Annotated in this window: 101 protein-coding genes and 2 tRNA genes (2 of these 103 cut by a window edge); 59 read left to right on the top strand and 44 right to left on the bottom strand. The window is 68.4% G+C overall.

Annotation, left to right across the window (positions count from 1 at the left end; all coding sequences use genetic code 11):
- Positions 1-123: the 5' portion of an autotransporter-associated beta strand repeat-containing protein gene (locus AC3ANK_RS08450; protein ID WP_484172719.1), read on the bottom strand. Its footprint begins 11,835 nt before the window's first position; only the first 123 of its 11,958 coding nucleotides appear in the window; the start codon lies at positions 121-123; its stop codon lies beyond the left edge, outside the window.
- Positions 124-710: 587 nt separating this feature from the next.
- Here AC3ANK_RS08450 and AC3ANK_RS08445 point away from each other — a divergent pair.
- Both AC3ANK_RS08445 and AC3ANK_RS08440 read left to right on the top strand, forming a co-directional pair.
- A complete protein-coding gene (locus AC3ANK_RS08445) occupies positions 711-2,360 on the top strand; it encodes a FecR family protein (protein ID WP_484172718.1) in 1,650 nt (549 codons plus the stop codon).
- The gene (locus tag AC3ANK_RS08440) at positions 2,357-4,021 is read left to right on the top strand and encodes a CHASE2 domain-containing protein (RefSeq protein ID WP_484172717.1); all 1,665 of its coding nucleotides are present in this window, start codon (positions 2,357-2,359) and stop codon (positions 4,019-4,021) included. The genes AC3ANK_RS08445 and AC3ANK_RS08440 overlap by 4 nt, the downstream gene beginning before the upstream one ends.
- Positions 4,022-4,061: 40 nt before the next feature.
- Here AC3ANK_RS08440 and AC3ANK_RS08435 read toward each other — a convergent pair whose 3' ends face one another.
- The 4 genes from AC3ANK_RS08435 to AC3ANK_RS08420 are packed head-to-tail and all read right to left on the bottom strand — an operon-like array spanning position 4,062 to position 10,805.
- Positions 4,062-4,403 carry a DUF2149 domain-containing protein gene (locus tag AC3ANK_RS08435; protein ID WP_206858438.1) on the bottom strand — a complete coding sequence of 114 codons (342 nt, stop codon included), beginning with the start codon at positions 4,401-4,403 and terminating at the stop codon, positions 4,062-4,064.
- Complete coding sequence (locus AC3ANK_RS08430; RefSeq protein ID WP_484172716.1) at positions 4,403-4,912, bottom strand: MotA/TolQ/ExbB proton channel family protein; 510 nt, start codon at positions 4,910-4,912, stop codon at positions 4,403-4,405. The genes AC3ANK_RS08435 and AC3ANK_RS08430 overlap by 1 nt, the downstream gene beginning before the upstream one ends.
- Positions 4,909-8,865: a cobaltochelatase subunit CobN gene (gene cobN, locus AC3ANK_RS08425; protein WP_484172715.1), complete on the bottom strand. Its 3,957-nt coding sequence runs from the start codon at positions 8,863-8,865 to the stop codon at positions 4,909-4,911. The genes AC3ANK_RS08430 and cobN overlap by 4 nt, the downstream gene beginning before the upstream one ends.
- Positions 8,865-10,805: a TonB-dependent receptor domain-containing protein gene (locus AC3ANK_RS08420; protein ID WP_484172714.1), complete on the bottom strand. Its 1,941-nt coding sequence runs from the start codon at positions 10,803-10,805 to the stop codon at positions 8,865-8,867. Before AC3ANK_RS08420 ends, cobN begins: the two co-directional genes overlap by 1 nt.
- A 57-nt stretch (positions 10,806-10,862) precedes the next feature.
- Here AC3ANK_RS08420 and AC3ANK_RS08415 point away from each other — a divergent pair, with 57 nt between their 5' ends.
- Entirely contained in the window at positions 10,863-11,252 is a 390-nt protein-coding gene (locus AC3ANK_RS08415; protein ID WP_206858463.1) for a MerC domain-containing protein, read from the top strand.
- Positions 11,253-11,274: 22 nt separating this feature from the next.
- On the opposite strand, the gene AC3ANK_RS08410 is transcribed toward AC3ANK_RS08415, so the two are convergent.
- Complete coding sequence (locus tag AC3ANK_RS08410) at positions 11,275-11,670, bottom strand: GFA family protein (RefSeq protein WP_484172713.1); 396 nt, start codon at positions 11,668-11,670, stop codon at positions 11,275-11,277.
- A 144-nt stretch (positions 11,671-11,814) separates the two neighbouring features.
- Between AC3ANK_RS08410 and AC3ANK_RS08405 the strand changes: the two genes are divergently transcribed.
- The 4 genes from AC3ANK_RS08405 to AC3ANK_RS08390 all read left to right on the top strand — a co-directional run bounded on the left by AC3ANK_RS08405 (position 11,815) and on the right by AC3ANK_RS08390 (position 17,849).
- Positions 11,815-12,330 (top strand): gluconokinase, encoded by a 516-nt coding sequence (locus tag AC3ANK_RS08405; RefSeq protein WP_484172712.1) that lies wholly within the window; start codon positions 11,815-11,817, stop codon positions 12,328-12,330.
- A gap of 123 nt (positions 12,331-12,453) precedes the next feature.
- Positions 12,454-14,238, top strand: a complete 1,785-nt coding sequence (locus tag AC3ANK_RS08400) for an SLC13 family permease (RefSeq protein ID WP_484172711.1) — start codon at positions 12,454-12,456, stop codon at positions 14,236-14,238.
- Positions 14,239-14,273: 35 nt separating this feature from the next.
- Positions 14,274-15,479, top strand: a complete 1,206-nt coding sequence (locus AC3ANK_RS08395; protein ID WP_484172710.1) for a hypothetical protein — start codon at positions 14,274-14,276, stop codon at positions 15,477-15,479.
- A gap of 150 nt (positions 15,480-15,629) precedes the next feature.
- Positions 15,630-17,849, top strand: coding sequence for a sensor histidine kinase (locus tag AC3ANK_RS08390; RefSeq protein WP_484172709.1), 2,220 nt, complete (start codon positions 15,630-15,632; stop codon positions 17,847-17,849).
- Between the two features lie 92 nt (positions 17,850-17,941).
- Here AC3ANK_RS08390 and AC3ANK_RS08385 read toward each other — a convergent pair whose 3' ends face one another.
- A complete protein-coding gene (locus AC3ANK_RS08385; protein WP_484172708.1) occupies positions 17,942-18,556 on the bottom strand; it encodes a response regulator transcription factor in 615 nt (204 codons plus the stop codon).
- A 207-nt stretch (positions 18,557-18,763) separates the two neighbouring features.
- Here AC3ANK_RS08385 and AC3ANK_RS08380 point away from each other — a divergent pair, with 207 nt between their 5' ends.
- From AC3ANK_RS08380 to AC3ANK_RS08330, 11 genes are all read left to right on the top strand, one after another.
- On the top strand, positions 18,764-19,150 hold the full coding sequence (locus AC3ANK_RS08380) for a response regulator transcription factor (RefSeq protein ID WP_206858488.1): 387 nt from the start codon (positions 18,764-18,766) through the stop codon (positions 19,148-19,150).
- A 25-nt stretch (positions 19,151-19,175) separates the two neighbouring features.
- A complete protein-coding gene (locus AC3ANK_RS08375) occupies positions 19,176-19,754 on the top strand; it encodes a DUF3302 domain-containing protein (protein WP_484172707.1) in 579 nt (192 codons plus the stop codon).
- A gap of 3 nt (positions 19,755-19,757) precedes the next feature.
- Positions 19,758-20,939 carry an HlyD family secretion protein gene (locus tag AC3ANK_RS08370; RefSeq protein ID WP_206858493.1) on the top strand — a complete coding sequence of 394 codons (1,182 nt, stop codon included), beginning with the start codon at positions 19,758-19,760 and terminating at the stop codon, positions 20,937-20,939.
- A gap of 7 nt (positions 20,940-20,946) precedes the next feature.
- On the top strand, positions 20,947-22,389 hold the full coding sequence (locus tag AC3ANK_RS08365) for an efflux transporter outer membrane subunit (protein WP_484172706.1): 1,443 nt from the start codon (positions 20,947-20,949) through the stop codon (positions 22,387-22,389).
- Between the two features lie 10 nt (positions 22,390-22,399).
- Positions 22,400-23,467: a calcium/proton exchanger gene (gene cax, locus AC3ANK_RS08360; protein WP_484172705.1), complete on the top strand. Its 1,068-nt coding sequence runs from the start codon at positions 22,400-22,402 to the stop codon at positions 23,465-23,467.
- The gene (locus tag AC3ANK_RS08355) at positions 23,464-24,141 is read left to right on the top strand and encodes a potassium channel family protein (protein WP_206858506.1); all 678 of its coding nucleotides are present in this window, start codon (positions 23,464-23,466) and stop codon (positions 24,139-24,141) included. The genes cax and AC3ANK_RS08355 overlap by 4 nt, the downstream gene beginning before the upstream one ends.
- 26 nt (positions 24,142-24,167) lie before the next feature.
- Positions 24,168-24,998 (top strand): hypothetical protein, encoded by an 831-nt coding sequence (locus AC3ANK_RS08350; RefSeq protein WP_484172704.1) that lies wholly within the window; start codon positions 24,168-24,170, stop codon positions 24,996-24,998.
- Between the two features lie 16 nt (positions 24,999-25,014).
- Positions 25,015-26,682 carry a mechanosensitive ion channel family protein gene (locus AC3ANK_RS08345; RefSeq protein WP_484172703.1) on the top strand — a complete coding sequence of 556 codons (1,668 nt, stop codon included), beginning with the start codon at positions 25,015-25,017 and terminating at the stop codon, positions 26,680-26,682.
- Between the two features lie 164 nt (positions 26,683-26,846).
- A complete protein-coding gene (locus AC3ANK_RS08340; RefSeq protein ID WP_484172702.1) occupies positions 26,847-29,600 on the top strand; it encodes an Orn/Lys/Arg family decarboxylase in 2,754 nt (917 codons plus the stop codon).
- A gap of 42 nt (positions 29,601-29,642) precedes the next feature.
- Entirely contained in the window at positions 29,643-31,343 is a 1,701-nt protein-coding gene (locus tag AC3ANK_RS08335) for an aspartate:alanine exchanger family transporter (protein ID WP_206858521.1), read from the top strand.
- A gap of 16 nt (positions 31,344-31,359) precedes the next feature.
- On the top strand, positions 31,360-32,760 hold the full coding sequence (locus AC3ANK_RS08330) for an OprD family outer membrane porin (protein WP_484172701.1): 1,401 nt from the start codon (positions 31,360-31,362) through the stop codon (positions 32,758-32,760).
- Positions 32,761-33,127: 367 nt separating this feature from the next.
- Here AC3ANK_RS08330 and AC3ANK_RS08325 read toward each other — a convergent pair whose 3' ends face one another.
- The 7 genes from AC3ANK_RS08325 to AC3ANK_RS08295 form a co-directional block, all read right to left on the bottom strand.
- A complete protein-coding gene (locus AC3ANK_RS08325; protein ID WP_484172700.1) occupies positions 33,128-34,171 on the bottom strand; it encodes a DUF2167 domain-containing protein in 1,044 nt (347 codons plus the stop codon).
- 207 nt (positions 34,172-34,378) lie between these two features.
- Complete coding sequence (locus AC3ANK_RS08320; protein WP_484172699.1) at positions 34,379-34,777, bottom strand: DUF6708 domain-containing protein; 399 nt, start codon at positions 34,775-34,777, stop codon at positions 34,379-34,381.
- A 364-nt stretch (positions 34,778-35,141) separates the two neighbouring features.
- Positions 35,142-37,115, bottom strand: coding sequence for a hypothetical protein (locus AC3ANK_RS08315; protein ID WP_484172698.1), 1,974 nt, complete (start codon positions 37,113-37,115; stop codon positions 35,142-35,144).
- Complete coding sequence (locus AC3ANK_RS08310) at positions 37,091-38,287, bottom strand: type VI immunity family protein (RefSeq protein ID WP_484172697.1); 1,197 nt, start codon at positions 38,285-38,287, stop codon at positions 37,091-37,093. Before AC3ANK_RS08310 ends, AC3ANK_RS08315 begins: the two co-directional genes overlap by 25 nt.
- A 17-nt stretch (positions 38,288-38,304) precedes the next feature.
- The gene (locus AC3ANK_RS08305; protein WP_484172696.1) at positions 38,305-39,150 is read right to left on the bottom strand and encodes a VRR-NUC domain-containing protein; all 846 of its coding nucleotides are present in this window, start codon (positions 39,148-39,150) and stop codon (positions 38,305-38,307) included.
- Positions 39,150-39,278, bottom strand: coding sequence for a hypothetical protein (locus AC3ANK_RS08300; protein WP_484172695.1), 129 nt, complete (start codon positions 39,276-39,278; stop codon positions 39,150-39,152). Before AC3ANK_RS08300 ends, AC3ANK_RS08305 begins: the two co-directional genes overlap by 1 nt.
- Positions 39,279-39,285: 7 nt before the next feature.
- Entirely contained in the window at positions 39,286-41,499 is a 2,214-nt protein-coding gene (locus tag AC3ANK_RS08295) for a type VI secretion system Vgr family protein (RefSeq protein WP_484172694.1), read from the bottom strand.
- 463 nt (positions 41,500-41,962) lie between these two features.
- Between AC3ANK_RS08295 and AC3ANK_RS08290 the strand changes: the two genes are divergently transcribed.
- From AC3ANK_RS08290 to AC3ANK_RS08275, 4 genes are all read left to right on the top strand, one after another.
- A complete protein-coding gene (locus tag AC3ANK_RS08290; protein ID WP_484172693.1) occupies positions 41,963-42,733 on the top strand; it encodes an OmpA family protein in 771 nt (256 codons plus the stop codon).
- Between the two features lie 61 nt (positions 42,734-42,794).
- Positions 42,795-44,174 (top strand): DUF3300 domain-containing protein, encoded by a 1,380-nt coding sequence (locus tag AC3ANK_RS08285; RefSeq protein WP_206858573.1) that lies wholly within the window; start codon positions 42,795-42,797, stop codon positions 44,172-44,174.
- 16 nt (positions 44,175-44,190) lie between these two features.
- Complete coding sequence (locus AC3ANK_RS08280; RefSeq protein ID WP_484172692.1) at positions 44,191-45,084, top strand: DUF2950 domain-containing protein; 894 nt, start codon at positions 44,191-44,193, stop codon at positions 45,082-45,084.
- 17 nt (positions 45,085-45,101) lie between these two features.
- On the top strand, positions 45,102-45,854 hold the full coding sequence (locus AC3ANK_RS08275) for a DUF2092 domain-containing protein (RefSeq protein ID WP_484172691.1): 753 nt from the start codon (positions 45,102-45,104) through the stop codon (positions 45,852-45,854).
- Positions 45,855-45,857: 3 nt separating this feature from the next.
- Here the strand turns inward: AC3ANK_RS08275 and AC3ANK_RS08270 are convergent, their stop codons facing one another.
- Together AC3ANK_RS08270 and AC3ANK_RS08265 are read right to left on the bottom strand one after the other, a co-directional pair.
- Complete coding sequence (locus AC3ANK_RS08270) at positions 45,858-46,076, bottom strand: helix-turn-helix domain-containing protein (RefSeq protein ID WP_206858603.1); 219 nt, start codon at positions 46,074-46,076, stop codon at positions 45,858-45,860.
- 9 nt (positions 46,077-46,085) lie between these two features.
- The gene (locus tag AC3ANK_RS08265; protein WP_206858606.1) at positions 46,086-46,592 is read right to left on the bottom strand and encodes a DUF2975 domain-containing protein; all 507 of its coding nucleotides are present in this window, start codon (positions 46,590-46,592) and stop codon (positions 46,086-46,088) included.
- A 171-nt stretch (positions 46,593-46,763) separates the two neighbouring features.
- On the opposite strand from AC3ANK_RS08265, the gene AC3ANK_RS08260 reads away from it, so the two are divergent.
- From AC3ANK_RS08260 to AC3ANK_RS08240, 5 genes are all read left to right on the top strand, one after another.
- Positions 46,764-48,002: an aspartyl protease family protein gene (locus AC3ANK_RS08260; protein WP_484172690.1), complete on the top strand. Its 1,239-nt coding sequence runs from the start codon at positions 46,764-46,766 to the stop codon at positions 48,000-48,002.
- 230 nt (positions 48,003-48,232) lie between these two features.
- Positions 48,233-49,204: a cation diffusion facilitator family transporter gene (locus AC3ANK_RS08255; RefSeq protein ID WP_484172689.1), complete on the top strand. Its 972-nt coding sequence runs from the start codon at positions 48,233-48,235 to the stop codon at positions 49,202-49,204.
- A 130-nt stretch (positions 49,205-49,334) separates the two neighbouring features.
- On the top strand, positions 49,335-50,216 hold the full coding sequence (locus AC3ANK_RS08250) for an SDR family oxidoreductase (RefSeq protein WP_484172688.1): 882 nt from the start codon (positions 49,335-49,337) through the stop codon (positions 50,214-50,216).
- Positions 50,217-50,370: 154 nt separating this feature from the next.
- On the top strand, positions 50,371-51,432 hold the full coding sequence (locus tag AC3ANK_RS08245; RefSeq protein ID WP_484172687.1) for an alpha/beta fold hydrolase: 1,062 nt from the start codon (positions 50,371-50,373) through the stop codon (positions 51,430-51,432).
- Between the two features lie 228 nt (positions 51,433-51,660).
- Positions 51,661-53,958 (top strand): amylo-alpha-1,6-glucosidase, encoded by a 2,298-nt coding sequence (locus tag AC3ANK_RS08240; RefSeq protein WP_484172686.1) that lies wholly within the window; start codon positions 51,661-51,663, stop codon positions 53,956-53,958.
- A gap of 118 nt (positions 53,959-54,076) precedes the next feature.
- On the opposite strand, the gene AC3ANK_RS08235 is transcribed toward AC3ANK_RS08240, so the two are convergent.
- Positions 54,077-55,036 carry a TIGR03885 family FMN-dependent LLM class oxidoreductase gene (locus tag AC3ANK_RS08235; RefSeq protein WP_484172685.1) on the bottom strand — a complete coding sequence of 320 codons (960 nt, stop codon included), beginning with the start codon at positions 55,034-55,036 and terminating at the stop codon, positions 54,077-54,079.
- A gap of 114 nt (positions 55,037-55,150) precedes the next feature.
- Between AC3ANK_RS08235 and AC3ANK_RS08230 the strand changes: the two genes are divergently transcribed.
- From AC3ANK_RS08230 to AC3ANK_RS08220, 3 genes are read left to right on the top strand one after another with little or no spacing between them, the layout of a single operon-like run.
- Positions 55,151-55,528 (top strand): sensory rhodopsin transducer, encoded by a 378-nt coding sequence (locus AC3ANK_RS08230; RefSeq protein WP_206858641.1) that lies wholly within the window; start codon positions 55,151-55,153, stop codon positions 55,526-55,528.
- A gap of 17 nt (positions 55,529-55,545) precedes the next feature.
- Entirely contained in the window at positions 55,546-56,751 is a 1,206-nt protein-coding gene (locus tag AC3ANK_RS08225) for a D-arabinono-1,4-lactone oxidase (protein ID WP_484172684.1), read from the top strand.
- The gene (locus AC3ANK_RS08220; protein WP_206858662.1) at positions 56,738-57,139 is read left to right on the top strand and encodes a sensory rhodopsin transducer; all 402 of its coding nucleotides are present in this window, start codon (positions 56,738-56,740) and stop codon (positions 57,137-57,139) included. The genes AC3ANK_RS08225 and AC3ANK_RS08220 overlap by 14 nt, the downstream gene beginning before the upstream one ends.
- A gap of 10 nt (positions 57,140-57,149) precedes the next feature.
- Here the strand turns inward: AC3ANK_RS08220 and AC3ANK_RS08215 are convergent, their stop codons facing one another.
- Positions 57,150-57,674 (bottom strand): RES family NAD+ phosphorylase, encoded by a 525-nt coding sequence (locus tag AC3ANK_RS08215; RefSeq protein ID WP_206858664.1) that lies wholly within the window; start codon positions 57,672-57,674, stop codon positions 57,150-57,152.
- A gap of 144 nt (positions 57,675-57,818) precedes the next feature.
- On the opposite strand from AC3ANK_RS08215, the gene AC3ANK_RS08210 reads away from it, so the two are divergent.
- A complete protein-coding gene (locus tag AC3ANK_RS08210) occupies positions 57,819-58,469 on the top strand; it encodes a DUF6766 family protein (protein ID WP_206858667.1) in 651 nt (216 codons plus the stop codon).
- A gap of 174 nt (positions 58,470-58,643) precedes the next feature.
- Here the strand turns inward: AC3ANK_RS08210 and AC3ANK_RS08205 are convergent, their stop codons facing one another.
- On the bottom strand, positions 58,644-61,070 hold the full coding sequence (locus AC3ANK_RS08205; RefSeq protein ID WP_484172683.1) for a catalase: 2,427 nt from the start codon (positions 61,068-61,070) through the stop codon (positions 58,644-58,646).
- A gap of 354 nt (positions 61,071-61,424) precedes the next feature.
- On the opposite strand from AC3ANK_RS08205, the gene AC3ANK_RS08200 reads away from it, so the two are divergent.
- Positions 61,425-61,679 carry a hypothetical protein gene (locus tag AC3ANK_RS08200; RefSeq protein ID WP_484172682.1) on the top strand — a complete coding sequence of 85 codons (255 nt, stop codon included), beginning with the start codon at positions 61,425-61,427 and terminating at the stop codon, positions 61,677-61,679.
- Positions 61,680-61,770: 91 nt separating this feature from the next.
- A complete protein-coding gene (locus AC3ANK_RS08195) occupies positions 61,771-62,787 on the top strand; it encodes a magnesium transporter CorA family protein (RefSeq protein ID WP_484172681.1) in 1,017 nt (338 codons plus the stop codon).
- A gap of 66 nt (positions 62,788-62,853) precedes the next feature.
- Here the strand turns inward: AC3ANK_RS08195 and AC3ANK_RS08190 are convergent, their stop codons facing one another.
- The 3 genes from AC3ANK_RS08190 to AC3ANK_RS08180 form a co-directional block, all read right to left on the bottom strand.
- Positions 62,854-64,023 (bottom strand): zinc-dependent alcohol dehydrogenase, encoded by a 1,170-nt coding sequence (locus tag AC3ANK_RS08190; protein WP_206858676.1) that lies wholly within the window; start codon positions 64,021-64,023, stop codon positions 62,854-62,856.
- A gap of 131 nt (positions 64,024-64,154) precedes the next feature.
- Positions 64,155-64,817, bottom strand: a complete 663-nt coding sequence (locus AC3ANK_RS08185; RefSeq protein WP_484172680.1) for a DUF4142 domain-containing protein — start codon at positions 64,815-64,817, stop codon at positions 64,155-64,157.
- Positions 64,818-64,876: 59 nt separating this feature from the next.
- Positions 64,877-65,107 carry a hypothetical protein gene (locus tag AC3ANK_RS08180; protein ID WP_206858682.1) on the bottom strand — a complete coding sequence of 77 codons (231 nt, stop codon included), beginning with the start codon at positions 65,105-65,107 and terminating at the stop codon, positions 64,877-64,879.
- Positions 65,108-65,351: 244 nt separating this feature from the next.
- On the opposite strand from AC3ANK_RS08180, the gene AC3ANK_RS08175 reads away from it, so the two are divergent.
- The 8 genes from AC3ANK_RS08175 (at position 65,352) to AC3ANK_RS08140 (ending at position 72,721) form a co-directional block, all read left to right on the top strand.
- On the top strand, positions 65,352-65,981 hold the full coding sequence (locus tag AC3ANK_RS08175) for a COG4315 family predicted lipoprotein (RefSeq protein ID WP_484172679.1): 630 nt from the start codon (positions 65,352-65,354) through the stop codon (positions 65,979-65,981).
- A 23-nt stretch (positions 65,982-66,004) separates the two neighbouring features.
- The gene (locus tag AC3ANK_RS08170) at positions 66,005-66,592 is read left to right on the top strand and encodes a hypothetical protein (protein ID WP_484172678.1); all 588 of its coding nucleotides are present in this window, start codon (positions 66,005-66,007) and stop codon (positions 66,590-66,592) included.
- A gap of 451 nt (positions 66,593-67,043) precedes the next feature.
- Complete coding sequence (locus AC3ANK_RS08165; RefSeq protein WP_484172677.1) at positions 67,044-68,339, top strand: SDR family oxidoreductase; 1,296 nt, start codon at positions 67,044-67,046, stop codon at positions 68,337-68,339.
- Positions 68,320-68,784 carry a DUF2269 family protein gene (locus AC3ANK_RS08160; RefSeq protein ID WP_206858686.1) on the top strand — a complete coding sequence of 155 codons (465 nt, stop codon included), beginning with the start codon at positions 68,320-68,322 and terminating at the stop codon, positions 68,782-68,784. Before AC3ANK_RS08165 ends, AC3ANK_RS08160 begins: the two co-directional genes overlap by 20 nt.
- Before the next feature lie 224 nt (positions 68,785-69,008).
- A complete protein-coding gene (locus AC3ANK_RS08155) occupies positions 69,009-69,416 on the top strand; it encodes a hypothetical protein (protein ID WP_484172676.1) in 408 nt (135 codons plus the stop codon).
- Positions 69,417-69,517: 101 nt separating this feature from the next.
- Positions 69,518-71,032, top strand: a complete 1,515-nt coding sequence (locus AC3ANK_RS08150; RefSeq protein WP_484172675.1) for an FAD-dependent oxidoreductase — start codon at positions 69,518-69,520, stop codon at positions 71,030-71,032.
- Positions 71,033-71,233: 201 nt separating this feature from the next.
- Positions 71,234-71,917, top strand: a complete 684-nt coding sequence (locus tag AC3ANK_RS08145; RefSeq protein WP_206858702.1) for a MarC family protein — start codon at positions 71,234-71,236, stop codon at positions 71,915-71,917.
- Between the two features lie 183 nt (positions 71,918-72,100).
- On the top strand, positions 72,101-72,721 hold the full coding sequence (locus tag AC3ANK_RS08140; RefSeq protein ID WP_206858705.1) for a DUF892 family protein: 621 nt from the start codon (positions 72,101-72,103) through the stop codon (positions 72,719-72,721).
- Between the two features lie 85 nt (positions 72,722-72,806).
- On the opposite strand, the gene AC3ANK_RS08135 is transcribed toward AC3ANK_RS08140, so the two are convergent.
- The gene (locus AC3ANK_RS08135; protein WP_206858707.1) at positions 72,807-73,448 is read right to left on the bottom strand and encodes a response regulator; all 642 of its coding nucleotides are present in this window, start codon (positions 73,446-73,448) and stop codon (positions 72,807-72,809) included.
- 166 nt (positions 73,449-73,614) lie between these two features.
- Here AC3ANK_RS08135 and AC3ANK_RS08130 point away from each other — a divergent pair, with 166 nt between their 5' ends.
- The 5 genes from AC3ANK_RS08130 (at position 73,615) to cueR (ending at position 79,924) form a co-directional block, all read left to right on the top strand.
- Positions 73,615-74,019 carry a CopL family metal-binding regulatory protein gene (locus AC3ANK_RS08130; protein WP_206858709.1) on the top strand — a complete coding sequence of 135 codons (405 nt, stop codon included), beginning with the start codon at positions 73,615-73,617 and terminating at the stop codon, positions 74,017-74,019.
- 96 nt (positions 74,020-74,115) lie between these two features.
- Positions 74,116-75,939, top strand: a complete 1,824-nt coding sequence (locus AC3ANK_RS08125) for a copper resistance system multicopper oxidase (RefSeq protein ID WP_484172674.1) — start codon at positions 74,116-74,118, stop codon at positions 75,937-75,939.
- Between the two features lie 11 nt (positions 75,940-75,950).
- Complete coding sequence (locus tag AC3ANK_RS08120; RefSeq protein ID WP_484172673.1) at positions 75,951-76,859, top strand: copper resistance protein B; 909 nt, start codon at positions 75,951-75,953, stop codon at positions 76,857-76,859.
- A 144-nt stretch (positions 76,860-77,003) separates the two neighbouring features.
- Positions 77,004-79,430, top strand: coding sequence for a heavy metal translocating P-type ATPase (locus tag AC3ANK_RS08115; RefSeq protein WP_484172672.1), 2,427 nt, complete (start codon positions 77,004-77,006; stop codon positions 79,428-79,430).
- Between the two features lie 32 nt (positions 79,431-79,462).
- Positions 79,463-79,924 carry a Cu(I)-responsive transcriptional regulator gene (gene cueR / locus AC3ANK_RS08110; protein ID WP_484172671.1) on the top strand — a complete coding sequence of 154 codons (462 nt, stop codon included), beginning with the start codon at positions 79,463-79,465 and terminating at the stop codon, positions 79,922-79,924.
- Between the two features lie 165 nt (positions 79,925-80,089).
- Here cueR and AC3ANK_RS08105 read toward each other — a convergent pair.
- From AC3ANK_RS08105 to ppsR, 4 genes are all read right to left on the bottom strand, one after another.
- Positions 80,090-80,165: transfer RNA gene (locus AC3ANK_RS08105), tRNA-Glu, on the bottom strand.
- 33 nt (positions 80,166-80,198) lie between these two features.
- A tRNA-Ala gene (locus tag AC3ANK_RS08100) sits at positions 80,199-80,274 on the bottom strand.
- A gap of 48 nt (positions 80,275-80,322) precedes the next feature.
- Complete coding sequence (locus tag AC3ANK_RS08095; protein WP_425492442.1) at positions 80,323-80,835, bottom strand: DUF1249 domain-containing protein; 513 nt, start codon at positions 80,833-80,835, stop codon at positions 80,323-80,325.
- 134 nt (positions 80,836-80,969) lie between these two features.
- On the bottom strand, positions 80,970-81,791 hold the full coding sequence (ppsR, locus tag AC3ANK_RS08090; protein ID WP_206858749.1) for a posphoenolpyruvate synthetase regulatory kinase/phosphorylase PpsR: 822 nt from the start codon (positions 81,789-81,791) through the stop codon (positions 80,970-80,972).
- 165 nt (positions 81,792-81,956) lie between these two features.
- On the opposite strand from ppsR, the gene ppsA reads away from it, so the two are divergent.
- Positions 81,957-84,338: a phosphoenolpyruvate synthase gene (ppsA, locus tag AC3ANK_RS08085; RefSeq protein ID WP_484172670.1), complete on the top strand. Its 2,382-nt coding sequence runs from the start codon at positions 81,957-81,959 to the stop codon at positions 84,336-84,338.
- 114 nt (positions 84,339-84,452) lie between these two features.
- Entirely contained in the window at positions 84,453-85,466 is a 1,014-nt protein-coding gene (locus AC3ANK_RS08080; protein WP_484172669.1) for a mechanosensitive ion channel family protein, read from the top strand.
- 5 nt (positions 85,467-85,471) lie between these two features.
- Here AC3ANK_RS08080 and orn read toward each other — a convergent pair whose 3' ends face one another.
- The gene (gene orn, locus AC3ANK_RS08075; RefSeq protein ID WP_484172668.1) at positions 85,472-86,047 is read right to left on the bottom strand and encodes an oligoribonuclease; all 576 of its coding nucleotides are present in this window, start codon (positions 86,045-86,047) and stop codon (positions 85,472-85,474) included.
- Positions 86,048-86,061: 14 nt separating this feature from the next.
- On the opposite strand from orn, the gene AC3ANK_RS08070 reads away from it, so the two are divergent.
- On the top strand, positions 86,062-86,613 hold the full coding sequence (locus AC3ANK_RS08070; protein ID WP_484172667.1) for a DUF2721 domain-containing protein: 552 nt from the start codon (positions 86,062-86,064) through the stop codon (positions 86,611-86,613).
- A gap of 179 nt (positions 86,614-86,792) precedes the next feature.
- Here the strand turns inward: AC3ANK_RS08070 and tadA are convergent, their stop codons facing one another.
- Positions 86,793-87,308, bottom strand: a complete 516-nt coding sequence (gene tadA, locus AC3ANK_RS08065) for a tRNA adenosine(34) deaminase TadA (protein ID WP_484172859.1) — start codon at positions 87,306-87,308, stop codon at positions 86,793-86,795.
- A 205-nt stretch (positions 87,309-87,513) separates the two neighbouring features.
- Between tadA and acnD the strand changes: the two genes are divergently transcribed.
- The 4 genes from acnD to AC3ANK_RS08045 all read left to right on the top strand — a co-directional run bounded on the left by acnD (position 87,514) and on the right by AC3ANK_RS08045 (position 92,224).
- Entirely contained in the window at positions 87,514-90,126 is a 2,613-nt protein-coding gene (gene acnD, locus AC3ANK_RS08060) for a Fe/S-dependent 2-methylisocitrate dehydratase AcnD (RefSeq protein ID WP_484172666.1), read from the top strand.
- 54 nt (positions 90,127-90,180) lie between these two features.
- Positions 90,181-90,630 (top strand): SRPBCC family protein, encoded by a 450-nt coding sequence (locus AC3ANK_RS08055; RefSeq protein ID WP_206858779.1) that lies wholly within the window; start codon positions 90,181-90,183, stop codon positions 90,628-90,630.
- 135 nt (positions 90,631-90,765) lie between these two features.
- On the top strand, positions 90,766-91,953 hold the full coding sequence (prpF, locus tag AC3ANK_RS08050) for a 2-methylaconitate cis-trans isomerase PrpF (RefSeq protein ID WP_484172665.1): 1,188 nt from the start codon (positions 90,766-90,768) through the stop codon (positions 91,951-91,953).
- A gap of 64 nt (positions 91,954-92,017) precedes the next feature.
- Positions 92,018-92,224, top strand: a complete 207-nt coding sequence (locus tag AC3ANK_RS08045) for a hypothetical protein (protein ID WP_484172664.1) — start codon at positions 92,018-92,020, stop codon at positions 92,222-92,224.
- A 12-nt stretch (positions 92,225-92,236) separates the two neighbouring features.
- Here AC3ANK_RS08045 and guaA read toward each other — a convergent pair whose 3' ends face one another.
- The 3 genes from guaA to folD form a co-directional block, all read right to left on the bottom strand.
- The gene (gene guaA / locus AC3ANK_RS08040; protein ID WP_484172663.1) at positions 92,237-93,802 is read right to left on the bottom strand and encodes a glutamine-hydrolyzing GMP synthase; all 1,566 of its coding nucleotides are present in this window, start codon (positions 93,800-93,802) and stop codon (positions 92,237-92,239) included.
- A 113-nt stretch (positions 93,803-93,915) separates the two neighbouring features.
- Complete coding sequence (gene guaB / locus AC3ANK_RS08035; RefSeq protein WP_484172662.1) at positions 93,916-95,373, bottom strand: IMP dehydrogenase; 1,458 nt, start codon at positions 95,371-95,373, stop codon at positions 93,916-93,918.
- A gap of 330 nt (positions 95,374-95,703) precedes the next feature.
- Positions 95,704-96,609, bottom strand: coding sequence for a bifunctional methylenetetrahydrofolate dehydrogenase/methenyltetrahydrofolate cyclohydrolase FolD (folD, locus tag AC3ANK_RS08030; RefSeq protein ID WP_484172661.1), 906 nt, complete (start codon positions 96,607-96,609; stop codon positions 95,704-95,706).
- Between the two features lie 112 nt (positions 96,610-96,721).
- On the opposite strand from folD, the gene AC3ANK_RS08025 reads away from it, so the two are divergent.
- Complete coding sequence (locus AC3ANK_RS08025) at positions 96,722-97,033, top strand: DUF1244 domain-containing protein (protein WP_484172660.1); 312 nt, start codon at positions 96,722-96,724, stop codon at positions 97,031-97,033.
- A 5-nt stretch (positions 97,034-97,038) separates the two neighbouring features.
- Positions 97,039-97,809, top strand: a complete 771-nt coding sequence (locus AC3ANK_RS08020) for an alpha/beta hydrolase (RefSeq protein WP_484172659.1) — start codon at positions 97,039-97,041, stop codon at positions 97,807-97,809.
- 3 nt (positions 97,810-97,812) lie between these two features.
- Here AC3ANK_RS08020 and moeB read toward each other — a convergent pair whose 3' ends face one another.
- The 10 genes from moeB to ndk form a co-directional block, all read right to left on the bottom strand.
- Positions 97,813-98,949 (bottom strand): molybdopterin-synthase adenylyltransferase MoeB, encoded by a 1,137-nt coding sequence (moeB, locus tag AC3ANK_RS08015; RefSeq protein WP_484172658.1) that lies wholly within the window; start codon positions 98,947-98,949, stop codon positions 97,813-97,815.
- A gap of 17 nt (positions 98,950-98,966) precedes the next feature.
- Positions 98,967-100,184, bottom strand: coding sequence for a molybdopterin molybdotransferase MoeA (locus AC3ANK_RS08010; protein ID WP_484172657.1), 1,218 nt, complete (start codon positions 100,182-100,184; stop codon positions 98,967-98,969).
- Positions 100,181-100,792, bottom strand: a complete 612-nt coding sequence (mobA, locus tag AC3ANK_RS08005; RefSeq protein WP_484172656.1) for a molybdenum cofactor guanylyltransferase — start codon at positions 100,790-100,792, stop codon at positions 100,181-100,183. Before mobA ends, AC3ANK_RS08010 begins: the two co-directional genes overlap by 4 nt.
- 480 nt (positions 100,793-101,272) lie before the next feature.
- The gene (gene der, locus AC3ANK_RS08000; RefSeq protein ID WP_206858812.1) at positions 101,273-102,673 is read right to left on the bottom strand and encodes a ribosome biogenesis GTPase Der; all 1,401 of its coding nucleotides are present in this window, start codon (positions 102,671-102,673) and stop codon (positions 101,273-101,275) included.
- Between the two features lie 160 nt (positions 102,674-102,833).
- Positions 102,834-104,033: an outer membrane protein assembly factor BamB gene (gene bamB / locus AC3ANK_RS07995; protein ID WP_206858814.1), complete on the bottom strand. Its 1,200-nt coding sequence runs from the start codon at positions 104,031-104,033 to the stop codon at positions 102,834-102,836.
- On the bottom strand, positions 104,033-104,665 hold the full coding sequence (locus AC3ANK_RS07990) for a YfgM family protein (protein WP_206858815.1): 633 nt from the start codon (positions 104,663-104,665) through the stop codon (positions 104,033-104,035). The genes bamB and AC3ANK_RS07990 overlap by 1 nt, the downstream gene beginning before the upstream one ends.
- 103 nt (positions 104,666-104,768) lie before the next feature.
- Positions 104,769-105,578, bottom strand: coding sequence for a helix-turn-helix domain-containing protein (locus AC3ANK_RS07985; RefSeq protein WP_206858816.1), 810 nt, complete (start codon positions 105,576-105,578; stop codon positions 104,769-104,771).
- The gene (gene pilW / locus AC3ANK_RS07980; RefSeq protein ID WP_206858820.1) at positions 105,575-106,411 is read right to left on the bottom strand and encodes a type IV pilus biogenesis/stability protein PilW; all 837 of its coding nucleotides are present in this window, start codon (positions 106,409-106,411) and stop codon (positions 105,575-105,577) included. Before pilW ends, AC3ANK_RS07985 begins: the two co-directional genes overlap by 4 nt.
- Before the next feature lie 19 nt (positions 106,412-106,430).
- Entirely contained in the window at positions 106,431-107,561 is a 1,131-nt protein-coding gene (gene rlmN, locus AC3ANK_RS07975) for a dual-specificity RNA methyltransferase RlmN (protein ID WP_242524949.1), read from the bottom strand.
- A gap of 132 nt (positions 107,562-107,693) precedes the next feature.
- A complete protein-coding gene (gene ndk / locus AC3ANK_RS07970; RefSeq protein ID WP_115840500.1) occupies positions 107,694-108,119 on the bottom strand; it encodes a nucleoside-diphosphate kinase in 426 nt (141 codons plus the stop codon).
- 255 nt (positions 108,120-108,374) lie between these two features.
- Here ndk and AC3ANK_RS07965 point away from each other — a divergent pair, with 255 nt between their 5' ends.
- The 4 genes from AC3ANK_RS07965 to AC3ANK_RS07950 all read left to right on the top strand — a co-directional run bounded on the left by AC3ANK_RS07965 (position 108,375) and on the right by AC3ANK_RS07950 (position 113,416).
- The gene (locus tag AC3ANK_RS07965; protein ID WP_115840501.1) at positions 108,375-108,995 is read left to right on the top strand and encodes a TetR/AcrR family transcriptional regulator; all 621 of its coding nucleotides are present in this window, start codon (positions 108,375-108,377) and stop codon (positions 108,993-108,995) included.
- Positions 108,996-109,046: 51 nt separating this feature from the next.
- Positions 109,047-111,422, top strand: a complete 2,376-nt coding sequence (locus AC3ANK_RS07960) for a 3-hydroxyacyl-CoA dehydrogenase/enoyl-CoA hydratase family protein (RefSeq protein WP_484172655.1) — start codon at positions 109,047-109,049, stop codon at positions 111,420-111,422.
- A 117-nt stretch (positions 111,423-111,539) separates the two neighbouring features.
- On the top strand, positions 111,540-112,748 hold the full coding sequence (locus AC3ANK_RS07955) for an acetyl-CoA C-acyltransferase (protein WP_157029989.1): 1,209 nt from the start codon (positions 111,540-111,542) through the stop codon (positions 112,746-112,748).
- 215 nt (positions 112,749-112,963) lie between these two features.
- Complete coding sequence (locus AC3ANK_RS07950) at positions 112,964-113,416, top strand: outer membrane lipoprotein (protein WP_484172654.1); 453 nt, start codon at positions 112,964-112,966, stop codon at positions 113,414-113,416.
- A 58-nt stretch (positions 113,417-113,474) separates the two neighbouring features.
- On the opposite strand, the gene AC3ANK_RS07945 is transcribed toward AC3ANK_RS07950, so the two are convergent.
- Both AC3ANK_RS07945 and AC3ANK_RS07940 read right to left on the bottom strand, forming a co-directional pair.
- A complete protein-coding gene (locus tag AC3ANK_RS07945) occupies positions 113,475-113,810 on the bottom strand; it encodes a tRNA-binding protein (protein WP_206858842.1) in 336 nt (111 codons plus the stop codon).
- On the bottom strand, positions 113,807-114,025 hold the final stretch of the coding sequence (locus AC3ANK_RS07940; RefSeq protein WP_484172653.1) for an NAD(P)/FAD-dependent oxidoreductase. Its footprint extends 1,083 nt past the window's final position; 219 of the gene's 1,302 nt are visible here — the last part of the coding sequence; its start codon lies off the right edge, out of view — the gene reads right to left on this strand; its stop codon occupies positions 113,807-113,809. The genes AC3ANK_RS07945 and AC3ANK_RS07940 overlap by 4 nt, the downstream gene beginning before the upstream one ends.

Below are 114,025 nucleotides of genomic sequence, written 5' to 3'. Positions count from 1 at the left end.
GGAATTCATGCCTTCGCGTTCGTCGCAACCGCCGCCGCCCTTGCCGCCGCTCGTGGCCAGCTCGGACGTCACCACCCACGCGCGCAGGGCCTTGGACCAGATGATGCGGAAGACGCGATTCATGAGATTCCCCTTCGGATCGAATGCGCCGCACGCGCGCTGTCGCGCAACGAACGGACGTGGAAACGCGCAGCGCCGCGCGGGACACGGCGAGTGGCGTGGAGTGCGTGCGGAACGTGCGCGTCGTGGGCGCGATGACGGAGCGACTGCGGCGAAGCGGCTTCAGGGTCGTCGGCGCGAAGGACGACGTCGCGCGGACACTCGCGCAGTGGCGATGGCAGTCGCATCGCGGCCGGCCCGGACTTCCCTGATCGTCGCGACACGTTCCGCCGTCCCATGCGCATCACCGTTGCAAGCGGGGCACTGCGCGTCCTCGAACGGTGCGGTCGCGCGCATTCGAAAGCCCTCATGCGCGAGGTCCCGCACCGTCCCCGCCTCCCCGGGTTCGGGCCGAAGGTAAAGAGCGAGTGCCGGGCGGGCAATAACGAACTATTGCGAATTCTTGCGGAATCTCACCCCCGCATGACCGCCCGCACAACGCGCGTCGTCGCGATCGCGTCCGGATCCCCTCGCCGCCCGATGCGGTGCGGCCGGGCGCCGCGGAGCTAATGCATAATCCCGCGCCGCCGCCAATAGGAGAAAGTCGCCAGATGTCGCACAGTTCGATGCAGCCGCGCCCGATGCACCGGTCCGCGCGCGCCGCTGCGCTGGCGATCGTATTGCTGGTCGCATCCCTGCCGTCCTTCGCCACCGAATGGACGTACCACGTGCGCCCCGGCGACAACCTGTGGGACCTCGCCGCGCGTTACCTGCGCAGCGACGTCGACTGGCGACGACTGCAAAGCCACAACGGCGTGGCCGATCCGTACACGCTGCCGCCGGGAACGCGCATCCGCGTGCCGGTGGCCTGGCTGCGCGAACAGCCCGAAAGCGCGCGCGTGGCCTTCGTGCGCGGCGCGGTGAAGCTCTCCGCCGGTGCCGGCATGCCCGAAACCGCCGCGGCGCAGGACCAGCGCATCGGCATCGGCGGCTGGATCGCGACCGACGCCAACGCGAGCGCGACCGTCGAATTCGCCGACGGCTCGCGGGTGATGCTCTCCCCCGGCACGCGCATCGAATTCGACCGGCTGGTGCGTTACGGCCGCACCGGAATGGTCGACACGCGCATGCGCGTGCAGCAGGGCCGCGCGACGCATCGCGTCGAGAAGCAGCGTGGCGCCGCCGCGCATTACGACGTCGGCGCGCCGTCGGCCACCTCGAGCGTGCGCGGCACGCGGTTCCGCACCAGCGTGGACGAGGGCCGCGAAACCACCGAGGTACTCGAAGGCCGCGTCGCCGTCGACGGTTCCCACGGCGACGCCGATCTGGAAGCCGGCTTCGGCAGCCGCAACGACGGCCGCGTCCGCGCGCGCGCTCTGCTGCCCGCGCCAACGCTCGACGAAGGCGCGACCAAGGTCGATGCGCTGCCGCTCTCGCTCGCGTGGGCGCCGGTGCAAGGCGCGTCCGCGTACCAGGTCGACGTGGTCGATGCCGGCTCGCCGGACGTGCAGCACGCCGAAACCACCGTCGCGGCGTCGCCCGCGCGCATCGACGCGCTGCCCGCCGGACGTTACCTGCTGCGCGTGCGCGCGCTCGATGCCGAAGGCATCGCCGGTCGCGACGCGGTGCACGCGATCGACATTCCCGCCGGCCCCGCGCCGCCGCTGACGCTGCGACCGGCCGACGGTGAAGTCGTGTTCCAGCCCAGGCCGCGCTTCGAATGGGCGCGCAGCGAAGGCGCGGTGCGCGCGCACGTGCAGATCGCGCGCGATGCCGGCATGGCCGACCGCGTCGCCGAACTGCGCAGCGACGACCTGCGCACGCGCGCCGCCGATGCGCTGGTGCCGGGCCGTTACTGGTGGCGCGTGGCCGCAGAGGACGCGGACGGACAGATCGGCCTGTTCGGCGAAGCGTTGCCGTTCGAGATCGCCGATCCGCCGGCCGACCCCGGACTCTCCGAGCCGTCCACCGACGACGGCCGCCTGGTGATCCGCTGGCGCGCGTTCCGCGATGCGCCGCGCTATCGCGTCGAACTCTCGCGCAAGGCCGACTTCAGCGACGTGCGGGTGAACGAGGTCGTGGCCACGCCCGAACTGCGCGTCGCGCGGCCGGGCGGCGGTCGCTGGTACGTACGCGTGCATGCGTTCGACCAGGCGGGCGACGAGATGCGGATCGGCGGCGTGCAGGAAATCCGCCTGCCCTGCCGCCTGTGCTACGTCGCCGGCGGCGCCGGCGCGGCGCTGGTGCTGCTCCTGCTATGACCCGCCTGCCGCTGAGCATGTCGCGCCGCACCCTGCTGACGCTGGTCGCCGGCGTGCTCGCGGCCGTGCTCGCGTATGGCGGCGTGCTGCAGCGGCTGGACACCGCGCTGTACGACGCGCACATGGCCGACTGGACCGCCGAACCCGACGGCCGCACGCTCATCGTCGCCATCGACGAGCGCAGCCTGGCCGCGCTCGGCCAGTGGCCATGGCCGCGCGACGTGCACGCGCGCCTGGTCGACCGCCTGCGCGAAAGCGGTGCGCGTGCGGTCGCGCTCGACCTCGTGCTGTCCGAGCCCGATCGCGCCGGCGCGGCGAACGACGTCGCGCTCGCCGACGCGATGCGTCGCCACGGCGGCGTCGTGCTGCCGGTGGCGCCGTCGGCGTCGGAATCGAACGGCCCCACCGAGGAACTGCTGCCGACGCCGGTCATCGCCGCGGCAGCCGCCGGTTACGGCCACACCGACCTGCCCGGCGACGCCGACGGACGCATGCGCGACCTCGTGTCGCGCGCGGGGCTGGGGGACGCGCATTGGCCGTCGCTGCCGGAAGCGCTGCTCGGCGTGGGGCGTGGTGCACCTTCGCAACACGCGCCGACCGTGCCTTCGGCGACACCGTTCGACTGGGTGCGCAGCGGGCGCGTGCGCCTGCGGTTCGCCGGGCCGGACGGCACGTATCCGCGCGTGTCGTATTCGGATGTGCTGGATGGAACCGTTCCGGCGCATGCGCTGCGCGATCGCTGGATCATCGTCGGCGCGACCGCGCCCGGCCTCGCCGCGCCGCTGCTCACGCCGACCTACGGCAGCGGCCGGATGACCGGCGCGGAGTTCCTCGCCAACGCGTTCGACACGCTGCGCCATGGCAACGCGACGCGCGATGCCTCGCCGGCGTGGCATGCCTTGTCGGCGTCGTGCATCGCCGCGCTGCTCGCGTGGCTCGGACTGGGCGGCAGCATGCGCCGCGCGGTGCTGCTACTGCTGGTGCCGGCGGTGGCGGTGATCGCGCTGGCCGTCGCCGTGCTGCGCTTCACCCACGTGTGGTTCGGGCCGATGCCGGTGGTGTTCGTGCTGATCGCCACGGCGCTGCTCGCCGTCACCGCGCACCTTCGCCACTGGCGCCGGCAGGCGCACCTGGACACGCTGACCGGACTATCGAACCGCCGCGATTTCACCGCCTCGCTCGGCCGCGAACTCGCCGCCTGCGCGCGTGACGGCGAACCGCTGACCCTGGCGCTGATCGACGTCGACCACTTCAAGCTCTTCAACGACGCCGCCGGCCACACGCGCGGCGACCGGCTGCTGATGCGCGTGGCGGGCCTGCTCGAAGGCATGCTGCTGCGCCCGCGCGAGATGGCCGCGCGCCTGGGCGGCGACGAATTCGCGCTGGTCTTCCCCGAAACCGACGCCGCGCAGGCGCGCGAGCGCGTCGAGAAACTCCGCGTCCGCATGGCCGATCTCGCTCCGGTCTTCCAGACCGCCGGCCTGCGCGCGCCGACGCTGACGATTGGCCTGGCGACCAGCGACCCCGAAGCCCCGCTCACCGCCGACGCGCTGTTCGATCGCGCCGACGCGGCGCTGTACCTGGCGAAGGAGAACGGACGCAATCGCGTCGCGGCGGCGAGTGAGCTTGCGGCAGGCGTGGGAGCGCAGGCGCCGGGGTGATGCGGTTCGCGCCTTCCGGATCGTCGAGCCGCGGATCACCTCACCGCGCGGCGTCGCCGGATGCGGGCGCCTGCCCGCCTTCCGGCACGTACACCATCCGCCCGTCCGGCAGCCGGTAGGTCACGCCGGCGCGAATGCCGCCGCCCTCGCCGATCTCGCCGGTGGATTCGTAGCGCGTCAGCTCCTCGCCGTCCTTCACCACGATGCGCATGTCGGCCTCGCCCGGGTTCTCGACCACGACCACGTTGTCCTGCGAGAACGGATTGAGCGGGTTGCGCACGATCACGATCATCAGGATGCCGATCACCACCAGGAACAGGTCGATCAGGTTGACCACCGACAGGATCGGGTCGTCGGCCTCGTCGTGTTCGAGGAAGCGCATCAGGCCGCCTCCCGCATCGGCGCGGCGGCGGTCGTGGCGTGCGTGCGGTTGCGTTCGACCTCGCGCAGTTCCTGCAGCAGCCAGCGGCGCCGCACGGTCAGCACCAGGAAGCTCACGCTCGCGGCGACCAGCGCCAGGATCACCGCGGAAAACGCGACCACCAGGTTCTCGCCGACGGTGGCGGCGTCGCTGCGCGTGAGCGCCAGCAGCGCCGGGCCCATCGGGATCATGGTGGCGACCAGGCCGAGCATCGGCGCCGTGCGCGAGACGATCCGCAACCCCTCCAGGCGCTTCATGATCCACAGCTCCATGTCCTCGCTGCCCGCCCCACTGCGCGCCTGCCACGCCGCGAGCGCCGAGCGGTGCCGCCCGCGACCGCGCTGCCACGCTTCCATCGTGAACGCGCCCAGCACGACGAAGGCATAGACCAGCGACAGCAGGATCAACAACAGCACCGGCACCAGGAACAGGTGCGAGACGTCGTACAGCAGGGTTTCCAACGGGTTCATCGGGAAGGCTCCGGGGAGATCGAAACGTGGATCGGGCGGCGCTGTCGCCACGCGCCCAGGCCGAGGCAGGACGCGAGCAGCGCCAGGCCGAGCCATGAATGCCAGCGATCGGCGACGACGGGTTCGGCCTCGCCGACCTCGCGCAGCACGCGTCCGCGCACCTGCGGTGGGGCGGGTGTCGGTGACGGCGGCGCGACCGCGTCGGCGGTGCTCGCGGAAGTGGATGCGCTTTCGCCGCTGGCGTCGTTCGCCATCGTCGGAACGCCGACGGCAAGGCCGAGACCGGAACCCGCGCCCACGCGTGCGGCGGAATCGCGCGGCGGATGCGTCCGGGCATCGAGTTCGCGCATGCGCTGCCGCAGCTCCGCCCGCGTGCGCGCATCGGCGTGCCAGTGGCCGCGTTCGATCGCCTCGCGCATGCGCGCGATCATCTGCCGTTGCGCGGTCGGATTGGCGCGTTCGAACCATGCGTCGATGCCGAGCCGCCGCGTATCGCGCACGTAGGTGTCGTGGATCGCCTGCCATTGCGCGTCGCGCACCATCGACGGGTCGGCGAGCTGCCAGCCGAACAGGTTGTTGACCGTGTCCAGCACCTGCAGGGTTCCGGCATAGCCTTCCTGCTGCATCGCGCGGATCCATTGCGGATTGAGCTGGCGGCTGCGCAGCTCGGCGGCGAGGAAGCCCTTCGCGCTGCTGGTGCGCGGTCGCTGCCCGCGCAGGTCCGAGACGTACAGCGCGGGACTGGCGCCATCCAGATGACGGACCGCCAGCGACAGGCCGCCGAGGTATTCGAACGGATGGTCGGTGGACAGCATGCCGTGCAGATTCGACGAACGCGCCAGCACCGCCGCCTGCACGCCGCGCAGCTGTTCGGCGAACAGGTTGCCCTGCCCCGGCTCCAGCGACGTCCCCCATTCCCCCGCGCCGTAGCCGTACTGCAGGCGCTGCAGGAAACCCCGCGCGAGCGTCGCGTCATCCTTGTCCCCGCCTTCGGCGAGCACCGCGTCGGGCAGTGCGCTGCCGTATTCGCCGGGCGCGTTGCCGAACAGGCGAAGGCGCGCGAGTTGCCGCGCACGCGGCGCATCCACGCCGCGTTCGATCAGGGCACGTTCCACCGCTTCGCTGTTGCGCGCTACCGGATTGGTCTTCGCATCGTCCTGCGCCGCGAGGCGGTCGATCGCCTGCGCGAGCATCCGCATGAAGCCATCGAACTGGTCGCGATACACGCTGGTCACCTGCACGACGGCATCGATGCGCGGACGTCGCAGTTCGGCGTCGGGCACGATCTCCAGCGCGGTGACGCGTCCGCCTTCGTTCCACACCGGGCGCAGGCCGAGTGCGTGCAGCACCTGGCTTTCGAGCACGCCCAGGTGGCGGATCGCCTCCGACGACCACAGGCTGAAGGCGAGCTTCTCCGGCGTGCGTCCACCGTGTTCCTCGCGATAAGCGGCGAGCAGCTGCTCCAGCGCTTCGCCGCCGGCGGCGTACGCGGCTTTCGTGGGGATCCGGTCCGGCTCGAACGGGAACAGGTTGCGACCGCCGCGCACGTCGGGATTGCGCACCGGATCGCCGCCCGCACCGGGTCGCACGAAACCGCCCGCCAGGCCCATCAGCAGCGACTCGATCTCCTGCGTGTCGGCCAGCGCCGCATCGAGGTCCTTCGCCCGCCGCAGCAGCCCGCGCAATGCGTCGTCGCGCACGTCGTCCAGCGGCACGCCTTCGCGCAGGTGGCGATGCAGCACGCGATATGCGGGCGAGGTTTGCAGTCGGTTGAAATCGCCGGCGAACACCTCGTCCGGATCCAGCCCCAGTGCGCGGTAGTACGGCTCGCCCAGCTGCTGCATCACCGTCGCCAGCCGATGCGCGGGCGCGGCCGGTTCGCCGAAGGTGTGCAGGCCGAGCGGCATGGCGCTGCGCGCCAGTTCGTGCAGGTGATCGTGCAGCGCGTCGAAGAATCCGGCGAAATCCGCGCGCGCGGCATCGGCCTGCCAGCCCATGTCGTCCATCATCCCGGCGACTCGTGCGGCATCGAGGATCGCCTGCTGCGTGCGCGTGCGGACGCCGCTGTCTTCCAGCTGCTGGTATTCGTGCACCAGCGCGTGCAGGTCGCGCAGCTCGTCGTAGAGGCCCGCGGGCGCGAACGCCGGCGTCTGGTGGCTGATCGTCACCGCGCGCCCGCGCCGCTTGGCGTGCACCGCTTCGCCGACGTTGTCCTGGATGTAGGGATAGAAGACCGGCAGGTCGCCGAGCGTCAGGAACGGGAAATCGTTGATCCACAGCCCGCGATCCTTGCCCGGCGTCCATTCCTGCGTGCCGTGCGTGCCGAAATGGATCAGCGCGTCGGCTCGGAAGCCCTCGCGCACGAACAGGTACGCGGCGAGGTAGTAATGGCCCGGCAGCGAGGCCTGGTCGTGCGTGGCCTCGCCGATGCGTCCGGCGCGCGGCGGCTGCGGCATCACGATGAGGCGATCGAGCTGCATGCGCGGAATGACGAACATCGGTTCGCCATCGATGTCGCGCACGGCCGGATGCTCTTCCGGCGCACCCCAGCGCGCCAGCAGCGCATCGCGCCGCTGCGCCGGCAGGGTCTGCAACCATTGGCGGTAACGCGAGACCGGAAACGGCGCGGCAAGATCGCGACGCAGCAGTTCGTCGAGCGTCTCCGGCCGGTAAAGGCCGCCGAGCATCGCCTGCGCATCGGCGATCAGCCGCGCTTCGTCGGCGGGACGCACGCGATACCCGGCGCGCGCGAGTTCGTGCGTCAGGCGCTCCAGGCTGCGCGGCACGTTGAGGTGCGAGGCGGAGAGATTCTTCTCCCCCGCCGGATAATTCCAGAACATCAGCGCCAGCGATTTGTGCGCGGCGGGCTTGCGTCGCAACGCGGACAGGCGCGCGAGCTTCGAGGCGAGCGCGTCGACCTGTTCCGCGATCGGCACCTGCTCGCCGCGTTCGACCGCGCCCAGCACCAGCGGATCGCTCATGCCCCAACCTTCGGGCACGGCCAGGAAGGTCGCCACCAGCGGCATCGCCACGCCCTGCGGCGCCGCGCGCCACGCTTCCGGTGGGCCCTGACGATGGTTGAGCGTCTGCAGCACCGGCACGCCGAGGCGCTCGAATTCCTCGCGCCGCGCTTCGCCGTTCTGCAGATGGGTGAAATTGACGATGGCGTCGATGCGCAGTCCACGCAGCGCGTTCTCGAGCCCGTGCGGATCGCCCGCGTCGAACCACACGCCCACCGCGTTCACCCCGTGCGCCTGGCTGCGTTCGATGGCGGCGTCCACCACCGCCGTCTGCATCGACGCGATGGCGCCCGGCGCGATCAGCATCGCCACCGTCGGCGCATCGGCGGCGATACCACGGCCGGCGCGCCAGTGCAGGTACTGCCCGGCATCGGCGAACGCGCCGGGCGCCCACGGGTGATGGAAGCCGGTCGACGCAAGCGCCTGCGGCGGCGGGATCGACGACGCGTCGGCGTTCGATCGCCATGCGGCGAGATGGTCGATCATGGCGCGGAAGTTCGCTTCGCCGCCGGCGGCGTAATAGCCGAGCAGGCGTCGTGCGGTGTCTGCGCGCAGCGCGCCGAAGCGTGGCGCGCCACCGCCGACCTGCACCCATGGAACCTCCGCGCGATCGAGCGCGTCGCCGAGCGCCTCGCGTACCTGCTCCGCGTCGGACGGACGCGGCGTGTCGAGGATCGCCAGGTCGGTGTCGCGCAGCCATCGCGACGCCTCGCCATCCGCGCGTCCGATCGCGACGTGGCGGAACACGACGCCCTTGTCGCGTCCCCATGCGGACAGCCGCGCCGTCTTGCCGGGAAGCACGAAATCGTTGGCGATCACCGCCACGCGCAGTGGCGCCGCCGTCGCGGGACGTTCCTGCGCGAACGCCATCGGCGACAGCACCGACACCAGCGCCACGCCGAGCCAGCCGAGCACCTTGCCGAGCCGACGCATCAGAAGCCCAGCGTCAGGCCGACGTTGTAGTAACGGCCGGTTTCCGGATACGGATACAGCGCCGAGCGTTCGTCGAGGCGTTCGTCGGCCAGGTTCTCGATGCTGGCGCGCACGCTCAGCCGATCGCTGATGCGATAGCCGACATCGAGCGACCACAGCATGTACGCCGGCAGTCGCACCCGCTGCGTGCCCGACAGCTGCCATTGCGTGCCGACGTATTCCGAACGCAGTGCCGCGCGCAGCGCCGGCGTGGGCGTCCATGCCAGCGTGGCGGCGCCGCTGTGCTGCGGCCGTTCGTTGAGCGGCAGGCCGGTGGTGCGGTCGCGTGCCTGCAGCCAGGTGTAGTTCGCATCGACCTGCAGTTGCGGGGACAGATCGAGCTGGCCGTTCAATTCCACGCCGCGCAGGCGCGCTTCGGCCACGTTGACGTAGTTGCGCACTTCCCGGCCGCGCACGCCGCAGGCGGAGACGCAGATCGTCTGGATCAGGTCCTCCAGCTCGTTGTGGAACGCGGTCGCGCCCAGCGACCAGCCCGTGCCGTGGCGCGTCGCGCCCAGTTCGTACGAAGTCGCGGTCTCGGGTTTGAGGTCCGGGTTGCCGTAGATGGTGAAGCGTCCACCGCCGCCCACGGCCGAGTACTGCGGCGACAGCTGCTTCAGGGTCGGCGCCTTGAAACCGCTACCCACGCCGCCCTTGAGCGTCCACGCCTCATGCGGATGCCACACGACGTACGCGCGTGGGCTGTGATGCCAGCCGAACTGCGGGTGATGGTCCGCGCGATCGCCCAGGACCAGCGACGCGTCCGGCGCGAGTTCGATCTCGTCCTGCACGAACAGGGCGCGCTGGATCGATGCGGCATGCGCGAGCGCGTTGACGGTGGCGTCGTCGAGTTCCTCGCGGCGCCACTCGCCGCCCACGCTGAGCCGATGGCGCAGCCCGAGCTGCGCGCTGACATGGCCATCGACGATGTCCTCGCGCAACCGCTGCGGCCTCGTGGGCTCGCCACGCGAACGCGTGTTGTCGCGGTCGAGCGTGGATCGGTACGCACGCAGCACGCTGTCGCCCCACGCCCACGTGCCGCGATGGGTGAGCGAGGTCTGGCTGCGCTCGATGTGGTCGCGCGTCTCGTACACGTACGCGGGCCCGCCGGACTGCAACGCATCGCGCCAGCGTTCCTCGCGGCCTTCCAGGTGGGCGAGGTCGATGCGCTGCGCGTCGTCCGGCGTCCAGCTCAGCGTCAGGCTGCCGTTGTCGGCGTCGCGGCCTTCCTGTTCGGTCAGGCGATCGTCGGCCGGATCCACGCTCGCCTCCTTGCGCCGCGACTCGGCCTGGAAGCTCACGCCCAGCACGCCATCCACCAGCGGACCACCGGCGTACACCCCGGCCTGCCACGTGTCGCCGCCGAGATCGCCCGCGACACGACCGCCATTCACCGTCGCGCTGCCGAGCCAGTGGTCGGTCGCGCTGCGGGTGATGACGTTGACCACGCCGCCGAGCGCCTCGGAGCCGTAGAGCGAGGACATCGGTCCGCGCACGATTTCGATCCGTTCGATGGCTTCGGCCGGCATCCATCCCAGGTCGAAATCGGCGTGGGCGATCGCGTCGCTGGCCGCGTTGATGCGACGGCCATCGACCAGCACCAGCGTGTATTCGCTGTCCATGCCGCGGATGCGGATGCCGCGCCGGCCCAGGCCGATGCCGCCCACGGTCACGCCGGTGCTGCCGCGAACCGCATCGGACAGGTCCATCACCGGTCGCTGCTGCAGTTGTTCGCGGGTGACGACCGAGATCGACGCGGGCGCGTCGTCGAGCTGTCGTTCGGTGGCCGTGGCGGTCACCACCACGGCGGGAAGTTCGGAGGCGACGCCATTGGCGGCGGCAGCGCCGGGCATGGCCAGCGCGACGGTCAGCGCAGGACCGGTGAGACGAGTTGCGGACATCGGATTCCCCTTGTTTCGATATGTTATAACATATCAATTTAAACAAGGATCAAGCCGATGAAACCCTCCGATGCGCGCTTCTTCGATGCCTCGGCGATCGGTCTGTCCGGTCTGTGCCTGCTGCATTGCCTCGCCTTGCCGGTCGTGGCGGCATTCCTTCCGGCGCTGGCGTTCTGGCAGGCATCGGAATGGGTGCACGTGCTGTTCGTGATGCTCGCCGTGCCGCTGGCCGGCATCGCGTTGTGGCGGTCGCACCGGGTGAGCGCGTTGCCGAAAGCGCTATGGATGTTGAGCGCGGGCGGCGTCGCGGCCTTGGCGATGGGCGCGATCGGCTGGCCTTCGCATGCATGGGAAACCGCGATCACCGTGGCCGGCAGCGTGCTGCTCGCGAGCGCGCATGCGTGGAACTGGCGGCGACGTCACTCCCGCGCGAAATCCTGCGTCTAATAAGTGCCGCGGCGTCCGCGATTCAATCCAGATGCTCGATGCCCTCGGGCTCTCGCACCCACGCATGCCGTCGCACCCCGTACACCGATACGCGCGGCGGCGGGAAATCCGGATCGGCGAACGCGCCGACCGGAATCGTGACGAAGCCGGGAATCGCTTCCGGCCAGTAGAAGACCGTCGCGCCGCATTCCGGGCAGAAGTGGAAACGCGCCGTGGTGCCTTCGTCGCCGGTGCGCGCGTACCGCCTGCTCTCGCCCGATATCTCGACCGCATCGGCCGGAAACCGCGCCTGCACCGCGAACACGCTGCCGGTGCGCTTCTGGCACGCCAGGCAATGGCAGATCGAAACGCGGACGGGCTCGCCGTGGACGATGGCGGTGAGTTGTCCGCAATTGCATGAAGCGACGCGGCGGGTCATGGCGCGGGTTCCTGCAGGATGCGCGTTCGTGCGAATCCGGGGCGGCCTTCGCGATGCCGACCTTACCACCGGCGTTCCGTTCCCTCACCTCGTGAGGCACCGCACGCGCTACGCTGACGCGCGATCCCACGCCCACGCCGCAACATGCCCACCCTTCCCCACGCCATCGTCGTCATCGGCGTCGCAGGCAGCGGCAAGACCACGCTCGCCAGCGGACTGGCGAAGCACTACGGCCACGTGTTCCTCGACGCCGACGACTTCCACTCCGCGCAGGCGCGCGCGCAGATGGCGTCGGGCGTACCGCTGGACGACGCGCAACGCGAGCCCTGGGTCGCCGCGCTTGCACGCGAACTGCAGCGCCTGGCGTCGCTCGGGCAATCGTCGGTGCTGGCGTTCTCCGCCCTGCGCGCGGCGCACCGGCAGCGGTTGCGCGAAAGCGGCGTGCCGATGCGGTTCGTGTTCCTGCGCGTACCGGCGGCGTCGATCACGACACGACTGGCCACGCGCCGCGATCACTACATGCCGGCAAGCCTGCTCGCGAGCCAGTTCGACGCGCTGGAGCCGCCGGTCGCGGAGCCGGACGTGATCACGATCGACGTCGACGACGACGCACCGGCGCAGGTGCTCGAAACGGTGATCGCCGCGCTCGACGGGACGTGACGCAGCACGCGCCGATCCCTTCCCCCGCAACGTTCACGCACCACGCGCACCGCCCACGCTAGCGTCGTGGCGAACCAAGCATCCGGCGGGAACGTGCATGCAGACGACGTGGCAGGTGGCCTGATGACGGTCACCGTCGAACAGGGGATGTTCCTTGCGATCCTGGCCGCGACGCTCGCGCTGTTCATCAGCGAGAAGCTGCGCGTCGACCTGGTCGCGATGCTGGCCACCCTCGCGCTGGTACTGACGGGCCTGCTGGAGCCGCGCGAAGCGCTGTCGGGATTCTCCAGCGAACCGGCGATCATCGTGGCGGCGGTGTTCGTGCTGTCGGCGGGATTGTCGGCGACCGGCATCACCGAGCGCATCGGCGCCGCGATCGGGCGCGCCGCCGGCACCAGCGAGTGGCGGGCGATCGCCGTGCTGATGCCCGCCACCGCGTGCATGGCCGCGTTCTCGCACCATCTGATGGTCACGGCGATGATGCTGCCCATCGTGCTGCGCGTGGCGCGCGATTCCGGCATGGCCGCCTCGCGCCTGCTGATGCCGATGTCGCTGGCGGCCTCGCTCGGCACCACGCTCACGCTGATCAGCGCGCCGGCCTTCTTGCTCGCCGGCGACCTGCTGCGCCGCCACGGCGAACCGCCGCTGGACCTGTTCACCTTCACGCCCATCGGCGCGGTGCTGGTGGTGCTCGGCACGGTGTTCATGCTGCTCGGCCGCGGCCTGTTGCCGCGACGCCAGGGCGAAGCCGGCAACGATTACCTCAAGCTCGACCGCTACTACACCGAGCTGCTGGTCGACGAGGACTCGCCGTGGATCGGCAGGACCCTCGGTGAATTCCGCAGCCATTTCGCCAAGCGCCTGGAAACCGTGGACTGGCTGCGCCACGGCCAACGCCTGCCGAACCAGACCGAGGACCTGGAACTGCAAGGCGGCGACGTGCTGCTCGTGCGCGCCTCGCCCGAACAGATCGCCGCGCTCAAGGACGACGAACCCGGCCTGCTGCTGCACGCGGTGGTGCGTTATGGCGATGGCGATTCGAAGAAGGCGAAGGCGCGCCATCAGCTGGTGCAGGCGGTGGTCGCGCCGAACTCCGAGTTCATCGGCCACACCATCGCCTCGGTCGATTTCATCCGCGCCTATGGCGTGGTCGTGGTCGGGCTGTGGCGTCGCGACGGCTGGCTGCACGGCGAGCTGTCGGACATCGTGCTGCGCGAAGGCGACCTGATGGTGCTTTCCGGCGAACCCGAAGCGCTGTCGGAACTCGGCGGAACCCGCAATTTCCTGATGCTGATTCCGTTCCGCGCCGAATGGCATTCGCCGCGCCGCGCGCCGGTCGCGCTGGCGATCCTCGCCGCGACGCTCGTCGCCGCCGCCACCGAAATGCTGCCGCCGCAGATCGCCTTCCTCGCCGGCGCCGTGGCGATGGTGCTGACCGGCTGCACGAGCCTTGAGCGTGCCTATCGCGAGATCGACGTGCGCATCTTCGTGATGATCGCCGGCGTGATCCCGCTGGGCCTGGCGATGAGCAGGACCGGCACCGCGCAGATGCTCGCCAACCTGCTCTCCGGCTACGCGGGATCGCTGACGCCGTTCGTGTTGCTGGCGATCCTGTTCACGGCCGCGGCGCTGCTGACGCAGATCCTGTCCGATGCGGCGACGACGGTGCTGCTGGTGCCGATCGCGCTGGCGATGGCCGACAGCCTCGGGCTGCCCGCGCTGCCGATGGTGGTGTGCATCGCGATGGGCGCGGTCGCTTCGTTCCTCACGCCCATCGGCCATCACGGCAACCTGCTGATCCTCAATCCGGGCCAGTACCGTTTCGCCGATTTCCTGCGCGTCGGCATTCCGCTCACGATCCTGATCGGCGCGACGGTGGCCTACATGGCGCAGCGGCTGTGGATGTAGCGGCGCGAACACGGGGTTTCGTGGTCGCATGCGCGATGCTGTTCGCCAGCGTCGCTGCGTCCGCCGATGCACCGGACTGCACGATGCGTGTGCTCGAATCGCTGGGATGGCGGTTCGTTCCAACGGACGCAGCGGAGGTTTCGATCGAGCCCGGATCGCCCTGCGATCGCGCGGACCTGGCGCAGGCGCGGGCTGCGGGCGATCTGGTCGTGCGCGTGCCGCGCGCCCTCGATGCGGCGGCACGCGCGCGGTTGCACGACACGCTGCTCGGGCACCCGGCGACGCATTGCGCTTACGGCTTCCTGCTCGGCGCCGCGACACGCCGCGCGGTCGACCGGCTGGCGGGCAATCCGGGATTCCGTTTTTCCGGCCTGCAGACCGGCTGGATCGGCTTCGGTCCGACCGGCGCCGCGCGCGACGGCTGGGAGCCCATCGCCTCGTTCGGTCGGGGCTACCGGCCGCGCGATTCGAACTGGCGCGCGATCGAAGGCTTCTACACCGGCCATGTGCGCGGCGAATGCGGCCTCGGACGGCAGATCGCGCAGTACGCCGCGCAGGCGGAACTCTATGGGCCGGCGGGCTTCGATGCCGCGTTCGACGCGGACGAGATCGTGATCGGCACCTTCACCCGGCTGCACGACACGCGCAGCCTCCTGCTCGGCGCCTCGGCCGGCGAGTTCACCCGCGACGGCCGCGCCATCGCCGCGTCCCGCGCCGGGCGCCAGGCCTTCATGGGGCTGCCGGGCTTCGTCTTCCATGTGTTCGATCGCAGCAAACTCGACGACCTCAACAACCAGGCCGAGAACTTCGTCGTCTACGACGTGAGCGCGCCGGCCGCCGCCGCGTTGCGCGAACACGGCGGTTTCGAGCACTACAACGAACGCAACCGGGTTATCTGGACGCTGGCCAGATCGATGCCGGCGTATCGGCCGAAGCGCTATTTCCAGCGCCTGCTGCATGAGCGCGACGCCGACCTGCGCGCCTCCCTGCCGGCGCGGGCGCGCGAAACGCTGGCGCGGCTCGACGCGGAACTTGCCGATCCGTTCTATCGCGGCTTCCAGGTCTACGTGCACCGCCAGGGCGTGAAGCCGGTGGGCTTCCACATCGCGCGCCTGCTCGACCGCAATCCGCGCACGCCGTTCCGTATCGAACTGGCGCTGCACAACGTGCATACGACGTTGTTCGGGCGGTATGTGGAATACCGGCTGCGCGAGTGCCGGCAAGGCGATGCGCCCTTGTAAGCCCGGGTAAGCGAAGCGCACCCGGGATCGCGGGCGCCTCCCCGGGTGCGCTTCGCTTACCCGGGCTACAAAAGCCCGGGGGGTGACCTGCGCCATCACGCGAACCCGTTTATCCTCGGCACGTACCCTGGGGACGAGGGGTGGGCCGGCATGTCGTGGGTGCAGATCGCGTGGCCGATGCTTGCTGCCGCCAGCCTGACGCTCGGGCTGATCCATGCGTTGATCTGGGTCCGCCAGCGCGACATGCCGCAGCACCTGGCGTTCGCCTGCGCCGCGGCGGCGCTGGCGGTGCTCACCGTGCTGGAAATGCTCGCGCTGCACGCGCGCACGCCCGCGCAACTGGGCACGCTGATCCGCTGGATGCACCTGCCGCTGATGGTGCTGGTGCTGTCGCTGGTCGCCTTCGTCCGCCTGTCCTTCGGCGCGAAATACTTCGCGCTGGGCGTCTGCGCGGTCGCGCTGCGGCTGGTCGCGCTGTTCGCCAACTTCACCACGGGCGCGAACCTCAACTTCGCGGCGATCCACGAGGTCGGCCACGTGCGCTGGCCGGGCGGCATGGTCATCGCCTACCCGATCGGCGAGCCGAATCCATGGGTGATCCTGGCCCAGCTGAGCAACCTGGTGATCGCCGCCTACATGGTGATGGTCCTCGCGCACACGCTGCGCTCGCCGGATCCGCAACTGCGGCGCCACGCGGTGATCATCTGCGGCGGCTGGCTGCTGTTCGTCGGCCTGATGGTCACCGCCGCGGTGGTGATGACGCTCAACGTCGGCCGGACCCCGTTCATCGGTACGCCGAGCTTCGTCATCGTGATCGCGGCGATGAGCTACCAGCTCGGCACCAACCTGTTCGAATCCAACCGCCTCGCCGCGCGCCTGCGCGAAAGCGAGCTGGCGCGGCTGCAGGGCCAGCGCGACCTGGAAAGCGCGGCGGACACGGCGGGCCTGGGATTGTGGTCCTGGAACATCCCCGACGACCGCTTCGTCGGCTCGCCGCGCGCGCGCGAATGGTTCGGCGGGAAGGAACACGACGGCGAATGCGAGCTGGCGAGCGTGATGCGCCGCGTGCATCCCGGCGATCGCCCTCAGCTGCGCAAGGCGATCGAGGAGGCCTACCAGTCCGGCGCGTTCACCACCAGCTTCCGCCTGGTGAACGAAGGACCGGAGCACTGGCTGTCGGTGAAGGGCGAAATGGAATTCGACGCCGAAGGTCGCGGCCTGGCGATGCGCGGCATCGCGCGCGACGAAACCGACAGCCGGCTGTCCAGCGAACGCTTCCGCGCCCTGCTGGAAGCCGCGCCCAGCGCGATCCTGCTGATCGACGAAGCCGGCCACATCCGCCTGCTCAACGCCGAGGTCGAACGCATGTTCGGCTACGCGCGCGGCGAACTGCTCGGCCGCGACATCGAACGCCTGTTGCCCGTCTCGATGCGCGCCGACCACGTGCGCCATCGCCAGCGCTACAGCCTCGGTCCGACCAAGCGCGTGATGGGCGACGGCCTGGAACTGCACGGCCTGCGCCAGGATGGCACCGAATTCCCGATCGAAGTCGGCCTGAACCCGATCCGCTTCGGCGACCAGACCCTCACCCTCGCCGCCGTCACCGACACCTCCGAACGCCAGCGCCGCGAAGCCGAGCTCTCGCAGCGTCGCGACGAGGTCGCGCACCTCTCGCGCGTGACGATGCTGGGCGAGCTGTCCGGATCGCTCGCGCACGAACTCAACCAGCCGCTAGCGGCGATCCTGAGCAACGCGCAGGCGGCGCAGCGCATGCTGCTGCGCAATCCGGAGGACCTGTCGGAGATCGGCGAGATCCTGTCGGACATCGTCGACAACGACCGCCGCGCGGGCGACGTCATCCGCCGGCTTCGCACGCTGCTGCGCAAGGGGCCGCACGACCTGTCGCGGCTCGACGTCAACGAGACCGTGCGCGAATGCCTGCGCCTGCTGCGCAGCGACCTGCGCAATCGCGACGTGGTGGTGGTGCTGGACCTCGCGCCGGGCCTGCCGAGCGTGGAAGGCGACCAGGTGCAGCTGCAGCAGGTGCTGCTCAACCTGATCTTCAACGCCTGCGACGCGATGGCCTCGACGGAAGGCCGGCATATCACCGTGCACTCGCGGGGACGCCGCGACAGCGTGCGCATCACCGTGTCCGACGACGGCCCGGGGATTCCCGTCGGCATGCTCGACCGCATCTTCGAACCGTTCCAGACCAGCAAGCCGAACGGACTGGGCCTGGGGCTCGCGATCTGCCGCACGATCGTCGAATCGCATCATGGCCGGTTGTGGGCGGAGAACGGCGTCGGCAGGCGTGGGGCGGCCTTTCATGTGGAGTTGCCGACCGCGGACGTGCTTCGCAACAGGAACTAGAAGAAGCGAGGAGCGGGAAACGAGTGGATGCTCCGGGCCGCCACGACTCGTTTCCCGTTCCTGTCTGCTTGTTCCTGCCTGCTCGTTCCTGCCTACTCGTTCCTCGCCGTACTCGAGCGTTCCGCCAGCTGCACCAGCTCCACCACCGACCGCACGCCCAGCTTGTGCATCACGTGCGAGCGATGGACCTTGATCGTCTTCTCGACGATGCCCAGGTCCGCCGCGATCTGCTTGTTGAGCCGCCCGGCGAGCACGTGCCGCAGCACTTCGCGCTCGCGCGGGGTGAGCGCGGCGAAACGCATGGCGTTGCGGCATTGCTCCTCGGAACGCTCGCGCAGCAGGCGGTCGCGCTCGATGCCGCGACCGACGGCGTCGATCAGTTCGTCGGCTTCCACCGGTTTGGTGAGGAAATCGATCGCCCCGCCCTTCATCGCGCGCACCGAACTGTGCACGTCCCCGAAGCCGGTCAGGAAGATCACGGGACTGGCGATGCCGCGGCTTTCCAGCAACGCCTGCGTCTGCAGGCCGTCCATTTCCGGCATCGACAGGTCCAGCAGGATGCAGCCGGGGACGTCCGGATCGTAGCGTTCGAGGAATTCGCGCGTGCAGCGGCTGGCGACCACCTCCAGCCCCTCGATGCGCAGGATGCGACCCAGGGCCGCAAGCACCTCGGTATCGTCGTCGATGATGTGTACGACTGCGGACATGGCGGACACTCCCTCTGAGTGCAACCGGTAGCAGACGCATTACGGGCCGGATTATTCGGCGATCCGCACGCGTGCGTCCAGTGCCATCGGCCCCGCGAACGCGCGCGTGCCTGGCAAGAAACGTGCCGTCGCACCGGTTCCCCTACCTGCCCGAGCATGGGCCAAGGGCCAATTGAACGGGCATGCGCCTTGGCCTCTAGTGGCCGCATGGCCCATCGCCCGCTCACCATCGCCGTCGTGGACGACGAAGAGGATGTGCGCCACGCGCTGCACCGCCTCCTCCGTTCCGCGGGTTTCGAAGTGCTCGTGTACGCCACGGGCTCGGAATTCCTGCGCCACGCCCGCGAAAGCGCCCCGAACTGCGTGGTGCTCGACCTGCACATGGGCGGGCTGAACGGCTTCGACGTGCAGAACCAGCTGCACGAATGGGCGTTGCCGCTGCCGGTGGTGGTGCTCACCGGCAACGACACGGCCGAAGGCCGCAAGCGCGCGCTCGACAACGGCGCGAGGGCGTTCCTGAGCAAGCCGGTGGACGACGAGGCGCTAATCGGGGCGATCCTGGCCGCGGTGGCTTCGCCGGGGCCCGGCGCATGAGCGAGCAGACAGAAGGCGCACGATCATGAGTCCAACCCTCACTCCCTCGTGGAAAACACACGCGGCGCGGCGCTTCGGCCTCGGTCTGGCACTGCTGCAGCCCTGCCTCGCACGCGCCTCGCTGCTGAGCGGCGAAGCGCTCGACACCGCCGCGAATGTCGTGGCGTGGCTGGCGATCATCATCGTGCCGGTGGTGCTGCTGGCGGTGTTCTGGATCGTGCACATCCTGCCCGAGCGCATCGCGGAGAAACGCCGCCATCCGCAGCTGGATGCGATCAAGACGCTGTGCCTGCTCTCGCTCGTCTTCGGCGGCCTGCTCTGGCCGCTCGCGTGGCTGTGGGCGTACACCAAGCCGGTGCTGCACAAGATGGCCTACGGCACCGACGTCGCCGACCACCACGGCCACGGCGGCGACGCGCTCACGCCGCTGCACGACGCCGAAGCCGCGCCGGAACCGGAACCCGTCGCCGAACCGGCGACACGCGCCGCCGAATCGCAGGACGAAGTCGACGAACTGCGTCGCCGCATCCGCTCGCTGGAGATGGCGCTGGCCATGGGCGAACGGCCGGCCGTGCGCACCACGCCCGGGGGCGACGAGGAGTAGCCCATGGAAATCATCCTGCTGCTGATCTACTCGTTCTTCGTCTGGCTGATCTTCTTCAAGTTCAAATGGCTGCCGTGGAACTTCGTCTCGCAGATCATCGTGGTGTCGCTGCCGATCTTCGCGCTGACGGCGATGATCCTGATCCTCAACGTGGTGGCGCCCTCGTCCTCGGACGTGCGCGTGATGAACTACGTCGTGCAGGTGGTGCCACGCGTGACCGGCCGCGTGATCGAGGTGCCGGTCGAGCCCAATCGCCCGGTGAAGAAGGGCGACGTGCTGTTCCGCATCGATCCGGTGCCGTACCAGCAGGAACTCTCCGCGCTGGAAGCGAAGCTGCCGGAGATGATGGCCAAGCTCGACAGCGCGCAGGCCTACCAGCGTGAGTTGAACGAGCAGCTCAAGTCCGCACGCTCCACGCGCGATGCGCTGTCCTCGCGCCTGGCGCTGGCGAACAAGCGCCAGCAGCAGACCGCCGAACTGGCGCAGACTGGCGCGGGTTCGAAATTCGACCAGGAACAGGCGCAGACCGAAGCGGCCAGCCTGCGCTCGGAACTGGCCTCCACCACCGCGCAGATGGCGCAGGTGCAGCAGAAGTTGTCGGCGCAGACGCGCGAGGGCCAGCTGTCGGAGATCGCCCAGGCGCACGCGGCGGTGGAACAGCTCAAGGCGCAGATCGTGCAGGCACGCTGGCAGCTGGAGCAGACCACCGTATACGCGCCGGCCGACGGCAGCGTGATCAACCTGCAGCTGCGCGAGGGCTCCTACGCCGCGAGCCTTCCGCTCACGCCGGTGATGAGCTTCGTCGAGAAGGAACAGTGGGTGATCGCGATGTTCGCGCAGAACGAACTCGCCAACGTCGCCTCGGGGAACGAGGCGGAAATCGCCCTGAAAACCTATCCGAACCGCATCATCAAGTGCGCGGTGGACTCGGTGGTGTGGGCCTCGGGCACCGGGCAGATGCCGATCAGCGGCATGGTGCCGCCCAGTGGCACGCAGCCGCCGCCGCTGGGCCGCATCGCCGTGCGCCTGCGCCCGACCGGCCGCGACGCCGACGTCTTCATCGCCATGGGCGCACAGGGCCAGGGCGCGATCTACACCGAGCACGGCAAGCTGCTGCACATCATCCGCAAGGTCATCCTGCGGGTGAGCAGCAAGCTCGACTGGCTCGTGCTCAAACTGCACTGAGGCACCGATGAGCGACCGCGCGGCCCGCAGGTTGGCGACGAAAACGGCGCTGGGCGCATGCCTGCTCGTCGTCGCGACCGGCTGCGCCGTGTTGCCCGAACCCACCGCCGACGAGGTCCAGCAACATGCGCTGGGCTATACCACGATCCCGCCCAACTGGTCCGCGCAGGCCAGCGCCGCACGGGTGGACGAAGGCTGGCTGGCGAGCTTCAACGATCCCGCGCTCACGCGGATGGTGCACGAAGCGCTCGCGCACAACCCCGACCTGCTGATGGCCGCCGCGCGCGTCGAACAGGCCAACGCGCAGGTCGACCTGGCCGAAGCCAGGCTCAAGCCCGCGCTCGGATTGCTCGGCCGCGCCGGTTCCAAACCCATCGCCGACCTGGTCCCGCTGCTCAGCGGCGTGATGCTGCGCCTGAGCTGGGAAATCGACCTGTGGGGCCGCATGCGCTACGCGCGCAACGCCGCGCGCGCGGCGCGCGACGCGAGCAGCGCCGACTACCGCTACGCGCAGCAGTCGCTCGCGGCGAGCGTGGCGCGCGCGTGGTTCGTCGCCAACGAAACGCGCATGCAGATGCAGCTCGCCGCCGAGATGAGCGATGCCGGCACGCGGCTGGTCGAGCTGTCCGACCAGCGCCTGCGCGTGGGCGCCGGCACGCAGACCGACGTGATGATCGCGCGGACCAACCTTGCGACCTACCAGGACGCGCAGCAGCAGATCGAACTCGCGCACCGGCAGGCGCTGCGGGCGCTGGAGCTGCTGCTCGGACGTTATCCGGGCGCGACGCTCGAAATCGCCGGCACGCTCACGCCGTTCCCCGCGCCGGTGCCGGCGGGAATTCCCGCCGACGTGCTCGATCGCCGACCCGACCTGATCGCCGCGCAGCGCCGCGTGGCCGCCGCATTCGACCTGGTCGGCGAAGCCAGGGCCGCGATGCTGCCGACGCTGTCGCTGTCCGCCGGCTACGGGCGCATCAGCAACGAGGCGCTGGAAATCCGCGACGACCTGGAACAGACCACCTCCACCGTCGCCGCCACCGCCGTGGTGCCGATCTACAGCGGCGGCGCGCTCACCGGCCAGGTGCGGCTGCGCACCGCCGAGCAGAAGGAAGCCGTCGCCGATTACGCGCGCCGCGCGCTCAACGCGCTGGACGAAGTCGAGGACGCGCTCACCGCCGAACGCGTGCTGGCCGAACGCGAACGCATCCTCGGCGACGCGGCGCGCGCGAACCGCGACATCGTGCGCATGGAGGAATCCAGCTACCGCATCGGCCGCTCCGACCTGCGCGCGGTGAGCCAGCGCCAGCTCGCGACGTGGGCGGCGGAGATCGCGCTGCTCAGCGTGCAACGCGAACGCCTGAGCCGCCGCGTCGACCTGCACCTCGCGCTCGGTGGCGATTTCGGCGCGCCTCAGCCGCCCGACGCCGGCGCCGCACCCGCCACCCAATGAGGCCGTGCCGATGACATGGCTGCTCGTGCTCATGCCGCTGGCGATCGCACTGGAGCACTTCGCGCCGCAGCGTGCGCTGCTGATCTTCCTCGTCGCGGGCCTGGGCATCGTTCCCCTCGCCTCGCTGATGGCGCAGGCGACCGGCTCGCTCGCGGTGCGGCTCGGGCCCGGCATCGGCGGCCTGCTGAACGCGACCTTCGGCAACGCCGCCGAACTGATCATCGCGCTGGCTGCATTGCGCGAAGGCCTGCACGGCATGGTGAAGGCCTCCATCGCCGGCACCATCATCGGCAACATCCTGCTGGTGCTCGGCGTGGCGATGGTGCTCGGCGGCGCGCGCCACGGCGAACAGCGCTACGACGGACGCGCCGCGCGCACGCAGGCGACGATGCTGACGCTCGCGGTGATCGCGCTGATCATGCCGGCCGCGTACGGCGCGATCGTGCCCGACACGCAGGAACAGCTGGACCCGATCAGCGCGTGGATCGCCATCGCCCTGCTGCTGGTCTACGTCGCGAACGTCGCCTACACGCTCATGGCCAGCCGCGCGGCGCGGGCGCGCAGGCCCGCGCAGGTCGACGAAGCCGCGGTCGCCGTGCACGACGCGCACCACGCGCCGGAATGGAGCCCGAAGAAGGCGGTGATCGTGCTCGCCGCGGTGAGCCTGGGCATCATCTGGCTCAGCGAGATCCTCGTCGGCGCGGTCGAACCGGCGAGCGAGGAACTTGGTTTGTCCGACGCCTTCACCGGCGTGTTCGTGCTCGCGGTGATCGGCGGCGCCGCCGAACAGGCGACCGCGATAGTCGCCGCGCGGCAGAACCGCATGGACCTGTCGATGTCCATCGCGCTGCTGGTCGCGCCGCTGCTCGTGCTGCTGAGCTACGTCATCGGTCCGCATCCGATGGGGCTGGTGTTCGGGCCGGGGCTGGTGCTGACGATCCTGTTCTCGGTGGTGATCACCGGGCAGATCGCCAGCGACGGCCGCACCGACTGGCTGCGCGGCGTGCAGCTGCTCGCGGTGTACCTGATCCTCGCCGCGGTGTTCTTCTACGTGCCGGACGTTTCGGGGGCGCGATGAACGACGCCGCGCCCGCGCCGCGCACATTGCTCGACCGGCACCGGTACGCGGTGCTGTTCTTCTCGCTGCTGCTCACCGTCGCGGTGGGGCCGCTGCTGGAAGCGGTGAATTTCGGCCGCACGGCGATGGAGGCGTTCCTCGCCATCAACCTGCTCGCGGCGGTTTTCCCCATCGTCGCGAAGGCCGAACGCCGCACCCTGTACGCGCTGATCGCACTGGCCGTGCTGTTGCGCTGGATCGCGCCGCGTGGCGCGCAGGCGCCGGCGATGTCGATCCTCGCGGCGCTGGCGTGGGGCACGATCGCGCTGGTCGCCGCGTACCGCGCGGTGCGCCATTCGCTGTCGAGCGTGCGCATCGACGCCGAACGCGTGTACGCCGCGCTCAGCGCCTATCTGCTGATCGGCGTGTGCTGGGGGGTGGTCTACGCCGCCGTCGCGCGCGTGTCGCCCGGATCGCTGCTGTACGCCGGCGCGGTTCCGCCGACCGGCATCGGCATGGGCGATGCCATCTATTTCAGTTTCGTCACCCTCGCGACGCTGGGCTACGGCGACCTCACGCCGGCCACGCCCGCGATGCGCGGGCTGGCGGTCTTCGAAGCGGTGATCGGCCAGCTCTACCTGGCGCTGCTGGTGGCGCGACTGGTCGGGCTGCAGACCGCCGCGCATTCACGATGAACGCTGCCATCCCAAGGAGAGGCTCCATGAACACCCGCACCGCATTGCCCCTGACCGCGTCGCTCGCCGGGCTGATCGCCGCGCTGGCGCCCGTGGAGTGCCGCGCGATCGAGCCGCTGGACACCTTCAGCGCCCGCATCGGCGGCTACGTCACCGACTTCGACACGCAGGTGCGGGCCGACGGCGAGACGCGCGGCGGCACGAACGTCGACCTGCAGCGCGACCTGGGCCTGGACGAGCGCAACACCGTCGCCTTCCTCGGCGTGACATGGCGTCCGTTCGACAACCACGAGTTCGGCCTCTCGTACTACCAGGACGATGCCGACGCCACGCGCCGCATCACCCGCACCATCGAGTTCGACGGCACCACCTACGAGGCCGACAGCACCGTGCGCGCCTCCGTGGACCTGGATGCGTACGACCTCTACTACGTCTGGTGGGCGGCGAACAACGAACGCTGGGCGCTCGGCCCGCGCTTCGGCCTGGTGTGGTACCGCATGCGGCTGGGGTTGTCGATGGAGCTCGATTCGCAGGGCAACACCATCGACGGCGCGATCAGCGAAACCGTCGACGCCGACCTGCCCGCACCGAGCATCGGCGGCAGCTGGCGCTGGGCGCCCGCCGAGCAGTGGCGGTTCTCGGCCGACGTCGGCTACTTCTCGGCGAACGTGGACGACGTGGACGCCGACATCACCTTCGGCCGCATCGGCGTGGAATGGTTCCCATGGGAGCGCGCCGGCATCTCGCTGGACTACACGCGTCGCAGGATCGAGGCGGACGCGGACGGTTCGGACTTCGCCGGCAACCTCGAATTCATCGACAGCGGCCTGCGGCTGGGCCTGACCTACCGGTTCTGACGCAAGGGCGCGCGCGATGATCGCCACCGGGACCACGTCATCGCACATCGCACGGCGCACGTTCGCGGCGCTGATCCTGTGCGGGTTCGTGTCGATCGCCGCCCTGCTGGCGGCGACGAACGCCAGCGCGCAGCCGGCCCCGGCGACGCCGCCTCCGGCCGCCGCGCCGGTGCACGCGCACGCGACGCTGCGCTACTTCAACCGCGACATCGTGGTGATGCGCGTGCCGTTCTTCGGCAATTCGCCCGAACGCCGCGCGCGCGTGGCCGAGGCGAACATCGCGCGCATCGTCGACGAGGTCGGCGAAGCGGACGTCGAATACGAGAACGTGCCGCAGGGCGTGGCGATCCTGATGTCCGGACAGCTGGTCACCGTGCTGGTGCCCGGCGATCGCGACGCGCTGCGCGGCCAGACGCTCGACCAGCTGCGCGCGCAGACCGTCTCGCGGCTGTCGGTTGCGGTGGCCGCCGCCGAACAGGCACGCCGTCCGCAGCGCATCCTCGAAGGGCTGGCGTGGGTGCTGGCCGGCACGGTCGTGGCGGTCGGCGTGCTGTGGCTGTTGCGATGGCTGGTGCGCCGCGTGCGGCATCGGGTCGATGCGTGGGTCGCGCACCGGCTCGCGCAGCTGCGCAGCGAGTCGGCGCGGCAGATGCTGTCGGGCCTGATCGCCAGCGCACGCGGACTGGCGCGGCTGGCGATGTGGGTGATCGTGCTGCTCACCTTCGAGGAATGGCTGCGCTTCGCGCTTGGCCGCTTCCCGTACACACAGCCGTGGGCGGCGGCGATGACGCAATGGGTCGCCGCGCGCACCGCCGGATTCGGCCACGCCGTCGTCTCCGCCCTGCCCGGCCTGTTCAGCGCGTTCCTCATCTTCCTGCTCGCGCGGCTGGTGACGCAGGCGATACGCGTCACTTTCCACGGCGTGGAAACCGGACGCTTCCAGTTCCTCGGCGTCGACCACCAGCTGGCCGAACCCACGCGCAAGATCATCACGGTGCTGATCTGGCTGTTCGCGCTGGCGATGGCGTATCCGTACCTTCCGGGCGCGGAAACCGAAGCGTTCAAGGGCCTGAGCGTATTCGTCGGCTTGATGGTGTCGCTGGGCGCGTCGAGCATCGTCGGCCAGGCGGCGGGCGGATTCACGCTGCTGTACTCGCGCACGATGGCGCCGGGCGACGTGGTGCGCATCGACGACACCGAAGGCACCGTGCAGCAGATCGGCCTGTTCACCACGCGCCTGCGCACGCCGCTCGGCGTGGAGGTGAGCTATCCGAACAACGTCGTGCTGGGCGGGAAACTGCAGAACTTCTCGCGCAATCCCGACGGCCCGGGCATGTGGATCGAGGCCGCGGTGACCATCGGCTACGACGCGCCGTGGCGGCAGGTGCACCGCTTGCTGCTCGACGCCGCGCATCGCACGCCCGGCGTGCAGACGACGCCGGCGCCGTTCGTCGCGCAGGCCGCGCTGTCGGACTTCTACGTCGAGTACGTGCTGCGCGCGCGCATCGCCGACGTGCAGCAGCGGCTCGCGTTCCGCAGCGCGCTTCACGCGAACATCCAGGACACCTTCAACGAAGCCGGCGTGCAGATCATGTCGCCCAACTACGAGGCCGACCCGGAAGCGCCAAAAATCGTGCCACGCGCGCAATGGGAAGGCCGTCCGTCCACCGAACCGACGGAATGAAGCACGCGCGGCAAGGACCGTGCCGGAAACGCGTCGCGGCGCGAACGAATTAGGCCCAAGGGCCAATTCCGCGCGGCACCCCGCGGTCCTAGCGTACGGCTTGCCGCCGTCCTGGCCGCGCGTGCGCGCGACGTCCATTCCAGAACCGTCCCCCGAGGTGTTCCATGAACCAGGAACTGCAGAGCGAGGCGCCGACCCGCCTCTCCAACGTGCTGGTCGCCGCATCCCTGCGCGCCGATCAGTGGCGACAGCTCAATGCGAACGCGCGCGCTTGGGCCCAGGCCGGCTCCGCCTCGCCGCTGCGGTCGCAATGCGAATCGCAGCTGGAGGAGCCGCTGCGCATGGAACACTGCTGGGCGTATCCCGGCGAGCGCCTCATCGGCACGCTGCGCGAGGCGCTCGCGCAGGGCGATGCGCCGTTGTTCGCGCGGCTGGTGCGCAAGATTTCCGGCGCGATCCTCTCCGGCGATTACCGCCGCGACGAAACCGTGTGGAACCTGGAGGAAGACCTCGACCGCGCGACGCTCGACGCGCTGCCGCCGGACATCGCCGGCCTCGCCGACAAGCCCTATTTCGAAGTGCTCGTGGTGACGCCGAGCGAACCGGCGCAGTGGGCGCGTTCGAAGGACGAGATGCGGCGCATGCGACGCCCGGAAGACCTGTTCCACTACGCCGCCGTGCACGCGGGCAGCTTCGAGGACGCCGCGCTCGCGGCAATGGTGAACACCGACCTGCAGGCGGTGGTGCTGGTCGACGGTTTCGGTTTCGCCTCGAAGCACGACATTCCCGACCTGAAGGCATTCCTCGCGCGGCACATCGCGCTGGACGAGGACCGGATCGGCCCCGGCACGCTGTCGCTGGGGCTCGCGCGCACACTCAAGGATTTCCGTCCGGAACTCGACCTGTACCTGCTGTCCGACCGCGCGCCCGAATCGCTCGCCGGCAGCGACGAGGCCGCGCCGCTGCGGCGCGTGTTCCACCATGTCGAGGAACCGATGGAGATTCATCTTTCCATCCTCGATGGCATCAAGGACCGTTACGAGACGCCCTATTTCGACAACCTCAAGAAATACGCGCTGCGGCCCATCGGCACGTTTCATGCGCTGCCCATCGCGCGCGGCAAGTCGATCTTCGGTTCGAACTGGATACGCGACATGGGCCATTTCTACGGCACCAACATCCTGTTCGCCGAATCCTCGGCGACGACGGGCGGGCTCGACAGCCTGCTCGAACCCACCGGCAACATAAAAAAGGCGCAGGACGCCGTGGCGCGTGCGTTCGGCGCCAGGCGCGCGTACCTCGGCACCAACGGCACGTCCACGTCGAACAAGATCGTCGTGCAGGCGGTGTGCAAGCCGGGCGACATCGTCATCGTCGACCGTAATTGCCACAAGTCGCACCACTACGGTTTCGTGCTTGCCGGTGCGCAGCCGTACTACGTCGAAGCCTTCCCGCTCACGCAGTATTCGATGTACGGCGCGGTGCCGCTGCGCACGATCAAGCAGGCGCTGATCGACTGCGCCGCCGCCGGCAAGCTCGACCGGGTGAAGGTCATCGACATGACCAACTGCACCTTCGACGGCCACATGTACCACCCGCGCCTGGTGATGGAGGAATGCCTGGCGATCAAGCCCGACCTGATCTTCCTGTGGGACGAGGCGTGGTTTGGCTTCGCGCGGTTCAGCCCGCTGCATCGTCGCCGCACGGCGATGGGCGCGGCGGCTGCGTTGACGCGCCGATATAGAAGCAGCGGATATCGCGACGAGTACGACGCATGGAAGGCGAAGATCGGCGACCGCGATCCCGCCGATCCCTCGCTCATCGACGAGCGCGGGCTGCCCGACCCGGACCGCGTGCGAATCCGCGTGTACCAGACCAATTCGACGCACAAGTCGATGTCGGCGTTCCGCCAGGGCTCGATGATGCTGGTGTGGGACGAGGACTTCCACCAGGTCGAAGGCCCGTTCGAGGAAGCGTTCTTCGCGCACACCTCCACGTCGCCGAACCTGCAGCTGATCGCGTCGCTGGATCTCGCGCGCCGGCAGATGGAACTGGAAGGCTACGCGCTGACGATGAAGATGACCGATCTGGCGCTGAAGATCCGCCGCGCGGTCAACACGCATCCGCTGATCTCCAAGTATTTCCGCGTCGCCACGCCGGAGGACATGATCCCGGCCGAATTCCGCGAGTCCGGCATCGCCGACTACGGGCCGCCGAACGCCAGCTGGGCCGAATCCGTGGAGGCGTGGGACTCGGACGAGTTCGCGCTCGATCCCACGCGCCTGACGCTGATCTGCGGCGCCGCAGGCTTCGACGGCACGCAGTTCAAGGGCCTGCTCGCCGAGCGCTTCGACATCCAGATCAACAAAACCTCGCGCAACAGCATCCTCGTGCAGACCAACATCAACAACACGCACAGCGATGCGGCGCTGTTGATCAAGGCGCTGGCGGACCTGTCGCGCGAGATCGAATCGCGCCTCGCGCAGGAAGGCGCGACCGGCCGGCAGGTGTTCGCCGACCGCGTGGATTCGCTGATGACCGACGTGCCGGACCTGCCGAATTTCAGCCGTTTCCACGACGCTTTCCGCGACGATCCCTCCGGCGCCAGCAACGAGGGCCACATGCGCCCGGCGTTCTTCATGGCCTACGAGGAAGACAACTGCGAGTTCGTGAAGCTGCGCAGCGAGGAAGTCGACCAGCGCCTGCGCGACGGGCCGGACATGGTCTCGGCGAACTTCGTCATCCCCTACCCCCCGGGCTTCCCGATCATGGTGCCCGGCCAGGTGATCACCGCCGACACCATCGCCTTCATGCGCAAGCTCGACGTGAAGGAAATCCACGGCTACCACGCCGCGCAGGGAATCAAGCTGATCAAGCCGTCCAAGCTCGCCGACCGGCGCGCCTCGTCCACGCAGTGATCCCGCGCGAAGCAACGCCACACGAAACCGGAGACCGCCGCCATGCAAGGTTTCTTCCAGTTCCTCGCCGACAATCCGTACATCCTGCTGTTCTTCACCGTGGGAATGGCGGTGCTCGTCGGCAAGTTCGCGGTGAAGGGGTACGGGCTGGGCATGGTCGCCGCGGCGGTCGTGGTCGGCGCCGCGCTCGCGACGTGGGCCTCGACCTACGGCGTGAAGCTGCAGCTGGACAACTTCGCCAAGTCGCTCTTCTACTACCTGTTCATGTACGGCGTCGGCCTGCGCGTCGGGCCGGCGTTCTTCAACAGCCTGAAGAAGGACGGCATCACCTTCACCATCCTCGCCGTGATCTGCTCGTTCCTCGGCCTGGCACTGGTGGTGCTGATGACGAAGTGGCTCGCCCTGCCGGCCGGCTCGGCAGGCGGCATCCTCGCCGGTTCGCAGACGATGTCCGCCGCCATCGGCACGGCCGAGATGGCCATGGAACAGGGTGCGTACAAGGTGCCCGCCGGCACCACGCCGGAACAGGTCACCGGCATGATCGCGCTGGGTTACGGCGTGACCTACATCTGGGGCACGGTCGGCATCATCCTGATCTGCAAATACCTGCCGCGCTGGTGGGGCGTGGATGCGAAGGCCGCCGCGCGCGAGTACGAACAGGCGCACGGCGTGCGCAACGTCGACGACGCGGCGCTCACCGGGTATCGCGGCGGTGGACTTCGCGCGTACCGCATCGAGAACGAGCAGGCCAGCGGCCAGACCATCGCCGAGTTCCGCGCGAAGTTCCCGCAGTACCGCATCGTCAACGTGCGCCGCGGCGAGGATTCGCTCGGCGCCGCGCCCGACATGGTGCTGCTGCACGGCGACGTGGTCGCGCTGGGCGGAAAGCTCGGGGACCTCACCAGCAACCTCGGCCTGCTCGGCAGCGAGGTGGACGATCCGAAGGCGTTGAACGTGCCGCTGGACCAGGCGGAAATCCTGGTCACCGAGAAGGAGTTCGTCGGCAAGCCGCTGCGCTCGCTGGCGACGGAGGACTTCGCGGGACAGGTGCAGGTGACGCGGATGGAACGCTCCGGAGAGCCGATTCCCGTCGGCGCGGAAACCGAACTCAAGCGCCTCGACGTGCTGTTCGTCACCGGCCTGAAGAGCGCCGTGGACAAGGCCGCCGGTCTGCTGGGCAAGATCGCGCGGCCGAGCACGTCCACCGACCTGCTCACGCTGTCTGGCGGCATGGTGCTGGGCCTTCTGATCGGCAAGATCAACGTGCCGGTCGGCGATTTCTCCGTCGGCCTGGGCAACGCGGGCGGACTGCTGCTGTCCGGCATCCTGGTCTCGTCCATCGTGTCGCGGCTGCGCTATTTCGGCAGCACGCCGAACGCCGCGCGCAACATCCTGGAAGACCTGGGCCTGGTGACCTTCATCGCCATCGTCGGCATCAACGCCGGCGCGACGCTGCTGGAACAGCTGACCGGATCGATCGCGCTGAAGATCTTCATCGCCGGTTTCGTCGCCAGCACGATCCCACCGTTCATCACCTGGGCGATCGGCTATCACTTCTTCAAGATCAATCCGGCGGTGCTGATGGGCGGCGTGGCGGGCTCGCGCTCGCACTCGGGCCCCGCGCGCGAGGCGGCGAAGGAGATCGACAGCACCGTGCCGTGGGTCGGCTTCCCGGTGGGCTATGCGATTTCCGGCGTGCTCTACACGGTGTTCGGCTACTTCGCGATGGTGTTGTCGCAGTAGGCGCAGGGAGAACGACGTGAAGACCAGGCGTGACGAAGCCCGGATCGCGCTCGCGGTCGCATGCGTGGCGTGTGCGCTGGCAATGCCGGCGCACGCGCAGACCACGCCCGCGCAGGGCACCGCGCCGCCGCAGGCCGACGCGGCCGACGAAACCGAAGACGACGTATACGTGCCGTCGGAGCCCACCTCGACCGAACAGGGCGCCACGCGCATGAACGAGGCGTTCGCCCCGCGCGATCGCGCGCAGTGGATACGCGACACCCGGCGCAAGGCGTTCCAGGACACCAAGTGGGACCTGCAGGTGCGTTCGTTCTACCTCGACCGCGAGAAGTACGACGACACCGCGAGCGAAGCCTGGGCGCTGGGCGGATCGGTCGGTTTCAAGACGGGCTATTTCCGCGAGCGTTTCGCCTTCGGCGCGACCGGCTACACCTCGCAGAAGCTGTACGGCCCGGAAGACCGCGACGGCACGCTGCTGCTCGCGCCCGGCCAGGAAGGCTACACCGTGCTCGGCGAGGTCTACGGCGAGTTCCTCATCAACGAGGACTCGCGCCTGACCCTCGGCCGGCGCGGCATCGACACGCCCTACATCAACCGCAACGACGCGCGCATGACGCCGAACACTTTCCAGGCCGTGCTGTTCCAGGGCCTGTACGGCGGCGACGAAGGCCGGCCGGAATGGCGCGTGGGCGGCGGGTATTTCGACAAGATCAAGGAGCGCAACTCGGAGGACTTCGTGTCGATGGCGCGCGACGCCGGCGCGCCGGCGGGCGTGGAGCGCGGCGTGTACGCGCTGGGCGCGAACTTCAAGTCCGGCGGATTCTCCTTCGGCGCGATCGACTACTACAGCGACGACATCATCAACATCTTCTACGCCGAAGGTAAGTACGGTTTTTCGCTGGCGGAGAAGACCAGGCTCGCCTTCACGCTGCAGTATTCCAACCAGACCAGCGTCGGCGACGACCGGCTGCGCGGCACGGATTTCGCGTCCGACCAGTGGGGCGCGAAGGCCGAACTCACTCAGGGCGCCGCGCTGTTCACCGCCGCCTACACACGTGCCGGCGGCGACACCAACATGCAGAACCCGTGGAGCGGCTATCCCGGTTTCACCAGCGTGCAGGTGGAGGACTTCAACCGTGACGGCGAATCGGCGTGGCTGCTGCGCGCCGGCTACACCTTCCCGTGGATCAAGGGTGCGAGCGTGTACGCGCTGTACGTCGACGGCTCCGACCCGCAATCGCCCACCGAGTACGCGAAGGACGAATACAACGTCAATTTCCAGTGGGCCGTCGCGGACGGTTTCCTGCAGGGTCTGCTGGTGCGCCTGCGCTACTCGCACGTGCGGCAGGAGGGACCGATCGAATCGGACCTGGACGATTTCCGGCTGATGATCTTCTACGACCCGCCGCGGCTTTGACTCGCTGCCTTCGTGGGGCGACGCCCGCGCGGTAGCGCGCTTGATTGCGAAGCCTCCGAGCCAAGTAGCCATGGCAATAACAAATAATCCGATTAGTAATAGGCCCGGATGAGAAGAAGGTGTTTCACGAAGCCACGTAACACCTAACAAGCCGACGGAGAGGGTAATCATCCCTAGCAAGAGAATGATGCCCCTGGCCCCCACTGTGGATCGGGGGAACTCCAAATACACGTCGTCAACATGATTCGGCGGATCGCCGAATGCCTCCAGCACTCCCGGAGGATCACTCGGCGCCGGTAGATCGCGTTCCCATCCGATGCATGATGGGTCCAGCAATGGCCGGGCCTTTTCGGCCTGAGGGGAAACTCTACTCCTTGTCCGCTTGCTGCTGCATCGGCTTCGGCTCCAGTTCGCTTTGCCGGACGGATCCGCGATAAGCCGCACCCATCAAACCGCATATCAGAATAGCCAATGGGATAAGAACCCGCCTGCCAAAGGCGGGATCTTCAGACCAGGCGCGTGGCTCATGCGCAGCAATCGAATTCATGATCATTTCGTATTCCCGCGACGGCGCACCTGCGATCAGATCATTCAAGGACGTCTGCGATATGGGGGCATTGGCCGCGTTGTCCACGTAATCCTCGCCTGCGGCGAAGCTAATTGCCGAAGCCAACGTCGCCACGGCGTCGACGGCCGTTGTCGGCGCCCCACCTGGCGTCGCCTCGAATGCCACCGCCCAAGTACGTCCCAGGCGCAACGACTGCACCCTGGAGATTCCATTGGGAAGGACGTAGGCCCAACTCAATGCATGGACGCCCTGCTGAATCGCAGGTTCCTTGATCCACATGGCGGTGCCATGATTCACCGAAGGGATGCTCCCATCGGACGGGATCCTGACCAGCATCGGCCGATTGATCGCATTGACTTTCTCCAAGATCTCCTTCGGATTCGTTACGAGTGCCTGCTGACTGAAGTGCCCGATCTGTTCGACCTCGATGTCGATCAGCAAGTCATTGCTCTCAGAGGCGATCAATGCCTTGCTTTCGGATCCTTCAACGCCGGCCTTTCGCGCGAAGTGAATCCAGCTTTCCTTCGGCAGGAACTTGAAGCCAGCCGGAAGATTCAACGTCGCGGGTCCTTTCAGAGCAACCACGGCAGGTCCGTGCTGCCAATGCGGATCGTTAAGACCATCCTGCAACGCCCGCTGTTCCTCCTCCATACGTTGGAGCGACTGAGTCCACTCGTCCATCAGGTAACCGGCATCGTCAGTGCCTGCACTGGACTCGGCCGAAGCAGAAGGCGGAGGCGGAGGCGGAGGCGGAGGCGATGGCAATTCAACCGACCCGGCAGCCCGGGTCGCTCCGGCAACAGAAAGGCACACAGCGGCAACGATAATCTTCGCGTTGAACATTCGATTTCCTTTATATATATCGCCTTATAACCGGTGCGCCCGTGCGCAGGCCCGTCGGCGGTCGCAGTGCGGCTCGCCACCGGCGTCGACGATGGGCTAGGCGCAAGGGCAGGATTGGAAGGCCCGTTCGCTTGCAGGCGCACGTGGAATCCGGACGAATCCAGAACGCCGCTGTATCGCAAGCGACCGCGCGGGCCTCAAGGAACGTCACGGGGCGGTGCGCGATTCGATATCCATCGCCTCGGGCCACTTCACCTTCGGGGCGAAGCGGCGGGCAAGGTTGATTCCGGGGTCTTCGTTGTTCCAGTCGCGCGGTGGGCGGTCGAACTTGGGCAGTACGTCAGGGCCGCTCTGCATGAAGGCCACGGCCATGTTCCAGTAGTTGTCCCGCTCGATGCCGTGGCCGAAGAAGAACCGGTCGATAACCTTATTCGTTCCCGGCTTGACCGCGGCAATGTTGACGCCGCTGTTGTAGGTCACCGTCGGCACGTAGACCCGGTAGAACTCCGCGCGCAGGTCGTCCCAGTCGTAGATCTCGGGCTTCACGTACCACAGCGCATTGTTGAACGGCCGCCACCAGCAGTAGTGGAACCGATATACGTACACCTTGCGGCGCAGACGGTTGAAGCGGATGGGCTCGTCTAGGGGGGGGAAATGTCAGTCCTGATGACCATGGCCCCAAACCAAAACGATGAAGCCACTACTAGTACTCCCAGCAGTTCCAAGCCGAGGTGATGTACGGACATGCAAACGAGAAAAAGGAGTTCAAAGACCCCCAGTAGGAGCAGTATGAATCCGAGCAATACTAGAACTCCCCTTGAATTTAAGGATGATCGCGGGAACTCAAGGTAAGCATCATCCACATGATTCGGCGGATCACCGAATGCCTCCAACATTTCCGGCGGATCGTTCGGCGCGGGCAGATCGCGTTCCCATCCGAGGCACGGCGGGTCCAGTTTGGGCCTTGCCATCAGCGCATCTCCTGCATCGTCACTTCCGCGCACAGCTCCGGCTGGTTGCGATCCGGCCAGTAAGTGACACGAAGCGTTGCCGCCTCGATGCTCATGCGCTTGAAGTTACCGACAAGTGCGATGACACCACGAACGACGCGGCCAACGTCCTTCACGTCCATTGAGTTGGAACGTGTGGCGTCCCTGTCGTAATCGCCCCAACGCGGCTGTTTTCCGGCTGGCAAGGCGATGCTGGGTTTATCGAACGAAGGGGCCTGATACGAGCCGCTGGCCAGCATTTCGCCACTGACGTAGTCGCCCATTCGGGCGGCGACGTCACCCGCACGCGGCTTTTGGAAATCAGTATGCCGATGAACCGTAAGCGACCACTCATAGCCAGACTGTGCGGCGGTGAAGCCTGGAAGAATGAATCGGTAGCCCAATGTCGCGGGCATTACCTCCTCGGGGTTCAGACCCGTTCCGGTCGTCGAAACGACCACGGCATCGTTGAACTCGACGCCCGTGTCCATGCCCAACACAACCGCATTGAGTTCGGCCAATGCAATGTCGCTGTGAGCAGACGAGTTCCACCAGATTTCCGGCGTCTCGTCGTGCAGGCCGAAATAGGAGCGGCGGGCCCAACGCTCGGCTGGTGTGGGTTCTTTGCCTTCGGCCCACTTCGAGAGAGCGTAGGCTGCCAAGCCAAATAAGATGGCAATGCCAAGAGGGCCGAGAACAAGCGCGCCTTCAACTGCGACAATTCCAGCCACGGCACTTACGCCGTAAAGGCTAGCCGACCAAATGTATGCAGCGCCAGCGCTACTATCACCGGCGCGCAATGCCCTTCCCGCCGCCATCCTAGCCTGCACCGCATCAAACGCCGATGCAGCCGCCCCGATCACCGCACCGACCTTCGCGATCCGCTCTGCAACCTTCACTGCGTCCTTGGTGATCGGCACACCCGCACCTCGCAGGCCCTCCATGCTTGTCTGCAACGCCAACCCCACCGCCTCGATGCCACCGCCGACCAGCCCCATGCTGCTGCCCGCAAACGCGGCCAACACTTCCGGATGCTTCGCACCCACCGTGTCTTCCAGCTTCTTGTAGTTCTGCGTCACGCTATCTTCCATCAGGTACAGCCCGCCGATGGCCAGCAGCAGGCTCACGCCGCTGCCGCTGGCGCCTCGCAAGCCGGCAAACCCCCGGCGCGTCAGATCTGCCGCACCGCGTGCCCCGACCTTTACGTCGGCCAGCACCTGCTTCGCCGCCGGCTCCAGCGTGCCGATGCCCACCACCACCGACGACGTCAGCAGTTCCGCTTCGTTGACCAGTTGCTTGCGCACGTCCTGCGCCTTGCCTTCCACCCACAACGTGACTTCAATGGTCTTTGCGGCCAGGGCCGCGTCGTTCAACTGCGTGCTCAGCACACCGGTTGTGAGCAGTGAGACGACCTGCTGGCCGGTCTTGCGGCCGGCCTGCCGCGCCAGTTTCGCCTGCTGCTCGCGCAGGGTCCTGCATTGCAGCGCGTAGTAGTCGGCGACGGTCATCGTCACCTTCAACTGCGTGGCATGCACGCGTTCGTGCAGCAGCAGGCCGCTGACCGTGAGGCGCGTGGTCAGGTTCTCGATGCCGGCCGCCAGCAGCGGTTTGAGCTGGGTGGCGGCGGAGTTCACCGCCAGCAGGGTTTGCGCGGCGGCATCCTTCACGCTGGCGAAGAGCAGTTTCTCGCCGAAGTCCTGGCTGCCGATGAGCTTGTTGAGGGCGTCGTGCAGCTTTTGCGTGTCGTTCCATTCGCGCTCGCCCTGGCCATTCTTGTGGGGTTGCAGGTTGTCGAGCAGCGGTTTGTGGCGCAGCGTCAACGCTTGGAACGGCGGGCTATTCAGGTCGTTCAGCCAGCCCTGCCACAGCTTCACGCTGGCGCCGTCGACAGTCGTCTCCTTCCTGTTCATGCAGATAGCCACAGCCACCGCTACACCAGCCGCACCATCTGCCATGTCACATCCTGGCCCTCGACCTGTGGCATCGGTACGCCGTGGGCGATCGTCTGCGGGCCGATCGGGCGCTCCAAGCATTGCCATACGGCCGGATACGGGCAGGGTTGCCCGGAGCGCACGCGCAGGCCGCGCGATGTGCTCGGCGTGGGCGAACGCGCGCGCGTGGCGGCGTCGGGCCAGTCGCTGTCCTCGTCGAACCGGCCCAGCCAGCGGCGCGTGTCCTGGGCGTTGAAGCGCACGTTGGGGTCGCCATCCCATTCGCCGAAGCCGAGCAGGTCCAGTTTCGGATGGCGGATCGGCTTGAGCAGTTTGTTGAGCATCACCGGCAGCAGCGGAACGCCATCCTCGACCGGATACAAGTCAGGCTGCTCGCCCAGCTCGATCCACTGCCCGCAGCTCAGCTCATCGATGCGGATACGGGGGTGGTCGAGCGCCTCGTGCACTTCCTCGCGGCTCTTGCCGAGCTTGGCGCGCCACACATCGGACAGGAAGAACGCCCAGGTGGGCGGGCGGATGCCTTGCACCAGGTCATGGAATCCTTTCATGCCGAAGGGATAGTCCGTATCCAGTCCGTAGAAGTGCGGGGCCAGCGCACGGTCCCATACCGTCACTTCCGAGCGCGTGCCGAACTCCAGCGGGTTGGCCATCGCGAAGCCGCTGTAGACCTGCTCGGGTTTGAGCCGTTCGATGGTCTCGTGCACGAAGCGGCGCCAGCCGTCGCGGTTGTCCAGCCACCATTGCCAGCGATAGTAGAACTGGCCGTAGGAGTAAGCGGTCTCGTTGTTTCCCCAATCCTTCGCGCGCCAGAAGTACCCGGCGGTCGTGGGCGAACTGCGATGGTTCTTCTCGTCGGTGAACTCAAACAAAAAGTTCCTATGAAGCGGCTTCTTCCTGGCCCACTCGCGCAGGTCGCCCGCACGCGTGGACCCATAGGGGTGAGGGCGCTCCGAATCCGGATGCGTGGCGATGGTGTAGGGTTTGTCGGCCAGCGACTCGAACGCTTCGTGCACCTCGATCAGCGCCAGCGACGCGTCCAGGTAGCGCGTCGGTTCGTACTGGAAATAGAACGTCAGGAACGGGCTGATCGCGAGTTCGAAGTCGCCGTTATCGTTAGCCACATTGGGCCAGAGCTTCAAATCGGCCACCATGCCGGCGATATCTTCATCGCTCATAAGTCGCTGCGTTGTGCTCATTTGTTCTTCCTCCTGCCGGGAGCATTGGGCTTTTGATCGTTGCCTGGCGTGACATCCGTGCAATCCTCCGGCACGCGCAGCAGCGCGACCTTCTTCTGGTCCTTGCCGCCCATGACGTCGTCGTAGTCGTCCAACTGATCTTTCCTCACCCAATCCCCCGGAAACTTGATCTCCACTGCCGCAAACACGTTCGGCACCTCGAACGGCTGCTGCCGGTACTCGACGATCACCAGGTCCGGCGCGATGCAGCCGCGCGGACGCGGCCAGAACGGAAAGATGTCGCTGACGCGGTACGGCTTGGTGCTGCCCGGCCGGTCGAGCGCCGCCTTGCGGCTGGTGCGGTAGTAGTTCGGCTCGGCCTTCAGCGGGCTCTTCCAGTCCAGTGCACCGTCGATGGCTTCGAAGATCAGCGACGCGGTGGTCTGTTTCAGTGCGATTTCAATCGTGGTTTCGACCACCTCGCCCGGAATCTTCCTGCGCACCCGGCGCGGCACCTTGATCGGCATCGCCAGCGCCCATTGACTGGCTATGCTGATGGCCGGGCGGAACGGAATCTTGCGCTCGATGTACTCCTTGTACGTCGCGCCCTCGGTGCCACGCCGCGACACCGTGCTGTTGCCGCCCTTGTCGACCAGCGCGAAGGTGGAACTCTTCGTGTCGATCTCCTTCGAGAACGATTCGATGGTGTTGCGCAGAACCTGTTTCACCTGTTCCTTGCGCTGCGCGATGTCGCGCATCATCTCGGCGGTTTCCTTGACCGTCATGGCCGTTTCGTAGGCCTCGTACGCGCGATAGGCGCGGTAGCCCCAGACCATGGCGGCGGCTGCGGCGGGCAGCGGCATCAGGCGTCTCCTTCCTGTTCATCCAAATAGGTATCTTCGAAGGGCGAGGGTTCGTCCATCGGCTGGGCGGAATCGACAAGCGCCATCACCGACTCCCATGCTTCGGCGATGCGCTGGTCGTCGCGCATGACGGTCTTATAGGCCTGTACGCGCTGCGACCGTGGGGTGTCGATCCAGGCGGTGCCGCCTTGCTCGTCCGTCTTGCCTTCGGCGAGTACACGGTCGCCATCGACCACCTTGTAGCCGTAGCCCGCGAAGCTGCGACCGTCGTCCTTGACCATTAGATAGCGGCCGCTGTAGGGGCCTTGGGCTTCGACGAGCGCTGCGGCGGCGTTGCCGGTGATTGAGAGTGCGTTCCCCGCGCCGTCCGCCTCGATCGTCACCGGGCCTTTGAGGAGGATTTGCAGTGCGTCGAGTTTGATGCCCGCGTCGTCGATGGTGACGGTGCCACCGGGCCCGCGCAGTCTTCCCAGATCCTGCACGTCGATCTCGATGACCCGTGCGCGGTGGACGATGTTCGCCGGCTTCGACGTCGATGCGCCCTTCGACGCGATGCTCGTAATGCCCGCCAGTCTCGGCCCTGCGATCCGTCGCGGTCTTCTCGATGCGGACGTTGCCGATGGACTCGATCAGGTCTTTGCCGATAGTGAGCTGGCGTGTGCGGCCGATGTCGAGGACGTGGTCGCGGCCCAGGGTTTCCTTGCGGTCCTGGCCAATGCTAAGGGCCTCGTCGTTGCCGACCTGCTCCTTGCGGTCGTGGCCGATGGCGATGGCTTCGTCATTGCCGACGTCCTCCGTGCGGTCGTGGCCGACCTTGGTCGTCTCGTCGTTCTCCACGACGATGTTCTGATCCTTCTGCGCGTGGACGAAGATCTCTTCCTGGCCGGCTTCGTCCTCGAAGCGCAGTTCGTTGTAGCCGTTCGCCTTGTGCGACTTTGTCTTGAAAACTGTTCTTGTTTTATGCCTTGGAAGTTCGTACGGCGGAAGATTGGCCGCGTTGTACGTGCGCCCGGTGATGATCGGCTGATCGACCCGACCATCGAGGTAGCTGACGATCACTTCGGTGCCGATGCGCGGGATCGCCATGAAGCCGTACATCGGCCCGGCCCAGCCCTGCGCGACGCGGATCCAGCAGGAGCTGGATTCCTGCCTATCCGTTTCACGATCCCACGGAAAGTAGACTTTTACGCGCCCGTGAATATCGCAGTAGATCTCCTCATTTTCCGGGCCGACCACTTCCGCCACTTGCGGCCCGTCCATCACCGGGTGCGGTGCGGGTTCGGGCTTCCAGTCGTAATGGGCCGGCACCACGGTGGCGGCGTATTCGTAGCGGCTGCCGTGTTCGGCGCCGGCCGCGTCGGCTTCCTGCGAGGCGGCCTGCTCGCCTCGGTGGTGCATGGCGATCACGCGCCAACGCGCGTTCAGCGCGTCGTTCGAATGCCCGGTGAGATCGAACGCCAGGCCCGGCCACAGGCGCGCGTCGTCGCCTTCGATCAGCGCGTGCTCGGCCAGGTTGCGCAGGCCGGCCAGCTTGGTGCGGGTGAAGGGCCGGCCCACTTCTGCCCGCTTGTACCCCGCGGCGTAGTCGTAGAACTCCAGTTCCCCGATCGCGCGCTCGGCGGCCCACGGCCGGGCCTCGTGTTCCTGGTTGTAGGGCGGATTGTGGAAGCTGTATTCGCGCTGGGTCACCCGCGTCGGCGCGAGTTGGCGGCGGTGGACGAAGTGCCACAGGTGCGGCACCGGTGCATCGCCGGCGGGCGCCGGCTGGTACAGCACCTCGCCGTCGAGCAGTGGCGCGGTGTCGATGCGATCGCTCAGCACCAGGCGGCCTTGGCGGCCTTCGGTCTGGTGCCAGTACACGATGCCCACTTCGGTCGCGAGCCGGTACAGGAACTGGTCGTCGTGTTCCCGATACTGGACGGCATACTCGCGCGGCTCGTGGCTGGCGAGGTATGTCGTCTTCGAGCCCTGCAGGCCGTGCTCCTTCAGGATCGTCGCCAGGATCTCCGGCGCGGTGACCTGTTGGAAGATGCGGCTGTCGTGGCGCAGCGCCAGACGCGCCAAGGGTGATTCGACGACGGCGCGATAGCGAGTGAGCCGAAACCCGGTTTCGCATTGCTCGAACGCGGTGCAGATGCCGACGACCTTGCGTTCCCCGACGCCTTCCCGCTCGATGGCGAACACCGCCTCGTGATCCAGCAATTCCGCCGCATCGATCGCGTCATCAGCGCTGGAAAGATCGAGCTCCAGCCGGAACGATTGCGAAACGCCTTCGGTCAGCTCGAAACGGACCACATCCAACGCCAGCCCGTCACCCAAGGCGATGGAAAATCTTACGTCCGGCCGCATCCTTCCTCCGTTGAAGTCAAAGCGAAGCCGCCGTTTTACCCACGTCCCAAAGTCCGTCGCAATTCGAAGAAGTCGCGCGTTTTCTTCACGCAGCGGGGCAAACCCCGACATCGGCAACGCCGCCGCGTTTGCGTTACCGCATCACGATGCGGTGCATCTTCTTTCCATCGAAGGAAGAAGTTCCACGGAATTTCCACGTTTCGCGTTCGTCTTCGAGTTGGACGAGCACACGCCGAAAGTGGGTGTCGCAAGCGATGGTTGGCGATTACGGCGGGAAACGGCCATTCCCCGCCCGCGGTGATGAGCTGCATGACGAGCGCCGGTTGGCCCGAAACCTGCCCGAACCCGCGCGCCGCCCGCCGCGCCACCTTGGCCCAAGGGCCAATTGAGCCCCGCCGCGAACGGCGTAGAAGAAGGGGATCACCGGACGGGGCCGCCCGTCGGACATCACGAGGACTCCACGATGAACAAGCCGACGTTCCTGAAGTCGCTGTCCCTCGCCGTCGCCGTCGCGGCCGTGCTGGCGGTCTCGTCCGCGTCCGCCGCGGACGGCGACAAGAGCAAAATCAAGGGCCTGATCACCTCCGTGCAGGGCGACACCATCGTCGTGAAGGACGCCAACAACGCCGAACAGACGGTCACGCTCTCGCCCACGACGAAGTACAAGCGCACCAAGGGCCTCACCGGCGTGGTGCACGAGAAGGCCGAACAGGGCGCGCTGATGCCGGGCCTGCCGGTCACCATCGACGCGGTCGCGGCGGGAAGCGGCTTCGATGCGACGGAGGTGTCGTTCAAGTCCGAGGACTTCCGCACCGCGCAGCAGGTGCAGGCCGGCCTGGCGCCGACCACCGCGCGCATGAACGAGTTCGGCAAGTACGAAGCGCTCGCCACCGCCGAGGTGCTGTTCGATTCGGGCAGCGCGAAGATCAGCCCCGCCGGGAAGTCCGACCTCGATGCCTTCGCCGCCAAGGCGAAGGAAACGCAGGATTACCAGGTCGTGCTGCAGGGCTTCACCGATTCCACCGGCAATGCCGAAGCCAACGAACGCCTGAGCGTGCGCCGCGCCAACGCCGTCGCCGATTACCTGCAGCAGCAGGCCGGCCTCCAGCCGGGCCGCGTGCGCGCGGGCGACGGCATGGGCGTGGCCACCGATGCCGGCAGCGGCAGCAATGCGGGCGCGCGCAAGGTCGTGGTGAAGCTGATCGTCGACAAGGGCGTGCAGGCAGGCAAATAACGCAGCCATCGCGACGGCGGGGTTCCCTCCCCCACCTGCCGCCGCGCGAGTGGAGGGTTCCATGCGCATCGCGATGCTTACCGCGGCGACAGCCGCGCTGCTGCTGGCGACGTCCGGCGTCGCATCCGCCGCGCCGGCGCAATCGCCCGCTGCGGCGAACCCGTCGACCGCATCGTCCGGCACGTTCACCCGCGAAGAACTCGACCAGATGATGGCGCCGATCGCGCTGTATCCGGACGCGTTGCTCGCGCAGATCCTGATGGCCTCGACCTATCCCGGCGACGTCGCCGATGCCGTGGAGTGGTCGAAGGCGCACAAGGACGCCAAGGGCGAGGACGCGGTGAAGCAGGTCGAGGGCCAGCCGTGGGATCCCAGCGTGCAGTCGCTGGTCGCCTTCCCGCAGCTGCTCGCCGTGCTCGGGCAGGACCCCAAGTGGGTGCAGCGCCTGGGCGACGCGTTCCTCGCGCAGCCCGACGCGGTGATGGAATCGGCGCAGCGCTTGCGAAGGCAGGCCGATGCAGCCGGCAACCTGAAATCGAACGAACAGCAGAAGGTCACCAGGGAAGCCGCGCCGGCCGGCGGCACGGCCGCCGCGCCGCAGACGATCGTGATCGAATCCGCGCAGCCGGACGTCGTCTACGTCCCCAGCTACAACCCCAGCGTGGTCTACGGCACCTGGGCGTATCCGTCGTACCCGCCGTACTACTACCCGCCGCCGGCGTACTACTACCCGGGCGGCGCGCTGATCAGCTTCGGCATCGGCATGGCCGTGGGCGGTGCGTTGTGGGGCGATCTGGACTGGGGACACAGCGACATCGACATCGACGTGGACCGCTACAACGAGTTCAACCGCAACACCAACCGCACCGTCAACCGCGACCAGATCAGCCGCGACGGCAAGTGGCAGCACAACGCGGCCAATCGCGACGGCGTGCCGTACCGCGACAGCGCCAGCCGCGAACGCTACGGCCGCCAGCTCGACGGCGCCGGCCAGCGCGAAGCGGCGCGGGGGCGCGATCCGTCCAGCGTCGCCACGCGCGATCCCGCGCGCTCGGCCGAACGCGACCGCGCACGCCAGGCGATGGAACAGCGCGGGTTCGAAGCGCCGGCGACGAGCAACCGCGAAGCGCGCGATCGCGCCGGGCAGGCCTCGCGCGATATCGCCTCCAACCCGAACCGCGGCGATTTCCAGCGCAGCGGCGGCCTCGACAACGCGCAGGCGCGGCAGAGCGCACGCGACCAGCACCTGGGTTCGAGCGGCGCGCGCAACAGCAACGCGTTCACCGGCGCGAGCAATCCGGCGATGTCGCGCGGCGATGCCGGACGCGGCCATCGCAGCTACCAGCAATCGCAACGGCCGGCGGCCTCGCGCGGCGGCGGCCACCAGATGAGCCGTCCCTCGCGCCCGCCGATGCGCGGCGGCGGCGGACGCCGGCGCTGAGCAGGAGAACGACGACATGACCGCATCCGTCCGCTGGCTCCCGCTCGCCCTCGCCGCGTGCATCGTCGCGCCGCTGCACGCGCAGGAAACCTTCGCCACGCCCGAAGCCGCCGCCGAGGCGCTCGTCGGCGCGCTCGGCACGAAGACCGCCGATGAAACGCGCCTGGACGCGGTGCTCGGCCCGCAATGGGACGAAGTGATCCCGCGCGGCAGCGTCGATCGCGAGGACGTCGACGCCTTCCTCGCGCGTTATCGCGAGAAGCGCGCCTTCCAGCCGCAGGACGCGACCCACCAGGTGCTCGCGGTCGGCAAGGAAGCGTGGACCCTGCCGGTGCCGCTGGTGAAGAACGCCAACGGCTGGACGTTCGACCTGAAGGCCGGCGAGCCGGAGATCCGCGCGCGTCGCATCGGCCGCAACGAACGCGAGGCCAAACAGGCGGTGCTCGCCTACCACGACGCGCAGATCGATTACGCATCCGTCGATCGCAACGGCAACGGCGTGCTCGAGTACGCGCAGAAGTTCGTCAGCACCAACGGCAGCCACGACGGGTTGTACTGGGCCGACGACGGCGGCGAGGAAAGCCCGATCGGCCCGCTGTTCGGCGACGACACGCCCAGCGGCGAATGGCACGGCTACCGCTACCGCATCCTCACCGCGCAGGGCCCGTCGGCGCCCGGCGGCGCGTACAACTACAAGCTCGGCGACGCAATGACGCGCGGCTTCGCGCTTGTCGCATGGCCCGCGCGTTACGGCGACAGCGGCGTGATGAGCTTCATGATCAGCCACGAGGGCGAGGTGTTCGAGAAGGACCTCGGCCCACAGGGCGAGCAGATCGCGCGCACCATGACCAGCTTCGATCCAGACAGCAGCTGGACCGGAGCCGGCGAACGCACGGCCGCATCGGATTGAGCCACGGGACATCCATCATGAAGGCAATCGCGCTGGTCCTCGCCCTTACCTGCACCGCCGCGCTCGCGCCCGCTGTCGCCCGGCAAGGCGCACCAGCCGAGCGCGCGCTCGATCCGAAGGCGGTCAAGGCGCTCGCGCAGATCGGCACGAAGCTGCGCGGCCTGCGCGAATACACCGTCTCGGCCGAGCTGCAGACGCGCGCGCCGCTGGCTTCGGGCGAATACCGCGATTTCCGCGGCAACGTGCGTTACCAGGTGCGCACGCCGGACCGCCTGCACGCGTCCATCCGCGGCATCGGTTTCGATCGCGACGTGGTGTTCGACGGCCGCACCATCGCGGTCTTCTCGCCCGCGCAGAACACCTACGCGCGCATCGAAGCGCCGGGCACGCTCGCGACGATGGTGTCGGAAGTCGAGCAGCGCACCGGGCTGGCCATTCCCATCGCGCAGCTGTTCCACTGGGACGACCAGGCCAGGCTGCTGGAAGGGGCCGAGCGCGCGACGTATTCCGGCCAGGCCCTGGTCGGCGGACGCGATTGCGCGCACTACTCGTACAAGAAGGCCGGCGTCGCATGGGAAGTCTTCGCCGACGCGCAGCACCTGCCGTGCAAGCTGGCCTTCGTCGACACGCGCGATCCCAACCTGCCCGGCTACAGCGCCGAACTCACCTGGGACGAACGCGCGCGCGTGCCGGACGCCGCGTTCGTCTTCGAGCCGCCGGCCGGTGCGAACGAGATCGCCTGGGACCGGTTCAAGGCGCAGGGGCAATAACGTTCAATCGTCGGCGACGTCCGGATCGAACACGAGGAGGTCGCCGGGCTGGCACTCCAGGTGCCGGCAGATCGCCGCCAGCGTTTCGAAGCGGATGCCGCGCACCTTCCCCGACTTGAGCAGCGACAGGTTCGATTCGGTGATGCCGATCCGCTGTGCGAGGTCCTTCGAACGGATCTTGCGCAGGGCGAGCATGACGTCCAGGCGTACGACGATTCCCATGGGCGTCTCCTAGACGATCGAACGGCTGTCGTCTTCCAGCCGCGCCGCCTCGTCGAACAGGCGCGCGACCAGCCAGAACAGCGCCGCCACGGTCAGCGTGACGAGGTCGCCGGCATCGAAGCTCATGCGCAGCAGGCCGTCGGCGCGCGCGATCGCGTCGGCGGACATGACGACCGCCGGCAACGCCACGCGGACGATGGCCGCGAGCAGGAACAGCAACGCGAAGCGCCGGAAGTGCCGCGTCGCGTCGGCCGAGAACACGCGATCGCGTCCCACCCGGCCGAGCATGCGCGCCAGTTCGAACAGCGCCGTACCGATGAGCAGCGCGACGACCACCGCCGTCCATGCGGCCCAGCGCAGCGGAAGTGCGCCAGGCTCCAGCGTCGCCGAGACGAAGCGCCCGCCCCAGCCGTTCAGGGCCAGCAGCGCGGCGAGCGTCGCGACCATATAGAAGGCGCCCGCCGCGAGCGCGGCATAGCGAAGCAGGCGCGCGTGCCGCGCCAGGCTCGTTGACATTTCCGACTTGCGCATATTAGTTTCTGTTTTACAGAAATTATTTCATGTCAGGCAAATACTAACATGCGCATCGGCAATCCACATCCCGCCTTTCGGGCGCCCCTTCTCGCGGCCTCGCTGCTGGTCGCCCATGGCATTGCGTCCGCTTCCGACTCGACGCCTCCGGCCGCGTTGACGGTCCCTTCCAAACAGGCCGCCGTCGAACAGGCGCTGGAGGACGCCGACGCCGGCGACGTGTTCGCGCTCGAACGCCTGGACATCGCCGGCGTCGAGCCGGAACTCGCCGCCATCGCGACGGCGCGCATCGCCGCGGCGCGCCTGCGTTCGCATGAGGCCATCGCCCTCGCCCGCCCGGTCGCGCAGGATGCGGAAGCGTCGGCCGCGCATCGCTCGCGCGCCTGGGCGGTGCTTGCCGATGCGGCGTTCACTTCCGGCGATTACGCCGAAGCGGCCCGCGCCGCGCAGCGCTGGCAGGACGTGCTGCGCGAACGCCGCGCGCCGCAGAAGGACATCGACGACGCGCAACGCCTGGCCGCGCTGGCGGGCGCGATGTCGGCCGCGCCGCGACAGGCAGTGGAAACGCTCGCGCCGGAGACGGTGACGACGCGCCGCGACAAGGTCGGCCTGTCGCGCGCCGACGCGACGGTGAACGGTCTCGTGCAGGACGCCGTGCTCGACACGGGCGCGGGCCTGTCGGTGGTGTCGCAAAGCACCGCCACGAAGCTCGGCCTGCGCATGCTCGATGGCGCGGCGACCATCGGCAGCGCGGCCCGCCAGGCCGTGCCCACGCGCATCGGCATCGCCGAACGTTTCGCCTTCGCCGGGCTGGAACTGCGCGACGTCGCCTTCCTCGTGCTCGACGACGCGCAACTGCAACTGCCGGTGCCGGGCGGTTATTCGATCGACGCGATCATCGGCTTCCCGGTGCTGCGCGAATTCCGGCGCCTGCGCTTCGAACGGGACGGCGCGCTGGTGCCGGAACCGGGGGCGCGCGCCGCGACGACGGAGAACCTGCGCGTGGTGTCCAATGCGTTGTACGTGGACGCGAAAGTCCGCGACGTGCCGCTCGCGCTGCACCTGGACAGCGGCGGCCCGCGCTCGTTCCTGACCACGCGCTTCGCGCAGCGTCATCCGCATCTCGTCGACGGCCTGCCGCGCAAGGACGAGCGCATGGCCGGCGCCGGCGGCTCCACCACGCGCGTTTCCGCGCTGATGCCGAACGCGCACGTCGATGTGGCCGGTGCGCGCGCCACGCTGGCGGAGCTGCCGGTCGTGGTCGAGGACGGCGCCCACGTGCAGGCGCAGAACTTCGGCCTGATGGGCGGCGACGTGCTGGACCAGTTCGAGCACTGGACGCTGGATTTCGAGACGATGACGTTCGAGGTGGGGGCGCGGGTGGCTGGGGGATAAAGACTCCGGCGCAGCCTTCCTCCGTCATTCCAGCGAAAGCTCGAGCCCATTCTGCTCCTGGGGCTCTGCTTCGACGCGAGACATCGCCCCTCACCCCAACCCCTCTCAGCTCTGCACTCCCTCCGGTCGCCGCAGGGAGAGGGGTTCAAACCGACCACACCACCTGCACGACACATTTACCCCGCTCCCCCGACCATCACCGCAACGCACGATTCCACAGGAGCGAACGCATGGCCGGATCCGGCCGCATGGTGGTGGTCGCCGCGCTGCTCGGCAATGCGGCCGTCGCGGTCACCAAGTTCATCGCGGCGGCGTTCACCGGATCCTCGGCGATGCTCAGCGAAGGCGTGCATTCGCTGGTGGACACCAGCAACCAGGTGCTGATGCTGCACGGCCTGCGGCGCGCGGCGAAACCGCCCGACGCCGCGCATCCCTTCGGCTACGGACGCGAGCTGTACTTCTGGGCGTTCATCGTCGCGCTGATGGTGTTCGCGCTCGGCGCGGGCATCTCGTTCTACGAGGGCATCGTGCACCTGCGCCACCCGCGCGAGATCGAGAATCCGCTGGTGAACTACATCGTGCTGGGCGCATCCCTCGTCTTCGAAGGCGCGACCTGGTACGTGGCGCTGCGCGCATTCCGCGCGGCGAAGGGACGACGCGGCTGGATCCGCGCCTTCCGCGACAGCAAGGACGCCAGCACCTTCACCGTGCTGTTCGAGGACACCGCGGCGATGCTCGGCCTGCTGATCGCGCTGGCCGGCATCGTCGCCGCGCAGGTCACCGGCGATCCGCGCTTCGACGGCTACGCGTCGCTGGGCATCGGCGCGGTGCTGGCGGTCACCGCGATCCTGCTCGCTCGCGAAACCAAGGGCCTGCTGCTGGGCGAGGCGGCGCAGCGGCAGGTGGTGAACGACATCCTGCGCATCGCCGACGACGACCCCGACGTGCGCTGCGCCAACGGCGTGCTGACGCAGCAGCTGGGGCCGGAGAGCATCATCGCCGCGCTCAGCGCCGACTTCCACGACGCGCTCACCACGCCGCAGATCGAAGCCTGCGTGATGCGCATCGAACGCGCCGTGCAGCGCACGCACCCGGACGTCACCGCACTGTTCGTCAAGCCGCAGACCGCCGAAACCTGGGCGCGGCGCAGTTCGCGATGGGATCCTGACCGCGTCACGCCCGACAACATCGATGCGACGTGAGGGCATCCGTTCGACGCGCGCTCCGCCCCGCGCAAAGCCATCGTGAAGATGAATCCACCGCCGCGTCACGCCTGTCCAACGACGTGGATGCGAGCGTCGAGGCACACGCGGAGTGCGAACGGAGGCCGCAATGAGCGCTTTCAAAGCCATCCAGGACCAGGTCATCGTCGTCACCGGCGCGAGCAGCGGGATCGGATTGGCGACCGCCGTCGCGGCCGCGCAGCGCGGCGCGGCCGTCGCGTTGCTTGCGCGCAGCGCGGAAACGCTGCGCGACGTGGTCGAGGAGATCAACGCCGACGGCGGGCGGGCGCTGGCGATTCCCACCGACGTCGGCGACATCGATGCCGTGCAGGCCGCCGCGCGGGCGGTCGCCACGGAATTCGGGCGCATCGATACGTGGGTGAACAACGCGGGCGTGTCGATCTACGGCATGCTCGAGAACACCAACCTCGACGACGCGCGCCGCCTGTTCGACACCAACTTCTGGGGCGTGGTGCACGGCAGCCTGTGCGCCCTCCCCCACCTGCGCGCGAACGGCGGCGTGCTGATCAACGTCGGCAGCGAGGTGTCCGAAGCGGTGGTGCCGCTGCAGGGCGTGTACGCCGCCAGCAAGCACGCGGTGAAGGGATTCACCGACACCCTGCGCGTCGAACTGGAGAACGTTGAGGATGCGAACGTGTGCGTGGTGCTGATCCAGCCCACCGCCGTCGACACGCCCTTCCCCGAGCACGCGCGCAACACGATGCCGCGCGAGCCGAAGCTGCCGACGCCGCAGATCGATCCGGAACAGGTCGCCGACGCGATCCTGCACGCGGCCGAGAAAGGCGGACGCGACGTCAAGGTCGGCGCGATGGCGCGCGTGAACACCGCGACCTCGCACCTGTTCCCGCGACTGGCCGATCGCATGTCGGCGAAACAGGCGCAGCGACAGCAGCGCGACGAGGCGCCGCGCAATCCGATGGGCACGCTGTACACGCCGGGCGAGGCGGGCCGGATCCACGGGTCGCGTTGATCCCGCGCACGGTCGTCCGGCTCTTGCAGCGTCGGCCCCGACGCGCGCTACACACCGATACAAAACCCCCGCCCCGCGAACACATCCGCGATACGCGGTTCCACGACGCTGTCTCCGCCGCGCCGCTGAAGGCGCCCCATCCCGGAGCACGACCATGGACCGCACTGCCCCAGACCGCATCGACCCGCTGCGCCGCCGCTTCCTCGGCACCGCCGCCGCCAGCCTCGCCGCCGCTTCCTTCGGCCTGACCACCGCCTCCGCCAGCGCCGCCACGCCGCGTCCGCCGGCGCGCGGCACGGCCGGCTCCGGCGCGAACGCCACCCTCGGCCCCGTCCGGCAGATCCGCGCCGGCGTGCTCGACGTCGGCTACGTCGATGCCGGTCCCGCCGACGGCGCGCCGGTGCTCCTGCTGCACGGCTGGCCGTACGACATCCACAGCTACGCCGAGGTGGTGCCGCTGCTCACGGCCGCCGGGTATCGCGTGATCGTCCCGCACCTGCGCGGCTACGGCAGCACGCGCTTCCTTTCGCCCGACACGCCGCGCAACGCCCAGCCCGCCGCGCTGGCGGACGATGTCGTGCAGCTGATGGATGCGCTGGACATTCCGCGCGCCGTCGTCGCCGGTTACGACTGGGGCGGCCGTTCGGCCGACATCGTCGCCGCGCTGTGGCCGGAGCGCGTCAAGGCGCTGGTCGCGGTGAGCGGCTACCTCATCGGCAGCCAGCAGGCCTCGCAGGCGCCGCTCGCACCGCAGGCCGAGCTGCAGTGGTGGTACCAGTTCTACTTCGCCACCGATCGCGGTCGCGCCGGCTACGAACGCAACCGCCACGAGTTCGCGAAGCTGATCTGGAAACTCGCCTCGCCGAAGTGGGCCTTCGACGATGCGACCTTCGACCGCAGCGCCGCCGCGCTGGAGAACCCGGACCATGTGGACATCGTCATCCACAACTATCGCTGGCGCCTGGGGCTCGCGCCGGGCGAGGCGAAGTACGATGCGATCGAACGCAGGCTGGCGGGCTTCCCGTCGATCGCGGTGCCGACGATCACGCTGGAAGGCGACGCCAACGGCGCACCGCATCCTTCGCCGGAAAGCTATGCGAAGCGCTACACGGGCAAGTACGAACATCGCCTGCTGACCGGCGGGATCGGCCACAACCCGCCGCAGGAAGCGCCGCGCGCGTTCGCGCAGGCGGTGGTGGATGTGGATCGGATGTGAGTTTTCGAGCCCCTCGCCCTACGGGAGAGGGCTGGGGTGAGAGTCGCGACGTGTGGTGCGGTGATGTCTCGACACGGACAGCACACGCTTCTCTTCGTCGCGCTCGCCGCGAGCGGCTTCTCCCCTCCCCAAACCTCCCTGCACTCGCAGGGCAGGCAGCCAAACGCTCACCACACCCACGAAGAACATGGACGGCAGCATCACGCCCGCCCGCCGATATTCCGCGACATGGAACCCTTCCCCGTCGAGCGCAGCCTCATCCGGTTGCGCGTACGCGAACATGCGGCCTACGTCAGCGCCAGCGATACCGTGCTGGCGACCGGCACCACGGGCTTCATCGATGGCGGCGAGGAAGGACTGTACGTCCGGCAGACGCGGCTGCTCAGCCGCTACCGCTGCTTCATCGGGCGCCGGAGGCCGCGTCCGGTCACGCTCAGCAGCGTGCGCCAGGACAGCTGGATGGGTTACTACGTCGTGCCCGCGCCCGGGGTCGGCGAAGCGGAGCCGGACGACGTCGCCTCCGCCGCCGCGCAACAGGCGCTGGAGCTGCGCGTCTCGCGATGGGTCGGCGACGGCATGCGCGAGGAATACGCGCTGACCAACTTCACCCAGGAAGCGGTGGCCTTCCGCCTCGCACTCGACGTCGACGCCGATTTCGCCGACACCGAGGAAGCCCGCGCCCAGCGCCTGCAGAAAGGCACGACCAAACGCCGTTGGCGGCGGTGCGGGGACCATCACGAACTCACCTTCGACTACACCGTCGCGCGCGAGGTGCGCCGCGACGGCAAGCGCCAGCGGCTGCGCTTCGACGCCGGCCTCACGCTGCGCATCGAAACCGACGACGACGTGGTGCCACGCCATCGCGACGGACGCATCGCGTTCGACATCGAGCTCGCGCCGGGCCAGACCTGGGAAGGCCGGCTGCAATGGATCGCGCGCTTCGGCGAGGACACCCTGCCCTGCCCCGCGCCCGATCGCGAACTCGACGGCGCGGAATCGAAACAGGATCCGCACGGCAGCTACCTGGGCGTGGCGACCGACATCGACGCGCTCGATCGCGACAGTCTGTCCGGCGCAGTGGACAGTGCGGTGCATCGTGCGCGAATGGATCTCGCCGCGCTGCGGCTGCCACGCTTCGATCGCGGACCGGACGCCTGGACGGTCGCCGCGGGCCTGCCGATGTACATCGCGTTGTTCGGTCGCGACACGCTCACCACGGCGCAGCAGGTCGCGATCCTCGGGCCGGAAGTGCTGCGCGGCACGTTGCCGGTGATGGCCGACTGGCAGGGCCGGCACGAAGATCCATGGCGCGATGAAGCGCCCGGCCGCATCCTGCACGAAGCGCATCCGGGCCCGCTCGCCCAGCTCCAGTTCAAACCGAAGGACCGCTACTACGGCACGCTCACCGGGCCCGGCCTGTTCTGCACGGCGCTGGCGCATCTGTGGCAATGGACCGGCGATCGCCACGCGGTCGAACCGCTCATCGAACCGGCGATGGCCGCGCTTCGCTGGCTCGACGAACGCGCGTGCGACGAGGCGCACGGCTTCCACGCGATCGCCACGCGTTCGCGCGACGGGCTGAAGAACCAGACGTGGAAGGATTCCGACGACAGCATCGTCGAGGAAGACGGCCGCACCGCCGATCACCCCGTCGCGACCTGCGAGGAACAGGGCCAGGCGTACGCGGCCAAGCACGCGATGGCGCAGGTGCTCGACGCGCTGGGCCGCAAGCGCGAGGCGAAACGGCTGGCCGACAGCGCGCAATCGCTGCGCGAGCGCTTCGACGAAACGTACTGGATGGACGACGTGGGCTGCTACGCGATGGCGCTCGGACGCGACGGCCACCTCGTGCGTTCGGTCGGTTCCAACGCGCTGCGCTGCGTGGGTTCGGGCATCGTGCCGGACGAGCGCATCCCGCGCCTGATGGAGCGCATGTTCGCGCCGGACATCTTCAGCGGCTGGGGCATCCGCACGCTGTCCAGCGACCATCCGGCCTACAACCCGTACGCCTACCATCGCGGCACGGTATGGCCGGTGGAACATGGCGCGATCGTGCGCGGCCTCTTCCACCATGCGCAGTTCGATCGCCTGGAACAGCTGTGCCGCGCGCAGTTCGAGATCGCGTCCGCGTTCGACCAGTACCGCCTGCCCGAATGCTTCAGCGGCCATCCGCGCGACAAGCGGCATCCGTTCCCGGCGACGTACCCGCCGGCGAACTCGCCGCAGGCATGGTCGGCCAGCGCGGTGCTGATGTACGTGCAGTCGCTGCTGGGCCTGCAGCCGTTCGCCGCGTTGGGGCTGCTGCTGGTCGATCCGCAACTTCCACGCTGGCTGCCCGCGCTGACGCTGTACCGGCTGCGCGTCGGCAAGGCGCGCGTGACGCTGCATTTCCGGCGCGATGCGGATGGACGAAGCCGGTTCGAGGTGCGGGATCTGGAAGGCGAGCTGACGGTGCGCGCGGCGCATGCGCAGTGGCGCGACGTGATGGCGACGCAGGGGGAGATCCGCGAGCGGTTCGGCGTGTGAATGGCCGCAACAACTCCGCTCTTGCAGCTCTTGTAGCCCGGGTAAGCGCAGCGCACCCGGGGGCCTGTCACGCTCACCCGGGTGCGCTCCGCTTACCCGGGCTACAAAAGCGCACACGCTACCGCAGCCGCGGCAACACCTCCCGCCCGAACACCTCCACGAACTCCCGCTGCCACCGGTTCACGTTGTGCAGGTACAACGCATCGAACCCGAGCGACGCGTATTCGCGCAACCACTGCACGTGCCGCGCGGGATCGGCCGACACGTGCACCGCTTCGGCGACCTTCTCCGGCGCCACCTGTTCGCCCAGCGCCTCGTACGCCTGCGGCGTGCACAGGTCTTCCGACAGGTCCGCCTCCAGGACGTTCGTGCGCCACTGCTCGTGCGCGCCGCGCAGCGCGTCGTCCTCCGAACGCGCGTACGACAGCTTCACCTGCAGGATCACCGGCTTGCCCTCGCCGCCGTTCGCGCGGAACGCCTCGACGATCGGCCGCAGTGTCTCCATCGGCTGGCTCACGGTGATGAGCCCGTCGGCCCAGCCCGCGCCCCATGCCGCGGTCTCCGGCGACAGCGCGGCGACGTGCACGTCCGGCGGCGCCCCGGGCCGCGTGAACAGCTGCGCATGCGAAACACGGAACGCACCGCGATGGTTCACCGTCTCGCCGCGCCAGAGCGCGCGCATCACCTCCACCGCCTCCAGCAACCGACGATTGCGCGCGTCCTTCGATGGCCATTCCTCGCCGGTGATGCATTCGTTCAGCGCTTCGCCGCTGCCCACCGCCATCCAGAATCGCCCGGGAAACATCGACGCCAACGTCGCCGCGGCCTGCGCGATCACCGCCGGGTGGTAGCGCCCGACCGGCGCATTGACCACGCCGAACGTCGCATCCGTGCGCGCCATCGCCGCGCCGAGCCAGCTCCACGCATGGCCGCTGTGCCCCTGCGCGCGGCTCCACGGATGGAAATGGTCCGAACACATCATCCCGTCGAAGCCCGCTTCCCGCGCGCGCGCGACGAGTTCGAGCAGCTCGCCCGGCGGAAACTGTTCGTGCGATGCGTGGAATCCGATGCGGGACATGCGTGTGCCTTCGCGCCATGCGCTTTCGCCATCGAGCCTACGCGCGCGGCGTGAACGCGATGCCATCGCGCGCCCGTGACACGCCCTTGCCGCCGCGCGTGCTACATCGCATTCATGGACACGAAGATCGGACACCGGCGGTGGGCCATCGCCGAAGGCTACATTCCCGGCCGCAGCAACGGGCCGGCGCCGGAACTGGAAAGCCACGAAGCCTGTTGCATCCTGAACGCGACCGACGAAGCGGCGAACGTCCGCATCCATGTGTACTACGAGGACCGCGACCCGGTCGGCCCCTACGAACTCACCGTGCCGGCGCGCCGCACGAAGCATCTGCGCTTCAACGAGCTCGACGATCCCGAACCCATTCCGCGCGACACGCCGTACGCGAGCGTCATCGAATCCGACGTGCCGATCGTGGTGCAGCACACGCGGCTGGATTCGCGCCAGGCCGAGAACGCGCTGATGAGCACCATCGCCTTCGGGCAGGGATGAATCGCGCGCGGCATGGCATGGCGACGCACTGGAGCAACTGGTCCGGCAGCATCGTCAACCATCCGCGCCGATGGTTGCAGCCTCCGGACGAGGACGAACTGCGCCGGGCGCTGTCGACGCTCGCTCCCGACGACTGGCCGATCCGCGCGGTCGGCACCGGGCATTCCTCCAGCGGCGTGGTCGAAGTCGACGGCACGCTGGTGTCGATCGGGCAGCTTCGCGGCCTGGTGTCGGTGGATGCGACCGCGCGGCGCGCCACCGTCCGCGCCGGCACGCAGCTGAAGGAACTCGGCGAGCTGCTCTATTCGCACGACCTGACGCTGCCCAACTTCGGCGACGTCGCGACGCAGACCATCGGCGGCGCGATCGGCACCGGCACGCACGGCGCCGGACTGGAGCTGCGCAACCTGTCGGACATGCTCGTGGCGGCGGAACTGGTCGATGCGCAGGGCCGGCTGAACACGATCGACGAGCACGATCCGCAACGCCTGCGTGCGGCGAAGGTGGCGCTCGGCACACTCGGCATCTTCACCCGCGTCACGCTGCAGCTGGAGCCCTATGCCGACGTGGAACGGCGCGAGTTCGCGGTGCGCACCGACCACGCGCTGGCGATGTTCGACGATCTCGCGCGGCGCAACCGTTCCTTCGACTTCTACTGGTATCCCAGGCGCGACGACGTGAAGCTGCGCATGGTCAACGTCGCCGGCGGCGGCACGGTGAGCCTGCCCGGCGCGCGCCTGCTCGAAGTGCGCGGCGGCGCGCCGTACGACGTGATCCCCACGCACAGCGGCATTCCGCACCGTTTCGAGGAATGCGAGTACGCGCTGCCGGCCGACGCATGGCGCGCGTGCTTCGACCGGGTGCGCCGGCGGATGCGGTCGCGCTGGCGACACGTCGTCGGCTGGCGCGTGCTGGTGCGGACGGTGGCGGGCGACGACGCGCTGCTCAGTCCGTGCCACGGAGGCGATCGCGTGACGATCTCGCTGCACCAGAACAGCACCCTGCCCTGGCGCGCGTTCTTCGACGACATGGAGCCGGTTTTCCGGGATCACGGCGGGCGTCCCCACTGGGCGAAGAAACACGGCATGGACGCGGCCGGCCTCGCGCCGCTGTATCCGCAATGGGCGGCCTTCGCGCAGGTGCGCGCCGTGCTCGATCCGCGCGGGGCGTTCATGGGCGCGCCGCTGCGGCGACTGCTGGAGGTGGACGATGGCCGCGCGTGATGCCGCGCCGCATCCCGCTCCGATCGGACGCCTGCGCTGGGCCGTGTCCGCCGGCTGCATCCCGACGGATTCGACCGGACCGGAGCCGGAGTTCACCAGCCGCGACGTGTTCGCCATCCTCAACGCCAACGATGCGATCGCGCACGTTCGCGTGCGGGTCGTCTACGCGATGCACGAAATCGTCGGCCCGTTCCGCGTCGCCGTCGCGCCGCAGCGCATGCGCCAGCTGCGCGTGAACGACCTGATCTTTCCCGAGGCGGTGCGATTGGGCGAGGCGTACTCGCTGGTGTTCGACAGCGATGTGCCGGTGGTGGTGCAGTTCGGCCGCTGCGATACGCGTCAGGCGGCGAACGCGGGATTCATGGCGATGGCGTTCGCCTGCGGTTGAAGCACGGACGTCAGCCCTCGCCTTCGCGCCGCCACAGGCGCGAATCCAGGTGCAGCGGCGAGCGGCGGACTTCCTCCAGCGAGGCCGCCTCCGGATGCGCCACGTTGACGAGCACGTTGTGCTCCGTCGGCGAAATGGCGCTGGGCACCAGCAGCGCGAGCGATTCGTGCGAGCGCACCCACGCATCGCCGATGGCCTGCACGTGCGCGCGGTACGGGCGCTCGTGCCAGTCCGGCGGAAGCGACGGCGCGTGCCGCGCGCGTTCACGCGGGATCGTCGCCTCGACCAGGAACAGCGTCTCCTCCGGTTCGCCGTCCAGATGCGCGAGGAACTCCAGCATCGCGCACGAGCAGCACGAGGATGCGTACACCACCGGGGTTCCCGTGGTCGTCCAGCGACCGCCGCCGGAGGCGCCTTCGCGGGAGAACGCCGTGTCCGCATCCTTCTCCGCGACCACGCGGTACAGGCGCAGCATCGGCTCCCCCGCGTCGTGGCCGCTTCGCTGCGTTCGTTCGTGCGGGTGCCTGTCGCCCATCGTGGGTCTGTGGCCGGCGGTGGTCGCGACAGGATCGCGCGGCCGGCGTCGACCGCGCGTGGACGCTCGCGGCGGCGTTCGTTTACGAAAGCGCCACGCGCGGGCCCCTACGCTGAGCGGCCTGGACCAGGAGGCTTGGAGACGATGCGCGAATTCCTGAGGAACAACGGGTTGTCGCTGGTGCTGCTCGCCTGCCTGCTGGTGCCGCTCGTCGGCCAGGTGCTCACCGGCCACAAGGTCTACAACGAGGAACTGGTGCGCGAAGGCGGCGCGCCGCTGACGCTGGCCGCGTACCTGACCAGCGGCCATCTGGTGTCGTCGGTCTTCGAGAACTGGGAAAGCGAGTTCCTGCAGATGGGCATGTACGTGCTGTTGACGGTGTCGCTGCGGCAGCGCGGCTCGGCGGAATCGCGGCCGATGGAACCGCCCGAGGAGGACGAGCCCACGGTCGACCCGGGCCCGACGCCGTGGCCGGTGCGCGCGGGCGGGATCTGGCGGACGCTGTACGGGCATTCGCTGGCGATCGCGTTCGGGTTGATGTTCGCGATGTCGTTCGTGTTGCACCTGTCGGGTAGCTGGCGGCGCGAACTGGCCGAGCGTGCGCTGCGCGGCGAGGCGCCGATCCCGCTGATGGATTACCTGACGGAGTCGCAGTTCTGGTTCGAGTCGTTCCAGAACTGGCAGTCGGAATTCCTGGCCGTGCTCGCTTTGGTGCTGCTGAGCATCTGGCTGCGCCAGGACGGCTCGCCGCAGAGCAAGCCGGTGGAGGCCCCGCATTCGCAGACGGGAACGTGAGGACGGCGCGGTTGTCAGCCCCTCTCCCCACGGGAGAGGGGTTGGGGCGAGGGGCGGCGGCGTGTTGGCGTAGATGATCGCTTGAATGTGCACCCGCACGAGACGAGCGAAAGCACCCGGGTGCGGCTTCGCCTTACCCGGGCTACGACAGCAGGCGCCCGTCTTCGGCAACCCTCACACCATCGGCGGATCCGTCTCCCGCACCCAATGCCGATGCTGCGACACCGCGTCGATGAACGCCGCGATCGTCTCCTCATCCTCGCCATCGCCATGCACGATGCCCGGGTCCTCGCTGCCGTCCGGCAACACGCGCGAGGCCCCCGCGCCTTCCAGCAGCGTCGTGGAAGCGCCCAACGCGAGGATCGGTTTGCAGTGGCGATACTGTTCCTTGACGAACTCCGCCGCGCGTCCATCGACCGCCAGCACCTTGATCGCCCGCTCGCCGTCGGGCAGTACCAGCGCGTCGAACAGCGGCGCCGGTTCGTTCTCCATCGAGGCGTCCGCCTGCAGCGTTTCGCCCTCGGCGGTGATGAACGGACCGATGCGCTGGCCGACCAGGCGCGGCACCGCACCGGCGTCGAACAGCGCCCGCTGCACCGCGGCCAGCGGTGCACCGGCGACGCCATCGCACACCAGCAGCGCGATCTTCCGCGAACGAATGCCGCCATCGCCCGGATGCGCCAGCAGCGACAACGCCGCCGATTGCCGCACTTCCGCGCGCGGCACGCGGGCGAGTGCGCGCGGTGTCGGTTCCACCAGCCCCATGCCGAGCCCCGCCGCGACCGACGTCGCCAGCTCGCGCGACACATTCATCAGGTTCGCCACCATGCGTTCACGGACCGCCGGTACCGTCACCTTGCTCAGCTCGAAGCGGAACGCACCGACGATGTGCGCCTTCTCCGGCTCGCTCTGGCTCTCGTAGAACAGCGTCGCCTGGTTGTAGTGTTCGGCGAACTTCTCCGGCCGGCCGCGCAGTTCCTCACCGCGCAGCGGCTCGGGGAACGACACGAAGCCCGCCGTTCCCGCCTGGAACGGACATCCGCCGCCGAGGCTGTTGGGTTCGTATGAAACGCGACCGCGATGGATCGCCTGGCGATGGAACCCGTCGCGCTGGTTGTTGTGCACCTGCGCGACGGGCGCGTTGATCGGGATCTCGTGGAAATTCGGCCCGCCCAGGCGCAGCAGCTGCGTGTCGACGTACGAATGGATGCGCCCCGCCAGCAGCGGATCGTTGGTGAAATCGATGCCGGGCACCACGTGCGCGGTGCAGAATGCGACCTGCTCGGTCTCGGCGAAGAAGTTGTCCGGGTTGCGGTTGAGCACCATTCGCCCGATCGGCTCCACCGGCACCAGTTCCTCCGGCACGATCTTGGTCGAATCGAGCACGTCGAAACTGAACTTGTTCGCCTGTTCCTCGGTGAAGACCTGCACGCCGAGTTCGTACTCGGGGAACTCGCCGGCCTCGATCGCTTCCCACAGATCGCGCCGGTTGAAGTCCGGATCGGCGCCGGCGATCTTCACCGCCTCGTCCCACGCCAGCGAGTGCGTGCCCAGCCGCGGTGTCCAATGGAACTTCACCAGCCGCGATTCACCCGCCTCGTTGACGAAGCGGAACGTATGCACGCCGAAGCCCTGCATCATGCGGAAGCTGCGCGGGATGGCGCGGTCGCTCATCAGCCACAGCAGCATGTGCGTGGACTCGGGCATCAGCGAAACGAAGTCCCAGAACGTGTCGTGCGCGGAGGCGGCCTGCGGCATCGCGTGGTGCGGCTCGGGCTTGAGCGCATGCACCAGGTCGGGGAACTTCATCGCGTCCTGGATGAAGAACACCGGCATGTTGTTGCCCACCAGGTCCCAGTTGCCTTCGTCGGTGTAGAACTTCACCGCGAAGCCGCGCACGTCGCGCGCGGTGTCCTTCGATCCGCGCTCGCCCGCCACGGTGGAAAAGCGCACGAACACCGGGGTGATCTTGCCGTCCTCCTGGAACGGCGCGGCGCGCGTGATCCGGCGCAGCGAGCGGTAGCACTCGAAGAAGCCGTGCGCGCCGGAGCCGCGCGCGTGCACGATGCGCTCGGGGATGCGCTCGTGGTCGAAGTGGGTGATCTTCTCGCGCAGGATGAAATCCTTCAGCAGCGCGGGGCCGCGCAGGCCGGCCTTCAGCGAATCCTGGTTCTGCGCGATCGGCACGCCCTGGTTGGTGGTGAGGAACTGCCCGCCCGAATCCACGCGCACGCGATCGAGCGGGCCCACGGTGGGATTGGTGCCGGGCTGCGCCTGCGTGCCGGTCTTGGGCGATTGCTGCGCTTCGCTGAGCGTGCTTGCGCTGGCGAGCGGCGTCGGCACGACGTGCGCGCCTTCCGGCGGCGCGAGCGCGTTGTCGCGGCCGTACTCGGCGGCCTTGGTCGGGTTGTGGTCGAACGTGGCCGCAGCCGCCTGCACGCCCAGGCCTTGTTGCACGAGCGGATCGTCGGCGCCGCCGGACATCTTCGCCGGGCCGCTGTCGGTCGGCGCGCGGCGCGCGGCGCGCGAGCCGACGTTCTTCTTCGTCGCGGACTTGCGTGCGGAGGTCTTGGTCGGGGCGGTCTTCTTCCGGCTGGCCATGAAGTGTTCTCCTTCGATGCTGGCGCGTGTGGACGCAGGGGCGTGCGGACAGGAAAACGCACGGCGCGCCCTGACCTCGCCGGAGCTTGACGTCTGCGAAGTGGACGTTGCGTCGTGCGCGGCGCATCGATGTTCATGTTGGCGAAGACGGCGTGCCCGTCGCCGATTCATCCGTTCGCGCCGCCCACCCGTGCATGCGCCACTTCTTCGCGCCGCGTCGAAGTTTCTTCCGCGCCCGCGTCCGCTTCCACGTCGCCCGCGTCATGCGCCTGCGCAACGAAGCATCGGGCGCGATCGACGCCGCTGGCATGCGCCTTGCGACAGCCTGCTCGACAGGGCCGACGAGGGGACTTCATGCACGCAGGGGAATTGCCGAAGGGCTGGCGCATCTATGCCGAGCCCGCCACCGCCGACGGACGCTGCCGGCTCCGCCTGATCGCACCCAGTGGCATCAGCAGCACCTGGTGGCTGCGATCGAACATGAATTCCGGACAGGTCGTTTGCGCCCTCGCCCACGACCAGGGTCGCGCGGGCGCGCGCGAACGCGGCGGCCGGGTGATCGACCGGCGCGTACGCGACACCGACGAGCCTTACCGCTCCACCCGCTGAACGGACGCGGCACCGGGCCCGGCGCGCTCACGCCGGGGCGACGCCGTGCCCAGCAGATTCGTGGCGTGTTCCCCACGCGCTGCGGTTTCGAATGCCCACGCAGGAAACTCCCGGCTCGCCCGACGGCCCGCTCGACACCGGTTCCCTCGACATCCGCCTGTTCGACGGCAATGGCAAGGTCGAGGACATCGAGCTGGACGCGGTGGACCTTCCGAAGCTGGAAGAACACCAGCTGCTCTGGGTCGACCTGGAAGGCGGTGGCGATGCCAGCATCGAGCAGGCGTTCGAGCAGCTGGGACTGGCCGGAGAGAGCCTGCGCGACTTCGCCGGCCGCAGCGCAAGTCCGGAACTGCGCGTGCACAACGGCGTGTTCTTCGTGCGCGTGGTGGCGGTGCGCAACGACGGTGACCTGGCCTACAACGGCACGGTGGTGTCGATCCTCACGGGGAAGAACTTCGTCGTCACCGCGCACCAGGAACCGGTGGAATTCCTCAAGCAACTGCGCGAGCGCGAAAGCGACGATCCCGGCCTGGGCATGCTCAGTGCGGACAGCTTCACCGCGTCCCTGCTGGACTGGCACCTGAATACGTACTTCGAAGCGGTCGCCGATTTCGAGAGCGCGGACGAGCGGCTGGAGAACGACATCCTCGACGAGAGTCGCCGCCACTGTCTCGGCGACCTGCGCGGTCTGCGCAAGGCCGCATCGCGCCTGCGGCGGATGCTGTCGGCGCATCGGACGGTGTTCTCGGCGATCGCGCGGCCCGACTTCCGCCCCACCGCCGACGGCGAGGTGAACCGCCACTTCCAGACCGTCGACACGCATTACCAGCGCGCCATGGAAGCGGTGGAAAACGCGCGCGACGTGGTGATCGGCTCCTTCGAACTGTTCAGCAACCAGACCGCGCTGCGCACCAACGCGATCATGCGCGTGCTGACGATCCTCACGGCGGTCACGGGCAGCCTGGCGGTGGTCGCCGGCGTGCTGGGAATGAACTTCAAGGCGCCGTTCTTCGATACGGGGCTGACCGGGTTCGTCGTGGCGATCTGCGGGATGGGGGCGCTGGCCACGGTGGGGTTCACGCTGGCGTGGTGGCGCAAGTGGTTGTGAAGCAGGAGTGAGTGAAAGGAGCGAGAAGCGAGCAGCGCTCCACTCACCTCTCGCACCTCGGGCTTCTCAATCCGGATACAGCACCACCTTCCGGCAATCCTCCTGCTTCTTCTCGAAGACCTCGTATCCCCTCGGTGCGTCCGACAGCGGCATGCGGTGGCTGATGATGATCTCCGGGTGCAGCTCGCCGTTGGAGATGTGCTCCAGCAACTGCGGCATGTACTGCTGCACGTGGGTCTGGCCCATGCGGAACGTGAGGCCCTTGTCGAACGCGTCGCCGAACAGGAAGCCGTGGATGAAGCCCGCGTACACGCCCGGCACGCTCACCACGCCGCCACGCCGCGTCGCCGCGATGCACTGGCGCAGCGCCTTGCCGCTGGAGCCTTCCAGCTTCAGCGTCGTCATCGCAGTTTCCAGCTTGCTGCCCTTGGCCTCGAACCCCACCGCTTCGATCGAGGCATCCACGCCACGGTTGTCCATCATCGCGACGATGCGCTCGGCGGGGTCCTCTTCCTCGTCGAAGTCGATCGTCTCCACGCCGTAAGTGTCGCGCGCGAACTGCAGCCGGTACGGATGGTGGTCGACCATGAAGATGCGCTCGACGCCGAGCAGCCGCGCGCTCGCGGCGGCCATCATGCCGACCGGCCCCGCGCCGAAGATCGCCAGCGACGAACCCGGCCCCACCGCCGCGTTGATCACCGCCTGGTAGCCGGTGGGCAGGATGTCGGACAGGAACAGCACCTGTTCGTCGCCTAGCGTGCTGTCGGGAATCACCAGCGGCCCGACGTTGCCGTGCGGCACGCGCACGAACTCCGCCTGCCCGCCCGCGTAGCCGCCGTACAGGTGCGTGTAGCCGAACATGCCGGCGCCGGAGCGCACGTCCTTCTTGTTGAGGATCGCGCCGCGATCGGGATTGGTGCGCTCGCACGCGGCGAAGAGCGCGCGGCTGCAGAAGAAGCAGTCGCCGCAGGAAATCGTGAACGGAACCACGACGCGGTCGCCACGACGCACGCGCGTGACGCCCGGGCCGACGTCCTCGACGATGCCCATGAACTCGTGGCCGAGGATGTCGCCGTCCTTCATGCCCGGCACCTTGCCGCGATACAGGTGCAGGTCCGAACCGCAGATCGCGGTCGCGGTGACACGCAGCAGGAGGTCGGTGTCGTCGACGATCGCCGGATCGGGCACGTTCTCGACGCGCACGTCGAAGGAACCATTCCATGTCAGTGCTTTCATTCGCAGCTCCTGGTCGTCGATTCATCGATACGCGGCGCCCGGCCGCGCAGCCGCAGCGGCTGCGAACGGGCCGGGGACGAAAGCGCTTCGCCGCGACGGCGCAACGCCGTCGCGGCGGTCGCGCGGAGGCGTCACTGCGTCGCGCCGGCGTTCTGTTGCAGCGACTTCGCGCGCTCCAGATGCATCGCGACGTGTTCGCGCGAGTTGGTGAGGAACGCGCGCACGTTGGCGTCCTGCGCGGCCGGGAGCAGGCGGTCGTCGATCAGCGACAGCGCTTCCTGGTGGCCTTTCACCATCGCGTCGATGTAGGCCTTCTCGTAGTCCTTGCCGGTCTGCTGGTCGAGCGTGGCGAGTTCGGAGCGTCCCTTCTCCTCCATCGCCGTGACCTCCGGGCTGGTCTCGCTCATTCCGAGCTTCTCGCCCGCCTGCAGGTTGGTCGAATGCTCGCGATGCAGCAGGTTCGCGAAATCGAGCACCTCGCCGGTGACCTTCTTGCCGCGCGCCTGTTCGGCCGCCGCGATCTCGTGCTTGTCGACCGCGCCGACCAGCGCGACCGCCTGGCCCTGCGTGAGCGCGCCAGTGGCCGGCGCGTTCGGCGTGGACGGTGCGGTGCCGGGCTCGGGGGCGGTGGTGGGAGCGGCACCGGCGGCATCGGCGGATGGCGTGGTCGCGTCTGCGGCCGGCGTGTCCGTCCGCGCGGCGTCGTCGGCGGTGGTGTCGTAGTCGCGACTGCAGCCACTGATGGCGACAAGCGCCAGTGCGATCGCGAAGGAAAGCTTCAATGCGTGGTTCATGTCGATGTCCTGGTTGGAAGTGACTTGCGATTCCTGCGATGCCGGTTCGTCGAAGGCATTCAGTGAATCCGCAACGAGCCGCCGGTGGGCGGGCGCAGGCTCGCGCGTTCCCATGCGGCGTGCACGTCGGGCTCGACCTCTTCCCACGACAGGCCCGTGGCCTGTTCGTAGGATTTCCACAGCGCCGCCGCGGCGCGCTCCGCCGTCGTCCAGTCGGCGCCGTAGATCTCGCGCGCGCCTTCGCCGATGACGGCCACCAGCTGGCTGTAGCTGATCATCCGAGTGGCCATGTGGTCCTCCCGCGAAGCTCGCGTTCGCATGCTGCCGACAAGTGCAGTCCCGCAAATGTCGTGCCATCGCCGCGACGCGTCGTGGCGGCCTCTACGGGGCGTCGGCGCGAAAAAGCTTCCTTGCGAACGCAGCATTCGCGCATCGCGCGGGTGGATTGGACCTGCGGACACGCCGTTCAGCACGTGCACGAACGCTTCACCGGCGCGGCGGTATGCACAGGCGATCACGACCGGGAACCATCGAATGCACGTCGCCGCCCGCTTCGCCACGCTTTGCCTCCTTGCCGCCGCGCTCGCGGCGACGTCCTGCCGCGACCGCGTCGACGGCGCCACCGATACGCCCGGCGCCACGACCGAACGCGAGCCCACCACGCCGCAGCCGGCACAGACGACACAGCCCACGCCGGGCGGTGCGACGCCGTCGGCGTCCGATCCGGCGAGCGGGCCGGTGCTCGCGCTCGCACGCACGCAGCCGCAGGCGCAGGGCGGCGCTGCTGCATCTCCGGGCAACGCCTATCTGGTGAACTCCGCCGGCTCGGCCGTGTACGCGCTGGAAGGCGACGTCAACGGCAATCGCTGCGACGAAGCCTGCACGCAGGTGTGGCCGCCGCTGTTGACCACGGACGCGCGCAGCGGCGTGGGCGAAGGGCTGCGTGCGGACCTGCTCGGCACGGTCGGTCGTCCGGACGGCACCACGCAGGTCACCTACGATCGCAAGCCGCTGTACCGCTACAACGCCGACACCGGCGCGGGACGCACCGGCGGCCACGGCGTGCGCGACCAGTGGGGCCATTGGAGCCTGCTCGACGCGGCCGGCAAACCGCTTCCGGATCCGCCGAAGGCGGACGCCGCTGGATCGCCGGGAAACACCTGACGACGCCCACGACCGGGGCGATCATGCCGACCGCCGCGCTCTCCGCCATCGCCGCGAGCCACGACGCCGACGCACGCACGCTGCTGGTGTGGGGCGCGCTGGTGCTCTACTGGTTGTGGACGATCGCCGGCTGCCTGGATTTCGCCTGCCATCGCGCGACCCACCTGCCCGCGACCTCCGGCCTGGCCGAATCGCGCCTGCACCTGCTGCAACTCGCGCTGTGCGGCGCGGGCGTGGTGATGTGGCTGGCGCTGGAGAGCACGGCGGGACTGGCGGCGATCCTCGCCGCGATCGTCATCGCGCACGCTTGGGCGGGCTGGCGCGACACGCGCACCGCCTTCGATTCGGGACGCATCATCCGCCCCGTCGAACAGCACCTGCACAGCGTGCTCGACGTCGCGCCGTGGGTCGGCCTGGTCGCAACGGCGTGGCTTGCGTGGCGTGCGCCGACGACGCAGTGGTCGCTCAGCTTCCGTCAGTCGCCGCTTCCGCCATCGACGTGGGCGATGGTGCTGTTGCCTGCGCTTGTGCTGTGCATTGCGCCGGCGCTGCTGGAATTCCGCGCCGCATGGCGCGTGGCGCATGGGAATCGCGATGCCGCACGCGCCTGAACAGCAGATGCGCCACCACCAGGCCCGCACCGAAGGCCGCGTACGCCGACACCATTCCGGTCGCGGAGAGATGACGGTCGAAGCCCGGCGTGAGGCGGCGCGGCACGACGTGGTAATCGACGACGTACGCCGTCACCGCCGTCGCGGCGGCGAGCGCCGCCACCGTGCGCGGCGGCCTGCGATGCGCGCAGGCTTCGAACATCGAAGCCCACCACATCGAGCTCGCGTGGTGGATGCCGTAACCCAGCGCGGTGTGGCGCAGGTTGGTTTCGTGCCGGAACATCGCGCGCTCGCCCCATGCCCAGTGGCTGGTCGCGTTGACGCCGCTGGCCGCCCTGCCCGTCCGCGCGCGAGAATGCAGCGCCACCGCCACGGTTGACGCGATGCTCGCGATCGAGCCCGACACCAGCGTTCGAACCAGCCAGCGCACGATGCGCGGCCGGAGGCGTTCATGCGCGTGCTGATGACCGGAGCGACCGGCCTGATCGGAAGCGCGGTGGTGCGGCGTCTTTCGGATGCGGGGCATGAACTCGTGCTCGTCGTGCGCGATGTGGAGACGGCGCGTGCGCGCTGGCCGCACGCACAGGTGGTGCACGGCCAGTTCGGCGATGCGCCCGGGAGTGAGGCGACGCCCTGGTCCGATTACCTGCGCGGCGTGGACGTGGCGATCAACACCGTCGGCATCTTCACCGAGCAAGCAGGCCAGAGTTTCGATGCAGTGCACGTGAAGGGGCCGGTGGCGCTGTTCCGCGCGGCGGAACTGGCCGGCATGCGGCGCGTGATCCAGGTGTCGGCGCTGGGTGCCAGCCCGTATCGCGACGAGGCGTACCTGTCGTCGAAGGGCCGCGCGGACGCGCAACTGGCGGCGCTGAAGATCGAAAGCACGATCGTGCGGCCGTCGCTGGTCTTCTCGCCCGAGGGGCCGAGCACGCAATGGTTCGCGGCGCTCGCCGTGTTGCCGCTGAGCCCGCTTCCCGGCGGCGGCGGACAGCCGATCCAGCCGGTGCACCTCGACGACCTCGCGCAGGCGATCGTGCGCCTCGTGGAAACGGAGAACGTACCGTCCGAGCTGGTGGCCGTGGGGCCACGCGCGATCACGCTGCGGCATTACCTGGCGACCCTGCGCGATGCGCTGGGCGCGCGTGGCGTCTTCATGACGATTCCCCTGCGTCTGCTGCGCGCGATGTCTCACGCGTTCGGACGCTTCAGCCCGTGGCTGTCGGGCGAGACGATGCGGATGCTCGAAGCGGGCTCCACCGCGGCGGCGGCGCCGTTCACCCACCTGCTCGGACGCGAGCCGCGCGACGTCGACACCTTCGTCGACGAAGGCAACCGCGCCCGACTCCGACGCGCCGCCACCCTGCACTGGCTGCGCCCGCTGTTGCGCCTGTCGCTGATAGCGATGTGGCTGGGAACCGCGTTCGTCTCGGCGTTCGTCTATCCGGTGCGCGACAGCCTGGCGCTGCTCGCGCGCACCGGCCTGCACGGCGACGTCGCGAGCATCGCGCTGTACGGCGCCGCCGCACTGGATGCGCTGCTCGGACTGATGCTCTTCGCGCCGCGATGGCGGCGGCTGTCGTACACCTTGCAGCTGCTGCTGATCGCCGCCTACACCGTGATCATCACCATCTTCCTGCCCGAACAATGGGCGCATCCGTACGGCCCGATCCTGAAGAACCTGCCGCTGCTGGCGGCGATAGTACTGGCCCGCGAACTGGACGCACCGCATGGACGTCATCGTCGTTAAGTACCTGCACGTGTTGTCGTCGACGTTCCTGTTCGGCACGGGCGTGGGCACCGCGTTCTACCTGCTGGTCGCCAGCCGCGCGCGCGACGTGCGCGTGATCGCCGCGATCTCGCGCTATGTCGTCGTCGCCGACTGGATCTTCACGGCGACCACCATCGTCTTCCAGCCGATCAGCGGGCTCTACCTCGCGCATCGGCTCGGATATCCGCTCACGTCGCCGTGGCTGTACTGGTCGATCGTGCTGTTCGCGATCGCCGCGCTGTGCTGGCTGCCGGTGGTCTGGCTGCAGATGCGGCTGCGCGACATGGCGGTGGAAGCGGCGGCGAAGAACGAACCGCTGCCGCTGCGTTACGACGGCTATCTCGGCGCATGGGCCGCACTGGGCGTGCCTGCGCTGATCAGTTTCCTGGTGATCTTCTACCTGATGGTGGCGCGGCCGGCCTGAGCGCTCGCGGTGGAAAGATGTTCCGGGTGCGGGAAATTCGGGCGTTTCGCTCGATCGTCCGTCCCGTGTAGAGCCCGCTGCGCGCTGGCATGGGACTTGCGGGAGTTAATTTGCGGAGTCATGCATGGGTCTGCCGAGCGGCATTTCCCGGGTGCGCTTCGCTTACCCGGGCTACACGAGCGATGAATTGTGGAGAGTGAAGCCCGATGGAAGTAACCGTATCGATGAAAGTGACGACGGCGCGAACGCGGCGGCAGGCCGCGGCGCGTGGTCGCATCGTCTCGCGACTTGCGCGCGTCGGCGCGTCCCGCGCGAACGCATGCTCGCGCCAGCGCTGGGCGAACACCGATGCGCTGGCGATCGTGTGCGCGCCGGCGGCGATCCATCGTGGCTATCGCGTGACGATCGTGCTCGACCGGCTCGATGTCGCCGACCCGTGGAGCGGCAAGGCGACGATCGCATCGACCACCTCGCCCAGCCGTTGCCTCGCGACGCTTCACCTGACCGGGCTGTCGCGCGCCGCGGCTGGCACGCGCGCCCGCGAGGCGATGCTGCGGATCGCGATGGCGCGGATCGACGAGGTCGAAGCCGCCTCGCACGGCGTCTGGCCGGTGACGGGCGAACCGGGGTGACGCGTCCGGCCATGCGGGCGTGAACGAAACGCGCATTCGCCGTTGCTTCACCGCGCATCGCCGAGCATCGGACTCATCCGCCAATCACCGGGAGTCCGCGCATGAGCACTGCACGCACCCTTCCCGTCTGGAAATCCATCGACGCGCCGCCGGGCGGCTGGTCCGTGCCCGACCAGGCGAAGTCGCTGGACGTGGCCGTCGTCGGCGCCGGCATCGCCGGCCTTACCACGGCGCTGTCGCTGCTGCGCGAGGGCCGGCACGTCGCGGTGATCGAACGCGAAGGCATCGGCGCCGGCGAAACCCTGCGCACCTCGGCGCACCTGTCGAACGCGCTCGACGACCGCTACTACACGCTCGCGCGACAGCACGGCAAGGACGGCGCGCGGCTCGCGGCAGCAAGCCACGCGGCTGCGATCGACTGGATCGAATCGCTCTGCCGCGACGGCGTGCACGATTGCGGTTTCAAGCGCATTCCCGGGTATCTGTTCACGCACGACGGCGATGTATCGGTGCTGCAGAAGGAACTCGAAGCAGCGACCGAAGCCGGCCTGGAGGTCGCGATGATCGACGCCGGCGCGCGGGCGCCCGGGATGCTCGGGCCGATGCTGCGTTTCGAGCACCAGGCGCGAATCGACATCTCCGCGTACCTGCGGCTGCTAGCACACGAAGTGCGCGATGCCGGCGGCGTGTTCGTGCGCGCGGAAGTGGCGGGCATCGAAGGCGGTTCGCCCTGCCGCATCGCGCTGCGCGGCGGCGGCACGATATCGGCGCGCACGGTGGTCGCGGCCACCGACGTACCGGTGCACGACACCAACGCGACCTACATGAAGCAGGCGCCATACCGCAGTTACGTCGTCGCGGGCGCGGCGCCTTCGGATCTCGCCGACGCGCTGTTCTGGGACACGGGCGATCCCTACCACTACATCCGCCGGTATCGCGACGAGGACGGCGCGGACTGGATCATCGTCGGCGGCGAGGACCACAAGACCGGGCAGGACGACGATCCGACCGCGTACGCCCGCCTGCACGAATGGACGCTGGAGCGCTTCCCCGACGCGGGGCCGTTCACGCATGCGTGGTCCGGGCAGATCATCGAACCGATCGACGGGCTGGCATTCATCGGTGCCGATCCGGATCACGACAACGTGTTCCTGATCACCGGCGATTCCGGCAACGGGCTCACCCACGGCACGCTCGGCGGATTGCTGGTGTGCGACCTGGTGCAGGGCCGCGACAATCCGTGGGCCGGTCTGTACGACCCCGCGCGCAAACCGGTGCGCGCGGCGGGCGAATGGGTGCGCGAGAACGCGAACGCGGCGCTGCAGTTCCGCGACTGGCTGCGGCCGGCAGCGATCGACAGAACGGACGAAATCCCGCTGGGCAGCGGCGCGGTGCTGCGGCGCGGCGTGCATCGGATTGCGGTGTACCGCAGCGGCGATGGCGAGCTGCACGCATTCAACGCGCGATGCCCGCACCTGGGTTGCGTGGTGCACTGGAGCAGCGAGGAGAAGTCGTGGGATTGCCCGTGCCATGGCTCGCGATTCGAAGCGTCGACGGGAGCGATCCTCAATGGGCCGGCGGGAGAACCGCTCGGGCGGATGGAGTTGAAGGAGTAGACGCAACGGCCACCGCGACCGGTTGCGCTGGTCTTCGGATGGAATGCCTGGACCCGGCCTTCGCCGGGATGACGTGTGTGTTGCTCCTGCGAACCACGAATCCCGAATCTCCAGTCCGGAAAACGATCGACCACCTTCACGCCACATCGACGCCCCGCGCTACCCTGTCCGCCACGCCCGCGCCCGTCCGGGGTTCCGCGCATGTGGAACGATTTCGCGCACGCCTTCCTGGTCGTGTTCACCGGCCTGTTGCCGGTGATCAATCCACCGAGCACGGCGCTGGTGGTGCTGAGCCTTGTGCCGGATGCCAGCGACAAACAACGCGCGGGCCTCGCGGCGCGGATAGCGTTCTACGGCGTGGTGCTGCTCACGGTGTCGATCTGGGTCGGCGCCTACGTGCTCGCGTTCTTCGGAATCTCGATTCCCGTGCTGCGCGTGGCCGGCGGGCTCGTCGTCGCGGCGGCGGGCTGGAAGCTGTTGCAGGCGCCGGCGCGCGTGGACCACACGGCCGCTGCGGCGGTCGGCCACGCGAACGTCGATGCGGTGCCCGACGCGCACGGCGACGCATCGCTCGCCGACCAGGCGTTCTTTCCGCTCACGCTGCCGATCACCGTGGGTCCGGGCTCGATCGCGGTCGCGATCGCGCTGGGCACGAGTTCACCGGGCGACGGCCTGCGCGCGACGCACATCGTCGCGGTCGCATGCGCGATCGCGCTGCTCGGTGCGTGCATCTATGTCTGCGTGCGCTACGCGGGCGCGCTGAGCCGCATGCTCGGCGGCACCGGGACGCAGATCACCGTGCGCCTGATGGCCTTCGTGATTTTCTGCATCGGCGTGGAGATCACGTGGCTGGGCGTTTCGGAGCTGCTCGGCCGCCCGGCGTGAATCGCCCGATGCACGCGCGCATCACAATGCGTGATGCGGACGCGACAAACCTGAACCCGACATTCGCGCCGTTCGCATGCGATGCATCGCACGCTTGAACGATCGCGCGCGCGATTCTTCACGCAACGTGGCTGCGCGGATTCCTATAACGGACGCACGCTCCCACACGACAGGACTCCATCCATGGCACGTACCTCGAAGTTCGATCAGGCCCAGGTCCACGAACTGCTGCTGCAGGCGCTGGAAACCGAGCGCGGCGGCATCCAGGTCTACAACGCGGCGATCCGGGCCGCGCAGAACCCCGATCTCAAGAAGGAATTCCAGGAATACCTGGAGGAAACGCAGACGCACGAGGAAGTGCTCACGCGCGTGTTCGAACAGCTGGGCATGGACACCGAGGAGCAGAGCCCCGGCCGCGCCGTGGTCGCGCACCTGGGGCAGTCGCTGGTTGCCGCCATCGAGATGGCAATCGAGAACGCCGAGCCCGCGGCGGCCGAACTCGTCGCGGCCGAGTGCGTGGTGCTCGCCGAAACCAAGGATCATTCGAACTGGGAACTGATCGGCCAGGTCGCGCTGAAGGCGAAGGCCGAGTACGCCGACGTGCTCAAGCAGGCGTACCAGTCCGTCGAGAAGGACGAGGACCACCACCTCTATCACACCAAGGGCTGGACACGTGAACTGTGGATCCAGTCGCTCGGCTTCCCGGCCGTGCTGCCGCCGCCGGAAGAGGTGAAGCAGGTCGAAACCGCGATCGGCGCCTCGCGCGCGGAACAGGCGCGGGACGAGATGCTCAAGCGGCACTGAGGGTGCGAGGAACGAGTGGTCGGGAAAGAGAACCTGGAGAAAGCACGTCTCTCCCGACTCGTTCCTTCCTACTCGTTCCTCAGCCTCAAGATCCCAGCCCGTGCTCGCGCGCGTAGGCGTAGAACTCCAGGTCGCTTTTCACCCCGAGCTTGCGCATCGCCTCGACCTTCTGGCTGCTCACCGTCTTGACGCTGCGGTTGAGCTGGCGGGCGATCTCCGACACGGTATGCCCCAGCGCGAACAGGCGCATGACTTCGGCTTCGCGCTTGGACAGCGCCGTGGTCGAATCCGGGCTCTCGCCCTGCGCCGATTCGATCTGCTTGCGCACCGCGGAACTCTGGTAGCTGCGGCCGGCAGTCGCGGCGGTCACCGCGGTGGGCAGTTCCTTCATCGCATCCGACTTGCTCACCACGCCGCGCACGTTCGACAGCCGCGCGATGTTGTTGAGCACGCCCGGGTTGGCGAGCTGGGTGAGCACGACGATGTTGAGGTCCGGCCAGCGGCGGCCGAGCAGCTGCAGCAGGCTCAGCCCGTCGGCGGCGTGTTCGCCGGGCATGTTGAAGTCGGTGACGACCAGATCGCAGGCGGTGCCGTCGAGCACGCGGATCAGCTCGTCCGGCGAGGTCGCCTCGGCGACGACGCGAAAACCCGGACTCTGCTCCAGCAGCGCACGCACGCCGCTGGAGACGATCGGGTGGTCATCGGCGAGAACGATATGGAAAACCAAGCGGGCTCCTCAGCTTCACTTGCAACGCGGCTCACTCGCGGAAGGCGCCTCGAAGCAGCCCGTTCGGAATGGTGGCCGGCGCCGGCCCTCGCATTCGGCGGGAGTATATACCCGCCCGTTCAGGCTTCGTGACGTCCGCGACGACCATTCAGGCTAGACTGTTTCCATGCGTCGCCTCGCCGTCCGCCTGCTGCTTTGCGTGCTGCTCGTCCTGAACGGGACGGGCTACGCCGTGGCGGCCACGGACATGCACGTCGCGCATCTCGCGATGGCGATGGCCATGCACGAAGCCGAGGCCGCGTCGCCCTGCCACGACGCCGAAACCCCGGACAACACGGGCGTTACGCAGCATTCGCACGCCGACTGCGACACCGGCCAGGCCGGTTCCGCCGCGCCGGATTGCTGCCAGTCCTCGCAGTGCGTGTGCGATTGCCTCCAGCATGCGACCGCCGCGATGGCGGTCGTCGCCCTGCCCGCCGGCCCGCCGCCCGGTGGCGAGATCGCGCAACCTGGCGTTGCGGATCGCCGCGCGCCACCGTTGCCGAACCTGTTGCGGCCACCCATCGCCTGACTCCGGGCGCGCGTTCCCGCGCGCCGATCCCGACGCGAGCGCCACGGCCGCAGGACGGCCCGCGCACGCATTCCGATCATCTGCACGGAGCAGTCCATGACATCCGATGTATCCAGCCGTCGCGCGGCCTCGCCGTCGCGACGACGTTTCGTCACCGGCCTGGCGGCCGGCGGCGTCGCCACGGGCGCGGGCCTGTGGCATCTGCCAGGCGCGGCGTCCGTCGCCGGCGCCAACTCACCCGCCGTGCTGGCCGGCACGCAGTTCGACCTGGCGATCGACGCCTCCCCGGTCAATTTCACCGGCCGCACGCGTCCGGCGGTGACGGTCAACGGCTCGCTGCCGGCGCCGATCCTGCGCTGGCGCGAAGGCGACACCGTTACCCTGCGCGTGGCCAACCGCCTGCCGGTGCAGAGTTCGGTGCACTGGCACGGCATCCTGCTGCCCGCGGGCATGGACGGCGTGCCGGGCCTGAGCTTCGACGGCATCCATCCCGGCGAGACGTTCACCTACCGCTTCGACATCCGCCAGTCGGGCACGTACTGGTACCACAGCCATTCGCTGTTCCAGGAACAGGCCGGCCTGTACGGCGCGATCGTGATCGACCCGCGCGAGCCGGCGCCGTACGCGTTCGATCGCGAGCACGTGGTGCTGCTGTCGGACTGGACCGACCTGGAACCGGCGGCGCTGTTCCGGCGCATGAAGAAGATGGCCGGCTACGACAACTTCCATAAGCGCACGGTCGGCGACTTCTTCGACGACGTCTCGCGCGACGGGCTGTCGGCGACGCTGCGCGACCGCGGCCAGTGGGGGCGCATGCGCATGACGCCGACCGACCTGTCGGACATCAACGCGAACACCTACACCTACCTGCTCAACGGCACCGCGCCGTCGGGCAACTGGACCGGCCTGTTCCGCAGCGGCGAGAAGGTGCTGCTGCGCTTCATCAACGGCTCGGCGATGACGTACTTCGACGTGCGCATTCCGGGCCTGAAGATGACCGTGGTCGCCGCTGACGGGCAGTACATCCATCCGGTGACGGTGGACGAATTCCGCATCGCGGTGGCGGAAACCTTCGATGTGATCGTCGAGCCGTCGGGCCAGGACGCGTACGCGATCTTCGCCCAGGACATGGGCCGCACCGGCTACGCACGCGGCACGCTGGCCGTGCGCCACGGGATCGAAGCGCCGCTGCCGGCGCAGGACCCGCGACCGATCCTGACGATGGACGACATGGGTCACGGCGGCATGGACCACGCCGGCATGAACCACGGCGCGAAAGGCACGGAAGGCGGTTGCGGCGCGAACATGGGCATGAAGGGCATGGAAGGCGGCTGCGGCGCCAACATGGCGATGGGTCACGACATGGCCGGCATGGATCACGGCGGCGGCATGCAATCGCACCCGGCGAGCGAGAATGGCAATCCGCTGATCGACATGCAGACGATGTCGCCGGCGCCGAAGCTCGACGACCCAGGCATCGGCCTGCGCGACAACGGCCGCACGGTGCTCACCTACGGCGCGATGCGCAGCCTGTTCGATGATCCGGACGGCCGCGAGCCTTCGCGCATGATCGAACTGCACCTCACCGGGCACATGGAGAAGTTCGCCTGGTCGTTCAACGGTCTCAAGTTCATGGACGCCGAACCGCTGCGGCTCAACTACGGCGAGCGCATGCGCATCGTGCTGGTCAACGACACGATGATGACGCACCCGATCCACCTTCACGGCATGTGGAGCGACGTCGAGAACGAGGCCGGCGAGTTCCACCTGCGCAAGCACACCGTCGACATGCCGCCCGGAACGAAGCGCAGCTACCGCGTGCGCGCCGATGCGCTGGGTCGCTGGGCGTACCACTGTCACCTGCTCTACCACATGGAAGCCGGGATGATGCGCGAAGTGCGCGTGGAGGAGCGCGCATGAAGGCGATACGCATGAACGCGTCACGTGGCGTGTTGGCCTGCGCGTTGTCGCTCGCGCTGGCGCCGGCCTGGGCGCAGGACCATTCGCATCACCACGCGCCGCCGCAGCAGCCGGAACCGTCGACGTCGCACGATCACGCCGCGATGGACCACGACGCGCACCAGCAGCACGTCGATCACGCCGCGATGGGACACGGCGGGCGCGATGAACCGGTGGAACCGATCCCGCCCGTCACCGACGCGGATCGCGCCGCCGCGTTCCCGCCGATCGCGCACGGCATGCACCACGCGCCGGAGATCAACACCTTCGTGTTGTTCGATCGTCTGGAGGCGGTGGACCTCGACGACGGTCGCGGCGAAGCCTGGGAAGCGCAGGCGTGGGTCGGCTCCGACATCAATCGCCTGTGGCTGCGCAGCGAGGGCGAACGCGAACGCGGACGCACCGAATCGGCCGACCTGGAAGTGCTTTACGGGCGCAGCGTCACACCGTGGTGGGACGTGGTCGCGGGACTGAAGCACGACTTCAAGCCCGGCCCGTCGCGCGACTGGGCCGCTTTCGGCGTGCAGGGGCTGGCGCCGTACAAGTTCGAAGTGAGCGCGACCGCGTATCTCGGCGAAGGCGGCGCGACCGCGGCAACCGTCGAGGCCGAGTACGAGGTGCTGCTGACCAACCGGCTGATCCTGCAGCCGCGCGTGGAGCTGGAAGCATTCGGCAAGGACGATCCGGTGCGCGGCACGGGCTCGGGCCTGTCCACGGCCGAGGCCGGCCTCCGCCTGCGCTACGAGTTCACCCGCCGGTTCGCGCCCTACGTCGGGCTGGTGTGGGAACGCGCGTACGGAGGCACCGCCGACCATCGTCGCGACGAAGGCGAGCACGTCGAGGACACCCGCGTCGTCGCTGGCCTGCGGCTCTGGTTCTGACATGCGCGTCGCGACGCACCGCCGGCCGGTCCTGCCCCGTTTCCACGGCGGCGGCGGTCGGCGGTGCGTTGACCTTCCCATCGTGGGAAGGCTCAGGCTGCGTCCATCCCGGCTCCCATGGAGCTCGCACCCGATGGAGCACGCATGAATACCGCCACCACCACCACCGCCCTGCGCCTGCCGATCGCCGGCATGACCTGCGCCTCGTGCGCGGGCCGCATCGAACGCGCCCTCGGCGCCGTGCCGGGCGTGCTGCGCGCGACCGTGAACCTCGCCACCGAGACCGCCGATGTCGCCACCGACGGCAGCGTCGCGGCGCCCATCCTCACCCGGGCCGTCGAACGCAGCGGCTACTCGGTCCCGGAGCGCACGTTCGAACTGCGCGTCGGCGGCATGACCTGCGCCTCCTGTGTCGGCCGCATCGAAAAGGCCCTGCGGGTCGTGCCGGGCGTGATCGAAGCGAACGTCAACCTCGCCACCGAACGCGCGCACGTGCGCGTGCTGCCGTCGGTGTCGATCGAAGCGCTGGTCGACGCCGTCGAAAAGGCCGGCTATCGCGCGAGTGCTCCGGACGCGGAGTCCGCCGACGCCCCGGGCGAACCGCACGACGACGCGACCGACGAAAGCGATGCACGCGAACGCCGCCATCTCTGGCTCGCCCTCGCGCTGTCGCTGCCGCTGGTCCTGCCGATGCTGGCGATGCCGTTCGGCGTGCACGCGATGCTGCCGGGCTGGGTGCAGTTCGCGCTGGCGACGCCGGTGCAGTTCTGGCTCGGCGCGCGTTTCTATCGTGCCGGCTGGCATGCGCTGAAGGCGCGCAGCGGCAACATGGACCTGCTGGTCGCGCTCGGCACCAGCGCCGGTTACGGGCTCAGCGTGTGGCATCTGCTCGAAGGCGGACATCACGCGCCGCTGTATTTCGAGGCATCCGCCGTGGTGATCGCGCTGGTCCTGCTCGGCAAGCGCCTGGAAACGCGCGCGCGTCGCCAGACCACCGCCGCGATCCGCTCGTTGCAGGCGCTGCGTCCGGCGACCGCGCGCGTGCGTCGCGACGGCATCGAAACCGACGTCCCGCTGGCGCAGGTGCGCGTGGGCGACGAACTCGTCGTGCGTCCGGGCGAACGCATTCCCGCCGACGGCCGCATCCTGGAAGGCCGTACGCACGTCGACGAATCCATGCTGACCGGCGAATCGCTGCCGGTCGCGCGTTCGGAAGGCGAACGCGTCACCGGCGGCGCGGTGAACGGCGAAGGCCGCATCGTGGTGGAAACCACCGCCGTCGGCGCGGAAAGCGCACTGGCCCGCATCATCCGCCTGGTCGAGGACGCGCAGGCGCAGAAGGCGCCGATCCAGCGCATCGTCGATCGCGTCAGCGCGGTGTTCGTGCCGGTGGTGCTCGGCATCGCGCTGGTCACGCTGCTCGGCTGGGGGCTTGCGACCGGCGACTGGAACCAGGCGCTGCTCAACGCCGTCGCGGTGCTCGTCATCGCCTGCCCGTGCGCGCTGGGCCTGGCAACGCCGACCGCGATCATGGCCGGCACCGGCGTCGCCGCGCGCGCCGGCATCCTGATCAAGGACGCGCAGGCGCTGGAAACCGCGCAGCGCATCGACATCGTCGCCTTCGACAAGACCGGCACGCTGACGCAGGGCCGGCCGACGCTGACCGAAGCGGTCGCGCTCGATGGCGACACCGCATCGCTGCTGGCCCGGGCCGCGGCAGTGCAGCGCGGCAGCGAACACCCGCTCGCCGCGGCGGTGCTGCAGGCGGCGCAGGACGCGCCGGCGGTCTCGGCGCGCGGCATCCATGCGGTGCCCGGTCGAGGCGTGCGCGGAGACATCGGCACGCTGGCGGTGCTCATCGGCAGCGAACGGATGATGCGCGAAGCGGACGTCGATACCGCATTGCTGTCGCCACGCGCCGAAGCGTTGGCCGCCAGCGGTCACACGGTGTCGTGGGTCGCCGTCGGCGAACACGGCGAACGCCCTCGCCTGCACGGGCTGCTCGCGTTCCGCGACATGCCGCGGCCCGGCGCGCGCGACGCGATCGAACGCCTGCATGCGCTGGGGCTGCGCACGGTGATGGTGTCGGGCGACCACGAAGGCGCGGCGCGCGCGATCGCCGCGCAGCTGGGCATCGACGATGTGCGCGCCAACGTGTTGCCTGAAGAGAAGGCGGACGCGATCGTACGACTGCGTCGCGACGGCACGGTAGCGATGGTCGGCGACGGCATCAACGACGCGCCAGCACTGGCCGCCGCGGATGTCGGCATCGCCATGGGCAGCGGCGCCGACGTCGCCATGCATGCCGCCGGCGTGACGCTGATGCGCGTCGAGCCCGTGCTGGTCGCCGATGCCATCGAAATCTCGCGCCGCACCACGCGCAAGATCCACCAGAACCTGTTCTGGGCCTTCGTCTACAACGTCGTCGGCCTGCCGCTGGCGGCGTTCGGACTGCTCGATCCGGTGATCGCCGGCGCGGCGATGGCGTTCTCGTCGGTCAGCGTCGTCACCAATGCACTACTGCTGCGTCGCTGGCGCCCCACATCGCGTTTGAACCGCACTTCGTCATGAACCACGCACGTTTGAATCGCAAGGAGCCGCTCATGCCCCGCATGCCACGACCCGAACTCGCCGACGCACGCGACCAGGGCCTGCACAACATCGGCGAAGCCGCGCGACTGAGCGGCGTGAGCGCGAAGATGATCCGGCACTACGAAAGCATCGGCCTGATCCCGCCCGCCGGCCGTACCTTCGCCGGCTATCGCCTCTACAACGAAGCCGACCTGCATCGACTCGCCTTCATCCGCCGCGCGCGCGGGCTCGGGTTTTCGATCAAACAGATCCAGGCGCTGCTCGGCCTGTGGGACGACCGCTCGCGTGCCAGCGCGGAAGTGAAGCGCCTGGCTCAGGCGCACGTGGACGAACTGGCGGAAAAGATCGCCGAAATGCAGGCGATGCAGCGGACGCTGCAGGACCTCGCGCTGCGATGCCACGGCGATGAGCGTCCGGAGTGTCCGATCCTGGAAGATCTTGCGAAGCCGCCACGGGGTGATGACGGCGAGTGAGGGAGTGCCCGCAGGGTGAGGGCCTGGATCCCGGCCTTCGCGGGATGACGGTGAAGTGGATTCGCGGATCATCGATCCAATCACCAATCACCAAGCCCGAGTAAAAAACCAAACGCACAAAACGCCGCAGGGCCCCGTTTCCGGAGCCCTGCGTCGTCAACCATTTGGCGTCCCCACGGGGATTCGAACCCCGGTCGCTACCGTGAAAGGGTAATGTCCTAGGCCTCTAGACGATGGGGACAAAACTGGTTTTTCAGCATCATCCCCGAAGAGATGGTGGAGCCAGCCGGGATCGAACCGGCGACCTCCTGCATGCCATGCAGGCGCTCTCCCAGCTGAGCTATGGCCCCACTTGCTGCTGGAAAGACGAAAATTCTAGCGGGCGTTCAGCGATGTCGTCAAGCGTTCGCTGCCAGATTTTTTTCGTCGAAGTCGCCGGCGGTGGTGCCGGCGTCAACGGGGCGCAATGTTGCCACACCATGTCCCCGCTCCGCCAGATACTCGAGCCACTTTCCGAGGAACGTGTTCATCCGCGTGCGGTGGTCGAGCACTTCCGCCGCCGGCGGGTACATGCCGATGACGTCCTGCCAGCGACGACCGACGTAACAGTTCGTGACTTCGAGCTGGCGCGCGTCGTGGTACAGCCGCAGGTAGGCTGACGGATCCTGCTCGCCGGTGACCGGGTCGCGCATCGCGTAGGTCAGGCGCAGCTCGGTCGTGTACGGATGGCGTTCGATCACGTCCAGCTGAAGGTCCAGTCCATCGCCGACGCTGGATCGATACGTACCGACCGCCAGCGCCGTGGACGGGAACAGGCGCGAGAAGCGGACATGGTTTTCGGCGTACAGCCCCATCAGCCAGCCGAAGCGGCTGAGCCGGGGAATGCGTGCGCGACGGGTGGCAAGGGACATGGGCATGGACACCGATATGGAGGCGATGCTACACGGCACAACCTCCGCGCGGCAGCGTTGACGCGTGCCGGCCATCGGCCTACGGTAAGCATTCCCCGCCCCGGTTTTTCCCGGGCTTTCCGGCGCCCCGCCGTTCAGAACATCTCGCGGTGGATTCCCAGCGTGGTCAGGACCTTGCTCGAGATTTCCTCGATCGAGGTATTGGTCGTGCTCAGCGTCGCAATGCGCTCGGCGCGGAACATCGCCTCGGCGGCGGCCACTTCCCGCCGACAGGTTTCCAGCTGGGCGTAGCGCGAATTCGGCCGGCGTTCCTGGCGGATCTGCTGCAGCCGCACCGGATCGATGGTGAGCCCGAACAGCTTGTTCCGGTACGGCCGCAGGCGCGGCGGCAGGCGGTCGTGCTCCAGGTCTTCCTCGGTCAGCGGGTAGTTGGCCGCACGCACGCCGTAATGCAGCGCCAGGTACACGCAGGTCGGCGTCTTGCCGGCGCGCGATACCGCAACCAGCACCAGGTCCGCATCGTCGTAATCGATGCTCTGCCCGTCGTCATGGGTCAGGGCGAAGTTCATCGCGTTGATGCGGCGGTGGTAGGTGTCGAAATCGACCATGCCGTGCGCCTGGCCGATGCGGCGCTCGCGGGTCTGCTCCAGTTCGCGCTCCAGCGGCTCGATGAAGGGCGCGAACACGTCCAGCATCAGCGCCCCGCTCTCGGCCAGCGCGGCGCTGACCTCCGCGTCCATGCACGAATTGATCACCACCGGGCGCACGCCGTAGGACTCGGCGGCGGCACGGATCTTCTCGCCCACTTCATGCGCGCGGCCCACGCTGTCCACGAACGGGATGCGGTCGGTGACGAAGCGCGTCTGGGTGAACTGGGTCAACAGGCTGTGGCCGATGGTCTCGGCCGTGATACCGGTACCATCGGATACATAGAAGACGGGACGCACGCCGGCCATCGGTTTTCTCCTGAACTGGGCGTTCACAATACAAAAAACGCCGATGAATCAAGCTTGTCTGCCTCCGGCGCCCGGGCGATCATATCCGGATCGTTGCGCGGCACGCGCCGAGGGCGCGCCGGCCGCACACCGACTTCCCTGTTCGATCGCCTGGAGATCGCCCGCTTGAACGAGAACATCCTCTGGCTGCACGCGCTGCGCCTCACCGATCTGGCCCGCGTCGGCGGCAAGAACTCCTCGCTGGGCGAGATGATCGGCAACCTCTCGAACCTGGGCGTCTCCGTGCCCGGCGGCTACGCCACCACGGCCGAGGCCTTCAAGGCCTTCATCGCGCACAACAACCTGCACCAGCGCATCTACGACAAGCTGGCTTCGCTGGATGTCGAGGACGTCAACGCGCTCACCGCCGCCGGCGGCGAGATCCGCAGCTGGGTGATCGACGCGCCGCTGCAGCCTGATCTGGATGCGGACATCCGCAAGGCCTACCGCCAGCTGTGCGACGAGAACGGCGGTGGCGACGTCGCCGTGGCCGTGCGCTCCTCCGCCACCGCCGAGGACCTGCCGGACGCGTCCTTCGCCGGCCAGCAGGAAACCTTCCTCAACGTGACCGGTGCAGACGACGTCGTGCACAAGGTCAAGGAAGTCTTCGCCTCGCTCTACAACGACCGCGCGATCGCCTACCGCGTGCACCACGGCTTCAAGCACGAGGACGTTTTCCTCTCGGCCGGCGTGCAGCTGATGGTGCGCTCCAACGTCGGTTCCTCCGGCGTGCTGTTCACGCTCGACACCGAATCGGGTTTCCGTGACGTCGTCTTCATCACTTCCAGCTACGGCCTGGGCGAGATGGTCGTGCAGGGCGCGGTGAATCCGGACGAGTTCTACGTCTACAAGCCGACGCTGCTGCAGGGCAAGCAGGCGATCCTGCGCCGCGGCATGGGCGCCAAGCAGCTGCGCATGGTCTATTCCGACACGCCCGGCGAGCGCGTGCGCACCGAGGAAACGCCGGCGGATCTTCGCAACACGTTCTCCATCAGCGACGAGGACGTGCACGAACTCGCGCGCCAGGCGCTGACGATCGAGAAGCACTACGGCCGTCCGATGGACATCGAATGGGCGAAGGACGGCGTGAGCGGCAAGCTCTTCATCGTGCAGGCGCGTCCGGAGACGGTGAAGTCGCGCGGCCACGCCACGCAGATCGAGCGCTACCAGCTCACCCAGCGCGGCGACGTGGTGTGCGAAGGCCGCGCCATCGGCCAGAAGATCGGCACCGGCGTGGCGCGCGTCGTGCGCTCGCTGGCCGACATGAACCGCGTCCAGCCGGGCGACGTGCTCGTGGCCGACATGACCGATCCCGACTGGGAGCCGGTGATGAAGCGCTCCGCCGCGATCGTCACCAACCGCGGCGGCCGCACCTGCCACGCGGCGATCATCGCGCGCGAACTCGGCGTGCCGGCGGTCGTCGGCACGGGCAACGCGCTGGACACGATCCAGGACGGCCAGGAAGTCACCGTCAGCTGCGCCGAAGGCGATACCGGTTTCATCTACGCCGGCACCCTGCCCTTCGAGCGCCACGTCGCCGACCTCGACAAGATGCCCGAGGCGCCGCTCAAGGTGATGATGAACGTCGCCAACCCCGAGCGCGCGTTCGACTTCGCGATGCTGCCGCACGCGGGCGTGGGCCTGGCGCGCCTGGAAATGATCATCGCCAGCCACATCGGCGTGCATCCCAAGGCGCTGCTGGAATACGACCAGCAGGATGCCGCGACGAAGAAGAAGATCGACGAGAAGATGGCCGGCTACGCCAGCCCGGTCGACTTCTACGTGGACCGCCTGGCCGAAGGCATCGCGACGATCACCGCGTCGTTCGCGCCGTATCCGGTGATCGTGCGCCTGTCGGACTTCAAGTCGAACGAATACGCCAACCTCATCGGCGGCTCGCGTTACGAGCCGCATGAAGAGAACCCGATGATCGGCTTCCGCGGCGCCAGCCGTTACGTCGATCCGAGCTTCACCGAGGCCTTCGCGCTGGAATGCCGCGCGGTGCTGAAGGTGCGCGAGCAGATGGGCCTGACCAACTGCTGGGTGATGATCCCGTTCGTGCGCACGCTGGACGAAGGTCGCAAGGTGGTCGAGGTGCTGCGTTCCAATGGCCTGGAACAGGGCAAGGACGGGCTGAAGATCATCATGATGTGCGAGGTGCCGTCCAACGCGCTGCTCGCAGACGAGTTCCTCGAGATCTTCGACGGCTTCTCCATCGGTTCGAACGACCTGACGCAGCTCACGCTGGGCCTGGACCGCGACTCGGGCATCGTCGCGCAGCTGTTCGACGAGCGCGATCCGGCGGTGAAGAAGCTGCTGTCGCTGGCGATCAAGGCCGCGCGCGCGAAGGGCAAGTACGTCGGCATCTGCGGCCAGGGCCCGAGCGATCATCCGGACCTGGCGCAATGGCTGATGGAACAGGGTATCGAATCGGTGTCGCTCAATCCCGACACCGTCGTCGATACCTGGCTGCGCCTGGCGAAGGCCAAGGCGAAGGCCGTGGCGTGATCGCGTGCCGTTGAGGCCCGCATCGCTGCATCGACGCCCCGCTTATGCGGGGCGTCGTATTTTGTGAGGGCACCTCGCCCGCCGTTCCCTGCCGATGCATCGAAGGAGGCAGTCTTGACCGCCGCATCCACGCCGAAGCCCACGCTGCCCGATCTCGCCAACGGGCTCGCGCCGCCCGTCCATCTCAGCGCGATGACCGCCGACCAGTTCTGGGCCTGGGCGATCGACGTGGGCATCAAGGTCGGCGGCGCCCTGCTCGTCTTCTACATCGGCCACCACATCGCCAAGTGGATCGTGCGCGCCGCCGGCCGCGGCCTCACGCGCGCGCATGTCGAAGCCACGTCGCTGCAGTTCATCAGCCGCGTGATCTACATCGCGCTGCTGATCGTGCTGCTGCTGGCGATCCTGCAGGGCTTCTTCGGCATCGCGCCGACCTCCTTCATCGCGATCCTCGGCGCCGCGGGTCTTGCGATCGGCCTGGCGCTGAAGGATTCGCTGTCGAACGTGGCTTCGGGCGTGATGCTGGTGACGCTCAAGCCGTTCCGCGTCGGCGACGTCGTGCAGATCGGCGGCAGCAGCGGCACGGTCGAGGCGGTGAGCATTTTCCAGACGAAGCTGCGCGGCGCCGACAACCAGACCATCGTGCTGCCGAACAACCTCATCACCACCGCGCCGATCGTGAACCTTACGCCGGACACGGTGCGCCGCATCGAGCTGATCATCGGCATCGGCTACGAGGACGACATCGACGCGGCGCGCGCCGCGATCATGCGGATCATGCAGGCCGACAAGCGCATCCACGAGACGCCGGCGCCCGACGTCGTCGTGTACGAGCTGGCCGACATCGCGGTGCGCCTGGGCGTGCGCTGCCACGTCGGCAACGCCGACCATTTCGCGACCAGGTGCGATCTCAACGAGCGCATCAAGAAGGCGTTCGACAAGGCCGGCATCAGCATCCAGCAGGCACAGCGCGACATCCGCGCGCAGCGGCGCGTGCTCGAAGCGGTGCAATCGTCGGTGACCAGCGCGGCGGGGGTGACCGATGCCTCGCAGACGCCGTCGCCCGAGGAGCAGTCCTCGACCTCGTCGCCCTCGCCCGAGCAGCAGACGCCGCCCGGTTCGCGCTGAGGATCTCAGTGCAGCGGGTCGCCGCCGAGGCGGCCCATGAAGCCGCGGTAGTGGCGCAGTTCCGCGATGGAATCGCGCACGTCGCTGAGCGCGGTGTGGCGGGCGTCCTTGTTGACGCCGGCGAGCACGTCCGGCGCCCAGCGGCGCGCGAGTTCCTTGATGGTGCTGACGTCGAGGTTGCGGTAGTGGAAATGCCTCTCCAGCCGCGGCATCAGGCGATGCAGGAAGCGGCGGTCCTGGCAGATCGAATTGCCGCACATCGGCGACTTGCCGGCCGGCACCCAGTGCTGCAGGAACGCCAGCGTCTGCGTTTCGGCATCGGCCAGTGAAACCTTGCTGTCGAGCACGCGCTGCCACAGGCCCGAACGCCCGTGCTGGTTGCGGTTCCACTCGTCCATCGCTTCCAGCCGCGCGAGCGGATGCGCGATCGCCAGTTCCGGACCTTCGGCCAACACGTTGAGCTGCTTGTCGGTGACCACCGTGGCGATCTCGAGGATGGAGTCGCGATCGGTGTCCAGCCCGGTCATTTCCAGGTCGATCCAGATCAGGTGTTCGTCGTTCGGTGAAGGGACGGCCGCCATGCGCTCGCACTGGAATGAGGTCCGGCGCATCATACAGCCAGCCCGCCCGTCGGCTTCGCGCCGCGCTCACGGAAACGCCACGCATGCCCTCGCCCGTCGCGATCGATCCTTCGCACTACGCCGTCGTCTCGGCCATGATCACCCCGGCGTTCTTCCTGACCGCCGCCAGTTCCATGCTGATCTCCTCGAACAACCGGCTCGCGCGCGTCGTGGACCGGATGCGTGCGGACATCGAGGTGCTGCGCGGCCTGCCGCAGGGCCCGGCGCGCGTGGAGCAGGAAGCGCGGATCGCGATCCATCGCCGCCGCTCCTACCTGGTGCTGGCGTCGGTGCGGATGCTGTATGCCGCGATCAGCGCGTTCGTCGGCACCAGCCTGGGCATCGCGGTGGATGCGTTCTTCGGTTATCGGCTGGATCTGGTGCCGACCGGGCTTGCGGTGGTGGGTGTGCTGCTGATGTTCGCGGCGTCGCTTTGCCTCGGGCATGAGGCGAAGCTGGGGCTGCGGATGCTGGATCGGGAACTGGACGAGCAGCTCGCGAAGGACAGGCTTGAAATGCGGGAGTGAGGCTTTCAGCCCCTCTCCTTCCGGGGAGGGGTTGGGGTGAGGGTGGTGGAGAGTCAACGCGCGCTTGCGATGCCTGCGACGATGGCGCGTGACCGCTCTTGTAGCCCCGGTAAGCGAAGCGCACCCGGGACCTGTCGCGCCCAACCCGGGTGCGCTTCGCTTGCCCGGGCTACAAACGCCTAGCCTTGCGGCGACGCGGGGGTCACCTTCCCCCGCTTGCGCCTGAAATACGCCGTCAACCGCGCACCAGACTCCTCGCCCAGCACACCGCCTGTGACCTGCACGCGGTGGTTGTGGCGCGGATCGGCCAGCAGGTCGAACACGCTTCCCGCCGCGCCGGTCTTCGGATCGCGTGCGCCGTACACCACCCGCGACACGCGCGCGTGCACCATCGCCATCGCGCACATCGCGCACGGCTCCAGCGTCACGTACAGGGTCGAACCGAGCAGGCGGTGATTGCCCACGCGCTGCCCGGCTTCGCGCATCGCGACGATCTCCGCGTGCGCGGTCGGATCGCGCAGCGTGATGTTGCGATTCCAGCCCTCGCCCAGCACCTCGCCGTCGGCGGACACCAGCACCGCGCCGACCGGGATCTCGTCGTCCTCGCGCTCGGCGCGTTCGGCCAGCGCCATCGCGTGGCGCATCCAGCGCTCGTCGTCGTCCGCGGGCCGGGTATTCGTCGTTTCCTGAACCATCGCGACAGGATGCCCGAGCCCGCGCGCCCCCGCCACGCTCCAGGCGCGAATCCCGCTCGTTGCGCCCCATTCGATCAGCCGCCGCGCGCCTGGAACCGCTAAAATTGACGTTCCCCGCGCCTGCGCGGACAGCCAGCCACCGACGGCCCCGCGCCACGGCCGCCCGCCAAACCAGGACCGCGCTTCGTCCATGAATTCCACGCCCATGAACTCCCAACATCGCAAACCGCTGCCCGGCACGTCGCTGGAGTATTTCGACGCGCGCGAGGCGGTCGAGGCCATCGCGCCCGGCGCCTGGGCCGGCCTGCCCTACACCTCGCGCGTGCTGGCCGAAAACCTGGTGCGTCGCTGCGATCCGACCACGCTGGTCGCGTCGCTGAAGCAGCTCATCGAGCGCCGCCGCGACCTCGACTTCCCGTGGTTCCCGGCGCGCGTGGTGTGCCACGACATCCTCGGCCAGACGGCGCTGGTGGATCTGGCCGGCCTGCGCGACGCCATCGCCGACCAGGGCGGCGATCCGGCGAAGGTGAACCCGGTCGTGCCGGTGCAGCTGATCGTCGACCATTCGCTCGCCGTCGAATGCGGCGGCTACGACCCCGATGCGTTCGCGAAGAACCGCGCCATCGAGGATCGCCGCAACGAAGACCGCTTCCACTTCATCGAGTGGACCAAGCGCGCATTCGAGAACGTCGACGTGATCCCGCCTGGCAACGGGATCATGCACCAGATCAATCTGGAGAAGATGTCCCCGGTCATCCAGTCGCAAGGCGGCGTCGCGTTCCCCGACACCTGCGTCGGCACCGACAGTCACACGCCGCACGTCGATGCGCTGGGCGTCATCGCGATCGGCGTCGGCGGGCTTGAAGCCGAAAACGTCATGCTCGGCCGCGCGTCGTGGATGCGCCTGCCGGACATCGTCGGCGTCGAACTCACCGGCAAGCGCCAGCCCGGCATCACCGCGACCGACATCGTGCTCGCGCTCACCGAATTCCTGCGCAAGGAAAAGGTCGTCGGCGCGTACCTGGAATTCCGTGGCGAAGGCGCCGCGAGCCTGACGCTCGGCGATCGCGCGACGATCTCGAACATGGCGCCGGAGTACGGCGCGACGGCGGCGATGTTCTTCATCGACGACCAGACGCTGGAGTACCTGCGACTCACCGGCCGCGACGACGCGCAGGTGAAGCTGGTGGAAAACTACGCGAAGACCGCAGGACTGTGGGCCGACGACCTGAAGCACGCGCAGTACGAGCGCACGCTGACGTTTGACCTGTCGAGCGTCGTGCGCAACATGGCCGGGCCGTCGAATCCGCACAAGCGCCTGCCGACGTCCGACCTTACCGAGCGCGGCATCGCCGGCAACCTCGATGCCGCGCGCGCCCAGGAAGCCGAAGGCCTTATGCCCGACGGCGCGGTGATCATCGCCGCCATCACCAGCTGCACCAACACCAGCAACCCGCGCAACGTGATCGCCGCCGGCCTGCTCGCGCGCAACGCGAACGCGCGCGGCCTCACGCGCAAGCCGTGGGTGAAGACCTCGCTCGCGCCGGGCTCGAAGGCCGTGCAGCTGTACCTGGAAGACGCGAAGCTGCTGCCGGAACTCGAACGGCTCGGCTTCGGCATCGTCGCGTTCGCATGCACGACGTGCAACGGCATGTCGGGCGCGCTGGATCCGGCGATCCAGCAGGAAATCATCGACCGCGACCTGTACGCGACGGCGGTGCTGTCGGGCAATCGCAACTTCGACGGGCGCATCCATCCGTACGCGAAGCAGGCCTTCCTCGCCTCGCCGCCGCTGGTGGTCGCCTACGCCATCGCAGGCACCGTGCGTTTCGATATCGAACGCGACGCGCTGGGCACGGACGCCGACGGCAAGCCGGTCACGCTCAAGGACATCTGGCCGAGCGACGACGAAATCGATGCGATCGTCGCGCAGAGCGTGAAGCCCGAGCAGTTCCGCCGCGTGTACGAGCCGATGTTCAACATCCGCGTCGAACATGGCGAGCGCGTGAGCCCGCTGTACGACTGGCGCCCGCAGAGCACCTACATCCGCCGTCCGCCTTACTGGGAGGGCGCGCTGGCCGGCGAGCGCACGCTGCGCGGCCTGCGCCCACTGGCGGTGCTGGGCGACAACATCACCACCGACCATCTGTCGCCATCGAACGCGATCCTGCGCAACAGCGCCGCCGGCGAATACCTGGCGAAAATGGGCCTGCCGGAAGAGGACTTCAATTCGTACGCGACGCATCGCGGCGACCACCTCACCGCGCAGCGCGCGACGTTCGCAAATCCCACGCTGGTCAACGAGATGGCCGTGGTCGACGGCGAAGTGAAGAAGGGATCGCTGGCGCGCATCGAACCGGACGGCCAGGTCGTGCGCATGTGGGAAGCGATCGAAACCTACATGGAACGCAAGCAGCCGCTGATCATCATCGCCGGCGCCGACTACGGCCAGGGCTCCTCGCGCGACTGGGCCGCCAAGGGCGTGCGCCTGGCGGGCGTGGAGGCGATCGTCGCCGAGGGGTTCGAGCGTATCCACCGCACGAACCTCATCGGCATGGGCGTGCTGCCGCTGGAGTTCAAGCCCGGCTTCAACCGCACCGTGCTGCGCATCGACGGCACCGAAACCTTCGACGTCACCGGCAAACGCGAACCGCGCGCGGACCTCACGCTTGTCATCCACCGTCGCAATGGCGAGCGCGTGGAAGTGCCCGTCACTTGCCGCCTCGACAGCGACGAGGAAGTCTCGATCTACGAAGCCGGCGGCGTGCTGCAGCGCTTCGCGCAGGACTTCCTGGAATCGTCGGCGCGCGCGGCCTGACCGTCGCGCGCCCGCTTTCGCAACGTCCCTTCCCAGCCCGCAAGGAGTAGCGACATGCCCGGCACCGTCACCCTGCACCGCGTCATCCGCGCCCCCGCCGAGCGCATCTACCGTGCCTTCATCACGCCCGCGGCGATGGTCAAGTGGCTTCCGCCGCATGGCTTCACCGGCGACGTGCATTCGATGGACGCGCGTGTCGGCGGCAGCTACCGCATGTCGTTCACCAACTTCGGCACCGGCGGCAGCCATTCCTTCGGCGGCACATACCGCGAGATGGTCCCGGGCGAAAAGCTGCGCTACGACGACCAGTTCGACAATCCAGAGCTCCCGGGCACGATGGAAGTGGAAGTCACGCTGAAGCCCGGCATGGTCGGCACCGACGTGAGCATCGTGCAGAAGGGCATTCCGGATTCGATCCCGGTCGAGTTCTGTTACCTCGGCTGGCAGGAATCGCTGGAGATGCTGGCGAAGCTGGTGGAGCCGGAGATTCCGGACGGGGCGTGATGACTGGCGTCATCGCTGCAAAGTGGATCCAACACTCCGGCATGTCATGACCTGGGGAAAGTGTGACGCGTCGGCAAGTTGGATTTCCGCCTTCGCCGGAATGGCATCGAAAAGCAACCTACGAACGAATAGACCATGACCCACGCACCGCAGATCCGCATCCCCGCCACCTACATGCGCGGCGGCACCAGCAAGGGCGTGTTCTTCCGCCTGGACGACCTGCCCGAAGCCGCGCGCGTGCCCGGCAAGGCGCGCGATGCGCTGCTGCAGCGCGTGATCGGTTCGCCCGATCCGTACGGCAAGCACACCGACGGCATGGGCGGTGCGACGTCGAGCACCAGCAAGTGCGTGATCATCTCGAAGTCGTCCGTGCCAGGGCATGATGTGGATTACCTCTACGGCCAGGTGGCCATCGAGGAATCCTTCGTCGACTGGAGCGGCAACTGCGGCAACCTGAGCACGGCGGTCGGTCCGTTCGCGATCGCCGCCGGGCTGATCGACGCCGATCGCATTCCGCAGGACGGCCTGTGCACGGTGCGCATCTGGCAGGCGAACATCGGCAAGACGATCATCGCGCACGTGCCGGTGACGAACGGGCAGGTGCAGGAAACCGGCGATTTCGAACTCGACGGCGTGACCTTCCCCGCCGCGGAAATCCAGCTGGAATTCCTCGATCCGTCGGACGACGGCGATGCGGGCGGCTCGATGTTTCCCACCGGCAATCTCGTCGACGACCTGGAAGTACCCGGCGTGGGCACGTTCAAGGCGACGATGATCACCGCCGGCATTCCCACGATCTTCCTCGACGCCGCGGACCTGGGTTACACCGGCAGCGAACTGCAGGACGCGATCAACAAGGACGCCACCGCGCTGGCGAACTTCGAGAAGATCCGCGCGCACGGCGCCCTGCGCATGGGCCTGATCAAACACCTGGACGAAGCGAAGACCCGCCAGCACACGCCGAAGGTCGCGTTCGTCGCGCCGGCGGCCGACTACGTTGCGTCGAGCGGCAAGCAGGTGGCGGCCGGCGACATCGATCTGCGCGCGCGCGCGATGTCGATGGGCAAGCTGCATCACGCGATGATGGGCACGGCAGCGGTCGCCATCGGCACGGCGGCATCGATTCCCGGCACGCTGGTGAATCGCACGGCAGGCGGTGGCGAACGCGAGGCGGTGCGCTTCGGCCATCCGTCCGGCACGTTGCGCGTGGGCGCGCAGGTGAAGCTCGTCGACGGACAGTGGACCGTGACGAAAGCCATCATGAGCCGCAGCGCGCGCGTGCTGATGGAAGGCTGGGTGCGGGTGCCGGCGGATTCGTTCTGAACACGCCGTTGTAGCCCGGGCAAGCGGAGCGCACCGCGCCACTGTGCAATCCGCCCCGGTGGCGATGAACGCGCCGCAGCGCGTCGCACCGGCGAACTGCGATTCTCTTGGCGATTCGGCGGCTCCCCGGGTGCGCTTCGCTTACGCGGGCTACAAAGGCCTATGCGTGTTCGAGACTGACGGCGCCGAAGCGATCCCGGTTGCAGGAGGACGCAAATCTTCGACCTTCGCCAACGTCAATAAAAAAGCCCCGCAAACGCGGGGCTTTTAACATCGGAGCCGCTCACTCCCACTCGATCGTGGCCGGCGGCTTCCCGCTGATGTCATACACGACGCGCGACACGCCGCGCAACTCGTTGATGATGCGGTTCGACACGCGCCCGAGGAAATCGTACGGCAGGTGCGCCCAGTGCGCGGTCATGAAGTCGATGGTTTCCACCGCGCGCAGCGCGATCACCCATTCGTAGGCGCGCGCGTCGCCGACCACGCCCACCGACTTCACCGGCAGGAACACGGCGAAGGCCTGGCTCGTGCGGTCGTACAGGTCGGCCTTGCGCAGTTCGTCGATGAAGATGTGGTCGGCACGCGCCAGCAGTTCGGCGTATTCGCGCTTCACTTCGCCGAGGATGCGCACGCCCAGGCCCGGACCGGGGAACGGATGGCGGTAGACCATCGCGCGCGGCAGGCCGAGTTCGACGCCGAGGCGGCGCACTTCGTCCTTGAACAGCTCGCGCAGCGGCTCGACCAGGCGCAGCTTCATGTCTTCCGGCAGGCCGCCGACGTTGTGGTGGCTCTTGATGACGTGTGCCTTGCCGGTCTTGCTGCCGGCCGACTCGATCACGTCCGGGTAGATCGTGCCCTGCGCCAGCCACTTCGCGTTGGCGAGCTTGGCCGACTCCTCGTCGAAGATCTCGACGAACAGGTTGCCGATGATCTTGCGCTTGGCTTCGGGATCCTCGACGCCGGCCAGCGCCTTGAAGTAGCGGTCGGCGGCGTTCACGCGCACGACCTTCACGCCCATGTGCTCGGCGAACATCGCCATCACCTGGTCGCCTTCGTTCCAGCGCAGCAGGCCGGTGTCGACGAACACGCAGGTGAGCTGCTCGCCGATCGCCTTGTGCAGCAGCGCGGCGACAACGGAGGAATCCACGCCGCCGGACAGGCCGAGGATCACCTCGTCCGAGCCGACCTGCTCGCGCACGCGCGCGATCTGGTCCTCGATGATGTTGGCCGCGGTCCACAGCGTCCTGCAGCCGCAGATGTCAGCGACGAAGCGGCGCAGCAGCGTCTGGCCTTGCTTGGTGTGCGTGACTTCCGGATGGAACTGCACGCCATACCAGCGCTTGTCCTCGCGCGCCATCGCGGCGACCGGGATGCGGTCGGTCACGGCGGTGACGGTCCAACCCGGCGGCGCCTTGGCGACGTGGTCGCCGTGGCTCATCCACACGTCGATGCGCGGCTCGCCGTCGTGGTCGGTCAGCCCGCCCAGCAGCGCGTCATGCGCGACGAGTTCGACTTCAGCATGGCCGAATTCGCGTGCGTCGGCGGCTTCGGTCGCGCCGCCCAGCTGCGCGGCGAGCGTCTGCATGCCGTAGCAGATGCCCAGGATCGGCAGGTTCGAATCGAACACCTCCTGCGGGGCGCGGGGTGCACCTTCCTCCGTCGTCGACTCCGGACCGCCCGACAGGATGATGCCCTTCGCGCCGAACGCCGCGATCTCCGCCGGATCGTGGTCCCACGCCCAGATTTCGCAGTACACGCCGATCTCGCGGATGCGGCGGGCGATCAGCTGCGTGTACTGCGCGCCGAAATCGAGGATGAGGATCTTGTCGCTGTGGATGTTGGTCATTCGGGCGTGATTCGTGATGGGTGATTCGTGATTCGAGGAGAAGCCCGGCGACTGTGCCGGGATCGGCTCTTTCGAATCACCAATCCCGAATCACGAATCACGTCGGGCCAGCGTCAGCTGGCCCGATAATTCGGCGGTTCCTTCGTGATCTGCACGTCGTGCACGTGGCTCTCGCGCGCGCCGGCATTGGTGATGCGCACGAAGCTCGGCTTCTTGCGCATGTCCTCGATGCTCGCGCAGCCGACGTAGCCCATCGTGGCACGCAGGCCGCCGGCGAGCTGGTGCACGACGTTGCGCAGCGGGCCGCGATACGGGACGCGGCCTTCGATGCCTTCCGGCACGAGCTTGTCGGCGTCCGATGCATCCTGGAAATAGCGGTCCTTCGACCCCTGCTCCATCGCGCCCAGCGAGCCCATGCCGCGGTAGCTCTTGTAGCTGCGGCCCTGGAACAGTTCGACTTCGCCCGGCGCTTCCTCGGTGCCGGCGAACAGGCCGCCGATCATCACCGTCGACGCGCCCGCGACGATCGCCTTGCCGATGTCGCCCGAATAGCGGATGCCGCCGTCGGCGATCAGCGGGATGCGGTCCTGCAGCGCCTCGGCGACCATCGCCACCGCGGTGACCTGCGGCACGCCGACGCCCGCGACGATGCGCGTGGTGCAGATCGAGCCCGGGCCGACGCCGACCTTCACCGCGTCGGCGCCGTGGTCCATCAGCGCGAGCGCGGCATCGCCGGTGACGATGTTGCCGCCGATGACCTGCAGCTGCGGGAAGTTCTTCTTCACCCAGTTGACGCGATCGAGCACGCCCTGCGAATGACCGTGCGCGGTATCGACCACGACCACGTCCACGCCGGCCGCGGCGAGCGCTTCCACGCGCGCCTCGGTGTCGCCGCCGACACCCACGGCCGCGCCGACCAGCAGGCGTTCGCTGGTGTCGTAGGCGGCGTTGGGGTTGTCGGACTTCTTCTGGATGTCCTTCACGGTGATCAGGCCGCGCAGCTCGAAGCCGTCGTTGACCACCAGCACCTTCTCGATGCGGTGCTTGTGCAGCAGGCTCAGGACTTCCTCGTCGGTGGCGCCTTCGCGCACCGTCACCAGGCGGTCCTTCTTGGTCATGATGTGGCGGACCGGATCGTCGAGCTTCTTTTCGAAGCGCATGTCGCGGCTGGTGACGATGCCCATCAGCTGGCCGCCTTCCACCACCGGCACGCCGGAGATGTTGCGCGCGCGGGTGAGCTTGAGCACTTCGCCGATCGTCGTGTCGGGCCCGACGGTGAAGGGCTCCTTGATCACGCCGGCCTCGAACTTCTTGACCTGCGCGACGTGCGCGGCCTGCGCTTGCAGCGTCATGTTCTTGTGGATGATGCTGATGCCGCCGAGCTGGGCCATGGCGATGGCCAGGCGCGCTTCGCTGACCGTGTCCATCGCGGCCGAAAGGATCGGCAGCCGGATGTTCAGGTCGCGGGTGAGGCGGGTCGTGAGCGAGACGTCCTTGGGCAGGACCGTCGAATGGGCCGGGACGAGCGAGACGTCGTCGTAGGTCAGTGCTTCAGCCTGGATGCGCAGCATGGGCGGGGGCCGGGAGGCGGATGAAGCGCGACATTGTAGCGTGTCTGGCGCCCCTCACGCCTGCTTCGCGCCGGGACGAGTCGTTCTACTGAGGCTGCCGGTCGCGCTTGACGCGATTTGCTGCGCAAATCACGTTTCACACGTGCTCCACACCCGCCCCTCGCGGCTCCGCCGCGACCGCCCCTAACTTAGGGGCTGGGGCAAAAGCCCGGCTTCGCTCGCCACTGCTGCCTCGCTTTTTGAGCCCCTCTCCCTACGGGAGAGGGGTTGGGGTGAGGGGCAACGAAGCGAAAGCGTAACCGGTCGTCTTAACCGAGCAGCGCTGCGGGGCTACTTCACCGCGTGCCATCCCTGCCCCGAATCCGCCGCCTCCGCCGCTTCCAGCGTGTTCTGCATCAGCGTGGCGACCGTCATCGGCCCGACGCCGCCCGGGACCGGCGTGATCCAGCTGGCGCGCTGGGCGGCCGCGTCGAAGCCGACGTCGCCCACCAGACGGCCGTCGTCGAGGCGGTTGATGCCCACGTCGATCACCACCGCGCCCGGCTTCACCCATTCACCGGGGATCAGCCCCGGGCGGCCGACCGCCACCACGAGGATGTCGGCGTTGCGGATCGAGGCTTCGAGGACCTCGGGCGGCGTGAACTTGTGGCAGCTGGTGACCGTGCATCCGGCGATCAGCAGTTCCAGCGCCATCGGGCGGCCGACGTGGTTGGAGACGCCGACGATCGTCGCGCTCTGCCCGCGCACCGGGCGGTCGGTATAGGCCAGCAGCGTGGTGATGCCGCGCGGCGTGCACGGGCGCAGGCCGAACTGGCGCAGCGCGAGGTGGCCGACATTCTCCGGATGGAAGCCGTCCACGTCCTTGCGCGGGTCGATGCGATGGATCAGCTCCGTCGCGTCGCGGCGATCCGGCAGCGGCAGCTGGACCAGGATGCCGTGCACGTCCGGATCGGCATTGAGCGCGTCGATCAGCGCGAGCAGCTCGTCGTTGCCGGTGTCGGACGGCAGGTCGTAGTCGATCGCGCGGATGCCCACTTTCTGCGCCGCACGCCGTTTGTTCTTCACGTAGACGCTGGACGCCGGATCGTTGCCGACCAGCACCACCGCCAGCCCCGGGCGCGATTTGCCCGATGCGACGCGCGCATCGACGCGGCTCTTGAGCGTGTCGAGCAGGTCTTCGGCGATGCGCTTGCCATCGAGGATGCGGGCCGGTGCGTGGGTCGTGGAGACGGTCATGCCGTGGGCTGGAGTACATTCGGGCCGAGGATTATCGCTCAAGCCATCCCGGAAGGCCGGCCCGCCGCGCCTGGCCCCCGCCTCCCCCACTCCGGACCGCCCGACACCGCACATGACCGACACCGATTTCGAAACCACCCAGATCGAGGCCGCCGCCTTCCGGCGCCTGCTCCAGCACCTGCTGCAGGAGTGCCCGGACGTGCAGAACATCGACCTGATGATCAACGCCGGCTTCTGCCGCAACTGCCTGGCCGACTGGTACCGGGAGGCCGCCGAGCAGCGCGGCATCACGATGACCAAGGACGAGGCGCGCGAAGCCATCTACGGCATGCCGTTCGCGCAGTGGAAGGCGCAGCACCAGCGCGAGGCGACGCCGGAACAGCTGGCGGCGTTCGAGGCGGCGCAACGCCGGCACGCAGGATGAGCGCGATGCGCCGCCAGTTGCTGGGCTGGGCGGCGCTGCCGGTGCTCGGCTACGCCGGGCTGGTCGCGTGGCTGTTCTCCAAGCAGCGCGACCTGATCTACCTGCCCGAAGGCACGCGCATCGACGTGCCTCAGACCGATTTCACCCTGGCGCGCGGCGACGTGCAGCTGCATGGCTGGGTGCTGCATCCGCAGGCAGGCCGGCCCGTGATCTACTTCGGCGGCAATGCCGAAAGTGTCCACAACCGGCGGGAAATGCTCGACCGCCTGCTGCCCGATCGCGCGGTCTACCTGGTTTCGTATCGCGGCTACGGCACCAGCGGCGGCCAGCCCACCGAGACGATGCTGCTCGGCGATGCGCTGGCGCTGTTCGACGACGTGCGCGCGCGCCATCCGGACGAACCCATCGCGGTGATCGGCTCCAGCCTGGGCAGCGGCGTGGCCAGTTACGTGGCCAGCCAGCGGGCGGTTTCGCAACTGGTGCTCATCGCGCCGTTCGACAGCCTGACGGCCGTGGCGCAGGCGCACTACCCGATGTTCCCGGTACGGTGGATCCTGCGCGACCGGTTCGATTCCATCGACCGTCTGCGCGGCTACGAAGGCGAGGTGATGATCGTGCGCGCCGCGCTCGACCAGGTGGTGCCGCCGGCGAACACCAACCGCCTGATCGCCGCGTTCGGCAAGCCACCGAAGGTGGTGGACCTGCCGCAGGCCGGGCACAACACGATCAGCGGCGATCCGGTGTTCGAGCGGGCGCTGGCAGACTTCCTGCGCTGAAGGCTACGCCGCGCAGAACTTCACGTAGTCGATGTAGCCCGGGAATTCGCGTTCCGCCGCGCACACCGGGCAGTCCGGATCGGCCGGCAGCCGCGTCTCGCGGAAGCGCATGCCCATCGCATCGAAATGCAGCAGCCGCCCGGCGAGCGGTTCGCCGATGCCGAGGATCAGCTTGATCGCCTCGGTCGCCTGCAGCAGACCGATCACGCCGGGCAGCACGCCGAGCACGCCGGCTTCGGCGCAGTTCGGCGCGGCTTCCGGCGGCGGCGGCTCGGGGAACAGGCAGCGATAGCACGGCGCGTGGCCGCGATGGCGCCCGGCATCGAACACGCTCACCTGCCCTTCGAAGCGATGCACCGCGCCGTACACCAGCGGCTTGCCCAGTTTCACGCAGGCATCGTTGAGCAGGTAACGCACCGGGAAATTGTCGGCGCCGTCGATCACGACGTCGGCGCCTTCGATGAGCCGTTCGACGTTCGCCGCCGTGATCCGCTCCTGGAAGGTTTCGATCGCCACCGTCGGATTCAGCGCCGACAGGGCGATGCGCGCCGATTCGACCTTCGGCACGCCGATCCGGTCTTCGGTGTGCAGGATCTGCCGCTGCAGGTTGCTGCGATCGACGATGTCGTCGTCCGCCAGCACGATCGTGCCGATGCCCGCCGCCGCGAGATAGAACGCGGCCGGCGAACCGAGTCCGCCCGCGCCGACCATCGCGATGCGGGCGTCCTGGAGCCTGCGCTGCCCCGCCTCGCCGACTTCCGGCAGGCGCAGGTGGCGCGAGTAGCGGTCGTAGAAATCGAAGTCGCGTTCGTCGCGGGTGATCGGCAACCCTTCGGCGATCCAGCGCGTGGTGCCGCCTTCCACCGACGCGACGCGCGAATACCCGGCCGCGTGCAGCGCCTGCGCCGCCTTCATCGAACGCGCACCGGACTGGCAGATCAGCAATACGTCCGCGCCGCGATCGGGCAACGCGGCCCGCGGATCGGCTTCCAGTTCCCCGCGTGCGATGCCCAGCGCCCCTTCGGCAAAGCCGGTGGCGCGTTCGTGCGACTCGCGCACGTCCACGATGACGGCGCCTTCGCGCTGGCGGCGCAGGGCGTCGGCGGGGGCGATGAGTTCGATCCTTGCCGCGGTGTTCATGGGCCGATTATCGCGCCTTACGCGTAGCGCAGGACCTCGACCACGGTGCCGGCGGCCAAACGCTGCGGTCCATCCGGCACGACGATCAGCGCGTTCGACTCGCCGACCGCGCGCAGCCGGTGCGAGCCGGCGGCGGGATTCGGATCGGCGCGCAGCACGCCGTGGTCGTCGCAGAACACGGTGGCGCGCAGGAATTCGCGGCGCGGGTGGGTCTTCTCCAGCGGCGAGACGAGCTGCGCGCGCTCCACGGTGCGTGGCTCGGTGCGCCCCTGCAGGGCGTCGATCAGCGGCCGGCCAAAGCCGAGGAAGGTCGCGAACACCGATACGGGATTCCCCGGCAGCGCCAGCACGCGCGCCTGGTCGAGGCTGCCGAACAGCACCGGCATGCCCGGCTTCATCCGCACCTTCCAGAAATGCACCTGGCCGAACTGCCGCACGACGGCCGGAATGTGGTCCTTCTCGCCGGCCGACACGGCGCCGCAGGTGACGATCAGGTCGAACGCGCAGCCCGCGTCGCGCAGTGCGATCTCGACCTGCTTCGGGTCGTCGGGCAGGCGCGGCCACGCGGTCGGTTCGAGGCCCTCGGCGCGCAGCAGGCCCATCAGCAATTCGCGGTTGCTGTCGTGGATCTCGCCCGGCGACAGCGGCATGCCCGCTTCCACCAGTTCGTCGCCGCTGCTGAACACCGCCACCGTCGGCCTGCGGAACACCGACAGCGACGGCACGCCCAGCGACGCGGCCAGCGACACGCGCGCCGGCGTCAGGCGCTGGCCCGCATGCAGCACGACGTCGCCGGGCTGCACGTCCTCGCCGGCGTGGCGCAGGTTCGCACCGGCGTCCGGGGACTTGAGGATCACGATGCGGTCGCCTTCGGCCCGCGTGTTCTCCTTGATCACGACGGTGTCGGCGCCCACCGGCATCGGCGCGCCGGTGGTGATGCGAACGCATTCGCCCTCGCCCACCGTCAGGTCGAGCGCGCGGCCCGCGAACTGCTCGCCGGCGAGGCGCAGCGTGGTCTCGCCTTCTCGCAGGTCGGCATGGCGCAGCGCGAAACCGTCCATCGCACTGTTGTCGAACGGCGGCAGTGCGATCGCCGCACGCACATCGTTGGCGAGGATGCGGCCGTGCGTGCGCCCGAGCGGCAGGGTTTCCGTATCGAGCCGGTGTTTCGCCGCGATGTCGCGGACGATGGCGACGGCGTCGTCGAAAGCCAGTTGCGTGGGGAAGTCGCTCATTCGGGTCGATCGCGTCCGTCGGATTCGCCGGGCATCGCGCCGGCGGCGGCGAGATCCTCCGGCGTGTTGAGGTTGCCGAAGCGTACGCCGCCCAGTCGAACGGCGGTCATGCGAAGGCGGCGTTGCAGCGAATGGATGGCGAGGTCGCGGGCTTCGATCGCCTGCACCGCCGCGCTGCGCAGCGGTGCGACGGGCCACAACGCGACGAGCGGCTGCGGGCCGTCGTCGTCCACGGCATGCGCGCCGTGCTCGCCGGCTGCGGCGCATAGGCTCTGGACCAGGCAGTCGTTGACGCCGACCAGATCCACCGGAAGCGTCAGCAGCCACGGCGTCGCGCAGGCGTCGGCGAGTGCGTCGAGCGCGGCAAGCGGGCCGAGATCGGGACCCGCGCGATCGGCGATCGCACGCAGGCCGATGGCCTCGTAACGCTCGGCATGGCGATTCGCGCTGACCAGGATCGTCGCGGTTTCGGCGGCAAAGCGGCGGCGCCAGCGTTCGACCTGCGGCACCCCATCGCGGGTGAGCCATGCCTTGTCGACACCGCCCAGCCGGCTCGCGCGTCCGCCCGCGAGGATGCCGAGGGTGATGTCGGAGGACTGGAGCGCCATGTGCGGGATTTTACGGCGTGAACGCGGCAGCGACTTGATCCGTGAGGGATTGGGGGCTGTCCACTGAACTGCCCCGCACCGCGTCAACCTCGCCATCCCGGCGAAGGCCGGGATCCAGGCCGTCAAGCGAAAAAGCAGGATGGGTTCCGGCTTGCGCTGGAATGACGGTCAGCCCCTCTCCCATGGGAGAGGGGTTGGGGTGAGGGGCAACGAAGCGATGGCGCTGAACGACCGGTGCCGTGCTGCGCTGCTGCTTTCGCCGCTCCAGCGAGAAGCAAATGGGTTCCAGTATTCGCTGGAATGACGGTGAAGTGGTTTGCCGCACGGGAGTGCCCGTCCGATACGAGCCTGGATCCCGGCCTTCGTCGGATGACGCCCGACCACTTCGCTGGGACGACGCAATCACTTCCCCGGATGACTCACTTCGCCGGGATACGCCATCACAAAAACCTTCGCGCCGTGCGCGAAAGCGGGATCGCGTCACTTCCCCTTCTTGACGTGCCGCAGCATCCGGCGCTTGCGCGCGACCTGGCGATCGGTGAGCACGTTCTTCTTGCCTTCGTACGGGTTCGCGCCTTCCTTGAACACGAAACGCACCGGCGTGCCGACCAGCTTGAAGCGCTTTCGGAAGAAGTTCTCCAGATAGCGCTTGTAGGTGTCGCTCAGCGTGCGCAGGCGCGTGCCGTGCACGACGAAGGTCGGCGGATTGTTCGCTGCCGGATGCGCGTAACGCAGCTTGGCGACGTGACCGCGCACCGTCGGCGGCGGGTTGGTTTCGTAGGCGACTTCCAGCGCCTTGTTCACTTCGCTGGTGCTGAACTCGTGCGTGGCCGACGCGTGCGCGCGATGAATCGCCCGGAACAGTTCACGCAGCCCCGAACCGTGCTTCGCGCTGATGCGCACCGCTTCGGCCCAGTCGACGAAGCCCAGCTTGCGCGTGAGCAGCGCCTCGGCCTGCTGGCGCTGGTAGTCGGTCAGGCCGTCCCACTTGTTGACGGCGACGACCAGCGCGCGGCCCGCATCGAGTGCGTGGCCCAGCACGGTGGCGTCCTGGTCGGTGATGCCTTCGCTGGCGTCGAGCATCACCACCGCGACCTGGCACTGCTCGATCGCCTGCAGCGTCTTGACGATGGAGAACTTCTCCACCGCTTCCTCCACGCGCGCCTTGCGGCGCAGGCCGGCGGTGTCGATCAGGCGGTACAGGCGACCGTCGCGCTCCATGTCGATGGAAACCGAGTCGCGCGTCGTGCCCGGTACTTCGGACGCGATCATGCGCTCCTCGCCGAGCAGGCGATTCACCAGCGTCGACTTGCCCACGTTGGGGCGACCGATGAAGGCCACGCGGATGCGCGAGGGATCGGTGTCGAGCTCCGTGGCCGCGCCCTCTTCCGGCACGCGCTTGAGCACGCGGTCGATCAGCTCGTCGATGCCCTGGCGGTGCGCCGAGGACACGGCGATGACGTCGTTGATGCCGTAGCGGGCGAATTCGTTGATCGCGGCCTGCGCGTCGAGACCGTCGGTCTTGTTCACCACCAGCATCGCCGGGCGCGCGGACTTGCGCAGCCAGGCGAGGATCTCGTCGTCCAGCGCCGAGGCGCCTTCGCGGCCGTCGACCACGAACAGCACCAGGTCGGCCTCCTCGGCCGCCGAGCGCGCCTGCCGGGCGGTGGCGCCGGCCAGCCCCTCGTCCTCGCCGGCGATGCCGCCGGTGTCGACAATGGCGAACGGGCGCTTCCCCTCCGGTCGCGCCACGCCGTAGTTGCGATCGCGCGTGACGCCGGGCTGGTCGTGGACCAGGGCGTCGCGGGTGCGCGTCAGCGCATTGAACAGCGTGGATTTTCCGACGTTGGGGCGACCAACGAGGGCGACGAGCGGAAGCATGGTCAGGGCCGGGATTGGATTGGGGAGCCGGGATTTGCACAGTGCGGGCCGCGCGGGCCGCACCGAATCCGAGGGCGCCATGATGACGGGCCGGGCGGAAAAAAGGAAACGACCGGCACGGGGCCGGTCGTCTCCGAAGTCCGAACCGCGGGCTCGCGCCTTACTGCAGGCGGAACGCGGTGAGCTCGCCGTTGACGTTCTGCACGATCGCGATGCCGTCGGCGACCACCGGGGCCGCCTTCACGGCCTTGCCGCCGACGCGCTCGCGCGCGGCGAACTCGCCGTTGTCGAGCTTGAGCCAGTGCACGTAGCCGTCGAAATCGGCGACCACGGCGAAGTCGCCCTGCACCGCCGCGCCCGTCACGTTGCGCCGGGCCAGCGCCGGCTGCTGCCACATGGCCGCGCCGCTGTTCTTGTCGAGGCCGAAGACGGCGCCGCTCGGATCGGTCACGACCAGGCGGTCGGGCGCCAGGCCGATGCGGCCCGCGCCGCCGTGCTCGGACGACCACATGGGGCGGCCGCTGGGCGCGTCGATGGCCAGCGTCTGCTTCTTGAAGCTGGTGGCGAACAGCGTGGTGCCGTCCAGCACCGGCGTGCCGTCGACGTCGGCCATGCGATCCAGTTCGGTGCGGCCTTCGGCCTGCGCGACCGGCTGCTCCCACATCGGGCGACCATCGGCCGCCGCCAGTGCGGAGACGGTGCCGTCGTCGTTGCCGATGAAGACGAAGCCCGGGCCGAGCACCGGACCGTCGTTGCCGCGCACCGACAGCATCGGGACTTCCTGCACCCAGAACCAGCGGCGCTCGCCGCTGGCGGCGTCGAAGGCGGTGACGCGGCCGTCATTGGAACGCACGAACACGGTGTTCATGCCGATGGCCGGGGCCGCGATGACCTCGTTGGGCACGCGGGCCTGCCACTTCTCTTCGCCGGTGCTGGCGTCGAGCGCGATGACTTCGCCGTCCAGGCCGCCGATCACGACCAGGCCCTCGCCCACGCCGGGGCCTCCGGACAGGCGCAGGTTGGCCTTCTTGTCGGGGCGGTATTCCCAGATCTGCTTGCCGGTCTGCAGGTCGAAGGCGTGCACGCCGCCTTCGATGGCCGCCGCGAACACGCGACCGTCGGCCACGGCCGGGCCCTGGCCCACGCCGATGCGGTCTTCGCCCTTGCCGGCGTTGGCCGACCAGATCTTCTGGACCGTCACCGACGGGGTGATGTCGGTCAGCTCGGCCGGTTCGTTCGGCTTGCCGTCGTCCTTCTTCTTGTCGCCGCCGAACCAGCCCTTGATAGTCGAGCAGCCGGCGAGCGAGGCCGCGCACAGCAGCACGACGGAGGTACGCAGCAGCATGGAGCGGTGCTTCATCAGGACTTGGCCTCGGGCTTGGCGGGCGCGCCGCCGACTTCGGTGAGCTTGAGTTCGAGCAGGCGGCGATGCGGCGAGGCCACGTCGAGTTTCGCCATCGCTTCGGCGTACGCGGTGCGTGCCTGCTCCTTCTGGCCGAGCGCCAGGTGCGCGTCGCCGCGCACTTCGATGCCCGACGCCGTGTCGGCGTCGGCCACCAGCTTCAGCGCGGCATCGGCCTGCTTCTTCTCGATGAGCAGGCGCGCGATGCGCTGCTCGACGATCTGCGCGACCGCCGGGTCTTCGGTCCTGATGCCCTGCAACGTCGCGAGCGCCGCGTCGTTCTGCTTCGCATCGACCTGCGAGCGGGCGAGTTCGAGCGCGGCCAGCGCGCGGTAGCTGGAACCTTCGGCCAGTGCCTTGACCTTGGCTTGCGCCGAGGCGTCCTTCGCGTCGATGGCGTCGATGGCCTGCTGGTACTGCGTGGCCATGTCCATGCGCTGCTGTTCGTGGCGCTGGTCCCACCACTTCCAGCCGCCGATGGCCGCCAGGCCCAGGGCGATGCCGCCGATCAGGCCCGCGCCGTTGTTGCGCAGCCACTGGAGGACGCGTTCGCTTTGTTCGTGTTCGTCGAGAAGGTCGTCAATCGCCATCTGGTGGCTGCCGTACTCTGTGGCCCGCCGCGGTGGCGGGAATCCAATAGGAGCATCGGCCCGCATGGCGGGCCGGTGCAGTGAGGATTTCCCAATCCGCCGGTCAATCGCCCGGCGTGAGGGAACCGTCAGAGGATAGCGTAAAGCGCGCCACGTTCGCGCGGCTGAACGGCGCCAGATCGACCGTCCTGCCCGCGTGGCGGACTTCCACGGCGGAAGAATTTCCCAGCACCACGCGCGAAACCTCGCCTGCGGCGTAGGTGCGTTGCTGGCCGGTGCCAAGCTCGCCGCTTTCGATCACGCGGCCATCGGCGCCGCGCACTTCCACCCAGCTGTTGCCGATGAAGTTGAGCGCCAGCGCGGGTTGCGTCGCCGCGGGCGCGGGCGTCGGCAACGTCGCCATCGAGGCGACCAGCGGCGTGCGATGCACCGGCGCCGGCGCGGCCGGTTGGGCATTGTTCGCAGGCGCGGCCGGCGCGCTCGCCACGTCGAGCGATTCGACCTTGGCGTCGTCCTTCTTGAGCTCACGGGAAGCCATCCAGATCGGCACCGCGATGGCCGCGGTCAGCACGATGTAGATCGCACGGCGCGTGGCCTGCTCGAACACGCGGCGATAGCGCGGCGTGTGGGTGTGGCTGACGAGCTCGGACGGCGCGATCGGACGCGCGCCCTGGCCGAGCTCCTCGTCGAATTTGACGCCGAGCAGGCGCGCATAGCTGCGCAGCTGCCCGCGTACGAAGACCGGTGCGCCCAGCTGGCTCGAATCCCCGGATTCGAGTTGCCGGATCACCTTGACCGGAATCTTCAGGCTGGCGGCGACGTCCTCCTGCGACAGTCCCGCCTCCTCGCGGGCCTGCTTCAGGCGCACGCCGATGCTGGCGCCCATTTCAGGCGCGACGTTGTTCGAGTTCATCGCTTTCCGTCATCCCCCATGCCGGAGCCCCGCGTCTGCGGGAACTCCGCCCTCATTCGCTGAACGTATCTTGCGGCGGCTGCCGTGTCGCCGAGTTTCTCTTCGATTTGTGACGCAAGCTGCAACGCCTCGGGGTCGGGTGGTGCTGCCGAGAGGCGGCGCTCGGAGAATGCGCGCGCTTCGAAGGCGTTTCCTTGACGGAACTCAAGCTCCGCCAGGGCGCCCAGTGCGGTGGCGTTGCCTGGGTCCAACTGGATCGCGCGGCGCAGATCGCGGCGGGCGCGGTCGTCCTGGCCGGCGCGGGCGGCGCAGCTGCCGGAGTTGGCCAGCGCCACGGCCGGCGTCGCATAACGGGGGTCCTGCAAGGCGCGGTCGAACCATGCCAGCGACTCGGCCGTCTTCCCTTCCCTGCACAGCCAGACGCCGTAGTTGTTCTGCACGGCGCCGTTGTCCGGGCCGAGTTCGGCGGCGCGAAGGTAATGGCGGCCGGCTTCGGCCGAGTCGCCGCGGCGCGCGGCGGCCACGGCCAGCACGGTTTCGGCGTCGACGGAGTTCGGATCGATCCGGAGCGCCTTCCGGGCTTCCGTCTCGGCCGCGGCGTAATCGCCGCTCATCAGGCGGAGCTGGGCCACTTCGAGCGTGCGGCTGGCGGCGATCGCGTCCTTGTTGCGCGCGTTGCCGCTGACGTTGACCTCGGGCGTGGTCCGCTCGAAGTCCTGGCGCTTGAAGTCCTGCCGGACGAAGGTCATGCGGCTGCACGCGCTGGTCGCCAGCACCGCGACCGCCAGGACGGTCGTGATCGTGAGGCTCAGCGGGCGACCGCGGACGTCCATGGCTAGCGGGCTCCTGACATTACGCAGCCTCGTTCCCGAGACCTTGCGCCTGCAATCGTTTGTTGAATTCCGCCTGGCGCCGGGTGCGGTCCATGACCTGCCCCTTGAGCTGGCCGCAGGCGGCGTCGATGTCGTCGCCGCGCGTCCGCCGCACCGGGGCGATCATGCCCGCTTCGTTGAGCAGCTTCTGGAACGCGCGGATGGCCGCGTCGTCCGGACGCTCGAAGCGCGTGCCCGGGAACGGATTGAACGGGATGAGGTTGACCTTCGCCGCGTCCTTCATCTGCACGGCGTTGTCGAACTGGCGCATCAGGCGCAGCAGCTGGCGTGCGTGCTGCGGCTGGTCGTTCACGCCCTTCATGAGCGTGTACTCGAACGTCACCGACGTGCCGCGCTTGCGCAGCGCGTAGCGCACGCAGGCGTCCATCAGCTGTTCGATGGGGTACTTCTTGTTGAGCGGCACCAGCTCGCTGCGCAGCTCGTCGTTGGGCGCATGCAGCGACACGGCGAGCGAGACGTCGCTCTCCAGCGCGAGGCGGTCGATCATCGGCACCATGCCGGCGGTCGACAGCGTGACGCGCTTGTTCGCAAGGCCATAGCCGAGGTCGTCGCGCATGATGCTCATCGCGCGCACGACGTTGTCGAAATTCGCCAGCGGCTCGCCCATGCCCATCATCACCACGTTGGTGAGGCGGCGCTGCTGGTGCGGCACGTTGCCCAGGTGACGCGCGGCGACCCACACCTGGCCGATGATCTCGGCGGTGGACAGGTTGCGGTTGAAGCCCTGGGTGGCGGTGGAACAGAACTGGCAGTTGAGCGCGCAGCCCACCTGCGACGACACGCACAGCGTGCCGCGCCCCTTGTCGGGGATGTAGACGGTCTCGATGGCGTTCTTCGGGTCCATGCCGAGCAGCCACTTGTGCGTGCCGTCGGTGGACGCCTTGTCGAACACGACCTGCGGCACACGCACTTCGGCGCTGGCTTCGAGCTTGGCGCGCAGCGCCTTGCCCAGGTCGGTCATCTCGGCGAAGTCGGTCACGTACCGGTGATGGATCCACTTCATCACCTGGTGCGCGCGGAACTTCTTCTCGCCGAGCGTCTCTTCGAAGAAACGCTCGAGCGAAGCGCGGTCGAGGTCGAAGAGGTTCATCTTCCCCTCGCCCGCGCCCTTCGCGGCCACGCCTGCTTCCACGCGCGCAGCCGAGTCCGTCGCGGGCGTGTCGCCAGCGAGCTGGATGTCGATGCGTTCGCGTTGCGTGGTCATGGCCGGATCTTCAGTCGCTTAGCGGGCGTACACGTCGGTCGCCGGGAAGAAGTACGCGACTTCGATCGCGGCGTTCTCCAGGCTGTCCGAACCGTGCACGGCGTTGGCATCGATGCTGTCGGCGAAGTCGGCGCGGATCGTGCCCGGCGCGGCGTCCTTCGGGTTGGTGGCACCCATCAGGTCGCGGTTCTTCAGCACGGCGCCTTCGCCTTCCAGCACCTGGATCATCACCGGGCCGGAGATCATGAACTCGACCAGCGCGTTGAAGAACGGACGCTCGCGGTGCACGGCGTAGAAACCTTCGGCTTCCTGCTTCGACAGCTGCTTCATCTTCGAGGCGACGACCTTCAGGCCGGCCTTCTCGAAGCGGGTGTAGATCTCACCGATGACGTTCTTGGCGACGGCGTCGGGCTTGATGATCGAAAGGGTGCGCTCCAGCGCCATGGAATCTCTCCGGGTAGGCGGGCCGCCGAACGTGGTGACTTGACCAGGGTTCGCGCCCGAGGATAACAGAAAAACCCGCGTACGGACGCGGGTTTAGCCCACAAGGCTCCGGTAATTCTAGCGGATCGTTGGGCATTTTTGCAGGGTCTGGCGGCGGGTTTTGCGCGATGTCCGTTGACGGTTCAGGCCGCGTCGGACTAGCATCAAACAAGCGTTTGATTCAGCCACCGCAGCCGCAGGACCCACGCAGTACCCATGGCCACCACTGCCCACTTCTCCACCAAGGACCGGATCCTTGGCGCCGCCGAGGAACTGTTCGCGCAGTTCGGCTTCACCGGCACCTCCCTTCGCCAGGTCACCAGCCGCGCCGACGTCAACATCGCGGCGGTGAACTACCACTTCGGCAGCAAGGAAAACCTCGTCAACGAGGTCTTCCGCCGCCGCATGGACGACATGAGCGCCCAGCGCCTCGGCGCGCTGAAAACCGCGCTGGAAACGCATCCGGGCGAGCTCGAGCCGATCCTGGCCGCGTTTGTCCAGCCCGCGCTGGCGATGGCGCAGGACCGCCACGGCGGCGGCGCCTTCGTGCGCGTGGTCGCCCGTGCCTACGCCGAAAAGAACGACCGCTTGCGCAAGTTCCTGTCAGACCACTACGGCCACGTGCTGCGCGAGTTCGCCAAGGCGATCGCCGGCTGCGTGCCGGGGCTGAGCAAGGAAGAGCTGTACTGGCGGCTCGACTTCCTGGCCGGCTCGCTGACCTACGCGATGGCCGACTTCGGCCTGATCAAGCGACCCGCCGGTGTCACCGAGGCGGCCCATCGCGAGCGCGCGGCCCGCGAGCTGATCCGCTTCGCCGCCGCCGGCTTCAAGTCCTGATTCGTTAAACCCCACGCTTCAAATTACTTGCCAGACAAGGATTTGCATAACATGCCTAAGAAACTGCTTGCACGCCGAGTGGCCGTGCTGGGCGCCGGCGTCATGGGTGCGCAGATTGCCGCCCACCTGACCAATGCGGGCGTCGACACCGTCCTGTTCGACCTTCCGGCCAAGGAAGGCGACCCCAACGGCGTCGTCGGCAAGGCCATCGCCAACCTGGCCAAGCTCAGCCCCGCCCCGCTCGCCAGCAAGTCGCTCGCCGAGCGCATCACGCCTGCGAATTACGAAACCGGCCTGGAGCAGTTGCGCGACTGCGACCTGATCATCGAGGCCATCGCCGAACGGATGGACTGGAAGCAGGATCTCTGCAAGAAGATCGCTCCGTTCGTGTCCGAGCACGCGATCCTCGCCAGCAACACCTCGGGCCTGGGCATCAACAAGCTGGCCGAAGTGCTGCCCGAGCAGCTGCGCCATCGTTTCTGCGGCGTGCACTTCTTCAACCCGCCGCGTTACATGCACCTGGCCGAGCTGATCCCGGCAAAGACCACCGACGCCGACGTGCTGACGGCGCTGGAAACCTTCCTGACCACCGCGCTCGGCAAGGGCGTGGTGATCGCCAAGGACACCCCGAACTTCATCGGCAACCGCATCGGCGTGTTCTCGATGCTGGCCGCAATGCACCACACCGAGCAGTTCGACCTCGGCTTCGACACCGTCGATGCGCTGACCGGCCCGTCGATCGGGCGTCCGAAGTCGGCGACGTACCGCACGGCGGACGTCGTCGGCCTGGACACCATGGCGCACGTCATCAAGACGATGGCCGACACGGTGCCGGACGACCCGTGGCACCAGTACTTCAAGGCGCCCAAGTGGCTGACCGCGCTGATCGAGAAGGGCGCGCTCGGCCAGAAGACCGGCGCGGGCGTGTACACCAAGCGCGGCAAGGACATCCTCGTGCTCGACCTGAAGGCGCAGGACTACCGCGTCTCGGCCGGCGAACTGGACGCCGAGGTCGCCGCGCTGCTGAAGGAACGCGACCCGGCGAAGAAGTTCGCTGCACTGCGCGCCAGCCAGCATCCGCAGGCGCAGTTCCTGTGGGCAATCTTCCGGGATTCGTTCCACTACAGCGCGTATCATCTTGAATCCATTGCCGAAACCGCACGCGACATCGACTTCGCGATGCGTTGGGGCTACGGCTGGTCGCTCGGTCCGTTCGAAACCTGGCAGTCGGCCGGCTGGAAGCAGGTCGCCGACTGGATCGCCGAGGACATCGTCGGCGGCAAGGCGATGAGCAGCGCGCCGCTGCCGGACTGGGTGTTCGACGGTCGCGATGGCGTGCACGACAAGGACGGCAGCTTCAGCCCCTCGCGCAAGGCGCAGGTGCCCCGCTCGTCCAACCCGGTCTACGCGCGACAGCGCTTCCCCGACCCGCTGCTGGGCGAGAAGTTCTCGCAGGGCCGCACGGTGTTCGAGAACGACGGCATCCGCATGTGGGCCGACGAAGGCGACGACATCGGCGTGGTCTCGTTCAAGACCAAGATGCACACGGTCAACGACCATGTGCTCAACGGCCTGCAGGAAGCCATCACCATTGCCGAGCGCGACTTCGCCGGCCTGGTGATCTGGCAGCCGAAGGAGCCGTTCTCCGCCGGCGCCGATCTGGCCGGCGCGCTGGGCCTGCTGCAAGCCGGCGACGTGAAGGGCTTCGAGGCGATGGTCGCCAACTTCCAGGCCACCAGCCAGCGCATCAAGTACGCGCTGGTGCCGGTCGTCGCGGCCGTGCGCGGCCTGGCGCTGGGCGGCGGCTGCGAGTTCCAGATGCACTCAGCCAAGGCCGTGTTCGCACTGGAAAGCTACATCGGCCTGGTCGAAGCGGGCGTCGGCCTGCTGCCGGCCGGCGGCGGCCTGAAGGAATTCGCGGTGCGCGCATCCGAAGCCGCTGGCCCGGGCGGCGACGTGTTCGCGCAGCTCAAGACGGCGTTCGAAAGCGTCGCCATGGGCAAGGTGTCGGCCTCGGCGTTCGAGGCGAAGGAACTCAAGCTCGCGCGTGAGAACGATGCCGTCGTCTTCAACGCGTTCGAACTGCTGCACGTCGCCAAGGCGCAGGCCCGCGCGCTGGCCGAATCCGGCTACCGCCCGCCCCTGCCCGCGCGCCGCATCCAGGTCGCCGGCGACGTCGGCATCGCGACCTTCAAGATGATGCTGGTCAACATGCTGGAGGGCCGCTTCATCTCGCCGCACGACTACGAGATCGCCACCCGCATCGCCACGGTGATGTGCGGCGGTGAAGTCGACCGCGGCGCGATCGTCGACGAGGAATGGCTGCTGAGGCTCGAACGCGAACACTTCGTCGCGCTCGCACAGATGCCCAAGACGCAGGAACGCATCGCGCACATGCTCAAGACCGGCAAGCCGCTGCGTAACTGAAGCGGCCGTGATTCGTGATTCGGGATTCGTGATTGGGCAAAGCAACATCGGCCGTCACGAAGTCCGTTTCCCACGAATCACGAATCACCAATCACGAATCACGCTTTGGAAAGAACCATGACCAAGCAAGTTCAAGACGCCTACATCGTCGCCGCCACCCGCACCCCGGTCGGCAAGGCGCCGCGCGGCGTGTTCCGCAACACCCGTCCCGACGAGATGCTCGCCCACGTGCTCAAGTCCGTGGTCGCGCAGGCGCCCGGTATCGACCTGGGCCGCATCGACGACGCGATCATCGGCTGCGCCATGCCCGAGGGCGAGCAAGGCATGAACGTGGCGCGCATCGGCGCGCTGCTCGCCGGCCTGCCGAACACCATCGCCGCGCAGACGATCAACCGTTTCTGCTCGTCGGGCCTGCAGGCCGTGGCGATGGCGGCCGACCAGATCCGCCTGGGCAACGCCGACCTGATGCTCGCCGGCGGCACCGAATCGATGTCGATGGTGCCGATGATGGGCAACAAGGTGGCGCTGAGCCCGCAGGTGTTCGCGAAGGACGAGAACGTCGCCATCGCCTACGGCATGGGCATCACCGCCGAGAAGGTCGCCGAGGAGTGGAAGGTCTCGCGCGAGGAGCAGGACGCCTTCGCGCTGGCCTCGCACCAGAAGGCCATCGCGGCGATCCAGGCCGGCGAGTTCAAGTCGGAGATCACGCCGTATGAAGTGATCTCGCGCATCCCGGACCTCGCCGGCAACGCGGTACGCGTGAAGAAGTCGATCGTCGAGATCGACGAGGGCCCGCGCCCGGATTCGTCCATCGAAGGCCTCGCCAAGCTCAAGCCGGTGTTCCGCAACGGCCAGTTCGGCGGCAGCGTCACCGCGGGCAACAGCTCGCAGATGAGCGACGGCGCGGCCGGCGTACTGCTGGCGTCCGAGCAGGCGATCAAGGACTACGGCCTGACGCCGCTGGCGCGCTTCGTGAGCTTCTCGGTCGCCGGCGTGCGCCCGGAAGTGATGGGCATCGGCCCGATCGCGGCGATCCCGAAGGCGCTGAAGCAGGCGGGCCTGACGAAGGACCAGCTGGACTGGATCGAGCTCAACGAAGCCTTCGCCGCGCAGGCGCTGGCGGTCATCCGCGACAGCGGGCTGGACCCGTCGAAGGTCAACCCGCTCGGCGGCGCGATCGCGCTGGGCCATCCGCTCGGTGCGACCGGTGCGATCCGCACCGCGACCATCGTGCACGGCCTGCGTCGCCGCCAGCAGAAGTACGGCATGGTGACGATGTGCATCGGCACCGGCATGGGCGCGGCCGGCATTTTCGAAGCCCTCTGACTCACCCTGCGGACAGCAAAAAAGGGCAGCCTCCGGGCTGCCCTTTTTCGTTCGCGGGTCAGGCCGCCTTCTCGCGATTTTCACGTCCCTGTCGCGCAGCTGAGCCCAGCATCGCAGCGCGTCGCCGAGTTCGCGGCGTCGGCGCGGCGTCGGCACGTCCACTGGAAACGGCGCCCTTGTTCGTTCCGTTCGTCATTTCGACAAGGAGAACGCTCATGTCCCTGCGCAATCTCGCCGGCCTCACGCTGGCCCTGCTGTTTTCGCTGTCGATCGCCGCCTGCCGGACGACGACGCCCGGTTCGATGCAAGGCGCCGTGGAGGTGCGCTCGGGCGTGATCGAACAGATCACCGACGTGCAGATTTCCAACACCAAGACGCGAGGTCTCGGTGCGGTGGTCGGCGGCGCGCTCGGCCTGGGCGTGGGCAGCCTGATCGGCGGCGGCACCGGACGCGACGTGGCCATGGTCCTCGGCACCATCGGCGGCGCCGTCACCGGCAACACGGTGCAGCGGCGCAATCAGGCACCCGTCCCGGGGCAGGACATCATCGTGCGGCTCACCAATGGCGTGCTCGTGTCGGTCACGCAGGAGCCGACCAACCTGCGCGTCGGGCAGAAGGTCTTCATCCAGGGAAGCGGCGAAGAAGCCCGCGTGACGCCTGCGAAATAACGCGCATCCGCATGACGAAAGGGGCGGCCGGGTGGCCGCCTCCTTCACGACGCCGCGCTCAGGCCAGGCGCGTTCCGTTCGGTACCGGTCGTTCGATCGTGGTGATGACCACGCCCTCCTCCGTCGGAAAGCCCGTCAGCAGGAATTCCGAAATGAAGGGGCCCACCTGCTTGGGCGGGAAGTTGATCACGCCCACGATCTGCCGGCCGACCAGGTCGTCCGCCGAATACAGGTGCTTCACCTGTGCACTCGTCTTGCGCACGCCGTGCGGGCCGAAATCGACCCAGAGCTTCCACGCCGGCTTGCGCGCCTCGGGGAACTCCTCCACCCGCTGCACCGTGCCGGCGCAGAGCATCACCTTCTCGAAATCCGCCCAGCTGATCGTTCCGCTCATCCTGCCCTCGCCCGTTCCGCCCTGTCCTTCCACTCGTCCTTGAACTCGGCCCACCAGTAACTCAACTGCGCGCCGACGAAGCCGACCGGCTTGATCGCCGACACCAGCCCGTAGTCGCTGAGTTCGCGCCAGCGCGGATCGCCGTTCGCGATCGCACTGGCCAGAAGCTCGCCCGCGAACGTCGTCGGCGCCACGCCGTGGCCACCGAACGCCTG

The sequence above is a fragment of the Lysobacter sp. SCRH-1R genome, from assembly GCF_057747855.1.
Note: the sequence above shows the minus strand (reverse complement) of the source record. Positions and strands in the feature narration are given on the sequence as shown.

Bases quoted from the DNA above. Each gene is read 5' to 3' on its own strand.
- AC3ANK_RS08445 (WP_484172718.1), top strand. From the start codon at position 711: ATGTCGCACAGTTCGATGCAGCCGCGCCCGATGCACCGGTCCGCGCGC.
- AC3ANK_RS08440 (WP_484172717.1), top strand. From the start codon at position 2,357: ATGACCCGCCTGCCGCTGAGCATGTCGCGCCGCACCCTGCTGACGCTG.
- AC3ANK_RS08435 (WP_206858438.1), bottom strand. From the start codon at position 4,403: ATGCGCTTCCTCGAACACGACGAGGCCGACGACCCGATCCTGTCGGTG.
- AC3ANK_RS08430 (WP_484172716.1), bottom strand. From the start codon at position 4,912: ATGAACCCGTTGGAAACCCTGCTGTACGACGTCTCGCACCTGTTCCTG.
- cobN (WP_484172715.1), bottom strand. From the start codon at position 8,865: ATGCGTCGGCTCGGCAAGGTGCTCGGCTGGCTCGGCGTGGCGCTGGTG.
- AC3ANK_RS08420 (WP_484172714.1), bottom strand. From the start codon at position 10,805: ATGTCCGCAACTCGTCTCACCGGTCCTGCGCTGACCGTCGCGCTGGCC.
- AC3ANK_RS08415 (WP_206858463.1), top strand. From the start codon at position 10,863: ATGAAACCCTCCGATGCGCGCTTCTTCGATGCCTCGGCGATCGGTCTG.
- AC3ANK_RS08410 (WP_484172713.1), bottom strand. From the start codon at position 11,670: ATGACCCGCCGCGTCGCTTCATGCAATTGCGGACAACTCACCGCCATC.
- AC3ANK_RS08405 (WP_484172712.1), top strand. From the start codon at position 11,815: ATGCCCACCCTTCCCCACGCCATCGTCGTCATCGGCGTCGCAGGCAGC.
- AC3ANK_RS08400 (WP_484172711.1), top strand. From the start codon at position 12,454: ATGACGGTCACCGTCGAACAGGGGATGTTCCTTGCGATCCTGGCCGCG.
- AC3ANK_RS08395 (WP_484172710.1), top strand. From the start codon at position 14,274: ATGCTGTTCGCCAGCGTCGCTGCGTCCGCCGATGCACCGGACTGCACG.
- AC3ANK_RS08390 (WP_484172709.1), top strand. From the start codon at position 15,630: ATGTCGTGGGTGCAGATCGCGTGGCCGATGCTTGCTGCCGCCAGCCTG.
- AC3ANK_RS08385 (WP_484172708.1), bottom strand. From the start codon at position 18,556: ATGTCCGCAGTCGTACACATCATCGACGACGATACCGAGGTGCTTGCG.
- AC3ANK_RS08380 (WP_206858488.1), top strand. From the start codon at position 18,764: ATGGCCCATCGCCCGCTCACCATCGCCGTCGTGGACGACGAAGAGGAT.
- AC3ANK_RS08375 (WP_484172707.1), top strand. From the start codon at position 19,176: ATGAGTCCAACCCTCACTCCCTCGTGGAAAACACACGCGGCGCGGCGC.
- AC3ANK_RS08370 (WP_206858493.1), top strand. From the start codon at position 19,758: ATGGAAATCATCCTGCTGCTGATCTACTCGTTCTTCGTCTGGCTGATC.
- AC3ANK_RS08365 (WP_484172706.1), top strand. From the start codon at position 20,947: ATGAGCGACCGCGCGGCCCGCAGGTTGGCGACGAAAACGGCGCTGGGC.
- cax (WP_484172705.1), top strand. From the start codon at position 22,400: ATGACATGGCTGCTCGTGCTCATGCCGCTGGCGATCGCACTGGAGCAC.
- AC3ANK_RS08355 (WP_206858506.1), top strand. From the start codon at position 23,464: ATGAACGACGCCGCGCCCGCGCCGCGCACATTGCTCGACCGGCACCGG.
- AC3ANK_RS08350 (WP_484172704.1), top strand. From the start codon at position 24,168: ATGAACACCCGCACCGCATTGCCCCTGACCGCGTCGCTCGCCGGGCTG.
- AC3ANK_RS08345 (WP_484172703.1), top strand. From the start codon at position 25,015: ATGATCGCCACCGGGACCACGTCATCGCACATCGCACGGCGCACGTTC.
- AC3ANK_RS08340 (WP_484172702.1), top strand. From the start codon at position 26,847: ATGAACCAGGAACTGCAGAGCGAGGCGCCGACCCGCCTCTCCAACGTG.
- AC3ANK_RS08335 (WP_206858521.1), top strand. From the start codon at position 29,643: ATGCAAGGTTTCTTCCAGTTCCTCGCCGACAATCCGTACATCCTGCTG.
- AC3ANK_RS08325 (WP_484172700.1), bottom strand. From the start codon at position 34,171: ATGTTCAACGCGAAGATTATCGTTGCCGCTGTGTGCCTTTCTGTTGCC.
- AC3ANK_RS08315 (WP_484172698.1), bottom strand. From the start codon at position 37,115: ATGGCAGATGGTGCGGCTGGTGTAGCGGTGGCTGTGGCTATCTGCATG.
- AC3ANK_RS08310 (WP_484172697.1), bottom strand. From the start codon at position 38,287: ATGAGCGATGAAGATATCGCCGGCATGGTGGCCGATTTGAAGCTCTGG.
- AC3ANK_RS08305 (WP_484172696.1), bottom strand. From the start codon at position 39,150: ATGCCGCTGCCCGCCGCAGCCGCCGCCATGGTCTGGGGCTACCGCGCC.
- AC3ANK_RS08300 (WP_484172695.1), bottom strand. From the start codon at position 39,278: ATGCGCGACGACCAGCGCATCGCCGAAGCATGGGAGTCGGTGATGGCG.
- AC3ANK_RS08295 (WP_484172694.1), bottom strand. From the start codon at position 41,499: ATGCGGCCGGACGTAAGATTTTCCATCGCCTTGGGTGACGGGCTGGCG.
- AC3ANK_RS08290 (WP_484172693.1), top strand. From the start codon at position 41,963: ATGAACAAGCCGACGTTCCTGAAGTCGCTGTCCCTCGCCGTCGCCGTC.
- AC3ANK_RS08285 (WP_206858573.1), top strand. From the start codon at position 42,795: ATGCGCATCGCGATGCTTACCGCGGCGACAGCCGCGCTGCTGCTGGCG.
- AC3ANK_RS08280 (WP_484172692.1), top strand. From the start codon at position 44,191: ATGACCGCATCCGTCCGCTGGCTCCCGCTCGCCCTCGCCGCGTGCATC.
- AC3ANK_RS08275 (WP_484172691.1), top strand. From the start codon at position 45,102: ATGAAGGCAATCGCGCTGGTCCTCGCCCTTACCTGCACCGCCGCGCTC.
- AC3ANK_RS08270 (WP_206858603.1), bottom strand. From the start codon at position 46,076: ATGGGAATCGTCGTACGCCTGGACGTCATGCTCGCCCTGCGCAAGATC.
- AC3ANK_RS08265 (WP_206858606.1), bottom strand. From the start codon at position 46,592: ATGTCAACGAGCCTGGCGCGGCACGCGCGCCTGCTTCGCTATGCCGCG.
- AC3ANK_RS08255 (WP_484172689.1), top strand. From the start codon at position 48,233: ATGGCCGGATCCGGCCGCATGGTGGTGGTCGCCGCGCTGCTCGGCAAT.
- AC3ANK_RS08250 (WP_484172688.1), top strand. From the start codon at position 49,335: ATGAGCGCTTTCAAAGCCATCCAGGACCAGGTCATCGTCGTCACCGGC.
- AC3ANK_RS08245 (WP_484172687.1), top strand. From the start codon at position 50,371: ATGGACCGCACTGCCCCAGACCGCATCGACCCGCTGCGCCGCCGCTTC.
- AC3ANK_RS08240 (WP_484172686.1), top strand. From the start codon at position 51,661: ATGGAACCCTTCCCCGTCGAGCGCAGCCTCATCCGGTTGCGCGTACGC.
- AC3ANK_RS08235 (WP_484172685.1), bottom strand. From the start codon at position 55,036: ATGTCCCGCATCGGATTCCACGCATCGCACGAACAGTTTCCGCCGGGC.
- AC3ANK_RS08230 (WP_206858641.1), top strand. From the start codon at position 55,151: ATGGACACGAAGATCGGACACCGGCGGTGGGCCATCGCCGAAGGCTAC.
- AC3ANK_RS08225 (WP_484172684.1), top strand. From the start codon at position 55,546: ATGGCGACGCACTGGAGCAACTGGTCCGGCAGCATCGTCAACCATCCG.
- AC3ANK_RS08220 (WP_206858662.1), top strand. From the start codon at position 56,738: ATGGCCGCGCGTGATGCCGCGCCGCATCCCGCTCCGATCGGACGCCTG.
- AC3ANK_RS08215 (WP_206858664.1), bottom strand. From the start codon at position 57,674: ATGGGCGACAGGCACCCGCACGAACGAACGCAGCGAAGCGGCCACGAC.
- AC3ANK_RS08210 (WP_206858667.1), top strand. From the start codon at position 57,819: ATGCGCGAATTCCTGAGGAACAACGGGTTGTCGCTGGTGCTGCTCGCC.
- AC3ANK_RS08205 (WP_484172683.1), bottom strand. From the start codon at position 61,070: ATGGCCAGCCGGAAGAAGACCGCCCCGACCAAGACCTCCGCACGCAAG.
- AC3ANK_RS08200 (WP_484172682.1), top strand. From the start codon at position 61,425: ATGCACGCAGGGGAATTGCCGAAGGGCTGGCGCATCTATGCCGAGCCC.
- AC3ANK_RS08195 (WP_484172681.1), top strand. From the start codon at position 61,771: ATGCCCACGCAGGAAACTCCCGGCTCGCCCGACGGCCCGCTCGACACC.
- AC3ANK_RS08190 (WP_206858676.1), bottom strand. From the start codon at position 64,023: ATGAAAGCACTGACATGGAATGGTTCCTTCGACGTGCGCGTCGAGAAC.
- AC3ANK_RS08185 (WP_484172680.1), bottom strand. From the start codon at position 64,817: ATGAACCACGCATTGAAGCTTTCCTTCGCGATCGCACTGGCGCTTGTC.
- AC3ANK_RS08180 (WP_206858682.1), bottom strand. From the start codon at position 65,107: ATGGCCACTCGGATGATCAGCTACAGCCAGCTGGTGGCCGTCATCGGC.
- AC3ANK_RS08175 (WP_484172679.1), top strand. From the start codon at position 65,352: ATGCACGTCGCCGCCCGCTTCGCCACGCTTTGCCTCCTTGCCGCCGCG.
- AC3ANK_RS08170 (WP_484172678.1), top strand. From the start codon at position 66,005: ATGCCGACCGCCGCGCTCTCCGCCATCGCCGCGAGCCACGACGCCGAC.
- AC3ANK_RS08165 (WP_484172677.1), top strand. From the start codon at position 67,044: ATGCGCGTGCTGATGACCGGAGCGACCGGCCTGATCGGAAGCGCGGTG.
- AC3ANK_RS08160 (WP_206858686.1), top strand. From the start codon at position 68,320: ATGGACGTCATCGTCGTTAAGTACCTGCACGTGTTGTCGTCGACGTTC.
- AC3ANK_RS08155 (WP_484172676.1), top strand. From the start codon at position 69,009: ATGAAAGTGACGACGGCGCGAACGCGGCGGCAGGCCGCGGCGCGTGGT.
- AC3ANK_RS08150 (WP_484172675.1), top strand. From the start codon at position 69,518: ATGAGCACTGCACGCACCCTTCCCGTCTGGAAATCCATCGACGCGCCG.
- AC3ANK_RS08145 (WP_206858702.1), top strand. From the start codon at position 71,234: ATGTGGAACGATTTCGCGCACGCCTTCCTGGTCGTGTTCACCGGCCTG.
- AC3ANK_RS08140 (WP_206858705.1), top strand. From the start codon at position 72,101: ATGGCACGTACCTCGAAGTTCGATCAGGCCCAGGTCCACGAACTGCTG.
- AC3ANK_RS08130 (WP_206858709.1), top strand. From the start codon at position 73,615: ATGCGTCGCCTCGCCGTCCGCCTGCTGCTTTGCGTGCTGCTCGTCCTG.
- AC3ANK_RS08125 (WP_484172674.1), top strand. From the start codon at position 74,116: ATGACATCCGATGTATCCAGCCGTCGCGCGGCCTCGCCGTCGCGACGA.
- AC3ANK_RS08120 (WP_484172673.1), top strand. From the start codon at position 75,951: ATGAACGCGTCACGTGGCGTGTTGGCCTGCGCGTTGTCGCTCGCGCTG.
- AC3ANK_RS08115 (WP_484172672.1), top strand. From the start codon at position 77,004: ATGAATACCGCCACCACCACCACCGCCCTGCGCCTGCCGATCGCCGGC.
- cueR (WP_484172671.1), top strand. From the start codon at position 79,463: ATGCCCCGCATGCCACGACCCGAACTCGCCGACGCACGCGACCAGGGC.
- AC3ANK_RS08095 (WP_425492442.1), bottom strand. From the start codon at position 80,835: ATGTCCCTTGCCACCCGTCGCGCACGCATTCCCCGGCTCAGCCGCTTC.
- ppsR (WP_206858749.1), bottom strand. From the start codon at position 81,791: ATGGCCGGCGTGCGTCCCGTCTTCTATGTATCCGATGGTACCGGTATC.
- orn (WP_484172668.1), bottom strand. From the start codon at position 86,047: ATGGCGGCCGTCCCTTCACCGAACGACGAACACCTGATCTGGATCGAC.
- AC3ANK_RS08070 (WP_484172667.1), top strand. From the start codon at position 86,062: ATGAGGTCCGGCGCATCATACAGCCAGCCCGCCCGTCGGCTTCGCGCC.
- tadA (WP_484172859.1), bottom strand. From the start codon at position 87,308: ATGGTTCAGGAAACGACGAATACCCGGCCCGCGGACGACGACGAGCGC.
- acnD (WP_484172666.1), top strand. From the start codon at position 87,514: ATGAACTCCCAACATCGCAAACCGCTGCCCGGCACGTCGCTGGAGTAT.
- AC3ANK_RS08055 (WP_206858779.1), top strand. From the start codon at position 90,181: ATGCCCGGCACCGTCACCCTGCACCGCGTCATCCGCGCCCCCGCCGAG.
- prpF (WP_484172665.1), top strand. From the start codon at position 90,766: ATGACCCACGCACCGCAGATCCGCATCCCCGCCACCTACATGCGCGGC.
- AC3ANK_RS08045 (WP_484172664.1), top strand. From the start codon at position 92,018: ATGAACGCGCCGCAGCGCGTCGCACCGGCGAACTGCGATTCTCTTGGC.
- guaA (WP_484172663.1), bottom strand. From the start codon at position 93,802: ATGACCAACATCCACAGCGACAAGATCCTCATCCTCGATTTCGGCGCG.
- guaB (WP_484172662.1), bottom strand. From the start codon at position 95,373: ATGCTGCGCATCCAGGCTGAAGCACTGACCTACGACGACGTCTCGCTC.
- folD (WP_484172661.1), bottom strand. From the start codon at position 96,609: ATGACCGTCTCCACGACCCACGCACCGGCCCGCATCCTCGATGGCAAG.
- AC3ANK_RS08025 (WP_484172660.1), top strand. From the start codon at position 96,722: ATGACCGACACCGATTTCGAAACCACCCAGATCGAGGCCGCCGCCTTC.
- AC3ANK_RS08020 (WP_484172659.1), top strand. From the start codon at position 97,039: ATGCGCCGCCAGTTGCTGGGCTGGGCGGCGCTGCCGGTGCTCGGCTAC.
- moeB (WP_484172658.1), bottom strand. From the start codon at position 98,949: ATGAACACCGCGGCAAGGATCGAACTCATCGCCCCCGCCGACGCCCTG.
- AC3ANK_RS08010 (WP_484172657.1), bottom strand. From the start codon at position 100,184: ATGAGCGACTTCCCCACGCAACTGGCTTTCGACGACGCCGTCGCCATC.
- mobA (WP_484172656.1), bottom strand. From the start codon at position 100,792: ATGGCGCTCCAGTCCTCCGACATCACCCTCGGCATCCTCGCGGGCGGA.
- der (WP_206858812.1), bottom strand. From the start codon at position 102,673: ATGCTTCCGCTCGTCGCCCTCGTTGGTCGCCCCAACGTCGGAAAATCC.
- bamB (WP_206858814.1), bottom strand. From the start codon at position 104,033: ATGAAGCACCGCTCCATGCTGCTGCGTACCTCCGTCGTGCTGCTGTGC.
- AC3ANK_RS07990 (WP_206858815.1), bottom strand. From the start codon at position 104,665: ATGGCGATTGACGACCTTCTCGACGAACACGAACAAAGCGAACGCGTC.
- AC3ANK_RS07985 (WP_206858816.1), bottom strand. From the start codon at position 105,578: ATGAACTCGAACAACGTCGCGCCTGAAATGGGCGCCAGCATCGGCGTG.
- pilW (WP_206858820.1), bottom strand. From the start codon at position 106,411: ATGGACGTCCGCGGTCGCCCGCTGAGCCTCACGATCACGACCGTCCTG.
- rlmN (WP_242524949.1), bottom strand. From the start codon at position 107,561: ATGAACCTCTTCGACCTCGACCGCGCTTCGCTCGAGCGTTTCTTCGAA.
- ndk (WP_115840500.1), bottom strand. From the start codon at position 108,119: ATGGCGCTGGAGCGCACCCTTTCGATCATCAAGCCCGACGCCGTCGCC.
- AC3ANK_RS07965 (WP_115840501.1), top strand. From the start codon at position 108,375: ATGGCCACCACTGCCCACTTCTCCACCAAGGACCGGATCCTTGGCGCC.
- AC3ANK_RS07960 (WP_484172655.1), top strand. From the start codon at position 109,047: ATGCCTAAGAAACTGCTTGCACGCCGAGTGGCCGTGCTGGGCGCCGGC.
- AC3ANK_RS07955 (WP_157029989.1), top strand. From the start codon at position 111,540: ATGACCAAGCAAGTTCAAGACGCCTACATCGTCGCCGCCACCCGCACC.
- AC3ANK_RS07950 (WP_484172654.1), top strand. From the start codon at position 112,964: ATGTCCCTGCGCAATCTCGCCGGCCTCACGCTGGCCCTGCTGTTTTCG.
- AC3ANK_RS07945 (WP_206858842.1), bottom strand. From the start codon at position 113,810: ATGAGCGGAACGATCAGCTGGGCGGATTTCGAGAAGGTGATGCTCTGC.